106 protein-coding genes and 1 tRNA gene (2 of these 107 only partly in view) are annotated in these 115,343 nt (G+C 53.0%); 39 read left to right on the top strand and 68 right to left on the bottom strand.

Going from position 1 to position 115,343, the window contains the following annotated elements; all coding sequences use genetic code 11:
* A protein-coding gene (locus F7P81_RS03115; RefSeq protein ID WP_151158538.1) for an amidohydrolase crosses the window boundary here: on the top strand, positions 1 to 232 show its 3' end. It extends 950 nt beyond the left edge of the window; 232 of the gene's 1,182 nt are visible here — the last part of the coding sequence; its start codon lies off the left edge, out of view; its stop codon occupies positions 230 to 232.
* Positions 219 to 902, top strand: coding sequence for a phosphoribosyltransferase (locus F7P81_RS03120; protein WP_151158958.1), 684 nt, complete (start codon positions 219 to 221; stop codon positions 900 to 902). The genes F7P81_RS03115 and F7P81_RS03120 overlap by 14 nt, the downstream gene beginning before the upstream one ends.
* 9 nt (positions 903 to 911) lie before the next feature.
* On the opposite strand, the gene F7P81_RS03125 is transcribed toward F7P81_RS03120, so the two are convergent.
* The 7 genes from F7P81_RS03125 to F7P81_RS03155 form a co-directional block, all read right to left on the bottom strand.
* On the bottom strand, positions 912 to 2,114 hold the full coding sequence (locus F7P81_RS03125) for a cyanate transporter (RefSeq protein WP_151158539.1): 1,203 nt from the start codon (positions 2,112 to 2,114) through the stop codon (positions 912 to 914).
* A gap of 112 nt (positions 2,115 to 2,226) precedes the next feature.
* Positions 2,227 to 3,987, bottom strand: a complete 1,761-nt coding sequence (locus tag F7P81_RS03130; RefSeq protein WP_210246198.1) for an ABC transporter ATP-binding protein — start codon at positions 3,985 to 3,987, stop codon at positions 2,227 to 2,229.
* Between the two features lie 30 nt (positions 3,988 to 4,017).
* Positions 4,018 to 4,380: a Rid family hydrolase gene (locus F7P81_RS03135; protein WP_022709500.1), complete on the bottom strand. Its 363-nt coding sequence runs from the start codon at positions 4,378 to 4,380 to the stop codon at positions 4,018 to 4,020.
* Between the two features lie 40 nt (positions 4,381 to 4,420).
* Positions 4,421 to 4,780: a RidA family protein gene (locus F7P81_RS03140; protein ID WP_210246199.1), complete on the bottom strand. Its 360-nt coding sequence runs from the start codon at positions 4,778 to 4,780 to the stop codon at positions 4,421 to 4,423.
* 53 nt (positions 4,781 to 4,833) lie between these two features.
* The gene (locus tag F7P81_RS03145) at positions 4,834 to 5,688 is read right to left on the bottom strand and encodes an ABC transporter permease (RefSeq protein WP_210246200.1); all 855 of its coding nucleotides are present in this window, start codon (positions 5,686 to 5,688) and stop codon (positions 4,834 to 4,836) included.
* 5 nt (positions 5,689 to 5,693) lie between these two features.
* Positions 5,694 to 6,698, bottom strand: coding sequence for an ABC transporter permease (locus F7P81_RS03150; RefSeq protein WP_022709497.1), 1,005 nt, complete (start codon positions 6,696 to 6,698; stop codon positions 5,694 to 5,696).
* A gap of 179 nt (positions 6,699 to 6,877) precedes the next feature.
* Positions 6,878 to 8,389, bottom strand: a complete 1,512-nt coding sequence (locus F7P81_RS03155) for an ABC transporter substrate-binding protein (protein ID WP_151158542.1) — start codon at positions 8,387 to 8,389, stop codon at positions 6,878 to 6,880.
* A gap of 146 nt (positions 8,390 to 8,535) precedes the next feature.
* Here F7P81_RS03155 and F7P81_RS03160 point away from each other — a divergent pair, with 146 nt between their 5' ends.
* A complete protein-coding gene (locus tag F7P81_RS03160) occupies positions 8,536 to 9,195 on the top strand; it encodes a TetR/AcrR family transcriptional regulator (protein ID WP_151158543.1) in 660 nt (219 codons plus the stop codon).
* Positions 9,196 to 9,264: 69 nt separating this feature from the next.
* On the opposite strand, the gene tdh is transcribed toward F7P81_RS03160, so the two are convergent.
* The 11 genes from tdh to F7P81_RS03215 form a co-directional block, all read right to left on the bottom strand.
* Positions 9,265 to 10,299: an L-threonine 3-dehydrogenase gene (gene tdh / locus F7P81_RS03165; RefSeq protein ID WP_116086661.1), complete on the bottom strand. Its 1,035-nt coding sequence runs from the start codon at positions 10,297 to 10,299 to the stop codon at positions 9,265 to 9,267.
* Positions 10,300 to 10,309: 10 nt separating this feature from the next.
* Positions 10,310 to 11,497, bottom strand: coding sequence for a glycine C-acetyltransferase (locus tag F7P81_RS03170; protein ID WP_151158544.1), 1,188 nt, complete (start codon positions 11,495 to 11,497; stop codon positions 10,310 to 10,312).
* An 86-nt stretch (positions 11,498 to 11,583) separates the two neighbouring features.
* Positions 11,584 to 12,666, bottom strand: a complete 1,083-nt coding sequence (locus tag F7P81_RS03175; RefSeq protein ID WP_210246206.1) for an NAD/NADP octopine/nopaline dehydrogenase family protein — start codon at positions 12,664 to 12,666, stop codon at positions 11,584 to 11,586.
* Between the two features lie 58 nt (positions 12,667 to 12,724).
* Positions 12,725 to 13,330 (bottom strand): helix-turn-helix domain-containing protein, encoded by a 606-nt coding sequence (locus tag F7P81_RS03180; RefSeq protein WP_022709491.1) that lies wholly within the window; start codon positions 13,328 to 13,330, stop codon positions 12,725 to 12,727.
* A gap of 29 nt (positions 13,331 to 13,359) precedes the next feature.
* The gene (locus tag F7P81_RS03185; protein ID WP_116086657.1) at positions 13,360 to 13,935 is read right to left on the bottom strand and encodes a peroxidase-related enzyme; all 576 of its coding nucleotides are present in this window, start codon (positions 13,933 to 13,935) and stop codon (positions 13,360 to 13,362) included.
* On the bottom strand, positions 13,928 to 14,431 hold the full coding sequence (locus tag F7P81_RS03190; protein ID WP_151158545.1) for a CMD domain-containing protein: 504 nt from the start codon (positions 14,429 to 14,431) through the stop codon (positions 13,928 to 13,930). The genes F7P81_RS03185 and F7P81_RS03190 overlap by 8 nt, the downstream gene beginning before the upstream one ends.
* Positions 14,431 to 15,930 carry an NAD(P)-binding domain-containing protein gene (locus F7P81_RS03195; RefSeq protein ID WP_151158546.1) on the bottom strand — a complete coding sequence of 500 codons (1,500 nt, stop codon included), beginning with the start codon at positions 15,928 to 15,930 and terminating at the stop codon, positions 14,431 to 14,433. The genes F7P81_RS03190 and F7P81_RS03195 overlap by 1 nt, the downstream gene beginning before the upstream one ends.
* Positions 15,931 to 16,008: 78 nt before the next feature.
* Complete coding sequence (locus F7P81_RS03200) at positions 16,009 to 17,085, bottom strand: ABC transporter ATP-binding protein (protein ID WP_022709487.1); 1,077 nt, start codon at positions 17,083 to 17,085, stop codon at positions 16,009 to 16,011.
* Positions 17,085 to 17,879, bottom strand: coding sequence for an ABC transporter permease (locus tag F7P81_RS03205; protein ID WP_116086649.1), 795 nt, complete (start codon positions 17,877 to 17,879; stop codon positions 17,085 to 17,087). The genes F7P81_RS03200 and F7P81_RS03205 overlap by 1 nt, the downstream gene beginning before the upstream one ends.
* Positions 17,879 to 18,865, bottom strand: coding sequence for an ABC transporter permease (locus tag F7P81_RS03210; protein ID WP_033315823.1), 987 nt, complete (start codon positions 18,863 to 18,865; stop codon positions 17,879 to 17,881). Before F7P81_RS03210 ends, F7P81_RS03205 begins: the two co-directional genes overlap by 1 nt.
* A gap of 116 nt (positions 18,866 to 18,981) precedes the next feature.
* Positions 18,982 to 20,091: an extracellular solute-binding protein gene (locus tag F7P81_RS03215; protein WP_151158547.1), complete on the bottom strand. Its 1,110-nt coding sequence runs from the start codon at positions 20,089 to 20,091 to the stop codon at positions 18,982 to 18,984.
* 825 nt (positions 20,092 to 20,916) lie between these two features.
* Between F7P81_RS03215 and F7P81_RS03220 the strand changes: the two genes are divergently transcribed.
* Entirely contained in the window at positions 20,917 to 21,294 is a 378-nt protein-coding gene (locus tag F7P81_RS03220) for a hypothetical protein (RefSeq protein ID WP_245293549.1), read from the top strand.
* Between the two features lie 33 nt (positions 21,295 to 21,327).
* On the opposite strand, the gene F7P81_RS03225 is transcribed toward F7P81_RS03220, so the two are convergent.
* The 7 genes from F7P81_RS03225 to F7P81_RS03255 form a co-directional block, all read right to left on the bottom strand.
* Complete coding sequence (locus tag F7P81_RS03225) at positions 21,328 to 21,849, bottom strand: DUF995 domain-containing protein (RefSeq protein WP_022709482.1); 522 nt, start codon at positions 21,847 to 21,849, stop codon at positions 21,328 to 21,330.
* Between the two features lie 31 nt (positions 21,850 to 21,880).
* On the bottom strand, positions 21,881 to 22,837 hold the full coding sequence (locus F7P81_RS03230) for a glycoside hydrolase family 26 protein (protein WP_022709481.1): 957 nt from the start codon (positions 22,835 to 22,837) through the stop codon (positions 21,881 to 21,883).
* Positions 22,838 to 22,852: 15 nt separating this feature from the next.
* Positions 22,853 to 23,449 (bottom strand): DUF995 domain-containing protein, encoded by a 597-nt coding sequence (locus F7P81_RS03235; protein ID WP_151158548.1) that lies wholly within the window; start codon positions 23,447 to 23,449, stop codon positions 22,853 to 22,855.
* Positions 23,446 to 24,894 (bottom strand): UDP-glucose dehydrogenase family protein, encoded by a 1,449-nt coding sequence (locus F7P81_RS03240; RefSeq protein WP_151158549.1) that lies wholly within the window; start codon positions 24,892 to 24,894, stop codon positions 23,446 to 23,448. The genes F7P81_RS03235 and F7P81_RS03240 overlap by 4 nt, the downstream gene beginning before the upstream one ends.
* Positions 24,895 to 25,034: 140 nt before the next feature.
* The gene (locus F7P81_RS03245) at positions 25,035 to 26,888 is read right to left on the bottom strand and encodes a glycosyltransferase family 2 protein (protein ID WP_151158550.1); all 1,854 of its coding nucleotides are present in this window, start codon (positions 26,886 to 26,888) and stop codon (positions 25,035 to 25,037) included.
* The gene (galE, locus tag F7P81_RS03250) at positions 26,885 to 27,871 is read right to left on the bottom strand and encodes a UDP-glucose 4-epimerase GalE (RefSeq protein WP_151158551.1); all 987 of its coding nucleotides are present in this window, start codon (positions 27,869 to 27,871) and stop codon (positions 26,885 to 26,887) included. Before galE ends, F7P81_RS03245 begins: the two co-directional genes overlap by 4 nt.
* Positions 27,868 to 28,842 carry a UDP-glucuronic acid decarboxylase family protein gene (locus tag F7P81_RS03255; protein WP_374828058.1) on the bottom strand — a complete coding sequence of 325 codons (975 nt, stop codon included), beginning with the start codon at positions 28,840 to 28,842 and terminating at the stop codon, positions 27,868 to 27,870. The genes galE and F7P81_RS03255 overlap by 4 nt, the downstream gene beginning before the upstream one ends.
* A 368-nt stretch (positions 28,843 to 29,210) precedes the next feature.
* On the opposite strand from F7P81_RS03255, the gene F7P81_RS03260 reads away from it, so the two are divergent.
* From F7P81_RS03260 to F7P81_RS03310, 11 genes are all read left to right on the top strand, one after another.
* The gene (locus tag F7P81_RS03260; RefSeq protein ID WP_151158553.1) at positions 29,211 to 30,380 is read left to right on the top strand and encodes an AraC family transcriptional regulator; all 1,170 of its coding nucleotides are present in this window, start codon (positions 29,211 to 29,213) and stop codon (positions 30,378 to 30,380) included.
* A gap of 233 nt (positions 30,381 to 30,613) precedes the next feature.
* Positions 30,614 to 30,687: transfer RNA gene (locus F7P81_RS03265), tRNA-Cys, on the top strand.
* 68 nt (positions 30,688 to 30,755) lie between these two features.
* A complete protein-coding gene (locus tag F7P81_RS03270) occupies positions 30,756 to 31,433 on the top strand; it encodes an MOSC domain-containing protein (RefSeq protein ID WP_151158554.1) in 678 nt (225 codons plus the stop codon).
* Positions 31,434 to 31,506: 73 nt separating this feature from the next.
* The gene (pdxR, locus tag F7P81_RS03275; protein ID WP_151158555.1) at positions 31,507 to 32,943 is read left to right on the top strand and encodes a MocR-like pyridoxine biosynthesis transcription factor PdxR; all 1,437 of its coding nucleotides are present in this window, start codon (positions 31,507 to 31,509) and stop codon (positions 32,941 to 32,943) included.
* A gap of 188 nt (positions 32,944 to 33,131) precedes the next feature.
* Positions 33,132 to 34,025, top strand: a complete 894-nt coding sequence (locus tag F7P81_RS03280; RefSeq protein ID WP_121993922.1) for a MurR/RpiR family transcriptional regulator — start codon at positions 33,132 to 33,134, stop codon at positions 34,023 to 34,025.
* A complete protein-coding gene (locus tag F7P81_RS03285) occupies positions 34,006 to 35,883 on the top strand; it encodes a dipeptide ABC transporter ATP-binding protein (protein WP_151158556.1) in 1,878 nt (625 codons plus the stop codon). Before F7P81_RS03280 ends, F7P81_RS03285 begins: the two co-directional genes overlap by 20 nt.
* Positions 35,884 to 35,902: 19 nt before the next feature.
* Positions 35,903 to 37,432 (top strand): glutathione ABC transporter substrate-binding protein, encoded by a 1,530-nt coding sequence (locus F7P81_RS03290; RefSeq protein ID WP_151158557.1) that lies wholly within the window; start codon positions 35,903 to 35,905, stop codon positions 37,430 to 37,432.
* Positions 37,433 to 37,547: 115 nt separating this feature from the next.
* Positions 37,548 to 38,468, top strand: a complete 921-nt coding sequence (gene gsiC / locus F7P81_RS03295) for a glutathione ABC transporter permease GsiC (protein WP_151158558.1) — start codon at positions 37,548 to 37,550, stop codon at positions 38,466 to 38,468.
* Positions 38,465 to 39,349 carry an ABC transporter permease subunit gene (locus F7P81_RS03300; RefSeq protein WP_022710156.1) on the top strand — a complete coding sequence of 295 codons (885 nt, stop codon included), beginning with the start codon at positions 38,465 to 38,467 and terminating at the stop codon, positions 39,347 to 39,349. The genes gsiC and F7P81_RS03300 overlap by 4 nt, the downstream gene beginning before the upstream one ends.
* Positions 39,350 to 39,413: 64 nt before the next feature.
* Positions 39,414 to 40,355 (top strand): isoaspartyl peptidase/L-asparaginase family protein, encoded by a 942-nt coding sequence (locus F7P81_RS03305; protein WP_151158559.1) that lies wholly within the window; start codon positions 39,414 to 39,416, stop codon positions 40,353 to 40,355.
* A gap of 226 nt (positions 40,356 to 40,581) precedes the next feature.
* Complete coding sequence (locus tag F7P81_RS03310) at positions 40,582 to 41,691, top strand: SbmA/BacA-like family transporter (protein ID WP_022710158.1); 1,110 nt, start codon at positions 40,582 to 40,584, stop codon at positions 41,689 to 41,691.
* A 58-nt stretch (positions 41,692 to 41,749) separates the two neighbouring features.
* On the opposite strand, the gene pepT is transcribed toward F7P81_RS03310, so the two are convergent.
* A complete protein-coding gene (gene pepT, locus F7P81_RS03315; protein ID WP_151158560.1) occupies positions 41,750 to 42,985 on the bottom strand; it encodes a peptidase T in 1,236 nt (411 codons plus the stop codon).
* Between the two features lie 217 nt (positions 42,986 to 43,202).
* On the bottom strand, positions 43,203 to 44,801 hold the full coding sequence (locus tag F7P81_RS03320) for an ABC transporter substrate-binding protein (RefSeq protein WP_151158561.1): 1,599 nt from the start codon (positions 44,799 to 44,801) through the stop codon (positions 43,203 to 43,205).
* Between the two features lie 503 nt (positions 44,802 to 45,304).
* Here F7P81_RS03320 and F7P81_RS03325 point away from each other — a divergent pair.
* The 7 genes from F7P81_RS03325 (at position 45,305) to F7P81_RS03355 (ending at position 52,310) form a co-directional block, all read left to right on the top strand.
* Positions 45,305 to 45,904, top strand: a complete 600-nt coding sequence (locus F7P81_RS03325; RefSeq protein ID WP_151158562.1) for a DUF922 domain-containing Zn-dependent protease — start codon at positions 45,305 to 45,307, stop codon at positions 45,902 to 45,904.
* A 445-nt stretch (positions 45,905 to 46,349) separates the two neighbouring features.
* Positions 46,350 to 47,771, top strand: coding sequence for a M20 family metallopeptidase (locus tag F7P81_RS03330; protein ID WP_151158563.1), 1,422 nt, complete (start codon positions 46,350 to 46,352; stop codon positions 47,769 to 47,771).
* 125 nt (positions 47,772 to 47,896) lie between these two features.
* Positions 47,897 to 48,619, top strand: a complete 723-nt coding sequence (locus F7P81_RS03335; protein WP_022710163.1) for an ABC transporter permease — start codon at positions 47,897 to 47,899, stop codon at positions 48,617 to 48,619.
* Complete coding sequence (locus tag F7P81_RS03340) at positions 48,616 to 49,350, top strand: ABC transporter permease (RefSeq protein WP_022710164.1); 735 nt, start codon at positions 48,616 to 48,618, stop codon at positions 49,348 to 49,350. Before F7P81_RS03335 ends, F7P81_RS03340 begins: the two co-directional genes overlap by 4 nt.
* Positions 49,347 to 50,141 carry an ABC transporter ATP-binding protein gene (locus tag F7P81_RS03345; RefSeq protein WP_151158564.1) on the top strand — a complete coding sequence of 265 codons (795 nt, stop codon included), beginning with the start codon at positions 49,347 to 49,349 and terminating at the stop codon, positions 50,139 to 50,141. The genes F7P81_RS03340 and F7P81_RS03345 overlap by 4 nt, the downstream gene beginning before the upstream one ends.
* A 180-nt stretch (positions 50,142 to 50,321) precedes the next feature.
* Positions 50,322 to 51,185, top strand: a complete 864-nt coding sequence (locus tag F7P81_RS03350; RefSeq protein ID WP_075654252.1) for a transporter substrate-binding domain-containing protein — start codon at positions 50,322 to 50,324, stop codon at positions 51,183 to 51,185.
* Between the two features lie 231 nt (positions 51,186 to 51,416).
* The gene (locus tag F7P81_RS03355) at positions 51,417 to 52,310 is read left to right on the top strand and encodes a DMT family transporter (RefSeq protein WP_151158565.1); all 894 of its coding nucleotides are present in this window, start codon (positions 51,417 to 51,419) and stop codon (positions 52,308 to 52,310) included.
* Positions 52,311 to 52,319: 9 nt separating this feature from the next.
* Here the strand turns inward: F7P81_RS03355 and msuE are convergent, their stop codons facing one another.
* From msuE to F7P81_RS03370, 3 genes are read right to left on the bottom strand one after another with little or no spacing between them, the layout of a single operon-like run.
* Entirely contained in the window at positions 52,320 to 52,880 is a 561-nt protein-coding gene (msuE, locus tag F7P81_RS03360; protein ID WP_151158566.1) for an FMN reductase, read from the bottom strand.
* Complete coding sequence (locus F7P81_RS03365) at positions 52,877 to 53,551, bottom strand: glutathione S-transferase family protein (protein ID WP_151158567.1); 675 nt, start codon at positions 53,549 to 53,551, stop codon at positions 52,877 to 52,879. The genes msuE and F7P81_RS03365 overlap by 4 nt, the downstream gene beginning before the upstream one ends.
* A 1-nt stretch (position 53,552) precedes the next feature.
* Positions 53,553 to 53,939: an ArsR/SmtB family transcription factor gene (locus F7P81_RS03370; protein ID WP_151158568.1), complete on the bottom strand. Its 387-nt coding sequence runs from the start codon at positions 53,937 to 53,939 to the stop codon at positions 53,553 to 53,555.
* A gap of 254 nt (positions 53,940 to 54,193) precedes the next feature.
* Here F7P81_RS03370 and F7P81_RS03375 point away from each other — a divergent pair, with 254 nt between their 5' ends.
* The 4 genes from F7P81_RS03375 to F7P81_RS03390 are packed head-to-tail and all read left to right on the top strand — an operon-like array spanning position 54,194 to position 59,057.
* A complete protein-coding gene (locus F7P81_RS03375; protein ID WP_151158569.1) occupies positions 54,194 to 55,030 on the top strand; it encodes an ABC transporter substrate-binding protein in 837 nt (278 codons plus the stop codon).
* Positions 55,031 to 55,069: 39 nt separating this feature from the next.
* Positions 55,070 to 56,200, top strand: coding sequence for an LLM class flavin-dependent oxidoreductase (locus F7P81_RS03380; protein WP_116086604.1), 1,131 nt, complete (start codon positions 55,070 to 55,072; stop codon positions 56,198 to 56,200).
* A gap of 2 nt (positions 56,201 to 56,202) precedes the next feature.
* A complete protein-coding gene (locus F7P81_RS03385; RefSeq protein WP_151158961.1) occupies positions 56,203 to 58,032 on the top strand; it encodes a TRAP transporter large permease in 1,830 nt (609 codons plus the stop codon).
* A gap of 26 nt (positions 58,033 to 58,058) precedes the next feature.
* Positions 58,059 to 59,057: a TRAP transporter substrate-binding protein gene (locus F7P81_RS03390; RefSeq protein WP_151158570.1), complete on the top strand. Its 999-nt coding sequence runs from the start codon at positions 58,059 to 58,061 to the stop codon at positions 59,055 to 59,057.
* 54 nt (positions 59,058 to 59,111) lie between these two features.
* Here F7P81_RS03390 and F7P81_RS03395 read toward each other — a convergent pair whose 3' ends face one another.
* Positions 59,112 to 60,140, bottom strand: a complete 1,029-nt coding sequence (locus F7P81_RS03395; RefSeq protein WP_246176022.1) for a sugar-binding transcriptional regulator — start codon at positions 60,138 to 60,140, stop codon at positions 59,112 to 59,114.
* A 164-nt stretch (positions 60,141 to 60,304) separates the two neighbouring features.
* Here F7P81_RS03395 and F7P81_RS03400 point away from each other — a divergent pair, with 164 nt between their 5' ends.
* Positions 60,305 to 61,057: a hypothetical protein gene (locus tag F7P81_RS03400; RefSeq protein ID WP_151158572.1), complete on the top strand. Its 753-nt coding sequence runs from the start codon at positions 60,305 to 60,307 to the stop codon at positions 61,055 to 61,057.
* Between the two features lie 46 nt (positions 61,058 to 61,103).
* Here F7P81_RS03400 and ptsP read toward each other — a convergent pair whose 3' ends face one another.
* The 5 genes from ptsP to F7P81_RS03425 all read right to left on the bottom strand — a co-directional run bounded on the left by ptsP (position 61,104) and on the right by F7P81_RS03425 (position 65,865).
* Positions 61,104 to 63,074: a phosphoenolpyruvate--protein phosphotransferase gene (gene ptsP / locus F7P81_RS03405; protein ID WP_151158573.1), complete on the bottom strand. Its 1,971-nt coding sequence runs from the start codon at positions 63,072 to 63,074 to the stop codon at positions 61,104 to 61,106.
* A 26-nt stretch (positions 63,075 to 63,100) separates the two neighbouring features.
* On the bottom strand, positions 63,101 to 63,481 hold the full coding sequence (locus tag F7P81_RS03410) for a PTS glucitol/sorbitol transporter subunit IIA (RefSeq protein WP_028233452.1): 381 nt from the start codon (positions 63,479 to 63,481) through the stop codon (positions 63,101 to 63,103).
* 86 nt (positions 63,482 to 63,567) lie between these two features.
* Positions 63,568 to 64,560: a PTS glucitol/sorbitol transporter subunit IIB gene (gene srlE / locus F7P81_RS03415; protein WP_075654241.1), complete on the bottom strand. Its 993-nt coding sequence runs from the start codon at positions 64,558 to 64,560 to the stop codon at positions 63,568 to 63,570.
* Positions 64,561 to 64,576: 16 nt separating this feature from the next.
* Positions 64,577 to 65,377 (bottom strand): PTS glucitol/sorbitol transporter subunit IIC, encoded by an 801-nt coding sequence (srlA, locus tag F7P81_RS03420; RefSeq protein WP_122092352.1) that lies wholly within the window; start codon positions 65,375 to 65,377, stop codon positions 64,577 to 64,579.
* 53 nt (positions 65,378 to 65,430) lie between these two features.
* The gene (locus F7P81_RS03425) at positions 65,431 to 65,865 is read right to left on the bottom strand and encodes a transcriptional regulator GutM (protein WP_151158574.1); all 435 of its coding nucleotides are present in this window, start codon (positions 65,863 to 65,865) and stop codon (positions 65,431 to 65,433) included.
* 205 nt (positions 65,866 to 66,070) lie between these two features.
* On the opposite strand from F7P81_RS03425, the gene F7P81_RS03430 reads away from it, so the two are divergent.
* Positions 66,071 to 66,718, top strand: a complete 648-nt coding sequence (locus F7P81_RS03430; RefSeq protein WP_116087187.1) for a hypothetical protein — start codon at positions 66,071 to 66,073, stop codon at positions 66,716 to 66,718.
* Positions 66,719 to 66,828: 110 nt separating this feature from the next.
* On the opposite strand, the gene F7P81_RS03435 is transcribed toward F7P81_RS03430, so the two are convergent.
* From F7P81_RS03435 to F7P81_RS03450, 4 genes are all read right to left on the bottom strand, one after another.
* Positions 66,829 to 68,160 (bottom strand): acetoin dehydrogenase dihydrolipoyllysine-residue acetyltransferase subunit, encoded by a 1,332-nt coding sequence (locus F7P81_RS03435; RefSeq protein ID WP_151158575.1) that lies wholly within the window; start codon positions 68,158 to 68,160, stop codon positions 66,829 to 66,831.
* Between the two features lie 2 nt (positions 68,161 to 68,162).
* Positions 68,163 to 69,161 carry an alpha-ketoacid dehydrogenase subunit beta gene (locus tag F7P81_RS03440; protein WP_022710184.1) on the bottom strand — a complete coding sequence of 333 codons (999 nt, stop codon included), beginning with the start codon at positions 69,159 to 69,161 and terminating at the stop codon, positions 68,163 to 68,165.
* A gap of 7 nt (positions 69,162 to 69,168) precedes the next feature.
* Positions 69,169 to 70,206 carry a thiamine pyrophosphate-dependent dehydrogenase E1 component subunit alpha gene (locus F7P81_RS03445; RefSeq protein ID WP_116086585.1) on the bottom strand — a complete coding sequence of 346 codons (1,038 nt, stop codon included), beginning with the start codon at positions 70,204 to 70,206 and terminating at the stop codon, positions 69,169 to 69,171.
* Between the two features lie 69 nt (positions 70,207 to 70,275).
* Complete coding sequence (locus F7P81_RS03450; RefSeq protein ID WP_151158576.1) at positions 70,276 to 71,595, bottom strand: NAD(P)H-dependent oxidoreductase; 1,320 nt, start codon at positions 71,593 to 71,595, stop codon at positions 70,276 to 70,278.
* Between the two features lie 391 nt (positions 71,596 to 71,986).
* Here F7P81_RS03450 and F7P81_RS03455 point away from each other — a divergent pair, with 391 nt between their 5' ends.
* The 3 genes from F7P81_RS03455 (at position 71,987) to F7P81_RS03465 (ending at position 74,240) form a co-directional block, all read left to right on the top strand.
* Positions 71,987 to 73,396 (top strand): PTS galactitol transporter subunit IIC, encoded by a 1,410-nt coding sequence (locus tag F7P81_RS03455; protein WP_022710187.1) that lies wholly within the window; start codon positions 71,987 to 71,989, stop codon positions 73,394 to 73,396.
* 71 nt (positions 73,397 to 73,467) lie between these two features.
* Positions 73,468 to 73,929, top strand: a complete 462-nt coding sequence (locus tag F7P81_RS03460; protein WP_151158577.1) for a PTS sugar transporter subunit IIA — start codon at positions 73,468 to 73,470, stop codon at positions 73,927 to 73,929.
* A 23-nt stretch (positions 73,930 to 73,952) separates the two neighbouring features.
* A complete protein-coding gene (locus tag F7P81_RS03465; RefSeq protein WP_022710189.1) occupies positions 73,953 to 74,240 on the top strand; it encodes a PTS sugar transporter subunit IIB in 288 nt (95 codons plus the stop codon).
* 52 nt (positions 74,241 to 74,292) lie between these two features.
* On the opposite strand, the gene F7P81_RS03470 is transcribed toward F7P81_RS03465, so the two are convergent.
* Entirely contained in the window at positions 74,293 to 75,483 is a 1,191-nt protein-coding gene (locus tag F7P81_RS03470; protein WP_151158578.1) for a M24 family metallopeptidase, read from the bottom strand.
* Positions 75,484 to 75,669: 186 nt separating this feature from the next.
* Here F7P81_RS03470 and F7P81_RS03475 point away from each other — a divergent pair, with 186 nt between their 5' ends.
* Together F7P81_RS03475 and F7P81_RS03480 are read left to right on the top strand one after the other, a co-directional pair.
* The gene (locus F7P81_RS03475) at positions 75,670 to 76,305 is read left to right on the top strand and encodes a flavin reductase family protein (protein ID WP_075654232.1); all 636 of its coding nucleotides are present in this window, start codon (positions 75,670 to 75,672) and stop codon (positions 76,303 to 76,305) included.
* 4 nt (positions 76,306 to 76,309) lie between these two features.
* A complete protein-coding gene (locus F7P81_RS03480; RefSeq protein ID WP_022710192.1) occupies positions 76,310 to 77,008 on the top strand; it encodes an aspartate/glutamate racemase family protein in 699 nt (232 codons plus the stop codon).
* A gap of 163 nt (positions 77,009 to 77,171) precedes the next feature.
* Here the strand turns inward: F7P81_RS03480 and F7P81_RS03485 are convergent, their stop codons facing one another.
* From F7P81_RS03485 to F7P81_RS03560, 16 genes are all read right to left on the bottom strand, one after another.
* Positions 77,172 to 78,155, bottom strand: a complete 984-nt coding sequence (locus F7P81_RS03485; protein WP_075654231.1) for an ABC transporter ATP-binding protein — start codon at positions 78,153 to 78,155, stop codon at positions 77,172 to 77,174.
* Positions 78,155 to 79,147, bottom strand: coding sequence for an ABC transporter ATP-binding protein (locus tag F7P81_RS03490; protein WP_151158579.1), 993 nt, complete (start codon positions 79,145 to 79,147; stop codon positions 78,155 to 78,157). The genes F7P81_RS03485 and F7P81_RS03490 overlap by 1 nt, the downstream gene beginning before the upstream one ends.
* Position 79,148: 1 nt before the next feature.
* A complete protein-coding gene (locus F7P81_RS03495) occupies positions 79,149 to 80,663 on the bottom strand; it encodes an amidohydrolase family protein (RefSeq protein WP_151158580.1) in 1,515 nt (504 codons plus the stop codon).
* Positions 80,660 to 81,853 (bottom strand): amidohydrolase family protein, encoded by a 1,194-nt coding sequence (locus F7P81_RS03500; RefSeq protein ID WP_151158581.1) that lies wholly within the window; start codon positions 81,851 to 81,853, stop codon positions 80,660 to 80,662. Before F7P81_RS03500 ends, F7P81_RS03495 begins: the two co-directional genes overlap by 4 nt.
* A gap of 5 nt (positions 81,854 to 81,858) precedes the next feature.
* The gene (locus tag F7P81_RS03505) at positions 81,859 to 82,806 is read right to left on the bottom strand and encodes an ABC transporter permease (RefSeq protein ID WP_075654227.1); all 948 of its coding nucleotides are present in this window, start codon (positions 82,804 to 82,806) and stop codon (positions 81,859 to 81,861) included.
* 9 nt (positions 82,807 to 82,815) lie between these two features.
* Positions 82,816 to 83,787 (bottom strand): ABC transporter permease, encoded by a 972-nt coding sequence (locus F7P81_RS03510; protein WP_022709824.1) that lies wholly within the window; start codon positions 83,785 to 83,787, stop codon positions 82,816 to 82,818.
* 170 nt (positions 83,788 to 83,957) lie between these two features.
* Complete coding sequence (locus F7P81_RS03515; protein ID WP_370627037.1) at positions 83,958 to 85,529, bottom strand: ABC transporter substrate-binding protein; 1,572 nt, start codon at positions 85,527 to 85,529, stop codon at positions 83,958 to 83,960.
* A 234-nt stretch (positions 85,530 to 85,763) separates the two neighbouring features.
* Positions 85,764 to 87,329, bottom strand: coding sequence for an ABC transporter substrate-binding protein (locus F7P81_RS03520; protein ID WP_116086565.1), 1,566 nt, complete (start codon positions 87,327 to 87,329; stop codon positions 85,764 to 85,766).
* A 193-nt stretch (positions 87,330 to 87,522) separates the two neighbouring features.
* A complete protein-coding gene (locus tag F7P81_RS03525; RefSeq protein WP_075654225.1) occupies positions 87,523 to 88,209 on the bottom strand; it encodes a GntR family transcriptional regulator in 687 nt (228 codons plus the stop codon).
* A 207-nt stretch (positions 88,210 to 88,416) separates the two neighbouring features.
* The gene (locus tag F7P81_RS03530) at positions 88,417 to 89,466 is read right to left on the bottom strand and encodes an ABC transporter substrate-binding protein (RefSeq protein WP_022710888.1); all 1,050 of its coding nucleotides are present in this window, start codon (positions 89,464 to 89,466) and stop codon (positions 88,417 to 88,419) included.
* 50 nt (positions 89,467 to 89,516) lie between these two features.
* On the bottom strand, positions 89,517 to 90,641 hold the full coding sequence (locus F7P81_RS03535; RefSeq protein ID WP_151158582.1) for an NAD(P)/FAD-dependent oxidoreductase: 1,125 nt from the start codon (positions 90,639 to 90,641) through the stop codon (positions 89,517 to 89,519).
* Entirely contained in the window at positions 90,638 to 92,056 is a 1,419-nt protein-coding gene (locus tag F7P81_RS03540) for an FAD/NAD(P)-dependent oxidoreductase (RefSeq protein ID WP_374828049.1), read from the bottom strand. The genes F7P81_RS03535 and F7P81_RS03540 overlap by 4 nt, the downstream gene beginning before the upstream one ends.
* The gene (locus F7P81_RS03545) at positions 92,056 to 92,382 is read right to left on the bottom strand and encodes a (2Fe-2S)-binding protein (protein ID WP_151158583.1); all 327 of its coding nucleotides are present in this window, start codon (positions 92,380 to 92,382) and stop codon (positions 92,056 to 92,058) included. Before F7P81_RS03545 ends, F7P81_RS03540 begins: the two co-directional genes overlap by 1 nt.
* 6 nt (positions 92,383 to 92,388) lie before the next feature.
* Positions 92,389 to 93,183, bottom strand: coding sequence for an ABC transporter permease (locus tag F7P81_RS03550; protein ID WP_022710884.1), 795 nt, complete (start codon positions 93,181 to 93,183; stop codon positions 92,389 to 92,391).
* Between the two features lie 4 nt (positions 93,184 to 93,187).
* Entirely contained in the window at positions 93,188 to 94,066 is an 879-nt protein-coding gene (locus tag F7P81_RS03555) for an ABC transporter permease (RefSeq protein ID WP_075654219.1), read from the bottom strand.
* Positions 94,067 to 94,068: 2 nt separating this feature from the next.
* The gene (locus F7P81_RS03560) at positions 94,069 to 95,115 is read right to left on the bottom strand and encodes an ABC transporter ATP-binding protein (protein WP_151158584.1); all 1,047 of its coding nucleotides are present in this window, start codon (positions 95,113 to 95,115) and stop codon (positions 94,069 to 94,071) included.
* Positions 95,116 to 95,360: 245 nt separating this feature from the next.
* Here F7P81_RS03560 and F7P81_RS03565 point away from each other — a divergent pair, with 245 nt between their 5' ends.
* Positions 95,361 to 96,176 carry an IclR family transcriptional regulator gene (locus F7P81_RS03565; RefSeq protein WP_022710880.1) on the top strand — a complete coding sequence of 272 codons (816 nt, stop codon included), beginning with the start codon at positions 95,361 to 95,363 and terminating at the stop codon, positions 96,174 to 96,176.
* 37 nt (positions 96,177 to 96,213) lie between these two features.
* Here the strand turns inward: F7P81_RS03565 and F7P81_RS03570 are convergent, their stop codons facing one another.
* A complete protein-coding gene (locus F7P81_RS03570) occupies positions 96,214 to 97,131 on the bottom strand; it encodes a LysR family transcriptional regulator (RefSeq protein ID WP_151158585.1) in 918 nt (305 codons plus the stop codon).
* A 252-nt stretch (positions 97,132 to 97,383) separates the two neighbouring features.
* Between F7P81_RS03570 and F7P81_RS03575 the strand changes: the two genes are divergently transcribed.
* The 3 genes from F7P81_RS03575 to F7P81_RS03585 all read left to right on the top strand — a co-directional run bounded on the left by F7P81_RS03575 (position 97,384) and on the right by F7P81_RS03585 (position 101,752).
* Positions 97,384 to 98,178 (top strand): transporter substrate-binding domain-containing protein, encoded by a 795-nt coding sequence (locus tag F7P81_RS03575; protein WP_246176023.1) that lies wholly within the window; start codon positions 97,384 to 97,386, stop codon positions 98,176 to 98,178.
* A 152-nt stretch (positions 98,179 to 98,330) separates the two neighbouring features.
* Positions 98,331 to 99,842 (top strand): M81 family metallopeptidase, encoded by a 1,512-nt coding sequence (locus F7P81_RS03580; RefSeq protein WP_170265206.1) that lies wholly within the window; start codon positions 98,331 to 98,333, stop codon positions 99,840 to 99,842.
* Between the two features lie 146 nt (positions 99,843 to 99,988).
* Positions 99,989 to 101,752, top strand: coding sequence for a LysR family transcriptional regulator (locus F7P81_RS03585; RefSeq protein WP_151158587.1), 1,764 nt, complete (start codon positions 99,989 to 99,991; stop codon positions 101,750 to 101,752).
* Here F7P81_RS03585 and F7P81_RS03590 read toward each other — a convergent pair.
* The 8 genes from F7P81_RS03590 to bioB form a co-directional block, all read right to left on the bottom strand.
* The gene (locus tag F7P81_RS03590) at positions 101,737 to 102,825 is read right to left on the bottom strand and encodes an acyl-CoA dehydrogenase family protein (protein WP_151158588.1); all 1,089 of its coding nucleotides are present in this window, start codon (positions 102,823 to 102,825) and stop codon (positions 101,737 to 101,739) included. The genes F7P81_RS03585 and F7P81_RS03590 overlap by 16 nt on opposite strands.
* A gap of 11 nt (positions 102,826 to 102,836) precedes the next feature.
* Positions 102,837 to 104,012, bottom strand: coding sequence for an acyl-CoA dehydrogenase family protein (locus F7P81_RS03595; RefSeq protein WP_151158589.1), 1,176 nt, complete (start codon positions 104,010 to 104,012; stop codon positions 102,837 to 102,839).
* 33 nt (positions 104,013 to 104,045) lie between these two features.
* Positions 104,046 to 105,239 carry a CaiB/BaiF CoA transferase family protein gene (locus F7P81_RS03600; protein ID WP_183956624.1) on the bottom strand — a complete coding sequence of 398 codons (1,194 nt, stop codon included), beginning with the start codon at positions 105,237 to 105,239 and terminating at the stop codon, positions 104,046 to 104,048.
* A 91-nt stretch (positions 105,240 to 105,330) separates the two neighbouring features.
* The gene (locus F7P81_RS03605) at positions 105,331 to 106,281 is read right to left on the bottom strand and encodes a beta-ketoacyl-ACP synthase III (protein WP_151158590.1); all 951 of its coding nucleotides are present in this window, start codon (positions 106,279 to 106,281) and stop codon (positions 105,331 to 105,333) included.
* Positions 106,278 to 107,552, bottom strand: a complete 1,275-nt coding sequence (locus F7P81_RS03610; RefSeq protein ID WP_151158591.1) for an adenosylmethionine--8-amino-7-oxononanoate transaminase — start codon at positions 107,550 to 107,552, stop codon at positions 106,278 to 106,280. Before F7P81_RS03610 ends, F7P81_RS03605 begins: the two co-directional genes overlap by 4 nt.
* Positions 107,549 to 108,184, bottom strand: coding sequence for a dethiobiotin synthase (bioD, locus tag F7P81_RS03615; protein WP_151158592.1), 636 nt, complete (start codon positions 108,182 to 108,184; stop codon positions 107,549 to 107,551). The genes F7P81_RS03610 and bioD overlap by 4 nt, the downstream gene beginning before the upstream one ends.
* Positions 108,177 to 109,292, bottom strand: a complete 1,116-nt coding sequence (locus tag F7P81_RS03620) for an 8-amino-7-oxononanoate synthase (protein WP_151158593.1) — start codon at positions 109,290 to 109,292, stop codon at positions 108,177 to 108,179. The genes bioD and F7P81_RS03620 overlap by 8 nt, the downstream gene beginning before the upstream one ends.
* Positions 109,286 to 110,278 (bottom strand): biotin synthase BioB, encoded by a 993-nt coding sequence (gene bioB / locus F7P81_RS03625; protein ID WP_151158594.1) that lies wholly within the window; start codon positions 110,276 to 110,278, stop codon positions 109,286 to 109,288. The genes F7P81_RS03620 and bioB overlap by 7 nt, the downstream gene beginning before the upstream one ends.
* A gap of 281 nt (positions 110,279 to 110,559) precedes the next feature.
* On the opposite strand from bioB, the gene F7P81_RS03630 reads away from it, so the two are divergent.
* Complete coding sequence (locus F7P81_RS03630; RefSeq protein ID WP_151158595.1) at positions 110,560 to 111,345, top strand: hypothetical protein; 786 nt, start codon at positions 110,560 to 110,562, stop codon at positions 111,343 to 111,345.
* A gap of 20 nt (positions 111,346 to 111,365) precedes the next feature.
* Positions 111,366 to 113,018: an alpha/beta hydrolase gene (locus F7P81_RS03635; protein WP_151158596.1), complete on the top strand. Its 1,653-nt coding sequence runs from the start codon at positions 111,366 to 111,368 to the stop codon at positions 113,016 to 113,018.
* Between the two features lie 46 nt (positions 113,019 to 113,064).
* Here F7P81_RS03635 and lpdA read toward each other — a convergent pair whose 3' ends face one another.
* Both lpdA and F7P81_RS03645 read right to left on the bottom strand, forming a co-directional pair.
* Entirely contained in the window at positions 113,065 to 114,462 is a 1,398-nt protein-coding gene (gene lpdA / locus F7P81_RS03640; RefSeq protein WP_151158597.1) for a dihydrolipoyl dehydrogenase, read from the bottom strand.
* A gap of 1 nt (position 114,463) precedes the next feature.
* On the bottom strand, positions 114,464 to 115,343 hold the 3' portion of the coding sequence (locus F7P81_RS03645) for a dihydrolipoamide acetyltransferase family protein (protein WP_151158598.1). 353 nt of this gene lie beyond the right edge of the window; the window shows 880 of its 1,233 coding nt (coding positions 354-1,233); its start codon lies off the right edge, out of view; its stop codon occupies positions 114,464 to 114,466.

Consider the following 115,343-nt stretch of genomic DNA (forward strand, 5'->3'; position numbering starts at 1 on the left):
CAGCAAAGTACGCACCAGCTTCCCGCCTTCCACTGCGGGCGATGATTTCGCCTTCTTCGCCGGTGAGGCACCGGGTTGCTATGTATGGCTCGGCAATGGCCCTGCAGTAGACGGTGCCCTGCACCACAATACCGCCTATGACTTCAATGACGATGCCATTGAACACGGCGTGCGTTTCTGGACACGCCTTGTGGAACAGGAATTGTCGGGAGACCATGATGCAACCGCATGAATTCTGGCAAAAACTCTATGCGCCTGAAACTTTCAATGTACAGGGTGTGCATGAAACTTTCTTTCCGGCCACGCTGGATGACGGCCGTCAGCTGCAACTGCCGATCCGTCCTCTCTCCGACAAACAACACGCGCTGGCATCTCTGATCGTCAATCAGGCGGCCTTTGATGTGGTTGATGCTTTGTCCGATGATCTGGCCGCTAAACTCAAGGTTTTTGAACCGGATGTGATTGTCGGCCTGCCAACGCTGGGTCTGACCCTTGCCAGCGAAGTAGCACGTAAACTCGGCCACAGCCGCTATGTGCCTTTGGGCACCTCGCGCAAATTCTGGTATGAGGAAGAATTGTCGGTACCGCTGTCTTCCATCACCACACCGGATCAGATCAAACGGCTTTATATTGACCCGCGTATGCTGCCGCTGCTCGACGGCCGCCGTATTGCTTTGGTGGATGATGTGATCTCCAGCGGCACGTCGATTGTAGCAGCGCTCAATCTGCTGAACTCCCGTGCACTCAAGCCGGTTGTTATCGGTGCGGCAATGCTGCAAACCCAGCGCTGGCATGCACCGCTTGAGCAGATCGGCATTGAATTTGCCGAGATGACACGCAGCTGCTTCACCACACCGATGCTGAAGCATGGTGACAACGGCGGCTGGATAATCGCCGCCTGACAAGACCATTTACAGGTCAGATGCATTCACAGGATCAGTCAGCAACAACATAGCCGGACTGTAAGTTTCAGGATCAAGGCGTCTGGTCAGGATTGCCGCAATAGCAATGCTGACCATGTGCCATTTCCAGCCCGCAGCAAAACTTCCGGTCTGCTCATGCAGCACGGAAACAATCAAAGGCGGCAGCGCTGCCAGCAAAAAACCTCCGCCCTGCATGACTGCGGAGAGTGCTCCGGCCTGTAACGGGTCAGGAATGTGCTCCAGAGCCACCACCAGCAGCAGTGAAAAACAGCCCCCCAGTCCGGCACCGACAAGCGCAACATAAAGAAACGGAGCGCTTGCTGGTGCAAAAGCAAAACCGGCAAATCCTGTAAACTGCATCGCAAGCGCCAGCCACAGCCATGGTCTGCGATCCCTGCTGTTGCCCTGCGCCAAAGCAGGCATAATCAGCGCGGAAACAGCCTGACACAGTGCCATGACGGCAAGCAGACTACCGCTCGCCGTAACACTCCATCCCGCTTCCTGATAATAAGGCGCAAGCCAGGCTATGACGGATGAATAACCGCCGTTCACCAGCCCGAATGCAATCATCAGCAACCATGTCCGCGGACGGGAGAATAATTTTGTCAGGCTTTTACCGGCCTGAACCGAGGTTGAAGCAGGGAGTACTGCCCAGACCAGAACAGTTGCAAGAAGTCCCAAAATTGCAAAATAACCAAAGCCTGCCTGCCATGTTCCGGCCAGCTGCACAATAACAGGCGACAATTGCGCACCAAGCGCGCCGCCTGCCAGTAGCATAGCGGAATAAAGCCCCATAATATTGGCAAAACGATCAGGAAAACGCTGCTTGATAATTGCAGGAAAAAGCGCCTGCACCGCCGCAACGCCAAGGCCGATAATAGCTGCTGTCATCAGCAATGCAGGCCCTGTGGTTACAGTCAGCCGCATCAAAGTGCCGACAGTAATACAGGTCAGCGCCGCAAGAAGAATACCGCGCATCTCACCCGTACGTAACAATGCGGGACCGGCAAATGCCACACAGCCCATCAGCGCCATAGGTATCAGTGTCAACAGCGCCATACCGTGATGGCTCAATCCGGTTGCGTGACTGATATCTTCTGCGAGAGGGCCGATAGCCGCAATAAAGGGCCGGAGATTAAGCGCCACAACAATAACAGCCATCAGGAAAAGATAATTTCTGCCTCCCTTCATATTCTTCTTTCTCCTGATCGTTTTGCCTGCAGGCATAGTGAAACAGGCAGCCGCGCACCACGCTCACAGCGCCCTGAAAACTGCCTGCTTTATCGGAATCTTGTCTTATATGTCAGCTGATACGTGCGTAATGTTCAAAGCCGACGCTCTTCAGCGGAATTGCCTCATGCTGATAGCCGACCGGACGGATCGGGCTTTTGAGTTCACGGGACAAGAGCTTGCGCTCACGGCGTTTCTCCGGATGCACAATCGGCACCGCGTCCAGCAAACGCCGCGTATAAGGATGTGCAGGTGAACTCAAGACAGCATCACGCGGGCCGATCTCGATAATCTCACCCAGATACATGACCGCGATGCGGTCACTGACTTTTTCAACCACCGCCATGTCATGGGAAATGAAAAGGATGGAAATGGCATATTCCTCCTGAATTTCCTCCAGCAAATCCAGAATTTGCGCCTGAATGGACACATCCAGAGCGGAAACCGGCTCATCGGCAATAATGACTTTCGGGTTCAGAGCCAGTGCGCGGGCAATGCAGATACGCTGCCTTTGTCCGCCTGAAAACTGATGCGGGTAGCGGTCAGCCTGTGCCTTTGTCAGCCCCACCCTGTCCAGCAATTGCAAAACCCGTGCCTGTATTTCAGCAGCAGTTCCCATACCATGAATATGCAACGGTTCCGCAACAATCTGCGCAACTGTCATACGCGGGTTCAAAGACGCATAAGGATCCTGAAAAACCATCTGGATACGTTTGCGTGTTTCACGCATATCCGAGGCATTCATGTCTCCCAGTTTACGCCCCTGCAGCCATATTTCACCGCTATTGGCCTGTATCAGTTGCATGATCGCTTTGCCGGTCGTGGATTTACCGCAACCGCTTTCGCCAACCAGTGATAGGGTTTCTTTTTCCCGCAGATCGAAGGAGACATTCTCCACGGCGTGAACATTGGCAACAACGCGCTGAAACATGCCCTGACGCACCGAAAACCGTGTCACGAGGTTGCGCACACTCAGTACAGCATCCGATGTATTCTCAACGGCAATGGCATCATTACCGCGCATCTCACCAAGCTTAGGCGCGGCATCCAGCAAACGGCGGGTATATTCATGCTGCGGATTATTGAAAACAGCGTGAACCTCCCCCCTTTCAACAATTGCTCCGTTCAGCATCACCACAACCTTGTCGGCGATCTCGGCCACGATCCCCATATCATGGGTAATCAGCAGAATGGCCATGCTGGTTTCCTGCTGAATAGTTTTCAGCAGAGCCAGAATTTCCGCCTGCACAGTCACATCCAGTGCTGTCGTCGGCTCATCGGCAATCAGCAAATCCGGCTTGCACAGAATGGCCATAGCGATCATCACACGCTGGCGCATACCGCCTGAGAGCTCGTGGGGATATTGTTTCAACCGTCGCTCTGCTTCCGGAATACGCACCTGATTGAGTGCTTCCAATGCGAGGCGCCCTGCCTCAGCCTTGCTCACCTGCCGGTGCCGGATAACAACCTCAGCCAGTTGCGCCTCAATCGTCAGAACCGGATTGAGCGATGTCATCGGCTCCTGAAAGATCATGGCAATGCGATCACCACGCAGCGCCTGCACCTGCTTTTCATCCATCGCGTAGAGATCAACGCTCTGCCCCGCTTTGTCATAGAGCAGTGCCTGCCCGCCGGTGATTGTGCCGCCCATAAATCCGACCAGCCGCATCACCGACTTGGCCGTTACCGATTTGCCGGAGCCGGACTCACCGACCAGCGCCACGATCTCCCCGCGCCCGATGGCAAGGTCTATGCCTTTCACAGCAAAAGTTGCGGCATCCATACCCTTAAACTTTACAGCGAGGTCAGAAATTTCGAGCAATTTTTCGGTCATCATAATCTCCGGCAAACAGACTTTATGGTCTCAGCAAGCGGCGTAAGCGCGAATTTCGACGGCGCAGTCACGCCGTGCCGCATGTCCCGTTACGACCGACAATGCCGGAACACCTTCAGGATCAATCCAGTCATTCCACACTTCGCAAAAAGCGTCATATTCGCTGATATCGAACAGCCAGACCTGTACCATCAGAATGTCTTTGCGCGATGATCCGACACTCTGAAAATAGTCATCAATGATATTCAGGATTTGCAAAGACTGGTCTTTGACATCTCCCCCTTTATCCGGTGCTGTCAGACAGACCGAAGCCAGTTTGTCGGATGCTTTTCCGAGACATATTCTCGGCTGATGCCCTGCTCCGTCGATCCGGCCAAGCTCTCTCAGTTCCATAGGGTTCTCCAGTTCTTAAGGCTTGAGTTCACTCTGTGTTTCAGCTGCGATAAGCAATCACAACAGCTTCCACGAGCACATCGGAACGGTAGAGCTCTCCGCTGACGCAGGTACGTGCAGGCGGGTTGGCAGGATCAGCCCATTCATTCCACACAGAATTCATGGCACCGAAATAGCGCATGTCTTTCAGCCAGATATGAACAACGAAAATGGATTTGTGATCGGAGCCTGCGGCTTCCAAAAGCTTGTCCACTTTCTGCAGAACTTCTCTTGTTTGCTCTTTAATATCACCGCTTGTGTCGGTTGCATGCACACCGGACAAAAACACCATATCATTATGAACAACGGCCATGCTTTTCAGAGCGCCATCAGTCTTTGAGATTTCAATACGTTCGACCAAAGTAGTTGTTCCTTCTTTTTAAGTTGCAGAATTTTTGGATAACGAAGTTCAGATCATCTCGTGCTCAGACGAGGATCAAAATGCGTCCTGAGAACATCACCAAGCAGATTGATCGCCAAAACTGTGGTGAAGATACAAAGGCCGGGGAAGAAGGCCATCCACCACGATGTGCTGATGTAAGAGCGGGCATCCGCCAGCATTCCGCCCCATGTCGGTGTTGATGCAGGCACACCCAGCCCCAGAAAACTGAGACTTGATTCAGCAATAATCGCTGTCGCCATGGCGAAAGTACCGACAATCAGGGATGACTGGATGAGATTAGGCAGAATATGCTTCCACAGGATGTGACCGTCCCGCGCACCGAGAGACCGAGCGGCCACAACAAAATCCCGTTCACGCAAGCTCAGTGCCTCGGCGCGTGCCAGACGGCAATAGGGAATCCAGCGCTGTGAGGCGAGCGCGATAATCAGAATGCCGAGGCTCTGACCAAGGAAAGCGACAATGGAAATCGCCAGCAGCAAGGGCGGGAAAGCCCAGACGACCTCCAGAAATTTCTGAATGACAGAGTCAACACGACCGCCGTAATAGCCGGAAACCACGCCGAGTGTGACGCCAACCAGACCGGAGAAAATAACCACGGCAACGGCAATAATCAGCGAAACGCGCGTGCCGTAAATGATGCGGCTTAACAGATCCCGTCCGACATGATCCGTGCCGAGAAAATGCGGGCCGGTCGGTTGCGGCGGCATCAAAGCCAGCATCAGATCCTGCTTGTTCGGATCAAACGGTGCCAAGAATGGTGCAAAGAGGCTTGCAATCAACAACAGGCTGACAACACCCAGCCCGAAAACAGCTTTCGGCGTTCTGACAATCTCTGTGAGTTTTTCTGTACTGAAGCGGAAAGTCATCGGCATTACCTCAGACGGATACGCGGATCGACAATCGTGTAAATCATGTCAATCACGAGATTAATGAAAACGAAAAGCGAGGTGTAGACGAGGACAAGGCCGGTAATCAGCGGAAAATCGCGGAAGGTTATGCCCTGTAGCAGCAGATAGCCGATGCCGGGCCACGAGAAGACCGTCTCAACAATGATCGCACCGCTGATGAGTGTGCCGAATTCAAGCCCGATGATGGTGACAACGGAAATCAAAGCATTGCGGAAAGCATGGCGCCACAAAACGACACGTGCCGACATACCTTTGGCGCGGGCGGTCATGACGTAATCTTCCTGCAGATTTTCCAGCACGGATGCACGGGTAATCTGCATAATGATGCCCGCCATATTGGTGCCCAATACGATAACCGGCAATGTCAGATGTCGCACTGCATCCCAAAGCGCATCCCAACGCCCTGCAAGCAGTGCATCGATTGTCAGGAAGCCTGTAATAGCCGGAACATCCATGCCCCATGTTGCACGCCCGCCCGATGGCAGGAGATTGAACATACCTGCAAAGAGCAGGATCAGGAGAATACCAAGCCAGAAATTTGGCAGGCTGATACCGAAAAACCCGCCAATTGAGCCGATCGTATCGACAAAGGAATTCGGCTTGCTGGCTGCCCAGACACCAAGTGGCAGCCCCAGAATGACGGCAAGCAGTGTGGAATAGATGGCAAGCTCAATACTGGCCGGCAAACGCTGTAAAATGAGATCCATGACAGGTTCGCGATAGCGGAAGGATTCTCCCAGATCCCCCATCAGTGCATTCTTGATAAAGGTCAGATACTGAATATAGACAGGCTGATCGAGCCCCCAGGCAATACGGATATTCTGCCGGATCTCTTCAGTTACCTCATCGCTGACCAGCATATCCACGGGATCGCCGGGTGCGAGTTTTATCAGTACAAAAATCAAAAGTGTCACCATGAAGAGCACAGGAATTGTGCCCAACACGCGCTTCAGCGTATAGCCCAACATGGAAAATCCTCGGGAATTGACCGGAGCATGCCACGGCGAAGCGGAAGCAAACTTCCGGCTGCGGCATACGCAATATTAAAAAGACGGGTACATAGTCTGATCAGTGCAACCGGATCGGCAGGCTCCCGAAACCGGACAGGAATATCCCTTATCCGGTTTCAGAAAATCCGCATCGGAAATCAGCGCAGGTGGATTTCCCAGCCGTTCACGCGGTCGGCTTTGCTCGGTTTGAAGTCGATGCTTTTAGAAACACCCCATGCCAGACGGTGCAGCCAGAGGAAACAAGCCGGAGCGTCTTCCGTGATTGTCACCATGGCTTTATTCAGCATGGAGACCCGTTTGGTGAAGTCAAATTCTTCACGCTCGGCCTGCAGCAGCTTATCGACTTCCACATTGGAATATTTCAGACGCGGTGATGCACCGGTTTCAAAATATTGCGCTAGCGCAGGAGACGGATCCAGCATATTGCCGCGCCCCATATAATAGAATGGTGTGTCGCCGCGCTGTACATTCGTCCACAGAGTTGCCCATTCCGGTGTCTTCAGCGTTGCTTTAAAGCCCGCCTCTTCCAGCATCGGAATAATCGCCTCGGTAATCTGGCGGTCTGCAATATAGCGTCCTACCGGCGTATAAAGATCAACCGCAACACCGGTTGCACCGGCCTCTGCCAATAAGCTCTTTGCTTTTTCCGGATTATAATCAAACGGTGTCTTGTAATCTGCATCATAGCCAAGCTGACCTGCACCGACCGGTCCATTCAGCAAGGTTGCCTGATTACCGAGAATAGCGCGGGCAATGCCCTCACGGTTGATTGCATGGCATACCGCTTTACGTACCCGTGCATCATTCCATGGCTTGGTCTCAGGACTCATGGCAATGAACATAGCTTCTGCGGAATCGACCATTTCAACTGTCGCATTCGACATTTGCTGCACGCGGTTAATGAGCTGCGGCGGAATTCCCTGCGCGATCTGTACCTCACCATTGGCAAGCGCGGTCACACGCTGCTCCGGCTCGGTCATCATCCGGTAAAGAATGCGCTTCGGATTTGTCTCACTGACCATCGGATGGCCATCCACGCGCTCAATCACAATATGGCTGCCGATACCGACTTCCACCAATTTATACGGGCCTGCACCAATCGGATGATGACGATCAGCTTCCTGCGCGCCGTATTTGTCATAGATGGATTTGGATGTGATCTGCATGAATGCCAGATAATTCGGCAGTGTGGAGATTTTTTGCGTTGTTGTAATCCGCATACGCAGATCATCAAGCGCTTCAACATTTTTAATATACTGGACAGAAGCCTGAGACATGCTCTGCGGGTCGTTACGCGCGCGCTCCATCGAATGGATCACATCTGCAATAACAACCGGATCGCCGTTATGACGCTTCTGATCCGGCCGCAATGTCAGAATCCAGTTCAGGTCATCTTCAGGCTCAAGACTCTCTGCCAGAAACGGAACGAATTTTGCCTGTTCAAAATCCCAGCGCGTCAGGCAACCATAAATCTGACACCAGATCGAGCCGATCAGCACAACGGAATCCGCATAAGGATTATAGCCCGTCACACCTTCGGTAATCGCAACAGTAATCTGATCAGATTTCTGAGCCTGTGCCGGGGATCCCGCGACACTGACAGCCAGTGCAGCCCCCAACAGCAGAGCCTTTTTAATTCCCTTAATCATCTTTCCCCTCCTCTTTTTATGTCATGCGTGACAAGAAGTAGTTTTTTTTAAATAAGTAAGCTATTACTTACTTTCTTGTCAATTGCCCTCATTGCAAAATGCGTAAATATACGATCTGAAATGTCAGAGCGTCGGAGGATTACAGAATGAGTAAAGTGGATATGAACACTTCCAAAGCTGTGCGCTCGCGCAATGCACAAGCCACAAGCCAGGCTATTCTCGAATCAGCCATTGTTGAATTTTGCGAATATGGCCTGAGCGGCGCCAGCACATCGCGTATTGTCGAGCGTGCGGGCTGTAATATCCGCATGCTTTACCATTATTTCCAGAACAAAGAGACGCTGTATAAAGCGGCTCTGGAACAGGTTTATAATCAGCTGCGCGGCAGGGAAGCGGAGCTGAGCATACTCGACCGCGACCCGATGGATGCGATTAAAACCCTGACCGCATTCACCTTTGATTATATGCGGGACACCCCCGCTTTTATCAAACTCGTACTTGGCGAAAACCTGTTGCAGGGAGAGTTCATCCGTACCATCCCGAGCATACCGCGTTCGTCACGCCCGTTTATCCAGTCGATCCAGACACAGCTCGACCGCGGTGTTGCTGCCGGAATATTCCGCTCAGGGATCGATGCCACCCAGCTTTATATTTCCATCGTCTCTCTCAGCTTCATGTATCTTTCCAGCCAATATACGCTGTCCGTTACTTTTGGCGTCGATATCTCCTCAGAGGAGAATATCCGCACACGCCGCCTTCACGTTGTGGATATGATTGAGAAATATCTGAAGCTAGGCGCGGAATAAGCCTTATGAAACAAAAACTGCCGTCAGATCGCTAAAATCTGACGGCAGAATAAAAAGCGCAAGCCGTATTTACCAGTCCATGACAACTTTGCCGGAATTACCGGAGCGCATGGCCTCGAAACCGTCGCGGAATTCATCAATCTTGATACGGTGCGTAATAACCGGAGACAGATCAAGCCCGCCCTGCACAAAGGCGATCATCTTGTACCAGGTCTCAAACATCTCCCGCCCGTAAATGCCTTTCAGATTGAGCATTTTGAAAATGACCTTGTTCCAGTCGATTTCAAAACCGGCAGGGGCGATACCGAGAATAGCAATCTTGCCGCCATTATTCATCTTGTCGATCATATCGCGGAATGCAGGTGCAGCGCCGGACATTTCCAACCCGACATCAAAGCCTTCTGTCATGCCGATGGACTTCATCACATCATCAAGATTTTCTCTTGAGGCATCCACCACATAATCAATGCCGACTTTCTTGGCGAGATCCAGGCGCACCGGATTGATATCGGTGATGACAACCTTGCGCGCGCCCGCACGTTTGGCGACCATTGCCCCCATAATGCCGATCGGGCCTGCACCGGTAACCAGCACATCCTCGCCGATCAGATCGAAGGACAAAGCCGTATGCACGGCATTGCCGAAAGGATCGAAAATAGCGGCAATTTCATCCGGCACTTCATCGGGAATTGCCACCACATTATATTCCGGCAGGCAGATGAACTCTCCGAAAGAACCCGCGCGGTGCACACCCACGCCCAGCGTATTGCGGCACAGATGACCACGTCCCGCACGGCAGTTGCGGCACTTGCCGCACACAATATGCCCCTCACCCGAGACGCGTTCACCGACTTTATATTTGGTCACAGCCGAGCCGATCTCTGCGATCTCGCCCATAAATTCATGACCGACAACCATCGGCACAGGCACGGTGTTTTGTGCCCACTGATCCCAGTTCCAGATATGCACATCCGTACCGCAGATTGCGGATTTTTTGACCTTAATCAGCACATCATTCGGGCCGATCTCAGGAACAGGGACGTGCTCCATCCACAGACCCGGTTCTGCCTTTGCTTTCACCAGGGCTTTCATCATATTCGTCATTGGAGTTCCCTCAGATAATGCCTAATTCACGGCCGGTTTGTTCAAAGACCGCAATGGCTTTGCGTACATCCTGCTCCGAATGGGCTGCCGACATTTGTGTACGGATACGCGCCTGACCTTTCGGCACCACAGGGAACGAAAAGCCGGTCACATAGACGCCTTTTTCAAGCATTCGCGCAGCCATTTCCTGTGCCAGCGCCGCATCACCCAGCATCACCGGAATGATCGGGTGGCCGTCTCCGGCAAGTTTAAAGCCGAGTTTCGTCATTTCACGGCGGAACAATTCTGCATTCGCAGCAAGACGCGCGCGCAGCTCCGCACCGTTTTCGATCAGATCAAAAACTTTCAGCGATGCAGCGGCAATAACCGGCGCGAGCGTGTTGGAAAACAGATAAGGCCGTGAGCGCTGACGCAGCCATTCCACAGTTTCAGCCTTGGCAGATGTATAGCCGCCGGATGCACCGCCAAGCGCCTTACCGAGCGTGCCGGTGATAATATCAACCCGTCCTTCAACGCCGCAATATTCAGCAGAGCCGCGACCATTTTTGCCGACAAAACCAACCGCATGGCTGTCATCGACCATGACCATTGCATTATATTTGTCTGCGAGATCACAAACGCCCTGCAGATTGGCAATAATCCCGTCCATCGAGAACACGCCGTCTGTGGCGATCAGTTTAAAGCGGGAGCCTTCCGCCTTCTTCAGCTCTTCTTCAAGCGCGGCCATATCATTATTGGCGTAACGGAACCGTTTTGCCTTCGACAGGCGGATACCGTCAATAATCGAGGCATGGTTCAGCGCATCCGAAATAATTGCGTCTTCTTCACCGAACAGCGTTTCAAAAAGCCCGCCATTCGCATCAAAACAGGAAGAATAAAGAATAGTATCTTCCATACCGAGGAATGAGGAAATGCGGTCTTCCAGCTGTTTGTGCTCTTCCTGCGTCCCGCAGATAAAGCGCACCGAAGCCATGCCGTAGCCATAACGGTCGAGCGCTTGCTTGGCAGATTCTGTCAGTTCTTCATTATCCGCCAGTCCGAGATAATTATTGGCACAAAAATTCAGAACGCGATCTCCCGAGGCCACTTCGATTTCACCGGCCTGTTTGGAGGTAATAATACGCTCGGTCTTATACAGGCCGGATGTTTTCAGGCCATCCAGCTCGGAACGGAGATGTCGAAGAAAATCATGTGTCATGCTTGAAGCTCTCTCACAATTATACCGGCATCTGCCCTGCATTTTATCAGTATTTTCCGATGCAGGGCAGACAGAATGCAGATCAGTTATTGACCGGTTGCATAGCCATTTTTGCAAAGTCCGGTCAGGTCAGACAGGGAAAGCGCATCCATATCCAATGCGTTCAAAAGATCGTTTTCAGCAGTAAAATCCCGTCCGTACATTGCCGAGAAGATTTTAACGCCTGCCTCATGCAATTCAGCCGGCTTCCCTGCAAGGCGAGCCAGTCTGGCAGTCATCACCAGACCAAACGGCACATCTTCCGTGACATAGCGGCTGTCCGCTGTGGTCGGGCCGGAACCGCCATTGCCTGCGGCATGCATTTCCTGATTCATCTGCGAAATCGAGCTGACAGGAACATGGAATGAAAGATGGAAATGCTCGAAGATTGTCCGCACTTGCAGCCCCAGAGCTGTGGCAACATTAATGCGCTCCTGATCCAGATCTTCCAGCAGACGCCCGACATTCGGTGTTACATTCTGTCCCTGACTCCAGCTTTCACCGCGTTCCATACGGGTCATATTCCCCAGTGCAATACCCATGTGGTTTTGCGGATTGAGATTGGACAAGGCAATGGCCAGCAGGCTGCCGCGATCCACGAAACGATCCCCGAACAATGTCTGGCAAAGTGCCAGCCCTTCCGTGCTGCGAGATTCCGGCACTGTCGCAAGATCAATACGTTTGCGCACAGTATTTACATTCACTTCCGTCTGGCTCAGCTGCCGGCCTGAGACAACCGTTGTTCCCCACGCAATAACCGGAACGCTGATATCACGCACAGCCAGAAGGCGGGACAGATAGAGCGCACCAAAGGAGGCATGGGAGCTGATGATAACGCTCTGCTCTGCACGGATATAAGGTGCCACAGCATCCAGCACCGCCTTGTGCCCATAGGCAGGTAGAGCCACCACCAGCACATCAGAACCTTCTGCCAATGTACGTGCATCAGCAGCCACCTGCGGCCGGAATGTACCGGTCACAGCACCGGAGGCAGTCAGCGCCTCGCCTGCAGCCAGCGCCTTTGTGCGCTCACCCGATGGTGACCAGAGAATAGCTGTGTGACCTGCCTGTTCCAGAAATGCTGCCATACCAAACGCGATTGATCCGGCGCCAATAATCCCTACCCGCATAGTTTTCTGTTCCTCACTCATAATCATTCAAATTATTCTGCGGTTGTTCCGCATTTTGTTATTTGGGTCGTAAATTGCTGCCAAAGCCGCCATTCACACCGGCAAAGGCAACGACCAGAAAAGCTTTGGCAGGCTGGCTGCCGATACTGGTCAGGCAATGCGGCACCTCTGCCGAATAACGGGCTGTCTCGCCTGCCCTGACCACCGTTTGTGACGCTGTGTTGGAAACGTGGATTTCACCCTCAAGACAATGCAGATGCTCCATTGTTCCCGGACTATGCGCCTCACTCTCCAGCTTGCCGTTGAGATCAAAGTTCAGGAGATACCATTCGATCAGCGCAATCATGCCGGCCGGTGCCAGAATCTGCAAAGTACAGGTACCGTCCGGACTGCGGATCGTCGGCGTCAGATTGCCGGGCAGCAGATGAATCTGATCTGTCCGCTCATTGGTCACGCCGCCCATCAGGCAATCCAGATTAACCCCAAGCGCCTGTGTCAGATGCCACAGCGTGCCATAGGTCGGATTGGCATTACCACGCTCGATCTCGGAAAGAATGGAACGCGATACGCCTGCCATAACGGAGAGATCTGCCAGTGTAAGTTTTCGCTCTTTACGCAAAGCCTGCAAACGAGGCCCGATTTCCGGTGGTGTCAGCTGCTTCATTTGCTCACTCCTCAAACTATGCCGCAGACCTATTCCTCTACAGGCTCTCCCAATGTATGCATCAGTCTGTTTGCCCAGCCAAAAAGCGATGCAGACAGAATGAGATCAAGGATTTCATTCTGATCCAGCCCCGCCTCAGCCAAAGCCTGCATGTCGGTTGCGTCCGCCTGCGGCGGGCAGGCCGAGAGGCGAACTGCAAAATTGAAAATTGCTTTCAGCCGCGGTTCAATATCCGCATTCACACCATCACGAAAAATGGCGGCAATGGTATCCTCTTCCTTTGCCAGCTGATTATAGCGGCTTGCATGTACCGCCGCGCAATAGATACATTGGTTTACAACCGAGGCTCCCACTGCCCCGATTTCCCGCTCTGCGCGGGACATGCCGCCGCGATTATACATCACGCCGTTAAACAGCGGAGACCGGTGTTTCAGCGTTTCAGCATCATGCGCCAGCACCAGAAGATAGTCCGAAACCTTGGTGTTGGACGGCGTGACTTTCAGCGCATCCAGCTGTTCAGGCGTTGCATCCGCCAGCACAACCGGCGTCACATAGGGTTTCCAGACCGGCACTGTTGTCGTGAATTCATGAATGGTCTTACCCATGTAAACCTCTCATCAAACGCAAACCGGCTGCAACGCGGATCTGATAACTGACAAATGCCAGAAGCTCCGAAAGCCGTACAATATCAGCGTCATTCACACCGGCCTGACGCAGTTTTTCAATATCGGCACCCGTGGCATCTTTAGGAGAGCGCGTCACAATATCCGTATGCCGGATCAAAGCCTGCAAACGCTGATCGTCACCACCGTTGAAGCCCAGATCAGCGATCAGAGCCGCTTCTGCAGCATTATCCGCCTGTTCCAGCAAAGTTGTGAAATGCTGTGTCAGCGCTTCGTCCTGATTATGTCTGGCAACTCGCACCGCAATGGCAGCGCGTTCGGCACGGGACAGCCCGCCCGCATCAGCAGGCATTAAGGCACTGTCATGGGTTTGCTGTGTCAGCGCCAGAATATCCGCACGGCCTGCCAGCACCTCACGCAGAGGATCTGTGGCTCCGATACCGGCGGCGCTGATAAGAATATCCGTGGTTTCCGTCATTATACCTCCTCCGCCTGCTGCGACTGTATCTGCTCTGCATCCGGCAAAGGTGAAGCTTTCCACTCATCGCCCTGCAGTTCCGGCGTGCTGTAATCCAGCAAGGCCTGCCAGTGCTGCTCAAAATTTTCCTGATAAAGCCGGGCTGCAATCTCACGGGCGAGAATGGCCGCGCCTTCGCTGATGCCCGGAATATCGCCGCTCAGCTTGCCAAGACTGGCCGCCGCACCGGCATTGAAACTGTAGATATTAGCCAGCCAGGGAGCCGTGCCCGCCTCTTTCTCACGGAAAGAAAAGTCAGCGGAAAGATAAGGATGATTGCCGAGTTCTTTATTTTCTTCACCGGCCGGAGGTGTATAGCAATCGCGCCAGAGCAGGATTTTATCCGCATAGGCTTCCAGTTCTTTGCGTGCCAGCGGGTCAACGGTGAAGCCGGTGCCGAGGATCAGGAAATCCGTAACCAGCCGGCTACCGTCCTGCGTTGTGATAATGAGTTCATCACCGCTCTGCTCGACCGATTTCACACCGGCATTAAAATGAAAATACGCATTGTCATGACGGCTGACCCGCAGCGTTGAGCCGCGCGGCGCAGGGGTCTGGGTGCGCAATGAATAATTCATGATCTGCCAGCGGCGGGCATCATCCAGCTTGGAAAAAGCGGCCGTAAAACCAAAGGAGCCAATACCCATCAGCTTGTTGATCTGCGGCATTTCCTTGCGGCGGATAAGATGGCGCACTTCTTTGGCACCGGCTTCCAGTGCCTCAGCGGCATTATCCACCGCAGAGGCTCCCACACCGACCACAACCACCCGTTTGGAACGCAGTGCCTGAAAATCAATCGCGTCAGAAGAATGCGCCCAGAACTTCCTGTCCAGCCCCGCTACAAAATCCGGAATATTGGGATGCCCCATACCGTCACGGCCAGTCGCCATGACAATTTTGCGCGCCAGAATTGTCGCCTCTTTAGCACCGCTGCCCGCCAGTGTCAGGCGCATCAGCGGCCCTTCCGGCAGGATGGATTTGACCTCGATATTATTCTCAACCGGCAGAGACAGAACTTTCCGGTACCAGCGCAGATAGTCCATCCACATCGGGCGCGGGATTTTATCCATCTCAGCCCATGCATCATTGCCGAATTGTGCCACATACCACGAGCGGAATGTCAGCGAAGCAATACCATAGGCAGGACCTGTCAGCTGTTTTGGTGAGCGCAGTGTTTCCATCCGCGCATAGGTCAGCCACGGGCCTTCAAAACCTTCAGGACTGCGGTCGAAAATACGGATATTACGGATGCCGCCCGCCAGCAGCGAAAATCCGGCAACGAGCCCGCACATGCCGCCGCCGATAATCACGACATCATGCACTTTCTCTGCACCATCAGTTGTTTCCACCCAGTTTGCAGGCGGATAACACAGACAGGCTAGATCATCGCGGACACGATGTTCCAGCTCCTCAAGAGTGGAAGCGGCAACGTTAAGCGGTGCCTGCACGTTATATTGCATAACTCATTTCCATCCGGTTTTCTCAGATAATGATGAAGTTCCGATCACATCAAAGCAACCGGAATGATCTGCATGACCTCAGCTCGAAACAGGCAGGACTGTTGCGCTTTCCGGCTTCCAGCTGACCCAGATATCATCCCCGACGGAAGAGGTGATGTCTGCCGGATGGCTGAGCGCATTGAGAACGGTACCGCCGTCCACCTCAACAAAGACAGATGTATGATTGCCTTTGAACACCAGCTGACGGATGCGGCCTTTCAGACGGTTCTGGCTTTCCGGCGCTGTTTCTGTGCAGCGGATCGCTTCAGGGCGCAGAGCAATGAAATAGCCGTCCTGTGTTGAAACGCTCGCAGTGCCGCGCGGAGCCGTCAGAATATTGTCATTCCAGTTCAGCTTCAGCATATCATTTTCAACACCGGAAACCTGACTGCGCAGCAGATTGGTTTCACCGATAAAATTGGCAACAAAAACGCTCTTCGGTGCACGATAGAGTGTATGCGGATCACCCATCTGTTCAATGCGACCTTTGTTCATCACAATAATCTGGTCAGACATTGTAAGTGCCTCTTCCTGATCATGCGTAACAAAGACAAAGGTCTTGCCGGTTTTTTCCTGAATGGATTTCAGCTCGATCTGCATTTGCTGGCGCAGTTTTGCATCGAGCGCCGAGAGCGGTTCATCCAGCAATAGCACCTGCGGATCCGGTGCCAGCGCACGCATCAGAGCCACACGCTGACGCTGACCGCCGGAAAGTTCTGACGGCAGGCGATGTGCATAATCCTGCAACTGCACCAGTTCCAGCAGCTCGGTCACCCGCTTGTGAATAAAGTGCTTGTCGCGGCCTTTAAGCTCCAGACCGAAGGCAATATTCTTAGCAACGGACATATGCGGAAACAGCGCATAATCCTGAAACACAATATTCACATCGCGCTTGTTAGGCGGCAGCTTTGTCACGTCTTTGCCTGCGATGATAATGCGGCCGGATGTCGGTGTTTCAAAGCCGCCGAGCATACGCAAAGTGGTGGATTTACCGCAGCCGGAAGGCCCGAGCAATGTGATGAATTTGCCTGCTTCAATGGTCAGGTTAAGCTCTTCCACCGCAACAAAAGAACCATAGCTTTTTGTTACATTCTCAAATTTAACGATCGGTTCCATTAGCGTGTCCTCGAACGGCGGGTTTTATATTCTGCATAGAGGCCAACGGCTGCGGTCACCAAAAGGACAAGCGTTGCCATGGCGTTGATTTCAGGAGACATACCGCCCTGCACTTTGGCGAAAATCAGCATCGGGAGCGTCGGCTTGTAGCCACCAAGAAAGAAGGTGCGCACAAAGTCATCAATCGACAGCAGCACGCAAAAGATCATACCGCCCATGATTGCAGGCCAGAGATAAGGCAATGTCACCCGGAAGAAAGCCACAACGCTGTCCGCACCGAGATCACGTGCCGCATCCACCAGATTGCCCGGCATTGTGCGCAGTCTTGTCAGCACCATCACCACCACAAAAGGCACGGCGTGCACTGTGTGCCCCAGAATAATGGCGGCTGTACCTGTCGGCATATCAATCGACGAGATGAAAATGCGCATCGAAATCGCCGAGATCATCCCCGGCACCACCGCAGGCAGACAGGCAAGCGCGAAAATAATTGCCTGACCTTTAATCCCTTCCGCCACAATCAGCATGGCAATCCATGTGCCGATCGTCGTAGCCGCCAGCGTGGTCGCCGCAGCAATCAGAATGGAATAGATAACAGCTTCGAGAAACTGCTTGTCCTGCATGACTTTGACATACCAGTCGAAGGTCCATTCGCTGATCGGAAAAGCAATGAAACTGGCATCTTTAAAACTCATTGCCATCATCAGCATCAACGGCAGCATCAGATAGATGACAAAGGCCCAATAGGTTGCTGTCAGAGCCGTGCGCGGTGCATCATGAAACAGGTTACGCATCAGATCACCCTCCGTTTACGGCCGCCGACAAGGCGCATGAAAATTCCGGCTGCAGTTAAAGCGGTTACCAGCATGATGATGGCAAAAGCCGCACCTACCGGCCATTTATTACTGGCGCCGTGGAAGAAACCGCTGATGGTTTCAGGGAACATCACCGTACCGGGCCCGCCAAGCAGCATCGGTGTGGCGAAAACACCGACTGTTGTGAGAAAGACCAGTGAGCAACCCGAAATAATGCCTTCCTTGGACAAAGGCAGAATAATTCTGCGGAACCGTGTCCACGGACCTGCACCAAGATCGGCAGCGGCATCGAGATAGGAAGACGGAATTTTCTCAATCGCGGAATAAAGTGGCAGCAACATATACAGACATACGAGATAGATCAGACCGAATGTCAGAGAGAACGGGCCGTAAAGCATCTGGATCGGCCGGTCGATCAGACCGATTTCCCGCAGAAAAACATTGAGCGCACCACGGTTTGCCAGCAGCATAATGACCGAGAATGTGCGGATCAGCTCCCCTGCCCAGAATGGCACGAGCAGCAGCAGCAGTGCTTTGGAACGGCCTTCCGGACGCACAATTTTCGCAACATAATAGGCAACCGGATAAACCACGATCAGGGTGGCTGTAGTTGCAAAAAGTGAGAAAAAGAAGCTGCGGATCAGGGGCGTGAAGTAAATCGACTCCTGAAAGAAGATCGCATAATTATCCAGCGTATATTGCGGCTCACTGCCCGCAGGCAGCGGATATTGCGACATCAGGCTGATTTTCAGCATCTGATAAATCGGCCCGACATGCAGAAAAATGAGCCAGAGCAGAGGAAAACCTGCCAGCAGGATCACGCGTCCGTAACGCGAATTGACCGCGGCTCCCAATGTTTTCTGATACAAGCCGGAATTCATGACTTTTGCTATCCGTGTCGAATAGCGCGGCATTTCCGCTTTTTGGCTTATACCAATATCGTCCCTGATAGAGGTGTCAGACATATAGCTTTCCTGTTCAGCCCTGCGACGCATGTCGTGCTGTTTCATCAGACAGTCATTTTACGGGAAGGATGTTTGCGCCGGATCGGGCGCAAACATTCATTCAGAACGCAGAGCCGTCAGGCGGCTTTGACCTCGGCAGTTGCACGGTCAACCAGTTCGTTTTTCATATCGCGGTTGACGGAGCTGAAGAAGATAACCCGCTCAAGCTGGTTCTGTGGCAAGGTTGCTGCCATCTTCTCACGGTCATTCAGCAGATCAGCCACACCATTGATGGTGGAACTGTAGCCGGACTGACGGGTCATCGATGCACCGACTGCCGGATCTGCCAGAACTGCATTAAGCAGCTTATAGGCATTTTCCTGATTAGGCGCATTATTGACGATGTTCAGCGTATATACGAAGCCAAATGTGCCTTCTTTCGGTGCAGAAAGCTGGATCGGATGGCCTTCCATAATCAGCTTGGCAACCGGACCTGACCAGGAATGCGCCAGATAAATATCTTCATTGATAAACATCTGCTGCACTTCGGAACCGGCATCGTAATATTTACGCACCATATCCTTGTGTTTAATCAGGAGATCGCGGGCATCATTGGTGGCCTTTTGTGCAAGCTCACGATTATCCGTATAGCTGACAAAGTCACCGTCATAGCCAAGATATTGCATGGCCAGTGTCAGGAAGTCGCTGACGATATAAGAGGTCTGCCCCTTATATTCCGGATCAAACATGATCTCCAGACTGTCCGCTTCCTTAACGTAATCAGTATTGCGTGCAAGCCCCTCATAGCCGGCCAGAATTGGCAGACCCCAGAGCTTGTCCTCAACGCGTGCCCATTTGGCATCCTGATAGACAGAATTAAGGTTTTTCCAGTTACTGATTTTATCTATATCAATTGCAGAAATCAGCTTGGACTGGATGAATTGGCTATAGCGGTGCCCTGCAACCGTCACGATGTCGGTGGACGGATTGGCACCTTCTGCAGTCAGCAGGTTATATTGCTTGCCCTGATCGTCTGTCAGACGAACGCGCACTTCAATACCGGTATCCTTCTGGAACTTGTCCAGAAAGTCCTGCGGCAGAAATTTGTCATAGGTCGTAACATTCAGAACACCGTTTTCGGCCCAAGCCGGACGCGGTCTGATGATATATGGTGACGACAGCATAGCCGTCCCTGCCGCAACCAGCTTCAACGCTGACCGGCGGTTAACCAGAAGAGTCTTCCTCATTATGTTCCCCTGAAGATATTTGTTTTTTATTATCAGGCGCAGATCAGGCTCACCCACAGGATCAATTGAAAATACTTCGCCGCTTCCCTTCGGCAGAAATATCGGATCTGGTGGAAAAATGTCCGCTAAAATGGATAATTCCGATAAAGCAGAAATATGTCAAGGGCTTTATTATAAAGAAATAATTTTTAGCATTATAATCAACGACTATAAACAACAGTCCTTAAAATGCAAAGCAAATCAAAATTGCATTTGATTTAACATCATAATTTTATTGATGAATTTTGCCAGAGAATATTTTTTCAGTCACGCCTGATTTACGCAGGAGAATTGACAATTCTGCTCTGCGCAACCCAAACTGAAAAAATCTTTTATAGCGGAATTCTTCCGCAGCTTCCGCTTCTGCACAGCTCAACAATGAGACCGGATAATTCTCGCAGAGAGAATCTCCTGACCTGCATGCGCCATTTCGACGCAAATTAAACCATCTGTACAAAAATCTAAGACAAACGCCCTGAGGTCGCCGATTGCAGGGAAAACGGTTGCAGGCAGGCAAGTTATTGAATTGCAGTAAATTTTATGCAGCACATAGGACAAGCACAAAAACGGTATCATGAGTTACAAGCCTGATCCGCTGTCCGGCAGCATTCCCGCGAAAAGGGGTTGGGTTCCCGCGACTGATACTATATGAAGTCCTTACAACTTTAGATCTAACTCAATTAGGCAATACTTCAATTGCTAATTGTCCCGATCTTAATCACTTCGTATTAATTTATTCAGTTTATACGTTCCTGTGTCACGGCATCGGAACAAAGGTTCACACGAATGCAACTCTTCTCCGCAAAGATCCTCGCGGGTCACCGTAATCGCATGCCTTTCAAATCCACAACACTCGCTCTTACAGCCGTTCTGGCTGGCAGTCTGGCCATTGCCGGATGCAGCACTGGCTATAATGTTGCTGAAACACAGGCAACGTCTGTCACCAAAGTCGGTTATGGCCTGCCTGCAAAAACCACTGCCATCGCCAAAGCAGATGATATGCAAGCCCCGCGCACGCAACGTGCACCGCGTGTTGCTGCTACCAAAACAGTGACATCTTCAAAATCAGTCAGAGTGGCTTCCGCAAATTATCTGGGACGTGCGCCTTATATCTGCACACCAAGCGGTTTCGGCAGCAAAACACGCTGCTTTAACAGAAGCTGACGGCAAACAAGATATCTGCCGCCAGCTTCATAGTCAGTTGGATGCCATAGCCGGCATCATGCGGTCCAGTTGTCTGCTCACATAATCACCCCGGCGGAATTTGGTGATTTCATCACCTTTTCTTGCCGGTGCGTGTTTGAAAATATACCAGTCACCATTCGGCTCTTTTCGTTGATAAATAACGCCGTTCTTTTCGCGGTGGCTGAAGCAGGTTGTTGCCGGAAAACTGGTACCTTTTTCATACCATGTCGCACGGAAACATAATTTTCCGGGATCGGTGATAAACCAGATCCCCTGACCGGCAGAAGCATTGCTGCCCCTGCCGGACCATGCCTTGAATTGCCGTTTTGACACGGCAAAATAACCGGCGCCGTCTTTCCACATCCATGAATTATGGCTGTAAATCCGGTAAATTTCGGAACTGCTGAGTGGCTTAGCCGTGTCTGCACCTGACGCTGTCTGAGCCGCTGCCGGAGCTGCAAGACCAGCGGAAACGCTCAAACCCAATCCGCCGGCTACCGCTATTATAAGTGTCATTGCACGAAACATTGACATAATCGCCTCCCTCACGCTCAGACAGCGTGGTTCAGTTGGTTGGTGTATTCACAACGCGCCATTCAGGCTTCCCGAAACCGTTCGCCCATGGATAAACTTCACGGTCATTGAAATAAACCACGGTTTTCAGTTCAGGAAATTCCGGATGAGCCTTGGCAACATTCTCAGCCCAGTTCCGGTCATATGCGGCATCGCCGTCATAGCCCAGCTCGGCCACCCAGATCGGTTTGCCGAAGCCTTTTACACGGTCATAGCCCGGTGCCAGACGTTCAGAGAAAGTCTGATCCCCGCCCTTGGTTGCACGGTCATATTTTTGGTAACCGAAGACGGAAAGCCCAACAATATCAACATAGTCATCGCCGGGATAAAAGGCCTGAAGCCCCTCATTGCCTTTTGGTGACCACATATATTTGGCATTTGGCAGACTTTCTTTGCATACACGCACCATACGCTGATACGCCTTTACATATTCATCGGGCTGCCAATGCGCCCAGGTAAACTGGTTATCCGTTTCATCCATTTCCTGCGCCCAACGGATAATAACCGGACTTTTCAGTTTTGCCGCTTCTGTGCAGACCTTTGCCATATACACATCCCGCTCTCCTTTCAGAATGCTCTGCAAAAGCTGCGGTGAGGAAATACGCCAATCCGGCGACCACGACCATGGCTCGACTGAAATCAACAATGTGCGGCCGCGTTTGAGCGCGTAATCATCGGCAAGTGCCAATGATCCCAGCTCAACATCTTCCCATGGCAGAAACAGATGTTCGATTTTTGAATTCTTGTCATCACCGAAATCGCCATGCGGGTCATAAGCACCAAAGCCTATAGAGGATGGTGTTATCACCGGACGTTTCGTGGACGGCTGATCCTGAGTTGCTGACATCTCGTTAGGGATACCAAGCGGAGTGCTGCTTGCGGCATGAGCAGTACCGGACAACATGACCCCGACGAATGACAATGCAATAATTTTGGATATCCTATCCATTGCCTTTCTCCTGCATTAATTTGTACCGTTCGGAGCCTGTGCAGAGAACGGTTGCTGTTTGGCATCTGCCTGTTGCGTGAACGGCTGCAGCTTTGCCAGCTGAGCGCTCACCGTGTCTTCAGCAATGAGTTTTTTGAACTCATCACTGTCTGCGGCCTTGGCATGTTTAAAAACATACCAGCTGCCGGAAGGTTCTTTTTTCTGATAAATCGTGTCTTCATAAATACGGTGGCGGAAACAGGTTTTATTGGCCTGTTTTGTCTGTACGCCATGCCATTCAGCTTTCAGACACATCAGCCCCGTATCACTCAGCACCCACCGCCCTTCAGCCCAGCGGGTATCATTCCCTGAGCCTGACCAGCCGATAAAGGTGCGGTCTTTTTCCTGCATACGGCCTGCGCCGTCCGGCCATTGCCAGGTTTTATTCCGGTAAAGCACATAGAGCTCTGCAGCGGACATTGCTCTTGCCTGTGCGGGCACTTTGACCGGTTCTGCGGCACCGGCCGGTATAACGGGCACACCCGTCATTGTCAGTGCGGCCAGCATAACACTAAATCTGCGTAAGCCTGCACCATATTTCTGAATTCTGGTCTTGTTGTTATCTCTGCTCATAGCCTGCTTCTCCCTGCTGTTCCGGCTTTTCCATCATTGCCGGTGTGAAGCCTGCCTCTTACGCCCCCTCCTGCCGTTACAGCAGACTTTGCTTCCTTCTCTGCCAGAGCGGCAGAATGTGTTTCCTTGTTATTTCGGACCGGTTTACCAATCATCGTGATACGGAAACCCGCTGCTTCTGCACTTTCCTGAGAAACTGCATTGCGCAGATCAACAAGAACGGGTGCGTTCATGAGTTTTCTCAAGCGGGTCAGATCCAGCCTGCGGATACAATCCCATTCTGTCACGATGACAACAGCATCTGCATTGCGTGCGCATTCATAAGGATCATCAATCAAAGCCACATCATCCAGCATCTGCGCGGCATTCGGCATACCCACCGGATCAAAAGCGCGGATCGTTGCCCCGAAACGCTGCAAAGTCTCGATCAGAGGAACCGACGGTGCCTCACGCATATCATCCGTATCCGGCTTGAATGTCAGACCGAGAACCGCGATGGTCAGCCCGTCCACATCGCCGCCGACAGCATCAAGCACTTTCAGCGCCATTTTGCGTTTGCGTGCTTCATTTGCTGTTACGGTTTCCTCGACTACCCGCAAGGCTACGCCGTAATCCTGAGCGGTACGCAACAGAGCCAGCGTATCTTTCGGGAAGCAGGAACCGCCATAGCCGGGACCTGCATTCAGGAAGCTGGAGCCGATGCGCCGGTCAAGACCAATACCCAGCGCCAGATCACTGATATCACTGCCTGCCAGTTCGCACAGGTCGGCCAGTTCATTCATAAAGGTAATCTTGGTCGCCAGAAATGCATTAGCGGCATATTTAATCAGCTCGGATGTGCGCCGTCTGGTAACCACAACCGGCACATCATGCGGTGCAAAAACATCGCGATAAAGCTGCATCAGCACGGTCTGTGCATGCATATCCTCAACACCGATCACCACACGATCAGGCTTCAGAAAATCGGGGATGGCTGCGCCTTCACGCAGGAATTCAGGATTGGAGGCGACCGAATAGCTGCCGCGTCGGCGCACCGAGCCGATAATCTTGTCAACCGCATCGCCGGTGCCGACCGGCACAGTGGACTTCACCGCGACCACTGCACCTTCCGCCAGATGCGGTGCGATTTCCTTGGCAGCCATATAGACGAATGACAGATCCGCATCGCCGTGTCCGGCGCGCGCCGGTGTGCCGACAGCGATAAACACAATATCCGCATCTTTGACCGCTGCTGCCAGATCACAGGTGAAAGACAAACGTCCCGCCTGATGATATTTGCTGACCAGCCCGTCCAGCTCCGGTTCGTAAATCGGCAGGATGCCCTGATTAAGTCCGGCTATTTTTGCAGCGTTCTTATCGACACAGATAACGTCATTGCCCCAATGTGCAAAACAGGTGCCGCTGACGAGGCCGACATATCCGGTTCCTATCATCGTGATTTTCATGATCTGCAACGCCCTGAGGCGCCTCCCTGTTATAATTTCCTAGAGCATGTCAGTTTTGACTAAATCCGATGAAATGCTCTATCTCTTTGTTTTTACGCGTATCTTATCCGAAAACCGGTTCCCGCTTTTCGGGATACGCTCTAATCTTCCGATATGTTTGCTGATGTGTCTGAGCGCCAATGCGGGCTGAATGTGGTTATGCGCAGCGATTGTCCGCCGACACCGGCACCGGCTGCCGAATAACGTTCTTCGAAAAGCCGGACATGTTTTGCGCCCAAGGCAAGCACTTCGAGGCTTTCACGTCCCCGTTCAAAAGTTGCAAATCCGGGCAGAATGATAAGGGTCAGAATGGTCGCCAATAGAACCGGACGATAATAGCGTGTGGTCATACGCACTTTGTTCTCCACGCTGTGCCGGACAAGCACCACGATCATCAGCACCGCATAAATCACACTGTTGAAAATGGCGAAGAGATAAAATCCGCGGCTTTCACCGGCATCAGACACCAAAAGCACAGCAAAAACAGAACCAAGCGCAATGATTGCATAAGGCACCAAGACCCTGAAAGGCAGTGGATCAACCTCGGATGTTCCCTTCGGCGTAACGCGGAAGTCAACAAAAGATCCGGTCATCCAGTCGCGCAATGCCGCAAGTGTTCCTGCCAGTGCCCAAGGCCAGCGGGCAAGCAGAAAGAGTATGCCTTCCCAGCTCAGAATTTGACTATTTACAGGTCTGAATGTTCCGGTTGCCCGCCAGCGATAGGCGAAAACCAGAAGGATCAGCGACATCGGCAGAAAATGCGTCAAAAATTCAGGATATGTGACAGCAACAAAAGGCTTACCGCGAATGAGCGCAATAACCGGCATGGCAAAGAGTATTGCAGTCAGTAGCGAAGACAGCGGATACCAAAATTGTGAGAACAAAAATGAAAACCGCAAACGGGGTGTCAGGCGCGGGATCAGATCCGGCGAATATTGCAGCAGGATCATTACAATGCTGCGTGCCCACTGAAATTCCTGCGTAATCAGGTCGCCGAAAGTGCGCGGGCCATCGCCATGCGCAATGGCATCAATCGCATGGACACCACGCCAGCCATAGGCATTCATCATCAGCGTTGTGGAATGGTCTTCAGCCAGTTCCGGTCCGAGCCCGCCGATTTCCCTGAGTGCCACAGTACGCACGGCATAATGAGAACCGATACACATCGGTGCGAAACCGCCGCTATAGCCTGCTTGTAAGCATCCATGAAAATTCGCTTCTGCAATGAGACGCCCGCGTGCCGACCAGCTTTCCGCAGCATTGCGGTCACAAATACTGGGTGCGGAAACATAACCAACAGCAGGATCGGCGAAAGGCCGCAACATCTGCCAGAGATAATCCGGTTCAGGCACATGATCGGCATCAAGCTGCGCAACAAAATCATAGCGCTCATAGCCGTAATGATCATAGAAAAACGCAAGATTGCCTTCCTTGCAGCGTGTACGGCGCGGCCATGTCTGCCGGTGATAATCGGCGCGGCCTTTGCGTGTTGATACGAAAACTCCGTGTTCACGGCACCATGCCAGTGTTTCCGGTGACGGATCTTCATCCGCAAGCCAGGTATCATGCGGCTGTGTCTGCGCCAGCATCGCCAGCAGTGTTTCAGCAACAATGGGAAACGGCTCTGACGGCGCTTTGGTCACAACCATAGCGATCCGGCTGTTCTGCGGTATACGCAAAGCACCGACAGGCTTTACCGCAAAGTAAAACATGACCAGAAAATAAGCAGGAATCAATGTTAGCCATGCCAGCGCCGCGGTTGTGATAATCGTTCCGAAAGTGCTCACATGATGCTCAGGCTGCAGCCACCAGACCCAGAAATAGATGAAAGCTGCCAGCCATATGGCAACACCGGCAATATATTCTGTCCGTCTGTAGCCCTGAAATACGGATACCAGCAGTGGTTCACCATTCAGAGTGAAGGACTTCTGTCTGTTGATGGCAGAACGTGTCATGATCTCGCCTCCAGTCCGAAGAAAGGAGCCGCAGTCCGGACAATTGTTTCCAAATCCGAATATTGCGGTTCAAAACCAAGCATATGGCGCGCAAGAGCGGGATCGGCATAAAGAGCCGGCGGGTCACCTGCGCGACGCGGACGAATAATGATGGGAACCGGACGGCCGGTTATCTTGTCGATCGTATTGAGAATTTCGCGGATAGAGGAGCCGCGTCCTGTCCCGAGATTGACAGCAAGATTGTCACCGCCACCAGCAAGATAATCGTAAGCCAGAACATGGGCGCGGGCGAGATCAGTGACATGAATATAGTCCCGCACACAGGTGCCGTCCTCAGTGTCATAATCATCTCCGAAAATCTCAAGCTGTGCGATTTTTCCGGCTGCTGCCAGCAACGCGCGGGGGATGAGATGGGTTTCCGGATCATGCCACTCTCCCAGTTCACCTTCCGGATCAGCACCGCAGGCATTGAAATAGCGTAAAGCCACATAGCGCAGCCCGAAAGCGGAGGCATAATCAGCCAGCATATGTTCAGCAATCAGCTTGGTCTGACCATAAGGGCTGACAGGGATCTGAGCGGCAGTTTCCGCAACCGGCAAATTTGCCGGCACGCCATAAGTGGCGCAACTCGAAGAAAAGATCACCTTATCCAGCCCTGTCTCGCGACAGGCATCCAGTAAAGACAAAGTTCCGCAGACATTATTACGGTAATATTTTGCAGGGTCTGTGACGGATTCCCCGACATAGGCGGACGCGGCAAAATGAATAACAGCAACCGGCATATAACGCAGGATCGTTTCCGTCAGCAGCATCGTGTCCAGAATATCGGCCTGAACAAGAGGGCCATAGCGCACGGAAGACCGGTGCCCAGTGGACAAATTGTCATAAACAACCGGCTCAATACCCCGAAACTTCAGAAGCTTGGCTGTATGGCTCCCGATATAACCGGCACCGCCCGTAATCAGAATGCGCTTTGCTGTCATCTGGCCATCTCCCGTAATCTGTTGCCGGAGAGGCTCAGACGGCTGTCAAAATAGGTGATCGTCTTTTCCAGACCTTCGGTCAGCTGCACCTGCGGCTGCCAGCCCAGTTCACGCATTGCAAGCGAGATATCAGGACGGCGCTGACGCGGGTCATCGACAGGCAGCGGATGATGAACAATACGCGAGCGTGAACCTGTCAGATCAATCACGATCTTCGCCAGTTCACCGATCATAAACTCACCGGGATTGCCCAGATTAACCGGTCCTGTCACCGATGCATCGGCCGCCATCAGGCGGACAAAACCTTCGATCAGGTCATCCACATAGCAGAAAGAACGGGTCTGCTTGCCGTCACCGTAAATCGTAATGTCCTCGCCCTTCAGCGCCTGAACAATAAAATTGGAGACCACACGTCCGTCGTCCGGTCGCATATTCGGGCCGAAAGTATTGAAAATCCTGACGATCTTTATTTCGGTGTCATAGGCTTTGTGGAAGTCGAAAAACAGGGTTTCCGCACAGCGCTTTCCCTCATCATAGCAGGAGCGCGGGCCGAACGGATTGACATTGCCCCAATAGGTTTCAACCTGTGGATGAATATGCGGATCACCGTAAACCTCGGATGTTGACGCCTGAAAAATGCGGGCATTATAGCGGGCAGCCAGTGTCAGCAGATTATACGCGCCCAGCACGCTGGTCAGCGTTGTATGTACAGGATCGGCCTGATAATGCGGCGGTGATGCGGGACAAGCGAGATTGTAAATCTCATCCGCTTCCAGATCGAACGGCTCAACAATATCATGATCAATAACACTGAAAGTGTCATAGCCAAGCAGATGCATAATATTCTGCTTGCTGCCGGTCGAGAAATTATCAACGCAGATAACCCGATGGCCTGAACGGAGGAGACGCTCACAGAGATGCGAACCGAGAAAACCGGCTCCGCCTGTAACAATAATCTGCTTATGTAATATATCCGACTGAACAGCATAAAGCTCACGTACAGGTGTTCTGCCAGACTGATTACCAATATGTTGATTAAGTTCACTCATCTTCAACTCCATCAAATTTATCTTTAAATCTGCATTGATGTAAAAAGAAATTTAATGAAATTACTTAAGTAAACTTACTAAAAATACTCAAAGTATAAGCAGAATTTTAACGAAATTACTTTCATATACTATATACCGCTCTGTCAGAGGATTGTCGTTATCGCTGCATCCTGAAAATTATCATTTCGTACATTTCTTATTTGATATGATAAGATATTGCTTGAGGATGATGTGCTGAGAGATTTCACAGGCTTTCACTGCTAAGAGATGCAGTGGACGGGAGGAACCGGATGCATAAGCAGTCTGACACTCCGGAAGGAAACCCTGACCGGCTGAGAGCTGAAGCAACATGGCCGCAGGTTGAGCGCCGCCGCTTTCCCCGCACCGGTCAGGATGTTCTTGAGCCGGTGATCATTCCTTCAACCGCACCGCCTTTACCGTCGCTGCATTTTTCCACGCAGGACCTGCCTCCCGAAGAGCAATTCGAGGCATGGCGCGCTTATATGCGGCCGATTATTGATGTCCGTTTGCCGGACAATGTTCTGCCTGAGGACGGATTTTTCGCGAGTCATACTGTGTGGCATTTCGGGAAAATGCTGTTTGTCCGGCAACAGAGCGATGCCTATAGTTACGCCCGCACTGCTGCACAATTGCGCTACAGCCCGATTGATCACTGGTATCTGGGATTAAGACGCAGCGGACAGGCATGGACGGAGGTTGACGGCAAAGTTATTAAAACCGGCTCGGGTCGTGTGGCCTTCCGCACACTCGGACACCCCTATCGGGGACGCTGCACCAGTTCTGAAATTGTGCTGCTCTATATGCCTTACAGCCTGTTTTCCGGCGAGGCCGGTCTATTCAAGTCTGTCAATAATTCCATCCTGTCAGGAACGCTTGCCACGCTGCTGGCGAATTTTCTGGCTCAGGTTGAAACACATCTGCCCTCGCTGACACTGGATGATCTGCCCGGTATTGTACAAACAATCAGGAATATGATTGTGAACGGCGTTGAGCCCTGTGTCCGTCCAGACCATGACCATCCGGGTCAAATCGGCTTCGGAACCATGGAACGGGTGCATCACTACATTCATCACAATCTGCACGATCCGCAACTCACAGCAGAGAAAATCTGCCGGTCGGTCGGCATATCCCGCACGCGGCTTTATCAGCTGTTCGAGTCCCATGGCGGCGTTCTGAATTATATCCGCAAACAGCGCCTGCAAGCGGCCTATGAAACATTGCAGGATCCGGCCAATCAGGACAGAATTCTCGACATTGCCCAAACGGCCGGTTTTGATGTTGCCGCAAATTTCACCCGCGCATTCACCAATGAGTTCGGCGTCAGCCCGAGCAAAGTGCGCAAAAACCTATCCGCACCGCATCCGGAGCCGACAGATTTTCCTGTCCCAAACAGCAAACAGGTCAGTTTTGAGAACTGGCTGCGCAATCTTGACCTGTAATAAAAGCAACAGCAGAAACAATACGACAATAACAGGCCGGTTGACTGACAGATATACTGATTAATCTGATTTTCTATTCTGTATTTCTATGCATCGCACATCGCTACCGGCCTGTTCAGAATATAAAAACCGGACCATCCGCTTTACCCTGAACAGCATTATTCAGGAGACGGTTTTACAAAACATCCTCCCAAGATATTTTGAAAACTGCACGATCCTAAGCCCCAAGATCAGGCCGAATGGCGGAGAGGTTACGCAACGGATTGCAAATCCGTTCAGCTTGGTTCAAATCCAAGGTCGGCCTCCATTTCTGACCAATATCAGTCATAATATTGGTCAGAAATGGCTCTCTCCTTACGCCCAGAGAACGCAGATATGATTTCGATAAATACAGTTCTGACCGGTTCCGTTGCCCCGCTTGGCCCCCGCGAAGCCCCCAGTGCAATTGCAAAAACCCCGTCGCAGGGCAAGAACTGGCTCGGCACGGAAGGTTTCACCAAGGATGCACAAGGCGATCGCAAGCATCACGGCGGGCCGGAAAAAGCCGTTCATCATTATGCCTATGAACATTATGCGGTCTGGAGGCAGGAAATCGGCGAGCGCGATGTCTTGCAACAGGCAGGCGCGTTCGGTGAAAATATTTCGACCACCGGCCTGACAGAAGAGACTATTGCAATCGGGGACATATTTCAGGCTGGTGACGCCATTATTCAGGTCAGTCAGGGGCGTCAGCCCTGCTGGAAGCTTAATTTCCGCTTCGATACCGGTGACATGTCACTGCGCGTCCAGCGCAGCGGCCGAACCGGCTGGTATTATCGTGTTTTACAAGAGGGCTTTGTTGAAGCCGGCGATACATTACGGCTGATTGAGCGCCCCTCACCGGACTGGACCATCCGCAAAGCATGGCATATTTTATATGTCGATACGCTGAACTTTGCAGAACTGGCTGTTATGGCTGATCTTGAACATCTTGCGCAGAGCTGGCGTGATTACGCCGTCAAGCGACTAGCCACACGAAAAACGGAGGATTGGTCACGCCGCCTGCAAGGCTGACCGGTGTCTGAAGCCTCTCTTCCGCTCTAATATGGAACAGGCAGTATCCTGCCTTTATCAATTCAGGTCTGTGATGAGAAAAAGTACTGCACTTGCAATCGAAATCTCTGCCCGCGAACGGGAACCGATTTTTCTGGCTTTAGCCCGCTCCATTATCGGCGAGATTGAACGCGGCCGCCTCAAACCCGGCGCGGCTTTACCCGGCACACGTTCGCTGGCGCAAACACTCAAACTCAACCGCAATACTGTTGATGCGGCCTATCACGAACTGACAATGCAGGGCTGGCTTTCAGCGGAACCTTCGCGCGGCACCTTTGTTTCCCATGACCTGCCGGACGTTTCCGGCTCAGGAAAAACAACAACGGCCGGTAAACAGCCCTCTCCCGTGAACAGCAATCTGCCGCTTTTTACGCTCAAATTTTCTGACGGCGCGCCGGATGCACGCCTGCTGCCGACAACCGCCTTTGCGCAGGCTTTCCGCCGTGCACTGACAAGCACCAATTTCACCCATGGCGGCTCCTATAGTGATCCGGCAGGCAATAAATCACTGCGGGAAAATCTTTCAGCCTATCTGAATGTCGAGCGCGGTCTGGTGGCAACTGAGAAAGATATCCTCATTACCAGAGGCAGCCAGATGGCGCTGTTTCTGGCTGCAAAAGCAATCATTGAGCCCGGCACAAAAATTGCCGTTGAGCAACCGGGTTATCCTTTGGCATGGTCGGCATTTCGTGCGGCGGGCGCAGAAATCTGCGGCATAGCGGTAGATGAAGGCGGCATTGATGTTGATGCTCTTGAGGCACTTGCCCGACAAGACCCGCAGCTCAAAGCTGTTTACCTGACACCGCATCATCAATATCCGACAACCGTCACACTCGGCGCTGCAAGACGGCTGCGCCTGTTTGATATTGCACAGCGTTACGGTCTGGTCATTATCGAGGATGATTATGACAATGAATATCGCTATGACGGCCGTCCCGTCCTGCCACTAACGGCGCGTTCCGGCAAGGAACTGCCGGTTATCTATCTCGGTTCCCTGTCCAAGGTTCTGGCTCCGGGCATTCGTATCGGCTATGCTGTTGCACCGGCGGATATTCTCAAGCGGATGATCCGGCACCGTGAGGCGATTGACCGGCAAGGCGACCTGCCGCTGGAACTTGCCCTGAGTGACCTTCTCGCTGACGGCACTATCAAGCGCCATGCCCGCAAAGCCCGCCGCATTTATCACGCAAGGCGCGATTTTCTCGCCGGACAATTGCAAAGCTTACTCGGTGAAGACGGCCGGTTCTCACTTCCGGCCGGTGGTCTGGCCATCTGGTTCAGACTCAATCAGGGACTTTGCGCACAAACATGGTCTGAAAATGCTGCCCGTTCCGGCCTCTCCGTCTTGCCCGGTGCGCATTTTGAGCTGGATAAAAGCCGTGCCACACAGGCTTTCCGCATTGGCTTTGCCAATTCAAGTGAAGCCGAACTCGCACGGATGGTTCAGATATTGGCGCGGTCAAAAGCCTGAAATAACAAAGCCTTCAGTTCCCCTCCTGTTGAATCTGTTTCAGCCGCTGCTCTCACCAGAACAGCGGCTGAATTTCATTCTGCATTGTAGAAATTTATTTCTGTGACACTTTAATGAAAAAGATTTTCATTTTGAATCTTTTTTGATAGGATTTTTTTCGGGAGAATAATGAGGGGGGGGAAAGATCGGTGAATCTACCGGCGCTTATTGAAGCACAGTGGTCACGCCTGACAGCCAATCAGCAGAAAATTGCTGATTTCGTGCTGACGAACCCCTTTCCGGTTGCCACAATGGGCATTGAAGAGCTGGCAACAGCCACCGAAACCTCCACCGCCACCATCACACGTTTTGTCAAAGCGCTCGGCCTGAACGGTTTCACCGAATTTCGCGCCCATGCCGTACAGGGTTATCAGTCTCTGCTGAAGCCGGTTGAAAACATCGATCGCGCCCGCCACATACCGCCGCGCCGTGTGATTAAAGATGCTTTCAAAAATGCTCTTTCACAGGTGCAGACTGTTGCAAAGCAAGCCGACAATCCGGTCTGGGAAAGCGCCGCCATGCGTATCCAGAACGCCCAGCGCATCGCTTTCTTAGGCTTTGGTGTCAGCGGCAATCTGCTCCAGCTTTTTGCCGACAGGCTGCTGCCTTTCAGCCGTGCGCAGATCATGCTGACCGGTGAGAACGGCATGGAGCGGGTCGCGCTTAAAATCGCAGGCCTCGGCCCTGAAGATCTGCTGATTGCCATGGCATTGCCACGCTATTCACAACACACAGTCGATTTTATGAAACTCGCCCGTGGTCGCGGCACCTATTGCATCGCGGTTACAGACGGAGCGCATTCTCCGCTTTGCGCCCTCAGCCATGAGCAAATTTTTATTCCGGCGGATCATCCGGTTCTGCACAGTTCCGGCATTGCCGCACTTGCCGCTTTCGAAACTATTCTCGCCGTTCTGGCGGCCCATCATCAGAGCGTGTCCGATGCCGTATCGATGACACGCTTTCTCATGCCCTATTTTTATGCGGATGATGAACAGCATCCGCAGTCCAAAACGAGGACCACGGATGTCAGTGAAGCCGAGTAACCCGCAAACAGCACCGGTTATCCGCGTTGAGAATATCAGCGTTGATTTCAAAGGTGATGAAAGCACATTCCGTGCGGTTAAGAACCTGTCTTTCGAGATCAAGGCCGGAGAAACACTGGCTGTCGTTGGTGAATCCGGTTCCGGCAAATCCGTAACCTCGCTGGCAATCATGCGTCTGGTGGAAAGCGGCGGTGGCAAGATCACCGAAGGCGGCATCCACTTTACCGGCAATGACGGCGTTACCACCGACCTCACCAAACACTCCCTGAAAGCGATGGAAAAGATCCGCGGCAATGATATTGCCATGATCTTTCAGGAACCGATGACATCGCTCAATCCGGTCTTTACCGTTGGCGAGCAGATTGCCGAAGCTGTGCGCCTGCACCAGAATTGCTCTGCTTCAGAAGCGCGTGCGGAAGCGCTGCGCATGCTGGAAAAAGTCCGTATTCCCGATGCGGCACGCCTGCTTGACCGCCACCCGCATCAGCTTTCCGGCGGTATGCGCCAGCGCGTGATGATTGCGATGGCACTGTCCTGCAAACCGAAACTGCTGATCGCCGATGAGCCGACCACAGCGCTTGATGTGACCATTCAGGCACAGATTTTGCGCCTCATCCGCCTGCTGCAGGAAGAGATGGGCATGGCTGTGCTGTTCATCACCCATGATATGGGTGTGGTGGCAGAAGTGGCCGACCGCGTTCTCGTGATGCGCCACGGTGAAAAGGTTGAAGAAGGCACTGTCGAAGACGTCTTCAAATCACCGCAGCATCCTTATACCCGTGCTTTGCAGGCTGCTGTGCCGCGTCTTGGTGCGCTGAATGGTGAAGACCTGCCGCGCCGTTTCCCTATGCTCAAAGCCGATCATGCAGACGGCAAACCTGCCGAATTTGAAGTCTCCCCGCCGCAGGATACAATCAAATCCGACGAACCAGTGCTGAAAGTACGCGATCTCGTCACCCGTTTTGATATCCGCCGTGGTTTCTTCTCCAAGCTGGCCGGTCGTGTGCACGCGGTTGAACAGGTCAATTTTGATCTGCGTCAGGGCGAGACTCTGGCGCTCGTCGGTGAATCCGGCTGCGGAAAATCCACCACCGGCCGCACTCTCATGATGCTGCAGGAAGCCACTTCCGGCTCGGTACACTATCGCGGCAAGGATATTTTCAAGCTGAGCGGTGCTGAGAAACTCGCCGTTCGCCGCAAGATCCAATATGTGTTTCAGGATCCGTTTGCCTCACTCGATCCGCGCCTCACAGTTGGTTTCTCCATTGCCGAACCGCTCATCACCCACGGCCTTGCCAAGGGCAATGAGATTGAGGAGCGCGTTGTACAATTACTGCGCGATGTCGGCATGCAGCCGGAACATGCGCGCCGCTATCCGCATCAGTTCTCCGGCGGCCAGCGCCAGCGTATCTGTATTGCCCGCGCTCTGGCCGGTGATCCGGATATTCTGATTACGGATGAGGCTGTGGCCGCACTGGACGTTTCCATTCAGGCGCAGGTCATCAATCTGATGATGGAATTGCAGGAAAAACGCGGCCTGTCCTATATTTTCATCAGCCATGACATGGCCGTGGTTGAACGCGTCTCGCACCGTGTTGCCGTGATGTATCTCGGTCAGATCGTTGAAATTGGCCCGCGCCGTCAGATTTTTGAAAATCCGCAACATGCCTATACCCGCCGTCTGCTCTCTGCGGTGCCGATTGCCGATCCGGCACGGCGCGACCGCAACAGACCGCTGATTGAGGGCGAAATTCCAAGTCCGGTGCGCAAGCCCGACGATATGCCTGTTGTCAAACCATTGGTTGAGGTGGAACCCGGCCATTTTGTAGCCCGCCACCCGATCGGTGATTTTAAATAATAAGTGGAAGGAGAGACTAATGAAACTGAAATCAATTCTGCTGTCATCGGCATTAGCTGCCGCTGTCATGCTTCCGGGCACCGTATGGGCGAAATCGCTCACCGTTGCTGTTCAGGACAACCTGACCGGTCTTGACCCTGCTGTGGTCAATGACACCCTGTCCCAGACCTCGCTGCGTCTGATCTATCAGGGTCTGTTCGGTTTCGACAAGGATATGAAACTGATCCCGCTTCTTGCTGAAAGCTATGAAGCCAATGAAAATGCCACCGAGTTTACAATTAAACTGCGCAAGGGCATCAAATTCCATGACGGCACAGATTTCAATGCTGCTGCCGCCAAGTTCAACATCGACCGCCTTGCCAATCCGGATAACAAACTGTCCCGCCGCAGCCTTGTTTCCATGGTTAAGGAAGTACAGGCCGTTGACGATTCAACCATCAAACTGACCCTCAAAGAGCCTTTCGGTGCCATGGTTGCCTCTCTCGCCCATCCGGGCGCGATGATGATTTCTCCGGCAGCGCTGGAAAAATTCGGCAAAGATATCGACCGTAATCCGGTTGGCACCGGCCCGTTCACTTTCAAACATTGGGCTGCGGATACACTGGAAGTCGTGAAAAACGACAATTACTGGAAAGAAGGCATGCCGAAAGTTGACGGCGTGACCATCCGCTCCGTTCCGGAATCCGGCGCTCGTTTTGCGATGTTGCAGACCGGCGAAGCTCAGTACATTCCGACATTCCCGACTGAACTGATGAAGGCAGTCGAAAACAATCCGAATGTTCAGGTCGAGGCGACACCGTCGATCGTTGAAACCTATGTCGCCATGAACAACCTGAAAAAGCCGTTTGACGATCTGCGCGTCCGTCAGGCTCTGAACTATGCCGTTGATAAAGACGCTTTCTGTAAAGTTGTCTCCAATGGTTACTGCTCACCGGCAGATTCCATCATTCCTTCGGCTCTGGCATTCCATGTGAAGGCCGGTGACTACACTTTCAATCTCGACAAAGCCAAAGAGCTGATGAAAGAAGCAGGCCTCGAAGCCGGTTTTGAAACAGAAGTCTGGGCTGCCTCCAATACCGGCTCCCTGCGTGCCGCGCAGTTCATCCAGCAGCAGCTGGCGCAGATCAATGTAAAGGTCAATGTCGTGCCGCTTGAAGCCGGTGTTGCCGCGCAGAAAGTCTGGGGTGTTGATAAGCCTGAAGATGCAACCGTGCAGCTGTATTACGGCGGCTGGTCTGCTTCGACCGGTGATGCTGACTGGGGTATTCGCCCGCTGCTTTACGGTCAGAGCTTCCCGCCTGCAATGTTCAACGTCGCATATTATAAAAACCCGAAGGTTGATGCTGCGATTGAAGCAGGTATTGCAACTGCAGATCCGGCAAAACGTGCTGAAGCCTATGCGGAAGTGCAGAAGCTTGCATGGCAGGATGCACCGTGGATTTTCCTTGGTGTAGGCCAGAATATTGCTGCCAAGAGCAAAAGCCTGTCGGGCGTTTATATGCTGCCTGACCGCGGCTTCTTGCTCGAAGATGCCGCTTTTGCTGAATAATCGCATCTGAAAGCGAGTGCTGACCGCTATTTGACGCGTATCTTATCCGAAAACCGCTTCGCACTTTTCGGGATACGCTTAATACGGTCAGCACAGTTTTTCAGAAAGGAAATCCATGTTTGCCTATCTGATCAAACGGCTGTTGGCCACTATCCCTGTCATTGCGATGGTGATGGTCTGCGTTTTTGCCTTCGTGCATATGTTGCCCGGTGATCCTGCCCGTCTTGTTGCCGGCCCTGAAGCCAGCGCTGAAGATGTCGCCGTTGTGCGCTCCTCGCTCGGGCTTGATAAACCGCTGCCTGAACAGTTCGTCCGCTATTTTACCCGCGCTGTGCAGGGTGATTTCGGCATTTCGCTGAAAACCCGCCGCACTGTTGCGGAAGAAATCGGCGCCCGCCTGATGCCGACCGTCTGGCTGACCTTGTTCGCCATGCTCTGGTCAACGGCTCTCGGCCTGCTGATCGGCGTTGTCTCCGCTGTCAAACGCGGCAAATGGCCTGATTATGCGGGTATGATTATTGCGGTTTCCGGTATTTCCTTTCCGCCTTTCTGGCTCGGCCTGCTGCTCATCAACCTGTTCTCCGTCCATCTCGGCTGGTTCCCGACCGGCGGCTATGGCACATGGCAGCATTTTGTCATGCCGTCCTTTACGCTCGGCGTCGGTGTTGCTGCAGTCATGGCGCGTTTCACCCGCTCCTCCTTCATCGAAATTGCCCGTGAAGATTATGTCCGCACTGCACGCGCCAAAGGTGTGCCGGAACGCCGTGTGATCTGGAAACACTCCCTGCGCAATGCGCTGATCCCGATCATCACCATGGTCGGTCTGCAATTCGGCTTTCTGCTCGGTGGTTCGATTGTGGTTGAGAGCGTGTTCTCATGGCCGGGTCTCGGCCGTCTGCTGGTCGATTCAGTGTCCTATCGTGACTATCCGGTCATTCAGGCGCTGATCCTGCTGTTCTCGCTGCAGTTTATCTTCATCAATATGCTGGTTGATGTGCTGTATGCCTTCGCAAATCCGGAGATCCGCTACAAATGAGTGCGACAACTGTTGTGGTGGAACCCACCGAAAAAATGCGCAAGCCTTTGGCTGAATTCTGGCGCCGCTTTAAAAAGCAAAAAGTGGCTATGGTTGCGCTTATCTTCATCATCACGCTGGTGCTGATGGCTATCTTCGCGCCGTTTGTTGCCCCTTATGATCCGACAATTCCAGATTATAATGCTGTGCTGCAAGGGCCAAGTGCCGCCCATTGGGCAGGCACGGATACCTATGGCCGCGATATTTTCAGCCGTATCATCTGGGGCGCACGGATTTCGCTGTCCGTCGGCTTCCTGTCCGTGACACTGGGTGCTCTGGTCGGCGTCTCGCTCGGCATCATTTCCGGCTATTACGGCCGCTGGATTGACTCCGCCGTGATGCGTCTGTGCGATCTGCTGCTGGCCTTTCCGGGCATCCTGCTGGCGATTGCGGTTATCGCTATTCTCGGACCTGGTATCACCAATGTGATCTACGCGGTTGCGATCTTCTCGATTCCGGTTTTTGCCCGTCTTGCCCGTGGTACAACATTGCAGCTCAAGCGAACTGTGTATGTGGATGCATCCCGCGCCATCGGGGTTAAAGACCGCGTGATCATGCTGCGCCACATTCTGCCGGGCACACTGCCAAATGTGATCGTCTATTTCTCCATGCGTATCGGGACATCCATTCTGACTGCGGCATCCCTCTCCTTCATCGGTCTGGGCGCACAGCCGCCAAGTCCTGAATGGGGTGCCATGCTGGCAGACGGACGCTCCTATATGGGCGTTGCCGATCACCTTACCCTGTTTCCGGGCATTGCGATTTTCGTAACCGTTCTGGGTTTCAACCTGTTTGGTGATGGTCTGCGCGACGCATTGGATCCGAAACTACGCTCTGACTGATGAAGTTACGCCGTCTCAATTGAGACGGCGTTCTCATGACAGCTTTCAATATCTGAGGAATACCATGTCTGAAACTACTCCTGTAATTGCACTCCACGGTGGTGCAGGCACAATCCTGAAATCCAATATGACACCGGAACGGGAAGCCGCCTATCATGCAGGCCTCAAAGCCTGTCTCGAAGCCGGTCTGAAAATTTTGCATGAAGGCGGCAGCGCATTGGATGCAGCCACCGCCGCCGTTATGGCGCTCGAAGACAATCCGCTGTTCAATGCCGGTCGCGGTGCAGTTTACACCACTGATGCTACCCATGAGATGGATGCTGCCGTGATGGACGGCGAGACACGCCGCTGCGGTGCGATCACCGGCATCTGCGGCCCGCGTCATCCGGTGCTGGCAGCACGTGCGGTGATGGAACAGACCGAGCATGTGTTCCTCGCTGGTAACGGTGCCAAGCGCTTCTGTGAAAATGCCGGTCTGGAAATGATGGAACCGGAATGGTTCGGCACCCAGCAACGTCTCGATGCACTGAAAGCGGAAATGGAACGCCGCCGTCTTGGTCTTGCGGATGATGGTGATCCGGCACGCAAACACGGTACAGTCGGTGCGGTTGCGCTCGATAAAAATGGCCATATTGCTGCTGCGACTTCCACAGGTGGCATGACCGCGAAAACACCGGGTCGCGTGGGTGACAGCCCTGTGATCGGTGCCGGTACATGGGCGGATGACAAAACCGCTGCAATTTCCGCCACCGGTCATGGCGAATATTTCATTCGCTGGGCGGCTGGTCATGAAATTGATGCGCGTATGCGCTGGGCAGGCCAGAGCCTTGCACAGGCTGCAGGCGATGTAGTGCAGGAACTCGGTGAGCTCGGCGGCTCCGGCGGCCTGATCGCCGTTGATGCCAAAGGCAATATCGAACTGCCGTTCAACAGCCCCGGCATGTATCGCGCATGGTGCGGTGCTGATGGTGTCATCCATACCGGTATTTACGGCAAAGAAGACTGATCTTCCTGCTCAGTTCTGAAGAGACAATCCCCCGATCAGCAATGGTTCGGGGGATTCTTTTGCTCGTCGTTGCTATCATTGATGAAATTGCAGCGTATTTTTTTCAATGGCCGCTCTGGATCGGCTCCCCGAATTCTATTACTTTGCAGTCAGCCTAAAATTACAGGGTCATTAGAGCGCCGTGCGCCCAATGGGGCGCACAATGGTCGCTCTAAGATTTTAAATTATGCAGCAGCTGAAAGAAGTCATTTCGGTGCCACATCAACAAGACCCTCAGAGCGACAGCCACCTACCCGACATTCCCTTTTTCACGCAACTCGGCATTCTGCGCAGGCTTCTGAATTCCTCGGAAGAGTTTCTGAAACTGGCAGCCATGTCTGTTACGCTGTTGCTGATTTTGCTGGCAACCGCCTATGGGCAGGTAACGCTCAATCAATGGAATGTACCGTTTTATAATTCCATTGAGCAGCGGGATGTTCCGGAATTTATCCGGCAGTTGCAGATCTTTGTCTTCATTGCTGCCGGATTGCTGGTGCTCAATGTTGCGCAAAACTGGTTTCAGCAAACGCTTTCCGTGGTGATGCGCAAAGCTATCGTCAAAAATCTTCTTGATTGCTGGCTGCATGGCAATAAGGCATCTAAACTCGATAAGACCGGTTTTTATGCGCAAAATCCCGACCAGCGCATCCATCAGGATACAAGACAGCTGGCAGATTCAACCACCGGACTGACAATCGGATTCATTCAATCTTCTATTCTGTTGTTCAGTTTTATCGGCATTCTGTGGAATGTGTCGGAAGGTTTTGTATTCCGCTATAACGGCTACGAATTCTCACTGCCGGGTTATATGGTCTGGGCGGCCATTCTCTATGTTGGTCTTGCGTCTGCCCTCAGCCGTTTGGTGGGGCGCGGGCTGGTCAAACTCAACGCCGCACGAGAAGCGCAGGAAGCTGAATTCAGAACCGCTCTTGTTAAGATTATTAGTGAAAACGATAATTACCCGATGGCCAATGAGAGTGAGCGTAAAATCGGCTTTTTGCGCGGCAAATTTCAAGGCCTGTATTCCAGCATAAAAAAGCTGATCCTCATGGAGACCAATCTCACATGGATTTCATCAGGCTTTGGCTGGATGGCCATTGTGGTGCCGATTTTGGCCGCCGCCCCGATCTATTTTTCCGGCGGTCTGAATTTTGGTGGCCTGATGATGACAGTCGGCGCGTTCAATCAGGTCTATTCAGCCTTGCGCTGGTATGTGAATAATTATCAGGCCATTGCCGAATGGCGCGCGCATCTGCTGCGTATTACCGGTTTCCACACATTGTTACTGACAGAATAAAAACAGGCGCGGAATAACACCGCGCCTGTAACATTCATAACTGTGTTCGTATGTTTAATCAGCGTTTAGCCGCTGCTGCGCGTTTCAAAATCTCAATCACCATCTCCGATGCCTTGTTCAGAGAACCAACCGGCAGGAACTCGTAGATCGAATGGAAATTATGCGCACCGCAGAACAGGTTCGGGCAAGGCAGACCTTTTTCTGACAGAACCGCACCGTCATAGCCACCGCGCATCGGAATGGCATAAGGTTCGACACCAATAGCTTTCATCGCTTCCAGAGCCAGTTCAACCGGATAGAAATTATCGCCCTTCAGGCCTTCGGCAGCATTGCGATACATCGGACGATATTCAACCGATACTGTGCCCTCACCATGCAACTGATTAAAACTTGCAGCGAGTGTATCAATGAAATTACGGCGTTTATCATAGCCCTCTACCGTAAAATCGCGGATATCAACCACGATTTTGGCAGATGCCACGCTGCCCTGAATAGCTTTGACCCAGTAATAGCCTTCACGATTTTCCGTATGTTCCGGCCTTTCACCCGCCGGCAGCATACCAATATATTGCTGGGCATAGAGAATAGCATTGCGCAGCTTGCCCTTGGCCGACATCGGATGAGCAGGCTGGCCGCGGAAAGTGATGTGGAACTCACCGGCATTCCAGTTTTCATAGACAATTTCACCCACTGCACAACAGTCCAGCGTATAGGCGAAATCCGCATTGAGGCTCGGTACATCCAGTGCTTTCGCGCCAAGCAGACCGATCTCTTCATCCGGCACAAACACGACTTTAACCTCGCCATGCTCAATCTGCGGATTATCCTGCAACACCTGCATCGCATGCATGACTTCAGCGATCGCTGACTTGTTATCCGCACCCAGCAGGCTGGTGCCGTCTGTCACGATAATACGGTCGCCTTCGTAATTTTTCAGCTCCGGAAATTCCTCAACGCGCATCACGATATCAAGCGCTTTATTGAGGACGATATCCCCGCCCTGATACTCCACCACATGCGCCTTGGTATCAGTAGTATATTCACCACTGGTATCCATATGGGCGACCCATGCGATCACCGGTGCCTGACGGCCGGCATCTTTGATATTGGACGGCAATGTACCAACCACGATGGAATGATCTCTCATTTCCACGGACAATCCCAGATCGCGCAGCTCTCCTGCCAGAAGATTGGCGAGTTCCGTCTGGCCGCTGCTGGACGGGAGTTTTCCCGCATCGGATACAGCTGTTGTATTGATACGGGTATAGTTCAGAAAGCGTTCAACAATATCCATCGGATTCTTTTACCTCATACCAAGGCGCTAAGATGCTAACGCATCACGCCTTGAAAATGTTCAATCACCACACGGGCTTAACCAAAGTCCAATGAGTTTTACTCAATGAACTTTGGTATCAGCTTACAGTTTCATTTCATCTTGCAGAAATGGCGCCGGTGACGGCGCCATTGATTTTGAAACAAGTGCTCACCAAAAACGGGTAAGATCGTGTTGCTTATTCTTCGATATCAACATCTTCAAAGAGATAACCGCCGAAAGGATCGATACGGAAATCTTTGACTTTCTTGCTGACCGGCTGTTCCATTACCTGATGGGCAATCGTCAACCACGGAGCCTGTTCTTTAAAGATTACCTGCGCCTGCTCGTAAAGCTTGGTGCGTTCTGCCTGATCCGTGGTCAGTTTCGCTGCCTGAATAAGCTTTTCGAAATCAGCGTTACACCAGTTGGCACGGTTACTGCTGCCGACAGCTTCACAACCCAGCAAAGCTGCAAGGAAGTTGTCCGGATCAGCCATACCACCGGTCCAGCCGAGCATGACTGCACCGTCACGGTCTTTTTCGAGCGAGCGTTTGAGATATTCGCTCCAGTCATAGGAAACGATCTCAGCTTTAACACCAACTTTTGCCAGATCAGCCTGCATCGATTCCGCTGCACGGCGGGCATTCGGCATATAAGGACGCTGCACCGGCATTGCCCAGATCTTCATCGAAAGACCTTTAACACCGGCCTCTTCAAGAAGCTTGCGCGATGCTTCAATATCATAGGCATCGTCTTTAACGTCTTTATTATAGCCCCAAACACCCGGAGGCATTGCGTTGACCGCAACCATACCGGTTGAACCGAATACGGCATCAATGATCGCCTGTTTGTTGATCGCCATATTCAGCGCTTTACGCACGCGCACATCGTCGAATGGTGCAACAACAGTATTATAGGCCATGAATGCAATATTCAGGCCTTCTTTACGCTGCACTTCAAGCGAGGTATCCGCTTTCATCTCATCAATATCCGCTGGGTTCGGATAAGCGATGATATGGCATTCGCCAGCCTTCAGCTTCTGATAACGCACGGAAGCATCTGGTGTGATCGCGAAAATCAGATTGTCGATCTTCTGTTTGCCACCCCAGTAATCAGGATTGGCCTGAAAACGCACAGCGCTGTTTGCCTGATAATCCACATATTGATACGGGCCGGTACCTACAGGCAACTGGCTCAGCTGATCGGTCTTGCCTTCTGCCACCAATTGATCCGCATATTCTTTGGACTGGATTACAGCAAAGGTTAGCGACAGCGAAGCAATCATTGTTGCTTCCGGACGGTTCAGCACGAACTTAACCGTATGATCGTCGATCTTCTGGATTTCTTTAATCAGTGTCGGGAAAGAATAAGCACCATATTGCGGCCATGTCCCCTTACCGTAAAACGGATTTTCTTTGTTGCCCTGACGGTCAAAGCTGAAAATCACGTCATCCGCGTTGAATTCGCGGGTTGGTGTGAAATAGCTGGTCGTCTGGAATTTTACGCCTTTACGAAGAAAGAAAGTATATTCCTTACTATCTTCCGAAATTTCCCAGCGCTCGGCCAGACCCGGTTCCAGTTCTGTTGAACCGCGCTTGATTTTAATCAGACCGTTGGACACGTTACGCGCCGAAGCGTCATAAGTTGCACCTGATGTGGTGGTTGCCGCATCAAAATTGTCCGGTGCTGCTTCAGAGCAATAAATCAGTGTTTTTGCTGAAGCCTGAGCAGAGGCCATTCCGCCGAGCAGCAAGGCAAGTGCTGTCGCCGAAAGCGCCTTTTTATAAATATTCATACTGGTATTCCCCATTCCATCCGGCAGACAAAACCTCTCTGTTCAAGTAACCAACAGAACTGCCTTGCCTGTTCATTTTACGCGCATCCTGAAAACTGTTTCACAGTCTTCAGACTACGCTCTTAGTCTGGTCACAAAGTGATTGATGACCGGAGTTAAGTGATTCCGTATCGTGATAGTGGAACGATCTCTGCTCGAGTACCATTGATAATTTTGAATAAAATCACAATCATCCCAACTAAATCAGGGGAGGCTCAGAACCGGTGAAACGGGAGACCGGCTTGTCGCCATTCGAATGATGCTTTCACTGATGCGATCCATTCCGGCAAAAATACTCGATCTTTTTACTTTGCGCATATGCTATCCGATCGAAGCGGGATAAAAAACAGTCCAGTGGACTGTTTTTCCCGCGAAGGCGCTTCACACTTTTCGGGATACGCTCTAGGTATAGACACGCCGGTTCCGGCATTCTTTCAACAATGTCGGTCAAACCGGAAGATAGCATGTCTGTTAAAAGTATTTTCTTCACCCTGCTTGCAACCGGCACAATCTGGGCGGGCAGTGCACAAGCTGAATGGCAGGCGATTGAGAAAGTGGAAACCTATACTGTCTCCGGCACAACTGGCCCCGAGCTCTATGCTTCCATCGGCCAAAAAGGTCCGCAGATCAGCAAGAACAGACGCACCATTGCGCATACAAATTTCACATTGCTCTGGTCGCGCAAATATAAAACCGATGATGGCAACTGCACTTTGGTTTCTGCCAAACCAAAACTGACAATTACATATACATTGCCGAAACCGGCGCAAAAGCTACCGCCGGAGACTGCCGCGCTCTGGGCAACATTTTATGCCGGCATTGAAAAACATGAACATATTCACGGCGATTACATCAAAGAAATGGTGCAGAAAATTGAAACGGCCACCGTCGGGATGTCCGTTGCCAATGATCCGAAATGCACCAAGTTCAAAACAGAGCTGAATAAAGTACTCTCGGAACTGTTTCAGGAACAGCGCCAGCGCGGCCGCGATTTTGACCGTTCAGATATGGCACAGGGCGGAAATATTCATCAGCTGATCCTCGGGCTGGTCAACGGCCACTGAATCACGACCACTTTATACATCCGTCAAAACTGACCATTATGCTTATTCTCAGCCGAAAACAGTGTTCAAAATCGCTGTTTCGCGCCCGTTTCGGCACATCAATCATCCATATTGGCAAATAATGCCGTCTTTTTGAGCATTATTGTGCCTGTACTCTGCCATTTCGTCACTGTAGTTATCAGCGCGCAGAAAGAGGAGGTTGTCTGCAACGGAGGATATTCCAGACCCGCATGCTGTCTTTATACAGCCCGTATCAGCATCAAACTATGTTGAACGGCAGCTTTTGATGTAATCAGCACTTGTAAGCGGGGCCAAGGAATTTTATCAGCACTCAATAATAAGTTGTAATACCCCTTCATCTTCCCAGTCTGAACGGGTAAACGAGCATAGCACGACACTATCCGTAAAGGATGCAGCGCGTGTCAGGATCAAACGGAGCAGGCAATTGAAAAATCATTCTGATATCTGGGATATCGTTGAAGAGAAAAGCCCTGCCTATTTTGATCTGAGTGATACAGTCTGGGACAATCCTGAAACCAATTATGAAGAATATAAAGCCAGCGATGCCCATACGCAGATGCTGATGGATGAAGGTTTTCGCGTAGAGCGCGGTATTGCCGGTCTGCCGACCGCCGTTATGGGCGAAGCCGGTGAAGACGGCCCTGTCATTGCTATTCTCGGTGAGTTTGATGCCCTGCCCGGTCTGAGCCAGATTGCCGGTCTGGCAGAGCCGCAGGAAATTGAGCGCGGCGGCCATGGTCATGGCTGTGGGCATAATTTGCTCGGCTCCGGCTCGCTTCTCGCAGCCTCTGCGCTGAAAGATTATCTGGCAGAAAACGGCATCAAAGGCCGTGTGCGTTATTACGGCTGCCCTGCGGAAGAAGGCGGCTCGGCCAAAGGCTTCATGGTTCGTGAAGGCCTGTTTGATGATGTGGATGTCGCCTTCTGCTGGCATCCCGCTCCTTTTGCCGGTGTCAATGATCCGGTTTCTCTGGCCTGCAATGAAATCAGCTTCCATTTTACCGGCCGCGCAGCCCATGCCGCATCCGCCCCGCATCTAGGACGCAGTGCGCTGGATGCCGTGGAGCTGATGAATGTCGGTGTCAATTATATGCGCGAGCATATGCCTTCCAGCGCCCGTATCCATTATGCTGTCACCGATACCGGTGGCATTGCACCGAATGTGGTGCAAGCCAAAGCCACAGTGCGTTACCTGATCCGCGCGCTCAGCCTGCCGGAAATGCAGACATTGCTGGAACGCGTTCGTAAAATTGCACAGGGTGCAGCCCTGATGACGGAAACCTCCGTGCGTGATGAGATCATCAGCGGTGATGCCAATCTGATCGGCAATTCAACCCTTGAACAGCTGATGCAGATTCAGCTGGAACGTCTCGGCGCACCTGTTTTTGACGAGCAGGACAGAAAGACTGCCCGCGAATTTCAGGATACTCTGAGCAAAGAAGATATTTCGGATGCTTTCCGCCGCTTTGGTGTTGAGCCAAAAGACGGACTTGCCCTATGCGAAGAGATCTATAAGCCGTATAACGGGGATAATTCCCTTGTCGGCTCTACCGATGTGGGCAGTGTAAGCTGGGTGGTACCAACTGTGCAAATGCGCGGTGCGACCTGCGCAATCGGCACGCCGCTGCATTCATGGCAAATGGTGGCGCAGGGGAAATTGCCTGCAGCCCATAAAGGCATGGCACATGCAGCGAAAATCATGAGCAGCACCGCTGCAGAACTGTTCCGCAATCCGGAACATATTACAGCGGCCAAAGCAGATCATCAGAAACGCCTCGGCGGTACAGTTTTCATCAATCCGATACCGGATGATGTGCAGCCTGCCCTCCCCGTGCAAAAAGCATAGTCAGCGGGCTACAGGAATCCATTATGACAACCATTTCTTTCATCTCTCCTTCTATTCACACGCAGTTTCGGACGGAAAACCAGTTCCCACTTTTCCTGAAACTGCTCTAACCGGCCAAGGACATTATGAAGCAACTCAGCTTTTTTGAAATCCTCAGCTTCGGGCCTGACGGCTGGGGGCAAGTTCTGCTCACCGGCGCATTAATGAGTGTTGCCCTTGCTGTGACCGGCTTTTTGCTCGGCGCAGTCATCGGCGTGTTCGGTGCCTGGGCAAAAATCTCAGGCGGACGGATTACCCGTACCATCGCGGATGGTTATACAACCATTATCCGCGGCATTCCTGACCTGCTGATTATCTATCTGTTTTATTTCGGCGGCAGTGCAGCGATTACCGCAATCGGCAAACTGTTCGGCGCTGAAGGTTTCCTCGGTTTTCCGGGTTTCCTCGCCGGTATGCTGGCTATCGCCATTTCCTGCGGTGCGCATCATACGGAAGTTTTCCGTGGTGCTTTCAAAGCCGTTGCCAAAGGCGAGCTGGAAGCAGCAACCGCCTGTGGCATGGGTCGCTGGCTGAAATTCCGCCGTATCATTGCGCCTCTGTCGCTGCGTCATGCGCTGCCGGGCCTTGGCAATGTGTGGCAGGTATCGTTGAAAGAATCCGCTCTGGTTTCCGTGACCGGCGTTGTGGAGCTGCTGCGTCAGGCACAGATCGGTGCCGGTTCAACCGGACTGCCATTCAACTTCTTCCTGATCGCCGGTGCCCTCTATCTGCTGATTTCGTCTGTTTCAGGCGGCATTTTGCAGTCCGCTGAGCGCTATTTCTCCCGCGGCGTGAGGAGAGCCCAATGAGTTTTGAATTCTTCGCTGAATCTTTCGTCGCTATGCTGGCGGGTCTGCCTCTGACCCTGAAACTGGCCGCGACTGCGATTGCACTGGGTGCCTGTCTTGCTCTGGTCATCGCGATGATGCGCCTGTCCGGCAATGTTGTGCTGGACTGGATTGCTCGTATTTATGTGTTTGTATTCCGCGGCACACCGCTGCTGGTGCAGATTTTCATCATCTATTACGGCCTCAGCCAGTTTCCGGCGATCCGTCACTCTTTCCTGTGGCCAATCCTGCGTGAACCTTACTGGTGTGCAGTTATCGCTCTGACGATGAACACAGCCGCCTATGCCGGTGAAATCATCCGTGGCGGTCTGCTATCCGTGCCTCATGGCCAGATTGAAGCAGCCAAAGCCTGTGGCATGTCGCGCTTCACCGCTTTCCGCCGTGTGGTCATGCCGCTTGCTATCCGTCAGGCACTGCCTGCCTATGGCAATGAAATGATCTCGATGGTCAAAGCCACCTCGCTGGCCTCGATCATCACGCTGATGGAAGTGACCGGTATTGCTGCCAAGCTGATTGCCGAGAGCTATCGCGCGATTGAAGTTTTTGTCGTTGCCGGTGCAATTTACCTGTCCATCAACTTCATTCTGACCCGTCTTCTGCTGCTGGCTGAATACCGTCTGACGCCATATCTGCGTCAGCCTGTTCCTGTCAGCGTACCGGCCAATATTCCTACTGAAGGAAAAGCATCGTGAGCAATACAGTATCCGCATCCGCACCGGTCGCGCTGAAAGTCGAAAACCTGCGCAAGAATTTCGGTCAGGTCGAAGTGCTGAAAGGTATTTCGCTCGAAGCCCGCGAAGGTGAAGTGATCTCCATTCTCGGCTCTTCTGGCTCGGGTAAATCCACATTGCTGCGCTGCATCAACCTTCTGGAAACACCGACATCCGGTACGGTCACCATTTCCGGTGAAACCATCAAGATGGCGCAGAACTCCAAAGGCGAGAGCTACCCGACCGACAAGAAACAGGTCTCGCGCATCCGCTCGGAACTCGGCATGGTCTTCCAGAGCTTCAATCTCTGGTCACACAAAACCATTCTGGAAAATGTGATTGAAGCGCCGATCTATGTGCAGGGGCGCAACCGCGCTGAAGTCATTGAAGAAGCGGAAGCACTGCTGGCGAAAGTCGGTATTGCCGATAAGCGCAATTACTACCCTTCACATATGTCCGGCGGTCAGCAGCAGCGTGCAGCGATTGCCCGCGCGCTGGCGATGAAGCCAAAAGTAATGCTGTTTGACGAACCGACTTCCGCACTTGATCCGGAACTGGTAGGTGAAGTTCTGCGCGTGATGCGCGGACTTGCTGAAGAAGGCCGTACAATGCTGGTCGTGACCCACGAAATGGGCTTTGCCCGTGACGTTTCCAACCGCGTTATCTTTGTACATCAGGGTCAGGTTGAAGAAGACGGCGCACCGTCGGAAGTCTTCACCAATTCCAAGTCAGAGCGTTTCCGCAAATTCATCAGCCACGAAAATGCGGGTTAAAGCATTTCCAGCAAAAGTGCGAAGCGTCTTCGCGGGGAAATCAGTTCGCTGGACTGATTTCTATTCCCACTTCGATACATAGGATAATGCGTAAAGACAAAGAGACAGAGCGGCTCAAAAGTTCAATCCTGAATGGAGCCGCTCTAAGTGAACAAGAATAATTGTAAACAGGGTGCTTCTATGAAAATCAGCCTCATCACCAAATCGCTTCTTGCTTCTGCAATGCTGCTCGGCGCCGTATCGGCCAGCGTCACTGCACAGGCTGAAGAAAAGAAATGGACCAAAGTAACCATCGCAACTGAAGGTGCTTACCGTCCGTACAACTTCACCAAGCCGGACGGCACACTCGACGGCTATGAAATCGAGCTGAGCAAATATCTCTGCGATCATATGAAAGTGGAATGCACGCTCGTTGCAACACCATTTGACAGCATGATCCCTGCGCTGAACGCCGGTAAATTCGACGCGATCATGGCTGGCCTGACCGCCACAGCAAAGCGCGAAGAAACCATTGATTTCTCGGTTTCTTACGGCCTGACACCACAGACTTTCGCAACGCTGAAAGACAGCCCTTATGCGAAACTGCCGCATACCGGCGAAACTCTGTTCCTTGCCAATGAAGATGAAGCCACGAAGAAAGCCATCGGCGAATTTTCGACTTCAATCGAAGGCCGCACTGTTGGCGTACAGACCGCTTCGCTCGGCCTGACACTGCTCAACACCTATTTCAAAGATTCCGCTGATATCCGCGAATATAAGACCACTGAACAGCACGATCTGGATCTGAAGTCCGGCCGCGTTGATCTGGTTGTAGCGTCGCTGGCCTATCTGGCCGATGCTGCGAAAAAGCCAGGCAATGAAGATATCGTTCTGACCGGCCCTTACTTCAAAGGCGGCGTTCTGGGTCGCGGCGTTGCCGTTGGTCTGCGCAAGAACGAACCAGAACTGCAGAAGAAGTTCAGCGAAGCGATTGAAGCTGCAAAAGCTGACGGCACAATCAAGAAGCTGTCCGAAAAATGGTTCGGTTTTGACGTAACTCCATAAGTTACGAACACAATTTGAAATCATGAATGTGGCTGCGATTTTCGCGGCCACATTTTTTTATCGTGAGCAAAAGCAACAAGACCATGCTCAAATCCGGTCATCGCATAAAGACATGATCTGATCTGAAATTTTGATGATCCGCTCTGCGCAATATGATTGGACGGCAAGGCTTTGTATCTGTAGAAGCCTTTGTTATTCAAACATTTCTCATCCTGCATCCGGATCACGACTATGCCTGTATATGAACTCGCCGCACTCGGAGCCGCGACTTGCTGGGCGTTTACAGGTATTATTTCTGCCATTCCCGCCGGTCATGTCGGCGCATTGGCATTCAACCGTGGCAGGCAGGTTTTCGTCACCGGATTATTGCTGGTCTATGTGCTGATTTCCGGTACATGGCGTGATCTCAGCTGGGACAGTGCAGTTCCGCTGCTGCTCTCCGGCCTGATCGGGATTTTCGTCGGCGACTCTTTACTGTTCACTGCACTGAACCGCCTCGGCCCCCGCCGCTCCGGTATTCTGTTTGCGCTCAATGCACCGATTGCCGCCGTGCTTGGCTGGATACTGCTGGATGAAACATTGTCACCTATGGGTGTGCTCGGTATCGCCGTCACGATATCCGGCGTGTTACTGGCCATTCTATTTGGCAAGCGCCGTGCACAAATCCATGAATGGGAAAAGATCAAAGGCCCGCTCTGGATCGGTGTCGGGCTGGGGCTGGCAGCGGCAACCGGTCAGGCCATCGGCTCCATTATCGCCCGCCCAGTCATGGCCAGCGGGATTGATCCGGCATTGGCCTCGCTGTTACGTGTTGGCATTGCGGCCTGCTGCCTGACCGTGCTGACACAATTGCCGGTTCCGGCGCTCAAGCCCAAAAAGCCTTTTACGCTGAAGATTGCCTTCCTCACCGCTTTGACCGGCTTTCTTTCGCTGGCGCTCGGCATGACATTGCTGCTCTTTGCGCTTTCCGGCGGTAAGGTCGGCATTGTCTCCACCATCTCGGCCACAACACCGGTGATTATTCTGCCGCTGCTATGGCTGCGCACCGGTGAACGCCCCGCCAATGGTGCATGGCTTGGCGCTCTGCTGGTAGTGGCCGGAATGGCACTGATTATGCTGCGCTGAGTGAAATGCTCACTCAGCCGCCTGTTGCTGATAATGATGGCCGGAAACCACACGCACGGCTTCGGAAACCGCTTGTGTAATACGGCTCTCAATCAGAGGATTGCTGAGTTGCCCGTCGGTAAAGTCACGATCCGAGACATAGATTGCGGTCGGCAGTGCAAAAGCCTCAAAGAATCCGAATAACGGGCGCAACTGATGCTCGACAATCAGCGAATGGCGATCACCGCCGCCGGTTGCGGCCAGAATGACCGGCTTGCCACGCAGTAATTTCGGATCAAGCAGATCGAAGAAATGTTTGAACAGTCCCGTATAACTGCCTTTATAAGTCGGTGTGCCGACAACCAGCAGATCAGCAGCGGCAATTTCATCGACAATGTCAGAAGCCTGCTTGTCGAGTTGCGACGGCCAGCGTGCAGCAGGGAACGACGCTCCCAGATCGGCAATATCATAGACAGATGACACACCGCCGAGGGCCAGAGCTACCTGTCCGGAAATATGTTCAACAAAGCCACGGGTTTTGGACGGGCTGGTCAGGTTGCCGGAAAATCCGGTTATGCGGGGCGCACTCATAGTCTTTCCTCAGAACTTTCAGAATTTTCATGTGTCAGCGGGGGCGGCAAAGGAATCTCCCCCGTAAAAACCGGCACGCGATAGCCGCGCTGCACAGCTTCCCGTTTGGCGATTTGCAGATACCAGCGCCGGACGGAGGGATAATTATTGAGATTGATTTTATGACGTTCAAAACGCGACACCCACGGCCAGACTGACATATCAGCAATGGAATAATCGCCTGCCAGATAATCTTTGCCGTTGAGATGCTGCTCCAGCTTCTCGTAAAGCCGCTTGGTTTCACTTGCGAAAAGTGCGGAGGCTGCCGGTGCCACGTCCGGATGATAGGTCAGAAAATAATGCGCATGGCCAAGTGTGGGGCCTAAACCACCAACCTGCCAGAACACCCATTCCAGCACCGCATAGCGCTCAGCGCCTGATATTGGCAAAAACCGGCCGGTCTTCTCTGCGAGATAAGTCAGGATTGCACCGGATTCCAGCAATGTCAGCCCGTTTGAATGATCGACAATCGCCGGAATTTTAGAGCCCGCACTGATCTTGCGGAAGTTTTCAGAGAACTGCTCGCCTTTGGTCAGGTCGATTGCATGCGCCTGATAAAGCAAGCCGAACTCTTCCAGCGCAATGGAGGTTTTCAGTCCGTTGGGCGTAATCCATGTGTAGAGATCAATCATATCAGTCAAACATCAGGTCGGGCATCAGGTCGGGCATCGCATCGGATGTTTGGCGGTTTGTTATATTACGTCCGGTCACATCTTCCAGCCCGTCAAAAATCTCCCGCAACCGCAGCACAATTTGCTCAACACGCGGATCAGCCACACTATAGATCATTGTCTTGCCGGCGCGCCTGCAGGCAATAGCACCTGCCTCACGCAGAATACTCAATTGTTGCGACAGGCTCGGCTGCGGAATACGCAGTTCCGCTTCCAGCTCACCGACCTGCGCTTCCTGCTCCATCAGATAGCACACCAGCGCCAGCCGGTTTGCATTGGCAATCAGCTTGAGCAGGTCACTCGCTGTGGTGACGGAACGGCATAAACGGGCTGCAACCGGCTTGGTCATTAAACCTCTCATTATAACCACGCGCAAACATTCTATAAAAAAATATATTGATAACTGATATTAATCAATATGTTATAAATTCAAGCGTTAAAAATTATGACCTGCGCACATGCCAAAAACTAGAATAATCCGTTACAAAGCCGCACAAAATTAGAACAGCCCGCTTTGGCTTTCATTTTACAAAAACGTAAATTGTATCTCAGTACCACAGGCGGATAATTCCAGTTTCTGCCTGTCTTCTGAAAGGGCAGTTTATGAAAATCGGTGTTCATCCCAGCAATCTGCATCTGCGTATCGCACAGGTCTGGCCTGATGCCTTTGCCGCACTCGATGGTGAGTTTGTTGCCTATCGCGAAGGGCGCGACACCGGCAGACTGATTACAGAAGGCAAGATTGATTTTGGCGGCACCGGCTCAACCCCGCCGATCACCGCAGCTCTGGACGGGTTGCCTGTCAACTATATCGCCGCCTCCGCTCCGCGCCCTGCCAATGGCGCAATTCTGGTGCGCGCTGACAGCCCGATCAAATCCACATCTGATCTGAAACACCGTCGCATCGGGCTGGTGGACGGCTCTTTCCAGACCTATTATCTAGCACGCAATCTGGAAGAAGCCGGTCTCAGCCTCGCCGATATTGAACGCGTCGAACCGGAAGTGAATGATGCCCTGCCTGCACTGCTCGACGGTCGTGTTGATGCGTGGATTGCTATGGCACCACGTCTGGAAAATGCCCTTGAGCGTGATGATATCCGTCTGCTCTCGCGCTGCGGCTCTACTATTCCCAACCGCTCTTTGTTCTGGACGCTGGAAAGCAGCGGGCTTGATGCCCAATCCCGCCTAAAAATTGCGCAGGAACTGGCACGGATCGGCCACGAAATCACAGCAGACCCACATCAGGCCGCCCGCAGGCTGGTGGAAAGCGGTGCAACGGAAGCCAGTCTGCAAGGCTGGGAAAAGGTGATTGCCTCACGCGATTTCACTGTCATTCCGGCGGATGAAACCATTCTCACAGAACAGCAGACAGAAGCAGAAGTTCTGCATCGTCACGGGCATTTTGACCGCCTTGCGCAGATTTATCCGCAAGCTGCCTGATCGCCACAATCTCCTAAATTTAAGAATACGGACAATGATATGAATATTTTCTGGTATATGTGCGCACCTGACGGTGCTTATCCGTGGAAGCCTGAAGGTTCCCGCAAGGTTGATCTCGGCTATTACAAGCAGCTTGCCATGGCCTATGACCAGCTGGGCTATACCGGCGCACTCTTTGCCACCGGCGCCCATGATGTATGGGGATTAGCCAATTCGCTGCTGCCTTATACAGAGCGGCTGAAATTTCTCGTTGCCATCCATCCGGGTCTGATTGCGCCGACTTTGCTTGCCAAAATGGCTGCAAGTTTTCAGGAATTTTCCAACGGCCGTCTGTTGGTCAATGTCGTATCGGGTGACGCCAAAATGCTCGGCGCCTATGGTATGAACATTCCCCATGATGAACGCTATGATATGGCCGATGAATATCTGACCATCTGGCACAGACTGTTTGCCGGAGAGAGCGTGGATTATCAGGGCAAATATTTCACCACAACCGGTGCCAAACTGGCACTGCCGGTGGGTGATACGATTACCCCGCCGCCGCTCTGGTTCGGCGGTTCCTCCGATAAAGCGCTCGATGTTTCCGCCAAACATACCGACACTTACCTGTCATGGGGCGAAACGCCGGAGCAGATCGGAGCTAAAATCGCCAAGGTCAAAGAACGCGCCAAGCAATTCGGCCGTACTATGCAATATGGCATCCGGCTTTATGTGATTGTGCGTGATACTGATGCCAAAGCATGGGAGGCCGCCAATGATCTCTATGCCCAGATGGATGCCGCATCCATTGCTGCCAATCAGCGTTTTGTTTCCAACACGGATTCCGTTGGTCAAAAACGCATGAGTGCTTTGCATGGCGGTGTTAAGCCTGAGAACTTACGTGATCTGGAAGTTGCACCAAACCTCTGGGCGGGTATCGGCCTTGTGCGTCCGGGTCCGGGCACTGCAATTGTCGGCTCGCCGGATACGGTTATCCGCACACTGGAAGCCTATCGTGAAGCGGGTGTGGAAACATTCATCCTCTCCGGCATGCCATTGCTGGAAGAAGCCTATCGTTTCGGAGAAACTGTGCTGCCGCGTCTTGATGTTTCAACAGAAGTAAAGCAAGCAAAGAATTACACATGGTCGACATTGTTTGACCGCGACCTCTCTAAGGCAGTTCCGGCTTGATGATGAGTACAGTGAAGACCTATCCCGCGATCGCAATAACACCGGTGCAATCCTTTGCCAGAACAATGCTGACTGGCATTGAAAATCTGCTGGGTGCAATCTGTGCAGCGCTCCTTGCCGCATTGCTGCTGATTGTGCTGACAACAGTGGTGCTGCGCTACGGGTTTAATACCGGTCTTCTCGGCTCTGAAGAACTGGCCACATGGCTCTATGTTGCATTGATTGCTTTTGGTGCGCCGCTGGCAATCAATTCGGCACTGGCGATGCGGCTTGATCTGGTGACATCCCGTCTCTCGCCTTCGGGTCAGCGTGGCGCAGCTATTATTGCGGACACTTTCACGCTGATGAGCGGGCTGATCCTCAGCTTCGGCAGCGCGCGGATTGCTGTGCTGCTTGGCGGCATTTCTCCGACACTCGGCCTGCCGGAATGGATACGTTTCGGCTTTCTCGGTCTCGGCGGGTTCTTTATTCTGATTGTGCTGGGGCTACAGCGCATCAGCGAGAATAAAATACCGGATCTGCTGATTGCCGGTCTGCTGGCAACGGCGCTCTATATCGCGGTCAGCCATATCCATATTGATACGGATTTAAGCCCGAGTATTGTGCTGGGTCTGATTGCTCTGGCCGGACTGCTGGTTGCGGCTCCTCTACCCCATGCATTTCTGGCCGCCGCCTATATTGCCATTGCCTTTGGCAGCACCTTGCCGGAACCGGCTGTGGTGTCTTCCACTGTGACCGGTGTTTCCAAATTCCTGCTGCTAGCAATTCCGTTCTTTCTGCTGGCGGGCAGCCTGCTTACCGCCGCAGGCATTGCGCAGAAGATCGTGCAATTTGCCTCCTCACTTGTCGGCCATCGCCGTGCCGGATTGGCACAAACCACATTGCTGACCAGTGTGCTGTTTTCCGGTGCTTCCGGCTCTTCTGTCGCCAATGCGGCCTTTGGCGCTGCAACCTTCCAGCCGGAACTGGTAAAGCGCGGCTATCCGCCTGCGCAGGCCGGTGCAATTATTGCGGCAACATCTGTGCTGGATAATGTGATCCCGCCGTCTATTGCCTTTCTCATTCTTGCAGCGGCAACCAATCTCTCGGTCGGCGCATTGCTGGTCGGCGGGTTTTTTGCCGGTGCGGTCATGGCTCTCTGCCTTGCCGTCGCCATTCATCTGACCGTGCGTGAACAGGTAACACAGCCGCGTGCCAGCGGACAGGAACGCCTGCATTCAGCCATCGGTGCCATCCCCGCTTTCGGCCTTGGCATTATCGTGGTTGTCGGCATCCGCATGGGCGTAGTTACGACCACAGAAGCTGCTGCTATTGCTGCACTCTATACATTGATCATGGCTCTGATCGGCAAAGTCGGAACTGCATCGCTCTATGATATTTTCAGGCAATCCGGCAAAGAAGCCTCTGCTATCGGCTTACTTATCGGCACGGCCAGTCCTTTCGCTTTCCTGCTGGCGGTGGATGATATTTCCGGCACGATTTCCGATCTCGTCAGCGGTCTTGGCGCGAACCCGATCATCATTCTGATTGCCATCAATCTCGTATTGCTGGTTGTCGGCCTTGTGCTGGATATTGGTGCTGCCATTTTGCTGTTCGGCCCGATCTTTCTGCCAATTGCCGTTGCTGCCGGTATTGATCCGGTGATGTTCGGCGTCATTCTCGTGGTCAATCTCATGATCGGCGGGCTGACACCACCGGTCGGCATGCTGGTTTTTGTGGTCAGCGGTGTTACCCGCCTCCCCGCCACGGCTCTTTTCAAAGCCATGACACCCTATTTCATCGCTCTGCTGTTTTCTCTCGTCATTCTCGGCGCATGGGCTCTGCTCATCTGACCTGCTCTCATAAGGATCCTCCCGCTATGATTACGCTTAACCGCCGCCATTTTCTGCGCACAGCCACGCTCGGCACTGCCACCGCCCTTGCCATGCCTGCCCTCATCCGCACGGCACAGGCCAAAACCGCTATCACTATCGCCTCACTGTTTGGCGACGATAAGCCGGAAACCAAAATCTGGCTGAAAATCCGTGATCTCGTGGAAGCAAAACTGCCGGAACAATTCCGTTTCAACATCGTCAAAGACAGTGCTTTGGGCGGTGAAAAGGAAGTGGCTGAGGGTATCCGCCTCGGCTCAATACAGGGCAGCCTCTCCACCGTTTCCGCGCTTTCCGGCTGGGTTCCGGAGCTGCAAATTCTCGACCTGCCATTCCTGTTTAAAGATGCTGACCATGTGCTGAAAACCGTACAGGGCGAGACTGGTAATGATCTGAAAGAAAAGCTCAAAGCGCAGAACTTTATCGCTACCGGCTTTATCAATTATGGCGCACGGCATTTGCTGACTAAAGAAGCTGTGACCAAACCGGAACAACTCAAAGGTAAACGCATCCGCACTATTCAAAGCCCGCTGCACACAAAACTCTGGAGTAATTTCGGTACCACGCCAGTGGGTATTCCGATCACGGAAACCTATAATGCACTGGAAACCGGCGTTGCCGATACGATGGATCTGACAAAATCTGCCTATGCGAGCTTCAAGCTCTATGAGGTTGTGCCGTTTGTCACGGAAACCAGCCATATCTGGGCGTCGGGTGTGGTCTATTTCTCTGCCAATTTCTGGAACGGTCTCAATGCCGAGCAACAGCAGGTGCTGCAGGAAGCATCCCAAGAGGCCACCACCTACTTTAATCAGCTGATCGTTGATGATGAAGCCGCAGCGATCACCACAGCCAAAGAGCATGGTGCGCAGGTTCTGCAACCGGAAAATTATGACCAGTGGCAGGCCGGTGCAAAAACCGTATGGGATGATTTCGCACCGGTTGTCGGCGGTATCGACCGCATCAATGCGATCAAAAATCTTTAACTCACAGACCGGTCAGGACGTCTCCCTCCTCAGCCGGAGGGAGACCTTAGAGTCTTAACTCTCAGCCTGATATTTCTTCAGCATTTCAGCGGCGCTGATTTCATCGGTGATGAAGACTGTCGGCTTCAGCAGTTTCATTGCACCAAGCAATGCCACCACTTTTTCCGGCCCGCCGGAAGTAAGGATACGCACTGGTGCTTTCTGCAACTTATCCATGCTGACCGACATCACGCGCTCATGCACCGGATCGGAAACAATCTCGCCATTGCGGTCATAGAAATGGAACAGCATATCGCCGACTGCGCCATTCTCGATCAAAGAGCGCTTCTGCACGTCATCTATCAGACCAACACGATAGGATGTGCTACTGGCCGTCTCAATGCCGCCGATGCTGAGCAGAACCATGTCCAGATCATCAGCCATTTCGAAAACATCTTTCAAACCGCAGCGCTCAACCAATGCCTCGCGCGTTTCCTGACTGTCAACCAGTGCCGGAGCGGGAATCAGATAGCCCTCGCCCTGAAAAATCTGCGCGAATTGCCAGGCAAATTCCGGCGGATTGAACCGGCGCGGCTGTGCAATTCCGCCGAGAAGCGAAATCACTTTAAGATCATTAAGACTGCGCGCACCGATATGCTGCAAAGTGCCGGATAATGTGCGCCCCCAGCCCACACCGATGCGCATGCCGTGCTGTACTTTCTCGGAAAGATAAGCACCGGTTGCAGCGGCAATCGGCACAATCGGGTCAGTCTCCGGCGTTGACAGCGGCGCAACGATTGCCCGCTCCAACCCGAATGTCTGCTCCAGCATTCTTTCCAGCGCAGTCAGACCGGCCAGCTTGCCTTCAATCGTGATCTTCACCTCATTGCGGGCACGGGCTTCGGCCAGCAGCCGCACAATCGTTACACGACCGACACCAAGCACATCCGCAATGTCATTCTGGGTCATCTGCTCGACATAATACATCCATGCCGCGCGGGTGCGCAGCCGGTTGGTTTTATTCTCGCTGGCGACGCTTTCTGATCCGACGATAAATTCCGGTGTTTCCTGAACATTACCCGATTTGCGCTTTGTGCTTTTCAACCCAATTCCCCGAATATTTTGCACATACTTATACGACCTGCTGAAAGACTGGCCGATAAGCAGGTTTTTCTGCGCGCAGCTTATTGCTTTTTCAGCCATGAAGAAACAATAATCCCGTCATCATTTCGGGTTATACCCGCATCATGCGCGCAGGATGAACGACCATGCATCAGGACATTCCGAACGACATCGCCGTCAGTATCAAAGACAAGCTGCGAGGCCTGCGTTATGCCCTGCGCCGTACCCGTCACGGCCAGAATGAGACTGCTGAACCGGCAATCCTGCCGGATATTGTCCTCAACCGTGCTGCACATGTTGCGGCAACAGTGATGGATAAAGCATTCAGCACTGCTGAAAATATCTCGATTTCTCTGGTTTCCGACAATCCGTCCATTCATGACACTGCGCCGGATGTGCAGGGTTTGAGCTTCTATTTCACAAGCGGGCAGGAAGGGCAGCGCGCGTTTCATCGCGATATGTATTATCTGACCAAGGCCGTGTTGCGCCGCAACAAAGCAGAAAACGTGCTGATTCAGGAAGCCGTTTTCATGTCGGTCTATAATCATATGAAACAGCGCTATAGTGCGGATATTGCCCGCCTGCATGACCCGAAAACTGATGTGATCCAGCAGACTGCCAGACTGTGCACGGCGCTGTTTCAGGAAATATTGCGCCAGCAGCCGGTGCACCAGTCCAGCAGCCTGTCCGAACAAGCTCTGATTTCAGGCTTTGCGGCCATTAGTCTGGCCTGTGGACTGGCAACGGCCAAACCGGTCGATATGGAAAATATTGATAATCTGGAAAGCGCCCTGCTGGCAGTGGAAGCACGCGGCGAGCGCATTCTTGAAAGCCTGCACAACAAGGATGAAGCGGCTCTGCAAAAACTGTTTGCCACACTGATTTTTCATCTGCCGTAAAGACAAGACACCGCCGTAAGAATGTATTTTACCGCGGTGTTTAAATTTATTTAAGCTCAGAAATCAGCTTCTTTGCCCGCGGGATGGAAGCGGGGCTCATACTCAGTTCTGTCAGCCCCATGCGGATAAATTCTGCAATCAGATCCGGTCGTGCTGCCGCCTCACCGCACATTCCCACCATAATACCGGCCTCAATGCCTGCTTTTGCAGTCATCTCAATGGCAGCCATTACCGCCAGATGTGAAACATCATTCAGCTTGGCAACGGTTGGGTTAAGTCGGTCTGCAGCCATAACATACTGGGTGAGATCATTGGTGCCGATTGAGAAGAAAGCGGCTTCCTGTGCCAGCTGTTGTGCGGCGAAAACAGCAGCAGGTGTTTCAATCATCACACCAAGGTCAAACTGACCGCAAGCCTTGCCTTCGCTGAGCAGTTCTTGTCTGCATGTCTCAATCAAAGCTTTGGTTGCGCGGATTTCCGCCACATCCGAGATCATCGGCAGCATGACTTTAAGCTGACCATGCACGGCAGAACGCAGCAGGGCACGCAATTGCGGCTTGAAAATATCCGGCCGGTCAAGACACATACGGATACCGCGCCAGCCGAGAAACGGATTTTCCTCCTGCGGAAATTCAATACCGGCAATCGGCTTGTCCCCGCCAATATCAAGCGTGCGCACAATCACAGGATAAGGTGCAAAAGCTTTCAGCAAAGCCGAATAGGTTTCCGTCTGCATATCTTCCGATGGCAGATGCATATGTTTCATGAAGAGCAGCTCGGTACGGAACAGGCCCACGCCCATCGCACCGGCAGCCTGCGCCACCTCAATCTCTTCCAGCGCACCGAGATTGGCGGCAACTTCAATTACTGTACCATCGGCCCGCTGCGGGATCATGGTGCGATAGGCTTCCAAAGCCTGTTTTTCAGCCTTCGCATCTGCAATACGCTGCTTGAAATCCGCGCAGATTACGTCATCTGGATCCGGCGCGACACGGCCTTTACTGCCGTCAACAGCAATCTGCTTCACATCTTTCAGCTGATGCACCGCTTTACCCAGACCGAGCACCGCCGGAATACCATGGGTGCGGGCAATGATCGCCACATGGGAGGTTGCGCCGCCATGGCCACAGACAATCGCACCGATCTTTTTCAGTGGTGCGCGGGCGAAATCCCATGCACCGATATCTTCAGCGATCAGAATAGCGCCATCCGGCAAGGCTTCCAGACTGATATCCTGCTGCCCCAGAAGCGCCAGACAAATCTGACGGCCAACGGCCTGCACGTCATCAGCACGGGCATTGAGATAAGGGTCATCAATCTCTGAGAACTGACGGGCAACGGCTGCACTGGCACCGAGCATGGCGGAGAGCGCATCCAGCCCGCCACGGATCAGTCCTGTTGCTTCATCAAGTAAAGTCTCGTCCGCAGCAATATCCTTCAATGCCGCAATAATACCGCGATCGCTCTCGGCAAGATTATCCGCTTTCAGCTCCGCATCCATACGCTGCTGAACATGCGCGACAGCATCATGAAAACGGGCAAGTTCTGCGGATATTTCAGAGGTTTTCAACGTGCGGTTATCAGCAGAGATTTCCGGCGGGAAAAACGGATAGGCCTCACCAATTGCCACGCCTTCACTGGCCGCAATACCGGCTATAAAACCGGTCTCTTCCGGCTCTGCCAGCGAAACAGCCGGAACTATTGGGTCAACAGATGCAGGCGCGCTCGCAACAACAGGAGCATCCGCATTTTCATCCAGACCCGACAGCGGATTTTCCAGATAGCCGATCAGCGCTTCCAGTGCCTCAATCGCATCCGCACCTTTGGCACGCACGGTTACCGTGTCATTTTCCTTAACGCCGAGCAGCATCAGCTTCACGGAGCTTTTTGCGCTGACGCTTTTGTCCGCTTTAGCAATCTCAATGTCCGATTCAAAGCTCTTGGCAAGCTTCACAAAGCGGGTAGCCGGCCGTGCATGTAAACCTTCATGCACCCGTACGATTGTCGAGCGTTCCATGCTATACCTGTTTCAATAGTCTGAATTTATGCGTGAATGATAATCGCGGTACCGGTCTGCAATTGCGCCACCAGCGCCTGTGTATCCACTTCGGAAGCGCAAATTTCTCCCGGACGTTCAGTGCTCTCGGCACCATTGAACGAAATCACCACATGGCCGATATCCAACACTTTCTGCCATGCACTGGAGCCGACAGAGGTAATCGTCGCCTCAAGCGAGCCGATGCTGATCCTTGCGCCGGTTGCAGGAGCTTCAGCAGACGGTTGGTCTTCCACCGCATGAAGCACAGAAACCTCTGCCAGTTCTGACGGAGAGCCGTCAGCAAACAGGATAACAACGCCGCCTTCAGCCAGATCCGCCACTTCAGGACCCACAGCGGTAATCCGCGTTTTAAGAGAAATTGTCATAATGGCGGAACCTTTCAATCTATTCTGCTTTGCAAGAGCGGCCAGTCATTGGCGACCAGACCGCTCTTTGTATTGTATGTGTTATTTTAAAGAACCATCAGGCTCACAGCCCATGCAATCAGCACCGAAACCGGCCCCATGATCTGACGGCTGATGAGAACCGCAGGAACACCGATCTCGATGGTTTTCGGCTTGGCTTCACCCAATGCCAGACCAACCGGCACGAAGTCACAACCGACCTGCGTGTTATAGGCAAACAGTGCAGGCAGAGCCATTGCCGGAGCAATCGTGCCATTGGCAATTTGCGGCCCGATAATTGCCACACCAACCACCTGCGCAATCACCGCACCAGGTCCGAGAACCGGCGACAGAAACGGCAGACCGCAGATTGCGGACAGGATCAGCAAGCCGATAATATTATTGGCAAGCGGCCCCAGCGGCTGTGCGAGAATATCGCCGATACCGGTATAGAGGATGAAGCCGATCAGCATGGTAACGAAGGCCATGAACGGCAATACGTTACGGATAACCTGATCGATGGTACGGCGACCGGCATTAAAGAATACGCCGACAATACCGCCCATTACACGGCCGACACTGCTGATAAAGCCGATCAGACCGCCCTCAGAAGGCTGTTCAACCGGTGCAGCAGCAGGTGCCTCAGCCTTGGTCTGTGCCGCAGCGGCAGCCGCCGGTGCGGAACCATCTGCAAGGGCAATATTTTCAGACTTCACACCCGACACATAGATATCTTCGGTAATATACTGTGCCAATGGTCCTGACTGGCCGACCGGCATCACATTAACCGTCGGAATGCGTTTGCGCGGATAGACACCGCAACGTGCCGTGCCGCCGCAATCCACGATTACAACAGCCATTTCGCTTTCAATCGGCGGGCTTTTAAAGCCGTCAACCGCTTCAGCACCGGTCAGGTCTGCAATCTGACGGGCAATCGGGTGAATACCGCCACCGGTGACAGAAACAACCTTGTTGCGCTGTTCGGTCGGCTGAATGGTCAACGGGCCGCCCCAGCCGCCGGAACCCGGATTAATTGTTACGGATTTATAGGTTTTTGCCATGTTCCCCTCCCGCCCCTCAGAGCTCAATGCCCTGACGGCGCGCCATAATGGCGGTAATACGTTCTGTCAGCATACCTTTGAGCAGGATCACCACGAGACCGACCAGCGCATACCAGATCGCCACAGTGATATGATAACCGCCCGGCACTGCGCCCTTCTTTTCCAGCTCCAGCAGCGCCACAAGAATGCCGCCCCAGACGAAATATTCGCCCGGATTGATATGCGGGAAAAGGCCAAGCGGCGGATGCACATAGGAAACCGCAGCATCGTAAAATGCAGGCTTATGCTTTTCTTCGAGAAACGACCCGAATGTATAGGCCATCGGATTGGTCAGGAAGAAGACCGAAAGCAAAGGCAAAACCGTATAGCGGGTCAGCGCGATACGTCCGGCACCGCGCGCCAGACCATGTACACGCTTTTCGCCCACCAGTTCGGTGATCGCGTAAAAAGCGGTCATCAGCACGATCAGTGTCGGGATGATACCAGTAACAAAGCCGGTCAGAACCTCGCCGCCCTTCTGGAACACACCGATAAAGTGTTTACCCAAAGCGGTAAGCCAGCCGAGCTGCTCTTCCTGCTGCACATTTTGCAGGCGTTCACGGAACTGATCGACAGTGATATTGCCGCCGGTTGCAGCCGCTGTTCCCGTATCGGTGCTGGCTTGTGCCAATACCACGAGATCATTGCCACTTTGCTGCACCGCCATTTTGCTGTGCAGCCCTGCGTTTAACACTGCGTCGGATACCAGCCCCCCCGCATGATGCAGGGATTGCATGGTGACGTCGGCATGTTGTGCCAACATTGCTGTAATTGACATATTACCTCCCTGATTGCCGCATCGGAAATGCGACCTCCCCTACTCTTTTTAGTTCAGACTTCCGCTGTCTTCAGACCGGTTAATCCGGTCTCTCCGTCAGACGTATCAGCCAGCCTTTCAGCCTGCTCAATTGCAGAACGCACCGCATGTGCCACAGCCGGCTGAAATTTGTCCTGTTCCAGCTGCTCCCGCAATTGGGTCAGTGTCAGCCCTTCAAAAGCATCACGACGGGTGAATTTGGCAAAGACTGTGCGACCACTCATCTCCAGCAATCTGCGCACAACCAGATCACGATCCACCACGATCAGAACAATAACGCCCTTACCGAAACGCCCGCGCACATGACCGGCACCAACATATCCGTCTTTGTATTTATTGCTGATGCCCTTCATGACATCGGTATAGTGACGCATCTGGAACCAGACACCCAGCGACTGGAAACCCCAAAGCAATGCCAAAGCTAATAATGCCCATTGCCATATCGCCATACGATATCCTCCCGACTGCCTCTGAACCCGTCATCAGCTCATTCTCCCGAGTGAATTAGAGAACATTTGTTTTTTTCAATGTCAATATGTATAATTCATTACACGCAGGTCAAAGCGAATGGACCATGACATTTCTCCTGTCATCGCTTATGATTACTGTCAATAAAGTGCCCGCATAAAAGACCGATACAAGAAAGAGCTCATGATGGATCTGCTATTCAAAAACCAGATGGCAAATGTGCCTGATTTACGGCACAGGCTGCGTCAGCTGCGCTGGTTTCGGGCGACTTTGCGTAAACATGCCGGTCTGATTACCGAAATGACCGGTATGCGCTATGATATTGATGAAAAACGCCTGACGGAAGCCTTTCTCAACTGGATCGAGCTGGTCAATCAGAACAAGCATTATGCTGCTGTTGACCGCAAGGATTTCATTATTTTTGCCGCCGGTCTGGTTCTCAAAGAACTGATCCGCCTCAGCCCCGCCAGAGCTGTGAATGCGCCGGATAAAGTTCTGACCGGCGAGATGGAAAATTTGAACGAAATCATCCGCTTCTGGCCGGAAGGTTTTCTCTATACCAATTACTGTATCTGTGCGATTGCCGCGATACAGGAACAGGAATTCGGCATAAGCCCAGATATTGACCAGAGCGCCAATGATCTGCGCACCTGGTGGACGTATAAAGAAAATGCGTCTGAAATGCCGGGCTTTGCCATCGCCTTTCTCGACAAGTTTTTGGGACAGGAACCCAATTGGGTGATGCCGGATTTTGCCTCGGCACGCGCGGCAGTGCAGCGTGCACTCGGCGCAGACAATCCTGCCGTTGCACTCACGCAGCCATCACACAATTAAAATTAAAAAATCCCCCGCAGGATGGAAAGGAAAGCCTTGCATCCGGCGGGGGTGGGATCAGAAAAACAGGCTATACAGAGGGAACGGTATGCAGCCTGTCTTCTGCAATTTTATTGTGCTGCCCTGCTGCACTCGCCAATGATACGTAGTACAGCATCACGCTGCTCCAGCTGAGGCATATGTCCGCAATTGCGGAACACATGCACACCCACCTCTCCCGGCAGGCCATGGGCATGAGCCACAGGAATAATGCGATCCTGCGCACCGAAGATCAGCCGCACAGGAATTGTCAGCCTCTCAAGGCTTGAGCGGATTTCAAATGTCTGGGTACTGTCCGCACATAAATGCGCCGCCATACCGGCCTGTGCTTCGCGCAATTCCGTATCCTGAGCCTGCGCAACCGTCGCATTAATGAAAGCTCTGGAGAGCATATTCTCATCGGCAAACAGTTCTTTCAGCCAAGGTACAATGCTTGCTTCACTTTTGGCCTGCACCAGACCGTTGAGGAATGCACCATTGATCTGCGGGCCGAGACCGGCAGAGGAAATCAGCACCAGCGAGCGCACATCTACAATGCCGCGTGCAGCTGTGACAGCTGCAACAGCGCCACCCATCGAATGACCGACCAGAATACAGGCTTCAACTCCATGCGCTGTCAGCGTTGCTTCCACACTGGCCGCAATCGCATCAATACTCTCCGGCACGTAGCGCGGTGAGCCGCCATGGGCTGGCAGATCAAGCGCCAGAACCGGATTGCGCAAAGTACCGCCGGCCAGCAACATGCGCCAGCTATTGAGGTCTGATGCAAAACCATGGATCAGCACAATTGGCAACTGCCCGCTTTCACCTTGGCGCAACCAGACCGCATTGAGCGCAGCTTGCACCGGTGATGTGACAACCGGACGAGGTGCAGTGGCCTGCACCGGCGAAGCAACAGGTGCCGCAGTTACCAAGCTGGACTCTATGTCTTTCTTCTGAATCCGGCCTTTAGGACCGGAGCCCTGTACCGCACTCAGATCAAGACCTGCATCTTTTGCCAGCCTGCGCGCCAGAGGGGTCGCACGAATGCCTGCAATTTCAGTCTGTGCAACCGGCGCGGGGGTAACAACCGGCTGCACAGCGGGGGCTTCAGAGACTGAATGCGATATTTGCGGTTCAACAGCCGGTTCTGAAACCGGTTTGCTGGCAGCTTTCCGCTCCTCGCCTTCAGCATAAATCCATGCAACAGCCTGACCGACCGGCACGACTGCGCCTTCCGCAGCAGACACATCGCCGAGAATGCCGGATGCCGGTGCATCCACTTCCATAGCGGCTTTGTCTGTTTCAATCTCAAACAGCAACTGACCTTTGGTGACCGTATCGCCATCCTTGGCGTACCAGCGCGAAATCTGGCCGGTCTCCATATCCATATCAACTTTAGGCAGGATGACTTCGACAGCCATGACTAGCGTGCCCCCTTCACAAGTTCACGGGCGCTTTTGAGAATATCCGGCACCTGTGGCACCGTTGCCCGTTCAAGATCAGGATTATAAGGGATTGGCGTTTCCGCACCGCCAAGACGAATGATCGGAGCATCAAGATAATCAAATGCATCGCTTTCAGCGACAAGCGCACTGATTTCAGCGCCGATACCCAATGTCTTGACCGCCTCATAAACACACATCAGTTTCGAGGTTTTCTTCACACTGGCAATAATAGTTTCGCGGTCAATCGGGCGTACGGAACGCAGATCAATCACTTCAACATTGATGCCTTCTTTGGCCAGTTCAGCAGCCGCATCCAGCGCCTTATGCACCATAATTGCCGAGGCAACGATGGTCAGGTCTGTACCTTCACGCACCACTTTCGCCTTGTTAAGCGGCACGGTGTAATAGCCTTCAGGGACTTCGCCCTTCATTTTGTAAAGCAGCTTATGCTCGAAGATCATCACCGGATCAGGATCTTCAACCGCTGCCAGCAACATGCCCTTCATATCATAAGGGGTAGACGGCTGGACAACTTTCAGACCCGGCACATGGCCCAGCCACGCCTCAATGCTCTGGCTGTGCTGCGCTGCGGCACCGGTGCCGGAACCGGCAGGAAAGCGCATCACCAGAGGCACGGAAACCGCACCGCCCAGCATGTAACGGATTTTTGCCGCCTGATTAACGATCTGCTCCATTGCGAGCGCCGCAAAATCAGAAAACTGGAATTCAAAAATCGGGCGCATACCGGTCAGCGCTGCACCGACGGCAACACCTGCACCGCCAAGCTCGGAGATCGGCGTATCCATTACGCGGTCTTCACCGAAACGATGCACCAGATCGCCGGTAACCTGAAAAGCACCGCCATAAACACCAATATCTTCACCCATCAGGAAAACGCGCTCATCGCGCTCCATGGCGATTGCCATCGCTTCCTGAATAGCCTGCGAATAACTCAACTCACGGATTGTCGTGTCCATTTTTCTATCAGTCCGTGTATACGTCGCGTGTCAGATTGGAGAGATCCGGTGACGGGCTGTTCTTGGCGAACTCGATAGCGTCAGCGATCTCTTTTTCGACATTGGTGCGGATTGTTTCAATTTCGGCATCATCAATGAGGCCGTAGGTTTTCAGATCAGCCTCAAAGCGGGCAATCGGATCGCGATTGGTTGCCCAATCCTCAATCTCTTCCTTGGTACGGTAGCGGTTACGGTCGCTCTTGGAATGGCCGCGCAGGCGATAGGTCTTATTCTCGATCAGGGTCGGACCCTCACCGCGACGCGCCCGCTCAATCGCCTCATGGGCAGCTTCGGCCACATCAGAGAGATTATTGCCGTCAACAATCACACCCGGCATATTATAGGCCGCCGCGCGGTCAGCGATATTTTCAACCGCGGTCGAGCGCTTGGTCGAGGTGGACATGCCATAGCCGTTGTTTTCACAAACAAAAACCACCGGCAGTTTCCAGACCGAGGCCATATTCAGCGCCTCGTGGAATGCACCTTCATTATTGGCACCATCACCGAAGAAGGAAATAACGACCTTGCCGTTTTTCTGTTTCTTGGCCGACAGAGCAGCACCCACAGCAATCGGAATACCGCCGCCGACGATACCATTGGCACCGAGATTGCCCTTGGAAACATCCGCAATATGCATGGAGCCGCCGCGACCCTTACAATAGCCGGTTTCCTTGCCGAAGAACTCGGCAAACATGCGACCGATATCAGCACCTTTAGCGATACAATGCCCGTGACCGCGATGGGTCGAGCCGATCATGTCATTTTCTTCCAGCGGCAGGCAGATGCCCATAGCGCTGGCTTCCTGCCCGATGGACAGATGCATGGTGCCGTGAATAAGTCCACGGGTGTAGCTTTCTTCCGCGCCTTCTTCAAAGCGGCGGATCAGATACATTTTATGCAGCGCTTCTTTCAGCTTTTCCGGTGAATATTCACGGAAAGCAAAAGGCAGATTGCGCAAATCACCCTTCGCGCCATCGTCCGTCTGAGCCTTTTTGACCTGAGCCATCAAAGTTTACTCCTCAAGGCACTCATCAGAACGGGGGCCTGATGAGACCGTATATCAAATTCAAAAATGTCAGGCGCCGTAGACCAGCCTGTCCTGACGGGCGCGCAATTCTGCGATCTTGGAACCTGCTGCCACAGCGGCATTGGCATAGGTGATCAATTCACCTTTTTTGATCGGTGCAGTAACGATACCGCCCTGCAGCAAACCACATGGAATGGCTTTAGCGGCGCGGGCTTCACCGGCCGTCATGATCCATGCGCGGTAGCAATATTCACCGATGGCATCGAGGGTTTCACCAACCGCCATATCCTTCTTGGCAACAGCTGCGACTTCAGCCACCGGCTTATCCAGCGGCACCATGTCCGGCTTGCCATAGAGCACGACGCGGGCGCAGGTCAGCGGCACTTCCAGCGAGGTCAGGTGATAAGGACGATGGAAGGTGAAATACGGGCCTTTGCCCATTTTCAGATCTTCCATACGCTCGGAAATACGCGGATGGGACATGTCCGCGACAACAAACACGCCCGGCGCCACGCCCTTGCCGATGGTATAATCAACCACGCCCACACGGGAGAGCACGCCGCCGTCTTTTTCAGGGATCAGGGTTGAAGACAGCTGATCGAGCGTTGCGGCCGGACCATGCATACCGGCTTTATCCGGCACCAGACCGGTAGCATTGGCGATTGCCGCCATTTCCACCATGGTTTTGGAGCCGTCCACAAATTCCACCAGCATGCGCACATTCATATTACGGCGAATTGCTTCTTCCATATAGGCGTCCGGCACGGCATCAATATTGAGCGGATTGTTCTTGCCTTTACCGGCAGCGACAATCGGGTGTCCCATAGCAGACACAAATTCAATCAGCTCCATACAAGAAGACGGCTCGTCACCGGCACCAAGTGAATAGGTAACACCGAGGCGGTCAGCCTCACTCTTCAGATAAGCGCCGATAGTTACATCCGCTTCAACATTCATCATGACGAGATGCTTGCCGTGCTCCATGGCACGCAGACCGATTTCCGCGCCGACGGCAGGCACGCCCGTCGCATCGATCACCACATCAATCAGATCATTCTCAAGGATCAGATCGGCATTGTCGGTAACAGCAACTTTGTGCGCTTCCATAGCAGCAGTCAGATCGGATGCCGTATTAACCTCGCGGCCATGACCACTTTCCTGAAAAGCAATATCGACAGCTTTCAGCGCATTCGGCACTCGCAATTCGGAAATAGCACCAATCTCAATACCGGGCATATGCGCAACACGGGTCACAATATCCGTACCCATTTCACCTGATCCGATCAGGCCGATACGAATTGGCCTGCCGCTATCAGCACGGGCTTTCATATCGCGGGCAAGCCCTGTCAGCGCAACATTGGTGGTCATGAGTTCCTCCTGAGAGCGTTTTGGGTGCTTGACGCTCTGTCTGATTTTATCAGTTCTATAATCGGGTATTGAACATTTGTATCCAAGTCAATACCTCTGTTCAATTCATCTGCAGTAAAACAGTCGCAGGTCACGGCACAGAAGCGTAAAATCACGCCGCAGCAGCGTCACGAAAACCAATGCGCAGCATCAGGAAAAAATTCTGATCTGCGTAAATTTCTGTATATTTTCCGCTAAAAACACGGCTTGTTAAGAGCGAAATTCTTCAGGTCATATTTGCCCCCGATTGACTTGGATATAAATTTCGCAGATACACTTTGGTATTAACTAAAAAACAAATGTTGCATCACAACATAATAACGCTCTTACATATCCCGGGAGGCTTGGAGATATGAATGAATTCCTGAATGGCTTGAAATCCGCGATTGATACACTGGGGCCAACAGTCCTGCTGCCAATCGTGATCTTTATTATCGCCGTCATCCTTGGGGCAAAGGTCGGCAAGGCGTTTCGCGCGGCCGTCACCATCGGCGTTGCCTTTATCGGTATCAATCTGGTGCTTGGCCTGATGTTCACATCTATCGGTGAAGTGGCTCAGGCAATCGTTACCAATACCGGCATCAAGCGTGACATTGTTGATGTGGGCTGGCCTTCTGCCGCCGCCATTGCCTTCGGCTCTTCCGTCGGTCTGTGGGTTATTCCGGTCGGCATCGCGGTCAATATTGCATTGCTGCTGATGCGCTGGACACGCACACTCAATGTTGACGTATGGAACTTCTGGCACTTCGCCTTTATCGGCTCGCTCGTTGTCGCTGCGACCGACAATCTGGCCTATGGTATTGCCATTGCCGCTCTGGTTGCCGCGCTGTCGCTGCTGTTTGCCGACTGGTCAGCGCGTGCCGTTCAGCAATTCTATGATGTGCCGGGCATTTCCGTTCCGCATATTGCATCGGCGCAAATTCTGCCGATTGCTATTGTTGTGAACTGGGTTCTCGACCGCATTCCGGGCATTAACAAAGTCAATATCAGCACAGAAACCATTGAACGCCGCTTCGGTGTTTTCGGGGAGCCGGTGGTGCTCGGCCTGATTATCGGTCTGGTTCTGGGAACCATCGCTTTCTACAATGCCGGTGATTTCGGCACGGTACTGGCTAAAGTTCTCGGCACCGGTATGACACTGGCCGCTGTGATGCTGCTGCTGCCGCGCATGGTAAAAATCCTGATGGAAGGCCTGTTGCCGGTATCTGATGCCGCGCAGGAATTTGTGCGCAAGCGCACCGGCGACCGCGAATTGCTGGTCGGTCTTGATTCAGCGATCCTGATCGGTCATCCGGCTGCGATTTCTTCATCGCTGATCCTTGTGCCGATTGCGATCCTGCTCTCGGTTATCCTTCCGGGCAACCGCGTTATCCTGTTTGCCGATCTTGCGGTTATTCCTTTCATCGTGGCGCTTACCGCCCCGCTTTTGAAAGGCAATGTGTTCCGCATGGTTATTGTCGGTACAATCACGCTGACAATCGGCTTCTATGTGGCTAATGCTCTGGCACCGCTGTTCACCAGCGCCGCCGTCTCTTCAGGCTTCAAACTGCCGGATAATGCCTTGCAGATCACTTCGGTGGTCGATGGCTTCCTGTGGATTCCATATGTTATCATTGAAGCAATTCAGTGGCTTGGCGTTGCCGGTATCGGCGTGCTGGCTGTGGTTGTGGCTGCTCTGTTTGTGCTCTACCGCCGCAATACGCTGGCCTGGGAACGTGCAGCCGGCGCCGCTGATGAACCTGCAGATCAGGCCGCAGCCTGACAATCATCTGAAGCATTTACCCCGTTATCGCGGGGTAAATGCACAATATTCATAGTGAACGGAGAAACAGGATGGCTACCAGCCTCTTCAATTCCCTTACAGCCGATGCAATTCTGCTCGGCGTTGAGGCAAAAACCAATGAGGAGGTTATCCGTCTCCTGGCCAGCCGGTTGCATCAGCTCGGCTATGTCAAAGACAGCTATGCCGATGCGGTTGTGAAACGCGAACAATCCATGCCGACCGGCCTGCCGCTGGAGCGCGCTGACAATGTGGCTGTGCCGCATACGGATCCTGAGCATGTGCTGAAAGCAGCAATTGCCATGGCCACGCTGAAAACACCGGTTGATTTCGCAAATATGGAAGATCCGGATGAAACAGTCGGCGTCGGCACCGTGTTCCTGCTTGCCATCAATGATAAGGACAAGCAGATTGAAACACTGCAATCTATCATGGGCGCAATTCAGTCACCGGAGATTCTCGACGGGCTGAAACTGGCACAGACAACAGACGACCTTAAAAAACTACTCGGTTAAATAATATTATAAGGAGCGACCTCATGGCTAAACAGAAAACCATTCTCTTTGCCTGCGGCACCGGCATCGCCACCTCAACAGCGGTGAATGCCACTGTAACCGAGGAAATGAAAAAGCGCGGTCTCACTTTCAACGCTCAGCAGGCCAAAGCTACGGAAGTGCCGTCTCTTGCAGATAATGTGGATTTCATCGTCTCGACCACACCGATTTCAGCATCTGTGACCAAACCGGTCATTAAAGGTCTGGCCTTTCTGACCGGTATCGGCAAAGACAAGGTTCTGGATGAAATTGAAGCCGAATTACGCAAATAATTCACGCTCCGGAAACAAAAAAGCCGCTCAGTTTTGAGCGGCTTTTAGTTTTTTAACCGAACGGTTGCGTCATGCTGAATGACGGCTCGGTGAACCATTCAGCACCCTGCTCAGTCATATAGAAATGATCTTCCAGACGGATACCGAATTGTTCCGGCACAACAATCATCGGCTCGTTGGAAGCGCACATCCCTGCCTGTAAAACAGTCTTATTCCCGCGCACCAGATAAGGTGCCTCGTGAATGGTCATCCCGATACCGTGGCCGGTACGATGCGGCAGACCCGGCAATTGATAATCCGGCCCCAAACCATGGCGCTCCAGCACCGCTCGTGCTGCATCATCCACGGAGCCGCAGCTTGCACCGATTTTAGCCGCCGCAAAAGCTGCAAGCTGCGCTTCTTTTTCAATATCCCAGATACGCTGCTGCTCAGAGGTCGGCGTGCCGAAAATATAGGTGCGGGTCAGGTCAGAATTATAGCCCTGCACCAGACAGCCGGTATCCACCAGCACCACGTCATTTTCGGCCAGCACATCATCCTGCGGCAAACCATGCGGGAAAGCCGTTGAGCGGCCAAATTGCACAGCGCAGAAAGTGCTGCCATTGCTGCCGATAGCCTTATGCGCTTCATTGATAAATGTGTGCACAGTACTGGCTTTGATACCCACATGCAGAATACGGGCAGCGCGGCGATGCACCTCCAGTGTCATCTGCATGGCCTGTTTCATGATCGCGATTTCTGCCGGTGATTTCACGCTGCGACAGCCATCAATAATCAACGTTGCATCCTGCAAGGTGACGGAAGGTGCAGCTTTGCCGATACCGCTCGCCATGCCGAATGGCAGCGCCGGATCAATAGCCAGAACCTTGCAATTCTCGTCCTGCAGAATTTGCGCCACGAGTTCCGACGGGCTTTCATGCTCTTCCCAGAGGCGGATTCGTGCATCCATAATCCGCACAGCTTCCAGCGATCCCGCTTCAAAAGCCGGACAGACCAGATAGGGTTCGCCTTTCAGTGGCAGTACCATCGCCACCAGACGCTCGATCATGCCCCAGCCGATACCGGTGAAATAATTGAGGCTGGTGCCTGCGCCGACGATTAGCGCATCTGCACCGCTTTCCGCCATCAGTCTGCGGGCTTTTTCAATGCGCCCCAGCCGCTCAACGACTGATATTGCCGGTGCAATATCTGTCCAAGGGCGAATTGCGCTCAGCTCTGTAGCGTAATCAGAACCACCAATCATCAGTCAGACCTTCCGTCTCTTTCAGAATTTGCAATCTCATATATCAGCTTCACATCGCTGAATATAGCAAATTTCTTTTCTTTAATTGCAAACAAAGACGGAAATTATTGACAACATATTTGTAGACAATATTAGCGAATTTTTCTAAGCTGAGCCGACTCCACAACAATAAACGGGGGAACATGAATGGATTTTGATTTCACGCGTATGGATCCGCAGGATCGCTACCGGCTGCTGACAAATTTTGTCGGCCCGCGCCCGATTGCTCTGGTCACAACCCGCGCGGAAAACGGGCAGGACAATGCCGCCCCGATGAGCTTTTTCAACGTCTTTTCCCATGATCCTGCGATTGTCATTCTCGGTATTCAGACAAGGCAGGACGGGCGGGAAAAGGATACTGTTCTCAATATCCGCAGAACACAGGAATTTACCGTGAATATGGTGGATATGGCGCTTTCCGATGCCATGCTGGTTTGCGGCCTCGGCTTTGAGCCGGATGTTGACGAAGTGGCAATGGCCGGCCTGTCATCGCAGGAAGGTGCGCAGGTTTGCTCCCGCTGGCTTCCGGCTTCTCCTTGCTCGATGGAGTGTCGTGTGGAACGGCTGATTGATTATGAGCGCCGCGTCATCGTGCTTGGCGAGGTTGTGCATATGCATGTGCGCCGCGACTGTCTGGATGATGCTGGCCGTTACGTCAATCCGGACACTTATCAGCCAATCGCCCGTCTGCATGCCGATAATTACATCGCTTCTGATAACCAGTTCGTTCTGAAATCGCCGGGATTAGCTGCGTTTCAGGATCGTCTGACCAATAAAGGCTAAGCCCTTGCGCATACTCCTTATCAATCCGAACTCCACCCAGTCCATGACCGATCAGGCAGAACGCAGCGCCCGCCGCGCAGCTTTGCCGACCACTGTCATTGAAGCGATCAATCCGGCAGACACCCCGCGCAGTATTGAAGGTCATGCCGACGAAGCGATGGCTGTCCCTTCCATGCTGCAGCTCATCCGCGAAGGTGAAGCGAAAGGCTTTAATGCCTATGTCGTTGCCTGTTTTGATGATCCGGGATTGGATGCCGCGCGTGAAGTGGCAGGAGGGCCGGTTTTCGGCATTTGTCAGGCCGCCGTGCAGGTTGCCATGACCATCTCCAAACGCTTCTCTGTTGTCACCACCCTGCCCCGCTCGGTGCCGATTATTGAGGATCTGGTGCAGGAATATGGCGCAACCCATCATTGCCGCCGCGTGCGCTCCATTGATATGCCGGTGCTGGCACTGGAAGACGATGCCTGCCACACGGAGGAAATGCTGGTGCAGGAAATCGAGCGCGCCAAACGCGAAGACCATGCTGAGGCGATTGTGCTCGGCTGTGCCGGTATGTCTGAACTGTGCGAGCGGCTGGAGCAGCGTTGCGGTCTGCCGGTGATTGACGGTGTAACCGCCGCTGTCAAACTTGCTGAAGCCTATGTCAGTGCCGGATACCGCACCTCCAAAGCCGGTGCCTATGATTATCCGCGCGTGAAATAAACCATACCCTCCACCGCTAATAAAAAGCCTCCGGCCAGTAATGTCCGGAGGCTTTTTAATGTGTAAAAAACAAAAGACGACAGAGTGACCTCTGCCGCCTTTTGCCGGATGGTGCCGGATATCCGAAGACATCCGGCACGGAGGGTTCTTCTAAATTTTAACCTTAAATCTCGCCGATGCGGTGACAGGCAACACGGCTGCCGTCATCATAGGCTTTCATTTCCGGTTTTGTTGCCGAGCAGCGGCTGTCGGCAAAGGCACAACGCGGATGGAAAGTACAACCCGAAGGTGGTTTCAGCGGGCTTGGTACTTCGCCACCACCGATCACACGGTCACGATGCGGTTCGGCAATATTCGGGATCGTTTCCAAAAGCAGGCGTGTGTAAGGATGTTTCGGATCGGAAAACAGCGTTTCCGTGTCCGCTTCCTCAACAATCCGCCCCAGATACATCACCGCGATACGATCCGACATATGACGGACAACGCTCATATCGTGGCTGATGAACAGGAAGGTCAGGCCAAGCTCATCCTGAAGCTTGCGCATCAGATTGAGAATTTGCGCCTGCACAGAGACGTCCAAAGCCGAAGTGGGCTCATCGCAAACCAGAAATTCCGGTTCACCGGCAAGTGCACGGGCAATCGAAATACGCTGACGCTGACCGCCGGAAAATTCATGCGGGAATTTCTTGCCGTCCGATGGTGCAAGACCAACGATTTTCAGCAGTTCTTCCACACGGTCATTGATCTCGGCCTCGGTCTTGCGCAGCTTCAGTTCACGCAGTGGTTCAGCAATGATGCTGTGCACCCGCCAGCGCGGATTGAGGCTGGCATAAGGATCCTGAAAGATCATATGGGCCGACAGCGGCGCACCGTTTTTGGATGGAGCAAAACGGATTTCACCATTGCTCGGGCGGTAAAGACCAGTCACCAGACGCGCCACAGTGGACTTGCCGCAACCGGATTCACCAACAAGGCTCAAACACCCGCCCTGCGGCACGCTGAAACTGATATCATTGACCGCATGCAGCATCTGGCGCGGTTTGCGCTCGATCACACGGTTGAGCCATGGCGCGGAAACATCGAAGCAAATGCTTAAATCTTTGACTTCAAGCGCGGCAGGTGACTGTTTCATAGCAATATCATTCATCAGGCAGCTCCCGCATTGAGCCAGCAGGCACTGACACCCGATCCGCCGGCAACCGGCATCAGATCAGGCCGTTCCTTATGGCAACGGTCAAAGGCTTTCACGCAGCGCGGATTGAAGGCACAACCGCTCGGAATAGCATCGAGACGCGGCATCGAACCGTCAATCTGGTTGAGTCGTTCCACACGTTTACCGAGCGCCGGAATGGAACTCATCAAACCACGCGTATACATATGGCTCGGGTTTTTCAGCACAGTTTCAACAGGGCCGTTTTCCACCAGACGTCCGGCATACATTACCGCCACACGGTCAGCAGTTTCCGCAATCACACCCATATCATGGGTCACCAGCATTACCGCTGTGCCATGTTCTTTGCAGAGACGACGCAACAGCGAAGTGATCTGCGCCTGAATAGACACGTCGAGCGCGGTTGTCGGCTCATCCGCGATAATCAGCTTCGGCTCTGCAGCAAGCGCGAGTGCAATCACCACACGCTGGCGCATACCGCCGGAGAACTGGTGCGGATAATGATTGATCCGGTCTTCCGGTGCCGGAATACCCACTTCTTTCAACAGCGAAATCGCCCGTTCCAGCGCCTGTGCGCGATTTAAGGCTAAATGCTGGGTAATGGTTTCCACCAGCTGTGATCCGATGGTGAAAAGCGGATTAAGCGAGGTCAACGGATCCTGAAAAATCGCACCGATTTCACGGCCGCGAATTTTCTGCATTTCCTTGTCGCTGAGATTATCAATGCGGCGACCATTGAGCAAAACTTCACCACCGGCAATATGCCCCGGTGATTCAAGCAAGCCCTGCACGGCCAGACCGGTCATGGATTTACCGGCACCGGATTCACCGACCACGCCGAGAATTTCCCCCGGCATGATCGACAGGCTGACATCGGACAAGGCAGTCAGTGTGCCGCGTCTGCCCGGAAAATCCACCCGCAGATTTTTGACCTCAAGGGTCGGTTTATTGGACGAGGTATCTGCCATATTATGCTTCCTCTCCATGTTTGCCTGCCAGCGGATAGCTCGGCGGGAAAATCCCTGATACCGGCGGATTATTGTAGGAACGCTCAGGATATTTGGCGATCAGGCCGTCATATTGCGCCTGTGCCTGTGCGCGTGCTGCCTGCATATCAATGCCTGCAACTTCACCGTGACGCATCGACAGACGACCATCGACAAACACGGCTTTGGTGACTTTGCCGGAACCGCCGGTGACCAGCGTGGTGATCGGGTCGATGCTTGGTGCCATGAATGTATCATCAAGGCCAAACACAGCAATATCTGCCTTGGCACCCGCCTGCAGGCGACCAAGATCATCACGATCCAAGGCTTTGGCACCGCCCAGTGTCGCTGCATCAAACAGATCAGCGCAGCGGATGCTCTCCGGCGTACCGTCATTGATACGGCAGGTAATCAGCCCGATCAGCAGATTCATCAGCATATCGGGCGGTGTGGTGTCGGTGCCCATAGCAATATTGATGCCACGCTTTTTCACACTGGAGAACGACTTCAGCGTGCTGCCGCCACGGGCTGAAACCAGCGGACAATGAATGATCGACACATTATTTTGCGCGTATAGCGTCAGGTCTTCATCTGTAGCATTGGTGGCATGAGGAGCAATAATCCGGTCATTGAGCACACCAAGGCTGTTGAGCCAGACCGGTGCAGTGGTGCCGTGAAGGCTACGCACGGTTTCCACTTCCATCAGCCCCTGCGCCATATGCAGACGGATTTTGCAATCCAGCTCACGCGCCACATCCTGCGTGCGCTTCAGCAAATCAGCGGTGCAGGTTTCTACACGATCCGGTGCCAGCATACCGCGCACCAGATCACCATAACGGCCATTCTGACGGGCGATATAATCAGCTGCATCTTTGAGGCCGGCAAATCCGCGCTCTTCATTAAAGACCGGTATAATCTTACCCGGTTCCGCCAGCATCATGCCGCCGGAACGGTAAGCAGGGCTTAAGTAAACACGCAGACCGAGATCACCGGCTGCATCCGCTGCCGCATCAAATTCCGCAACGGTTTCGCCCCATTCACGGTAAAATAACGAGGCAATCGGTGCCGCCGTGGTGATGCCGTTTTGCAGCAGCTGACCGAAAGCAAAACGCTTCTGGAATGCCAGCTCGTCCTGACTGTACATTTCATAAGGGCCGCTCTCGATATAGGATTTCGGCCAAACACGGCCTTTCGCCCAGCCCGGATGGTGGTCAATACCGAGAATGGTTGTATCGAGATCAGACAGCGCATCGAGGTCAATCAAACCCGGACTGATGAGCGCATTGCCCAGATCAATGCGGCGGGCAACCTCACCGGCAAAATCGTGACCAACGAACAACACGGTACCGTCTTCGATCACCACTTCACCGTTTTTATACAAACGATGCTGGCCATCAATATGCCCCAGCACCCATTGTGCTGTGAGCAGTGTGCGCCCCTCAGGACGCGCACCCAGTTTCAGGTTTTCAAGTGCAGTGAATTGTGTCTTGTCAGTCATGGCATTTCCACCACTGCTTTACCGTTACGAGCAGTAACGCGGCCGCCTTTAATCACCAGCGGGCGCGGTGCCACATCAACCACCGCATGTGCCAGTGTCTGGCCGGTGAGCAATGTCATATCGGCTTTGCAGCCAACATCCAGACCATAGCCTTCCAGCTGCATCACATCAGCGCCGCCCTGCGAACAGATATGCAGCACATGCTCCAGATCCACGTCACGACGCAGGCCGTTTTTCATGCCGATCACTTTGGCACGGTCGATCATATCCGGCTGACCCCACGGGCCCCATGTGTCACGGATACCGTCACAACCGGCACCCATGCGGATGCCTGCTTCTTTGAGGCGCAGCACGGACGGCACCGGAACAGAAGGAGCGCCGGTAGTGAGGATGGCGACATCCAGCTCTGCCAGCTGCTCAAGCAGGCTCGACACGCGCAGATAATCATTGGCACCGAGTGTGAAAGCATGGCTGATTGCGACTTTACCCTGCATGCCATTGGCACGGATACGCTCGAAAATCAGTTCCATGGTGAAAGCACCGAGCTCACCCAGTTCATGCAGGTGAATATCGATCGGCTTGCCATGTTTTACAGCCAGCGCAAACAGTGCATCCAGCTGGCCTTTCGGATCACGGTCGATACCGCAAGGATCAATACCGCCCAGCACTTCACAGCCCTGTTTCAGCGCTTCATCCAGCAATTCCAGTGTACCCGGCATCACCATCAGGCCGGATTGCGGGAAAGCAACGATTTCGATGTCGATCAGGTCTTTAAGTTTCTCACGGGTTTCAAACACGCCTTCGAGAATTTTCAGACCATGGGTCGTATCAATATCCACATGGCTGCGGATATGGCTGGAACCATGCGCAATCAGGCCGATCGCATGGCGCATCGACTGAATATGCGGATCGAGGCCGATTTCGAGACGCTTTTCACGTTCAAAATCAATACGCTCACGCAAACTTGCCTGTTTGCCGTTCACATGCCAGTCGAGACCCCAGTTAGTTTTATCCAGATGGGTATGAGCATCAATCAGACCAGGGATAACAATATGTCCCTGACCGTCTTCAACAGCCACACCTTCCGCACTGAGATTGGTTCCGTACTCAGCGATACGACCATTACGGATCAGAATATCGGTGACAGCACCTGCCTGCGGGCGCACATTGCGCAACAAAAGATCAGACATAAATTTTACCTCAGTTTCGGATTAAGGGCATCGCGCAGCCAGTCGCCGAGCACGTTGACAGAAACAACGAGCAGACAGAGCTGCAGAACAGGGAAAACGGTGATCCACCACAGGCCGGAGAACAGGAACTGGTTGCCCAGACGGATCAGTGTGCCAAGGCTCGGCTGGCTCGGCGGCATACCGATACCAAGGAAGGAGAGCGTGGCTTCGGTGAGAATTGCCATACCAAAATTCAGCGTCGCTGCCACAAGGATCGGCGTCAGCGTATTCGGCAGGATATGATACATCATGATGCGGCGTGCAGGCACCTTGAGCAGACGTGCAGCCTGCACATATTCCTTGGAGCGCTCAACAATAGTTTGCGCACGCACGGTACGGGCATATTGCACCCAGCCAGACAGTGTGATCGCCAGTACCAGAACACCGGCAGCCGCATAATCACGCAGATCGGCAGGCAGCATCTGGCGCACCACAGCACTGACCAGAATAGCGATCAGAATGGTCGGGATTGACAGCAGTACATCACCGATACGCATCAGCAGATTGTCGATGATACCCTGCATATAACCGGCGATCAGACCAAAGCTCAAACCCACGATCAGCGACAGCACAACGGAAGCCACACCGATCAGGATGGAGATACGCGAGCCATAAAGAATGGCAGAGAGAATATCGCGTCCCTGTGTGTCTGTACCCAGCAGATAAGGCCACTGACCGTCAGCACTCCAGATCGGCGGCAGTTCGGAATTCCACAGATCAAGCTGTGCCGGATCAAACGGATTTTGCGGTGCAATCAGCGGCGCGGCAAAAGCGGTGACGATCATGAAAAACAGCAGAAAGGCTGCAATCATTGCCGGTTTATTGCGGGTGAATGACCACCAGAGATCACTGTCACGCATACGCTGCCAGCGGCTTTGCGGTTTCACAATCGGGGCGTTTATTTTGTCTGTCATGTCTGCCCCTTAACGTGTAGCGGCGCGCAGGCGCGGATCAATCACAGCATAGGTGATATCAACAAGCGTATTCAGCGCAACAAAGATGAAAGATACAATGCAAAGATAGGCGGCCATCACCGGAATATCGATGAATGTCACAGCCTGAATGAACAGCATGCCCATGCCCGGCCACTGGAACACGGTCTCGGTAATCAGCGCAAAAGCGATCAGCGAGCCGACATTCATCGCAGTCATAGTCACAACTGGCATTAAGCAGTTGCGCAGTGCATGGCGGAAATAGATGCGATAGCGCGGAATGCCACGGGCGCGAGCGAATTTAACAAAATCTGAGCGCAGGGTTTCCAGCATTTCAGCGCGCACCAGACGCATAATCAGCGTAATCTGATAGAGCGACAATGCAATGGATGGCAGGATCAGCGCCATGCGTCCGGAATGGGTGAGGAAGCCTGTCGACCACCAGCCGAGCTGCACGACATCACCGCGACCAAAGGCAGGCAGCAAACCAAGACTTACCGAGAAGACGAGAATAAGCAGAATACCGACCACAAAACTCGGCAAAGACACGCCGATGATTGAAGCGAACTGGAACAGTTCCGTATACCATTTGCCACGATGGATGGCCGTAATTACCCCCATCGGAATACCGATAATCAGCGACAGCAGCGTGGCGACAATCACCAGCTCCATCGTTGCGGGAAAGCTCTCGGCGATCAGTCCCAGCACTTCCTGACCATTACGGTAGGAAATACCGAAATTGCCCTGAACAGCATCGCTGACGAAACGCGCATATTGCGTGATAAAACCGTCATTCAGCCCCAGACGCTCGCGCAGATTGTCACGGTCGATCTGGCTCATCTGTTCATTGGCCATCAGTTCAACAGGATCGCCCGCAAAACGGAAAATCATGAAAGCCAGCAATGCCACGGCGAGCATAACCATCGCCGCATTTGCCAGTCGCTTGATTATAAATACAAGCATTCAGTTCCCTCTCCCAAGGATAATCATGCTATGCCGCAATCTGTATGACCGCGGCATAGACAGAGCATTTTCTAAGCAGTTTAATATGTTGAAAATGCTCTGTTTCTTTGAGTTAACGCGCATTTTAATCCGAAAACCGCTTCACACTTTTCGGAATGCGCTTGGTCTTGTTATTTCTTCAGAACAGTCAGCCAGTGGCGCGGCTTGTTATCAGCCTGCTGGACAACGCTTTCCACTTTGTCGGTGAGAACCCATGCAATCGGCTGCTGGTGCAGCGGCAACTGGATAATTTCTTTTTTGACGATTTCCAGTGCCTGTGTCTGCAAGGCCAGACGCTTCTCACGATCCATTTCTGTGGAAGCTGTTGTCACCAGCTTGTCCAGTTCCGGATAGGACCAGCCACCCCAGTTGAACACACCGGCAACGCCGGATTTGGTCTGGATGACCTGCATCAGAATGGAATAGCTGTCGAGCATCGGCTCATTCGCCCAGCCGAGAATATAGGCATCAGCCTGACCGGCTGTACGTTTTGGTGCCTGTACGGCTGTCGGCCCGATATCCAGCGACGGTTTGAAACCGGCACGGGTCAGCATGGAAACCATGCCGTTGCACAGTTCTTCTTCATTCAGGTAGTTTTCATAGGTACAGACCAGCGTGAACGGGAAGCCTTCCGCGCCGTTTTCCTTCAGCAGCGATTTCGCCTTGTCCACATCATAGCCGTAGAGCGTATCCAGTTCCGGCACATAGCCCGGAATTTCCGGTGCAATAATCGTACCGGCATTGCGGGATTTATCACGCATAATGCGCTTTTTAATCAGATCCATATCCAGCGCATGGGCAAAAGCCTGACGCACGCCCAGCTTGTTGAACTGGTTTTCATCACCGTTGTGCAGCTTCTCACGACGCTGAAAACCGACAAATACAGTGCGCAGATCGGTGCGCTCCATCAGGCGCAGACCCGGAGCTGAAGCCAGACGCGCCAGATCCTGTGTCGGCGCGGATTCAGAGAAATCCACATCGCCGCCAAGCAGCGCTGCTACGCGGGTTGCAGCAGAGGTAATCGGGGTAAATTCGATCTTGTCGATATTGTGCTGCGGCTTGTCCCACCAGCCTTCATTTTTCAGCAGGATGGTTTTGCTGTCCGGCACGCGGCTTTCCAGCTTGAACGGGCCGGTACCATTGGTGTTATAGGTCGCATAGCCTTCCTTCTGTCCGCCCACATCGGTCGGCAGCAGGGAATCGTTTTTCACCAGCCAGTCTTCATCAAACATATGAATATTGGTCAGGTCGTTGAGCAGCAGCGGATAAGGGCCGGTCAGCTCGATATCGATTGTATAATCGTCAACAATTTTAGCGGATTTATAGGCCGGCAGATTGCCACGCAGCGGCGATGTCGGGTGGCTTACACGGGTGAGCGAAGCCAGAACGTCTTTAGCGGTGAAATCCGCACCATCATGGAACTTCACATCCTTGCGCAGATTAAAGCGCCATGTGTTTTCGCCGACAACTTCCCAGCTGGTTGCAAGGGACGGCTCGATCTTCAGATCGGCATTATAGCGCACGAGCCCTTCATAAATGTGGCTGAGAAAGGCAATCGTATAGCTGTCGCCGTAGGAATAAGGGTCCATCGAATAGACATCATGCGCTGCGCCCCAGCGCAAAGTCTCAGCAGAAGCAATATGCGCGGTATGACCTAATGCGAAAGCCATCAGACCCGCGAGGATCGATTTTCTGAATTTCATGAATTTGTTCCCCAAAAAAAGACAACCGGCTCTTCACTCTTGATGGTGTTTTGTCCGGACGGGGAGAGTGTGTGGAATTCAGAATTCATTGTCAACTAAATTGTCGACATATTTTTTTACAAAATATTAGAGCAAACAGATAATATCGGGGAAAACCCGATCCAAAAACAGAAACAGCGCCTGCAAATGAACCTTGCAGGCGCTGTAAATATCGAAATTCAGCAAATATTATGCTTATTTAGCAATACGCGTCAGCCAGTGGCGCGGCTTATTGTCGGCACGAATGGTGACATCTTCCACTTTTTTGGTCATGCCCCATGCCATCGGCTGCTGATGCAGCGGAATCATGATCACTTCGGATTTAACAATGCCGAGCGCCTCAGACTCCAAAGCCAGACGCTTGTCACGATCCATTTCCAGCGCTGCTTTTTCCGTCAGCGCATCGAGTTCAGGATAAGACCAGCCGCCATAGTTTGCCACACCGGCAGCGCCTTTGCGCGATGACAGAACCTGCACCAGAATGGAATAGGCATCCAGTGTCGGCTCATTCGCCCAGCCGATCATGAACATATCGGATTTACCGCTGGAGCGTTTCGGTGCCTGAACAGCACGCGGCCCGATATCCAGCTTCGGCTTCAAACCGACACGGCTCAGCATGGTGACGATTACCGAGCAGACATCCTCTTCATTCACGCTCTCATCATTCATACAGAGATAGGTGAATTCTGTGCCGACAGCACCGGCTTCTTCCAGCAGTTTTTTGGACAGTTCCGGATCATATTTTGTCGGAATATCCAGCTCTTTCGTATAGCCCGGAATTTCCGGCGCAACGACAGTACCAGCCGTATGGGTCATGCCGCGCATGACGCGTTTTGCCAGCAAATCACGGTCAATCGCATGGTCAATTGCCTGACGCACACGAATATCGTTGAAGAAATTATCGCGGCCGTCGTTCAGCTTTTCCTTGCGGTTGAACACCAGATTGATGGTGCGCAGATCAGGACGCTGCTCCACACGAATATCCGGTGTGCTTTCCAGACGCTTCACATCCTGCAGCGGCACACCATCTACCAGATCAATCTCGCCGGAAAGCAGGGCTGCAACACGGGTTGCAGGCGAGGCAATCGGGGTAAATTCAATACGGTCGAGATTGTGCTTCGGTGTATCCCACCAACCATTATGTTTGACCAGAATGGTCTTGCTGTCCGGCACACGGCTTTCGAGCTGGAACGGGCCTGTACCATTGGTGTGGAAGGTTGTGTAACCTTCAACCTGACCACCAACATCGGTCGGCATTTCAGAATTATTTTTCACCAGCCAGTCGCCGTCGAACATGAAAATATTGGTCATGTCGTTCAGGAAAAGCGGGCTTGGCGACGAAACTTCAATATCAACGGTGTAATCATCAACAGCCGTTGCGCCGACAAACAGCGGAATATTGCCGCGCAACGGTGAAGACGGATGGCTGACGCGCTTCATGGAAGCGAGAACATCCGCGGAGGTGAAATCGGAACCGTCCTGAAATTTCACACCTTCACGCAGTTTGAAGCGCCAGACCTTATTGTCGATCAGCTCCCAGCTGGTTGCCAGTGCAGGCTCGACAACAAATTCAGGCGTATAGCGCACCAGACCTTCGTAAATATGGTTCAGAAACGCCAGATTGGACGTGCTGCCATAGGAATACGGATCCAGCGAGAAAATATCGCGAGCACCGCCCCAGCGCAGTGTCTCAGCAAAAGATGCAGTGCTGATACAGGTTGCAACCGTACAGAATAATAGTTTTTTCAGTAGTGAAGTCATAGTCGTCCCTCTCGCCGACAGATAACAGCACCCTCCTTTTCCTCAGACGGGAGAGTGCCGAACAGGATTGAGACGATGTTTTATGCAGACATAATTGTCAACATATTTGTCATCAAATATTTTAAACAGTATAAAAAACTCCGGCAGGCCTGCGGCTTACCGGAGCTAAAAATCGTGCAATTATAAATGGAAATCAGAGCAATGCGGCGCGCAGACTGGAGGACTGATCTTTGTCATCTTCCAGTTCCAGCTCACATTCGACACGGTCGAGATGTTCAATCACGGCTTTGATTGCCGTTTCCGTGTCACCACGCGCAATATGTTCGACAATTGCCTGATGTTCATCCGGCCCGCAATTATGCAAATGGCGTGAGCGATAAACGGCCGTAATCAGCGATGTGCGCGAGATCAGATCTTTGACAATACCATAGAGGAAAGATGACCCTGCAAGCTCTGCCAGCAACAGATGAAAACCACCGGACAGACGAATAATATCCGTGCGATTGCCCTGCCGGTCAGCATTGCGCTCCTCTTCCACATGGGCATTCAACCGCTGAACATGCTCTTTATTGATATTCTCGCACAAGCGTTCAACCACGCGATGTTCAATAGCGCGGCGGGCATAGAATACATCCCGCGCTTCTTCCACCGATGGCTCCGATACAAATGCACCGCGATTGGCCTGAATTGTCACCAACCCTTCACGCTCAAGCGTAGCCAGTGCCTGACGGATACGCGCACGGCTGACATCAAAAATTTCCGCCAGCTCTTCTTCTTTCAGCCGCGTGCCGGGCTTCAGCCGCCGTTCGGCAATCGAGAGCCATATCCTGTCAAATATCTGACTTGCCGGCGTAGCCTGGGCACTTTCTGCCTTGGACATGGAAACTCCCGTTATTTCACTTATCTCTCAATTCGTATCAGGCATGCATAATCCTGCCTGTTTAATTATTTTCAAGAGAATGTCGACATGATTGTTCTGAATATTGCTGCTGAATGTCTGACAAATAGGTGTAAATATCAAGAAGGTAAAATAAAAGCCCGCGATCAGAGATCGCGGGCCATATAGTTTCAAGCAAAAAGCGGCTGATTAACGCTCGATTGTGCGGTTCCAGCGGCTGTTCCATGCCTGACGGTTTTTATTGACCGCATCCCAGTCCAGAACATTTGCAGTTTCCATGTAACCACGGAATGCTGTGAGCTTGGCAGCTGCATCTTCATTGCCGGCCTTGGCATTGATGTTCGAAGGAATGATATTGCCATTGTCCAGAGCAAGGCTCTGGGCATCGGCGGACAGCAGATAATGTGCCAGTTTCTGGCTCAGTTCCGGCTCGCTATTATTGGCAATCACACACTGGGTAACGGCCAGAACCACCGAACCTTCCTTAGGCTGCGCATATTCCACCGGAATACCTTTGTCCTTCAGATTGTTCACGCCGGTAGGTGTCAGCGGGAAAATAGCCGCTTCGCCGGTCTGCACCATTTCAGAGATTTTGGCCGAGCTTGGAATGAACTCGATCACATTCTTGCCGATGGTGTCGGAGAATTTCTCAAAACCCGGCTCAACATTGTTTTCATCGCCGCCCTGAATGCGGTTAAACATCAGGAATGCGTGAAGGCCAAAGCTGGATGCCGAAGCGGACTGAAACACAACCGCATTGGCAAATTTAGGGTCAGCCATATCCATCCATGAGGTTGGTGCTGCCCAGCCTTTTTCATCAAACAGCTTTTTATTATAGGCAAGACCGGTCATGCCCATATCAACGCCGATGGCCATATCGTCTTTCAGACGCGCTGCCGGCTGGATTTCTTTCAGCACCGGATCATCAGAGATCGGCTGACAAAGATTGCTGCCGATAGCGCGTACCATCACGCCGTCGTCCAGCAGCATGACATGCATCTGCGGATTGTCTTTGGCGGCAGTTGCTTTGGCCAGAATATCGGCCGAAGTGCCCGGAACCACGACAACTTTAACATTGTTGGCTTTTTCAAAAGGCGGCAGAACATGCTCGGTATAAGCGCGTTCAAAATTACCGCCATTCATGCCGATATAGAGTGTCTTGGTTTCTGCCTGTGCAGCTGTTGCAACAGCAGCGGCACCCAATGCCAGAACGGAAACCATTGTCAGTTTAGAATTCATTTCGTGCTACTCCCATTATGAAGATTAAAGATTGCCTTGTCCGCCCGTTCTCAGGCAGAAAGGTTATGAAAACGATCAATGCTGAAAGCCCCGATCGGTATGTTGCTTTGGCCTTGTGTTACCAGATCACACAGCACCGCCCCCACAGCTGGTGCGGTCTGAAAGCCCGCTCCGCAAAAACCAAAAGCATGAAAAAGCCCGTTCACCTTGGAACTGGCAGCGATAACCGGATTGCCATCCGGCATTTCAGCCTCAGTGCCGGACCAGAAGCGGATAACATGGGCATGTTCCAGATGCGGAAACAGCGCAATTGCCCGCTGCATAACCGATGAGGCGGCAGTCACCGAAGGTCGGGAATAGTCCGGATTATCCAGCACAATGCCGCGCCCGCCGCCCATCACATAATTACCGCGCGTCACCTGACGGCCATAGAAGCTGCCGCCCTCTTCGCCCATGCTCATTGGCAGGCGATAAGGCAGCGGTTCTGTCACCACCATTGACGGATAGATTTTTTTGAGCGGAACGCTCTCACCAAACTGGCTGGCAAACTGATCCGACCATGCACCGGCCGTATTGACCAATTGGCGGCACCGGATTTCCACGTCCTCACCGGCCTGCAACACAAAACCACTGCCAGTACTGACAGCCTGATGCACCGGCATATGTTCCAGCACGGTGGCACCGGCAGCGCGGGCTGCACGGGCAAAGGCCGGAGAAACCAGACGCGGATTAGCATGGCCATCATCATGGCACAGGGATGCTCCGGCCACATCGCCGGTCAGCCACGGGAAACGTGTTTTCACGGCCTTGCCGCTGATGAGCTCCAGCTCCAGACCATGCGGACGCACACGCGCCGCATAGGCTTCGAGCTTGGCGAAATCTTCTTCCGTGCGTGCCAGTTTCAAATGACCACTGCGCTGATATTCACCATCAATGCCGATCAATTCCGGCAAACGAGCCCAGATTGCATGAGACAATTCCGCCAGCGGCAATTGCTCAACACCGCGCCCCTGACGGCGCACACCGCCATAATTGACACCGCTGGCCTGCGCCCCGCAGAAGCCCTTATCCAGCAGGATCACCGACAGACCGGCCTTGCGCATCGCCAGTGCCGCAGAACTGCCGACCAGACCACCGCCGATAATGGCTACATCCGCTTCCAGACGTCTGGTCATGATACCACCTCGTCTTCAGCCGCCTGCTGCATCGCACCGAAACCCAGCGGTACCGGCTTCACCGGCGCCTGCGCACGCAGCCGACCGATTTCAGATGCATCAATATGCAATTGCGATGACAGCAGTTCCGTGGCTGCGGCAGTACACATCCGCCCCTGACAACGCCCCATGCCAACACGGCTCAGGGCTTTCAGACGGTTGATCTCGCGGATACTACCGCCGCTGATTGCATTGAGCGCCTCGCCCACGGTGATTTCCTCACAGCGGCACAAAGTGACATCAGGACTGACAGTCTCAAACCAATCGCGCGGAAACGGAAAAGCCTTTTCCAGCAAATCGCGCTCGGTGATGATCTTCTGATGCGCTTTTTGCAGTGCATTGATGCGCACTGTATCAACGGGAAGTCTGCGTTTTTGCACCAAAGCCAGCGCCGCCATTTCACCGGAGATTTCCGCTGCATCGGCACCGGCAATGCCACTGCCGTCACCGGCAAGATAAATGCCCGGCTCGCTGCTCTGACCCTGTGCATCACGCACCGGCAGCCATGCTCTGTCACGATTGTTGAATTCAAAGGCACAACCGGCGAGATCAGCCAGCTGTGTTTCAGGACGCAGCGCAAAACCATAGGCCAGTGCATCGCAATCCAGTGTTTTGACCTCAGACTTACCCTGAATATAATAGCGGATCCCCTCAACATGGGTTTTACCGACAATACTGTCAGGACGCGCATTATAAATGGTTTTCACACCGGCAAGGCGCAATTGCATGGCATAGAATATACCAAGCGCCACAATGCGCGGTGCATGGAGTGCCAGTTGCGCCAGATGCAATTTGACTTTGAAAGGCGCCGTATCCAGCACGGCAACAACCTTGGCACCGGCTTTCATATATTGCCATGCCACCAGATAAAGCAGCGGCCCCGAACCCATGAAAACCAACTTGTTTCCGATGGTCACGCCCTGCGCTTTCAGTGCCGTTTGCGAGGCACCAAGCGTATAGACACCGGGTGTTGTCCAGCCGGCAAAGGGCAGAACACGATCCGTCGCGCCGGTTGCCACGATCAGTTCAGAACATTCAATGCGGCGATAGCTGCCATTGGACATAACATCGAGAAAACGTGTGTCGCCGCTTGGCGAAATATTCCACACCAGCGTTTCTGGATGATAATCAATTGCCGGTCTCAGCGCTTCAAATGTCTCATGCAGCGCTTTGGCTTTTGATGCTTCCGAACCGTAGCGCTTGGCATAGGAACGGCCGTCATCAATCAGCGGCTGGCGATAAATCTGCCCGCCTGCACGCAAACCTTCATCCAAAACAACAGGACGCAAACCAGCCTTGACCAGTACTTCCGATGCACGAATACCCGCAGGCCCTGCTCCGATAATCACCGGCTGTAAATCGGCTTTGGCCATCATCACACTCCGGCGTCCACAGGTATGGCTGTTACAAAACGCATACCTTCCTGCAACGGCGTGGTGCAGGCACGAAGGCGCTGCCCCTCTTCCGTCATAACATAGCAATCCTGACAGGCACCAATCAGGCAGAAACCGGCACGGTTCTCACCGGTGAACTCGGTTTGGCGCACATGGGAACTCACCGCCATAATAGCAGTCAGCACCGTGTCGCCGAGGCGTCCGACCTGTGCAACGCCGTTCAGTGAAAAGCCTATTGGCTTTTCATCCTGACGGTAGCGGCGGTGAAATTGCCCGCCGCTATGTGAAGTTTGCGTTTGAGCACTCACTGCGGATCAGCCTTTTCCGACCAGAATACGATCCAGACCAAACAGGCGATCCAGAATGACCATCGCAACCGTTGCCACAAGGATCATCAGGGCAGAGACCGCAGCCATCATCGGATCAATCGACTCGCTGGCATACATATACATGCGCACCGGCAGAGTGACTGTTGACGGCGAGGTCACGAAGATCGACATTGTCAGCTCGTCGAAACTATTGATGAAAGCCAGCAACCAGCCACCGCTCACACCCGGCAACAGCAATGGCAGGGTGATGCGTTTGAACACTGTCCATTCACCGGCACCCAGCGTGCGGGCGGCATTTTCCGCATTGCGATCCATACTGCTGAGCGAAGCCAGTACCAGACGCAGCGCATAAGGCGTGATGATAATCGCGTGCGTTGCCACCAGCCAGAAGAACGAACCGCTCATACCCATCAGCGAGAACAGACGCAGGAACGCAACGCCGAGTACCAGATGCGGAATAATCAGCGGCGACAGGAACAGCGCATTCAGTGCATCGCGCCCCGCAAAATCATAACGGGTGATTGCCAATGCTGACGGCACCGCCAGCAAAGTGGAAATCGTCGCCGCCAGAAACGCCAGTTTCAGACTGTTCCCGAAGGAGGTCATGAAATCATTATGCTTGAACACCGCCTCGAACCAGCGCAGCGACAACCCGTTCCACGGCATTGTCAGCGTGTTTTCCGGTGTGAAGGCAACAAGACAGACCACCACCATCGGCGCCAGCATGAAGATGACAACAAGGCTGTGAAAAATCAGAGCAACAGGACCATTTTTCTGCATGATATTACCCCAGCTTCCGTTTGGCCTGACCTTCAATCATACGATTATAGGCAATCATGATGATGAGGTTTGCCACGAGAACAATGATGGCAATGGCAGCACCGAGCGGCCAGTTCAGCTCAATCATGAACTCGTCATAGACAACGGTTGCAGCCATTTTTAAACGGCGGCCACCGAGCAAGCCGGGAATAGCAAAAGAGCTTGCCGACAAGGCAAAGACGATCAGGCTACCTGAGAGAATACCGAGCATGGCCTGCGGAAACACGATACGGCGCAGCGCTGTAAAGCGGGACGCACCAAGGGTCAGTGCTGCGGCTTCCACCGTCGGGTCGAGTTTTTGCAGCACTGTCCAGACCGGAATAACCATGAATGGCAGCATGATATGCACCAGACCGATAACAATCGCGGTTTCGGTATAGAGCAGCTGCACCGGCTCCAGCCCGACCGTTGTCAGCGCACCATTGATGAAACCATTGCGTCCTAAGATCATGCTCCAGCCGAAGGTACGTACCACAACGGAAACCAGCAGCGGGCCGATAATCACCAGCAGGAAAATCGAGCGCCAAGGAGAGCGCATATTCGAGAGAATATAGGCTTCCGGCACGCCGATCACCACGGCAATCACGGTTGTGATCAGCGCAAGACGCAAGGTGCGCCAAAAAATCGACAGGTAATAATCATCCTGCAACACTTGCGTATAATTATGCAGGGTGAAGGTGTTTTCGATACCGGTATCGTAATTGTAGCTGTTGAACGACAGAATGACTGTCAGCGCCAGCGGCAGCAGGACAAGACCGATGAAAAGCAAAGTCGCAGGCCCTGCCAGAAACAGCGGAGCAAAGCGGCGTTTTGCCTGAGATGGGGCGGCAGAGGTTGCGCTCATGATCAGGCCGCTCCGCCTGCGAGCATCCGGCAATCTTCATGCTGCCAGATCAAACCAACTGTTTCGCCTTCTGCCGGTGGCGGTGTGCCAACATTTGGCAGCGACACAGACAATTGTCCGGCAGGTGTTGCAACCGTGACAAACCACTGGCTGCCCATAAAATAGCGGGTGGCAACAGTACCATCCACATGACCGGCACCGGCTGCGGTGAGGTTCAGTTTTTCCGGACGGATGAACAGCGAAACCTTGTCGCCGCTCACTGCCTGCTCCGGCTTGAAGCGTATAGCGGTATTTTCAATCGCCAGCATATCCGCTTCAACCTGCGCACTCAGGAAGTTGGACTTGCCGACAAAGTTGGAAATGAAATCATTCCGCGGATGCTCATAGAGCTTATAAGGCATATCAACCTGCGTGATATTACCCTTCTCCATCACCACAATACGGTCACTGATCGACAAAGCTTCCGCCTGATCGTGGGTCACCATAATGGTGGTAATGCCCACAGCACGCTGAATGCGGCGCAGCTCAAACTGCATTTCTTCACGCAGCTGCGCATCAAGATTGGACAAAGGCTCATCCAGCAGCAGCACCGGCGGATTGATCACCAGCGCACGGGCAATCGCCACACGCTGACGCTGACCACCGGACATCTCACGCGGATAGCGGTCGGCCAATGCAGAGAGATGCACGAGAGCCAGCGTTTCTTTCACGCGCTCATCACGTTCCGCTTTCGGCACTTTGCGCATTTCCAAACCAAAGCTGACATTCTGCGCAACAGTCATATGCGGAAACAGTGCATAGCTCTGAAACACCACGCCGAGCTGACGCTGTGCCGGAGCCGTATAGGTAATATCGCGGCCATCCAGAGTGACAGAGCCTGATGATGGCGTCACCAGACCGGCGATCATCTGCAATGTCGTTGTCTTGCCGCAGCCGGAAGGACCGAGCAGAGAGATAAACTCACCTTTTTCCACAGCCAGATCGAAATCTTTCACCGCTGTGAATTTTCCATAAATTTTGGAAACCTGTTTCAGGTTCAAAAAGCTCATGCATACCTCCCTGAGCAGTACCGGCATTTCTGCGCTGCGGGTTATCCGGCCGTTTACCGCTCTCTCAATCGGCCTGTTTCATGGCTGCCTTGTAACAAGGGCATGCGGGCAGATTTCACTTAAAGCGGAATTTATCCAATAATTGACAGAAATTTTGTGAATTAGACAAATTCTATTTTCTATTCTGAAATATTTTATATAGTTTAATCCATAATACGGAATTATTTCAATTCAAGAGTCGCGCAATGAGTGAAAATACGAAATCCCCTGTGAATACGAGCCTCACAAAAGCCATCCAGATATTAAAAGGACTGGCCGCTCATTCACGGGACGGAATGCGGCTGATTGATCTGGCACGCGAGCTGGAACTCAGCCAGCCATCCACGCATCGCCTGCTCAAAAGCCTGATCAGCGAAGGACTGGTTGAGCAGATCAACGACACAAAATCCTATCGCCTCTCGCTGGATTTTTTCTGCATGGCAGCGCAAACCCGCCAGCGTGATGGTATATTGGATTTTGCCCGTCCGGCACTGCTACGTCTGTCAGCTACCTTTAACGACACCGTATTTCTGCTAGTGCGCAGCGGTTTTGATGTCGTGTGTCTCGACCGCGTGGAAGGCCCGTTTCCGATCCGCTCTTTCACAGGTGATATCGGCGGCAAGGTTCCGCTCGGTATTGGTCAGGGCAGCATCGCCATTCTGGCTTTTCTGCCGGAAGAAGAGCGCGAGGCGATTATCCGTTTCAACATGCCGCGCATTCTCGATCGCGCAGCGATTGATGAAGTTGATCTGCGCATTATGATTGACAGTGTAAGACAGACCGGCGCTGCCCATATGAATTTTGAAATGATTGAAGGCATGGCAGGACTGGGCGTGCCGGTGCTGGATCAGAACGGCACAGCCGTTGCGGCGCTGAGTATCGGCACACTGGCCTCGCGCCTGACAGAACAGCGCCAGCGCACCATCGCTGATCTTTTGAAAAAAGAAGCCGCGCTGATTTCCAGCAAACTCAATCCGTTTGATGCGACATTGCGCTATCCAAGTCAGGCACTGTCACGATAAATCATTCACCGCTGTATCCTTGCCAGATGCAGCGGTACTAGCGGCCACAGCCGGACAGTTCCGGCGCATCTTGTTGTTTCCGCCGTAACGCAACCTCTCTAAGCAACCAGTCGAGGAAATCTTTTGTCACCGGCTTTGACCGGAACAAGTCCTCCTGACATACAAACTGGTAAGTCTCCTGCGGCTCAAAGCAATGTTCCGAGACCAGAAACATCTGGCCGGTTTTAAGCTCCTGCTCAACCAGCGCCTGATCGATCAGCGCCACACCCTGTCCCTCTTTAACCGCCTCCAGAATAATATGCTGATCGTCAAAAATCAGATCCTGCTGACTATGACCAAGCATCAGGCCAGATGTGGCAATCCAGCTCTGCCATTCTGATACAGAGCGGTAATGCAGACGGTTGCTGCATAAAAGTTCCGTTGCACTCTTATATTGATTACGGATGGACGTCCCGCAAACCGGTACCAGCCTTTCACGCAGCAATTGTTTTGAGAATTTTCCGGCCACACCACCCAGACGATAATCGATCACAATATCCGGCTGGCCGGATGCAGGCACATTGGTATCGAGATGGGACAGATGCAGCTGCAGACCCGGATGCTGCGCCAGAAATTCAGAAATGCGCGGCGCAATGATTTTCATCGAAAAGAACGGCCCCACTTTCACACGCAACACCTTCTGCGCCGTGCGCGGGCTGATATGGCGGATTGTTCCGGCCAGATCGTCAAAGGCACGCTGACAGGATGTGAACAGCAGACTGCCTTCCTGTGTCAGTTCCACACCGTGCTGCCTGCGGATAAATACCCGCAGACCCAGATGGTCTTCCAGCAGGCGGATCTGATGACTGACCGCGCCCTGCCCGACGCATAATTCATCCGCTGCGACTGTGAGACTGCCGCAGCGCGCAGCGGCCTCAAAAGCCCGCAATGATTTCAGTCCGGGTAAATCACGCATCTTTCATCCTGTCCGGAATTTTTCAGATATGAATTATTTCGATATTTTAAATCAATTTTTTCACATTGCATACAGGTTTTAAATCCATCATGCTGGCAATTGAAAAAACAATAAAAATTCAATTAAATTATTAATATCAATGCTTTAATTGATATTAAATTAGTTTCACACGGCGAATGGAAGCGCCAAGAACAAACCTTTATTCTAAAATCAGACATTAGAAGAATGAAGGGCAACATCGGGGAATCTTTAATGAAATCAGCATTCATATCAGCGGTAAGCCTGATCGCTCTGGGCATTATGACCGCTCAGGCTCCGGCGGCAGAAAAACTGCGCATCGGCACAGAAGGTGACTACAAGCCGTTCAATTATGTAACCGGCAGCGGCGAAATCAAAGGCTTTGACTATGATATCGGGCAGGCCATCTGCGCTGAAATGAAAGTTGAGTGCGAATGGAGCACGCATGAATGGTCGGGGATTATTCCTGCCCTGCAATCCGGCAAATTTGACGTGATGATCGCCTCAATGGCCGTCAATGAAGAGCGCAAAAAACAGGTTACTTTCAGCAATCCGTATTATTTCAATGCCATGCATTTCATAGCCCGCAAGGATCTCGGCATTCAAGAAATCTCCAAAGAAGCCCTGAAAGGCAAGGTCATCGGCACTCAGTCCGGCTCGGTTGCGGTCGATACGCTCAAAGACTACTTCCCTGACAATGAAGTGAAACTCTATCCTTCGCTCAGCGAGGTATTCCTCGATATGGACAGCGGTCGTCTCGATATGGTTCTGGAAAGTCAGATGGCGCTGAGTGACTGGCTGGCGCAGGACAGCGGCAATTGCTGTGAATTTGCCGGCAAGCCTTTCATTCTGGATGCGGCACAGGGCAATGCAATGGCCGTGCGTAAAGACAGCGGCGATCTGGCAGAGCGCCTCAACACCGCGCTTGCAGCCATCATCAAAAACGGCACTTACGACAAGATCCGCCAGCAATATTTTGACTTCGACATTATGGTTCGTCCGGTCAATGCCAGCGCCTATCTGAAGTAAATCTGCACGTCTCAGATCATTTCTCCCCCCGTAGCCTGCAAACAGCGTTCCGTTCACAGGCTCATGCTTTCTGCCCTGCTTACAGCAAAAGCAGGCGGGGCAGAAAGCCTTTCGCTTGCAATATCAATACCGCATAAATGAAAGATGCCTCTATGAGCTTCAAAGTCGCCGTTCTTGAACTCAATCAGGAAACCAATACTTTTTCCAAGCTGAAGACCACTTTGAAGGACTTCTATCTCTGCCACTATTTTAAAGGACAGGAAATCGAAACCCACTGCCGCGGCACCAATTCCGAGATCGGCGGCTTTATCGAATGTTGCGAAGCCTATGGCTGGACACCGGTTTATACTGTTGCCGCCCGTGCCGAACCGGGTGGTCTTGTTGAAAAGTCCATGATCGAGCATTTTCAACGCGATGTGGCTGAAACGCTTGCAGGTCACAAACCGGACGGCGTGTTCATTGTTTTCCACGGCGCTATGTGCACGGAAAGCGCGGATGATGCCCAGATCGAATTGCTGCAATTTATCCGTGGCATCGTTGGCAATGATATACCGATTGCCGGTACATTCGACTTGCATGCCAATAGCGCGCCGGAAATGAGTGCGCTGCTGGATATTGCCGTTTCTTTCCGCACCTATCCGCATGTGGATATGGCTGAATGTGGCCGTAAGGCAGGTAAATTGCTTGAAGACGCGATGCGCGGTCAGATCAGCCCTGCGATTGCTGTGCGCCAACCGCCAATGCTCAATGGCTGCAATGACGGCCGCACCACCCATGCCTGCGCCATGACAGAAATTCTGGAAATTGCAGATCAGATTGCAGCACAGGACGGTATTCTCGCCACATCGATCAATGCCGGTTTTTATGATGCCGATGTGTTCAACACAGGCCCTTCTGCCGTGGTTTGCTATGACCGCAACAAGGTCGGGGTAGCACAGGCTGTCAGTCACGCCAAGCAACTGTGTCAGGAAATTTGGAACCGTCGCGAGGATGAGGATAACCGCTTGCAGGCTTCGGAAATGCCCGAGGCAATCCGTGCACATTTTGCCAGTAACACCAAACAAGGCCCGCTGGTGATTGCCGATTTCTCCGACAATCCGGGTTGCGGTGCCTATAGCGATGCAACAACCGTGCTGAAGGGCTTATTGGAAACCAATATCGGGCGTGCGGCCTTTGGTGCTTTCTGTGACCCGCTGGCTGTTGAGGAACTGGCAGCGGCAGGTATCGGTGCGCAATGCACTGTCAGCCTTGGCGGTAAAGTTGACCCGAAAATCGGTGGCGGTGCAATTACGCTTACCGGTGAGGTCATTGCCATTTCAGACGGCAATATTACATTTGAGGGCCCGATGTTTCAGGGGCTACCAGCCTCACTTGGCAAAAGTGTCTGCTTCCGTGTCGGCAATACCGACATGCTGATTTCGTCGGAACGTCAGCAAATGCTGGATAAAAACCTGTTCCGCAGTGTCGGCATCGAGCCTGCTGATTATGATATTGTGGTAGTGAAATCCCAGCAGCATTTCCGCGCGGCTTTCGGGCCTATCGCATCAGCGATTATCGAAGTGGATGCCGATGGGTTGAGCACGGCCAATCTCGGCGCACGCGATTATAAAAAGCTGCGCCGTCCGATCTATCCGCTGAATACGGAAACAACTTTCAGCGCCTGACCAATAAATATAACAACAACAAAACCGGCTTTGCATCGCATGGCCGGCTTTGTTTTGTCTGCTTCAGTCTTGTTTTTAAGCTGGTCATTTGTATTGGGGAACAGCTATAGAAAACTGTCCTTTAAAAACATAAAGCTGCACAGACCATGGAACTTCGCTCTCTCGCCTATTTTGTTCTGGCCTGCCAGTATTATAATCATGCAGAAGCGGCCAAAGCCGAGCAGATTTCGCCCTCCACACTCAGCACCGCAATTTCTGCGCTTGAGACGGAATTGGGGCTGGAGCTTTTTGTGCGCGGTCCAAAGGGACTTGTACCGAGCGAGGCAGGGCGCTGGCTGTTTCAACAGGCAACTGCGACCTTGCAGGCGGTGGAAACCGCTTTTTCCGGCAAGGCCATTTCAACCGCGCTGAAAGTCAGCTCACCACTGCACTTCATGTTCGGCAAATTGTCCCGCGCGGCAACGGCTGCCGTGCGTCCGTTTCGTCTTTCCCATCCTGAATATTATGCACAAGTGCATTTCCGCTCGCCATTGATCAGCGCCTTCGACACCAGCAGCACTGAGAATACAGATATTCTGTTGGGCTATGCTTCGCAAAATGGCAGCGAGCAGGAACAATTTCTGTTTGACGATGAATGGATTGCCGTTGCAGGCGGCCTTGTGCCCGATGAAGATCAGGCTCCGCTCAGGTCAGAAGATTTGCGCAATTACAGCCTGTGGCTGCCGCCGTTATTGCCCGCTGAAGAAGCGCGGATCCGCGCCTATTGCCGCCAGCATGAACTGCCTGCGCCGGAAATGACATCGGAAGATGTGGGGATTTTCACTCGTCTCAAGCAAGCCAAGCAGCCGATACTTCTGCTTGCACCGCATAGTCTGCTTGCCAGTGGCATCAGCCGCAATGATCTTGCTGTGCTGCAATTGCAAATCCCGTTACATAGCCCTGTCACAGCCAAAATCACCACCAAAGATGAAAAACTGGCTGTCGTCGCACAGGATTTCATCAGGCTGGTGCGCGAGGAACTCAACCGCCAAACCGTGACGCTCTATAATCCGCCGGTATCGCTGCGCGATATCCAGAGTATTCTGACGCTCTATCATTGCCGCAATATGAGCGAAGCTGCCCGCAGGCTCAATCAGACCCAGCCTGCCTTGTCCGCACAATTGCGCAAAACAGAGCAACTGATGGGCACAGCCCTGTTTGCCCGACATTATAAAGGCCTGCATCCGCTGCCGACTGCGGTGCATAAAGCGCCTTTGCTGCAAAGCGTGCTCAATCTGGCTGATGCGATCCGTCAGGGTGCACAGCAAATTGCAGTGATGGACGAGCCGGTGATTTCTTTCGGCCTTAGCCCGATGATCTTGCTCAGCCCGATCGGCGCCACTGCCATCAGCAATGCGATGCGGGAATGGCAGCGCCTGTGTCCGCATGTGCTGCTGAAAGTGAATGAGGCACCGGCACATAATCTGCAGGAACAGTTGAAACAGGGAGAGTGCTCCATCGCACTTATGGAGAGCATAATACATCCTGAAAATGCTGCATTCTTAACCGATCTGGGACCGCTGCAATATATTTCCGATATTGATGCGGAGGACGCACCGCTGGCTTTGCCTGCTACCGGTGACAGTATCCGCAACGCGTTGATGCAACTGCCGGAAGCAGCCGACTATCAACCGACATTGGAAACACAATCATTGCAATTATGCCTGACACTCGCGGGCAACGGCTACAGCACGATTATCCCTGCGGCTCTGGCAGACAATATCAGCTCCGCCAAGCCTTTATTACAGCATACCCTGCCGGATGCACCGCATTTCTATCTGACTGCGGGCACCAGCGGCACCCGCAATCTCAATGAGCCGGAGCATATTCTGCTCGCTTGTTTGCGTAAAGCGTTTCAGGCCGCCAACTGACGATAGGCCGCCATATAGGCTTCCGCCTGACCGAAACTATGTTCATTCACCAGCAGGCGTTTGACCAGCGGAGAAATTGCACATTCCTCGGTCATGCCAATACCGCCGTGAAGCTGAACGGCTTCCTGTGCAATATGACGGGCAGACCACAATGTCTGCACCCATGCGGCAAGGGTCAGGGCACGGGCATCTTCCGCACCATTGTCCTGCGCTTCCGCTGCGGCTTCGACCAAGGCTTTAGCCTCATCCAGCGCCACAGACATATCCACGAGACGGAACTGAATGGTCTGGAAAGAGCCAAGCGTTTTGCCGAACTGCTTGCGCATCCGCATATAATCCAGCGTCTGCCGGTAGAGATTATCCATCGCGCCAAGACTGTCTGCGGCAACAGCAATCAGAACATCTGCGGCACAAGCTTCGATGCGCTGTTGTACATCAGCGCCGGAGAGTAGAACCTGAATATCAGCTGGTGCAATATCTGCCGTGATTTCACTCATCATCCGGCCGTCAATCATTGATAATTGACGAAACTGCGCCTTTTCCGGAGAAACCAGACACAGAGCAAGGCCAGCGCTTTGTTGCACCAGACACAACAGTTTTTCAGGCTCCCGCGCACCAAAGACTTGCTGTTTGTTGAGTGTCAGACCAGTGCCGGTCAGTTCCGGCAGGTTAACAGACTTGATGCCCTGCGCAGCTGTCGCCAGATGACCGGCAATGCCTATGCGCAACTCACCGGTGAGAAAACTTTCCAGCAATGGCGCAACATCCGGATTGGTTGTTTGTGCTTCACATAACAGGTTAGCTGCCAGTGCCGCTCCGCAGGCAAAATCCACAGGCAAGGCAACACTTCCCAGAGCCTTTGCCACCGCCAGCAAACCTTCTGCACCCAGTTCCGCACCACCCGATGCTTCCGGCAGCGCAAGACCAATCAGCCCCATTTCCGCAATCTGCGGCCACAGATCGAGATCAGTCTGCGGCAAACCGTTTTCCGGTGTGTGATCGGCAGCAAAGCGGGTCACAAAATCCGTCAGCATCCGCAGTTCATCTGCCTTTTCTTCGCGTGTTTTCTGCATATCCGCTCTCCTCACCTTAAACCCAGAACCTGCTTGGCAAGGATCATGCGCTGAATTTCATTTGATCCGCCCCAAATGGTCAGCTTACGCAAATTGAGCCATGCAGCAGCGGCACCGGCAGCAGCCGGATTTTCAGCATCTGCCTCACCATCAAGAAATGCCTCGCTGTATGGCAGCACCTGCGCTCCGAAAATATCCAGACGCAGTTGCGATAATGCTTGTGCAATTTCTGTACCGCGAATTTTGAGCTTAGAAGCTTCAGGCCCCGGATTTTCACCCGCCTCACTTTGCGACAAGAGCTTCAGTTCCATATGCTCCAGCGCCAGACGCTGGATTTCAATCCGCGTCATCCGATCCTGCAACAGCGGATCATCCGACACACCAAGACGTGCGGCATCTTCTTTCAATTCACCGAGAATACGCTTGGAACGCGCAGCACCGGACATGGAAAAGCGCTCATATTCGAGCAGATATTTACCATAACCCCAGCCTTCGCCCTCAGTACCGATCAGATTCTCAACCGGCACACGCACATCATTGAAAAACACCTCGTTAAACTCGGCTTCTCCATCCAGTGTACGGATCGGGCGAACCGTAATACCGGGGGTACGCATATCAATCAGCAGGAAGGAAATGCCCTGCTGCGGACGTTCGCCTTTATGCGTGCGTACCAGACAAAAAATCCAGTCTGCCCATTGCGCCCATGTCGTCCAGATTTTCTGACCATTGACCACATAATGATCACCATCCCGCACAGCGGAAGTTGTCAGCGAAGCCAGATCAGACCCTGCCCCCGGTTCGGAATAGCCCTGACACCAGAATGTCCGGTTCTCACGGATATCCGGCAGAAAGCGTGCCCGCTGTTCGTCATTACCAAAGGAATGGATAACAGGCCCCGCCATGGCAATGCCAAACTGACACGGATGCGGTGCACAAATCGCACCATATTCCTGCTCAAACAAATAGCGTTGCACCGGTGTCAGACCGGCGCCGCCCATCTCTTTGCTCCAGCCGATTGCATACCAGTTGCGTGCCGCCAGCACTTCCTGCCAGCCGGTCAGATCCTCCTTGGTCAGGCGAATATTGTGCCGGACCTTATAGGCCAGCGCTTCCGGAAGATTGGCACGCAAATAAGCGCGTGCATCTGCTGCGAATGCGCGGTCGGCATCCGTAATCTGTAGTCCCATTCTTGTACTCCATCCCTTAATTCACAAGGATAATCAGACAATTCCGGCGCTTGTCAGCGCACTGATCTGTGCCTCATCCATATTCAGAAATTCCCGCAGAATATCCGCACCGTCAGCGCCAAGCTCCGGTGCCTGCCGGATGTCACCGCGCGGCAAGCCGTCGAAATGCACCGGCTGTTCCGGCACCAGAAGCTTGCCCAATTGCGGATGTTCAACTTCATGCAGTAACTGGCGATGCTGCGCATGGGCGCTTTGTGCGGCCTCATCCACCGACCAGATTTCTGACACGGGCAAACCGGCTTTACCCAATTTCTCTACCACTTCGGCAGCAGTATAGTGCCGTGACCAGTCTTCGATCTCTGCCTGCAAAGCATCACGGTTCTGACTGCGCAACTGATCAGAAGCAAAACGCGGATCTTCCGCCAGATGTGGTTTTCCCAGCGCCTCTGCGAGACGGGCAAACAGCGCCTTATTGGCCACAGCGAGAATGAAAGGCGCATCCGATGCAGCGAATGCTCCAAAAGGCGCAGACAGCGGATGCTGATTGCCGAAGCATGCAGGCCGGTTGCCGCTGCCCTGCCATCCGGCGAGCACAGTCGGCAGCAGGCTGAACAGCGCATCAAACATCGCCACATCAATCCGTGCACCCTGTCCGGTGACCGAGCGACGGTAAAGTGCAGCAGAAATCGCCTGCGCGGCATAAATGCCGGAAACAATATCTCCGATGGAGTCGCCAACCAGCGTCGGTGCACCGGCTGCCTCACCGGTCACGCTCATCATGCCGGATAGCGCCTGCGCTACCACATCATAACTCGGCATAGCGGCCATCGGCCCTTGCTGGCCAAAGCCGGAGACGGAGCAATAGACCAGATCAGGTTTCAGTGCCTGCAATTGCTCAGCGCCAATGCCCAAACGGTCTGCCACCCCCGGTCGGAAATTTTCCAGCACCACATCAGCTTTCAGTGCCAGTTCCTGTGCGATCTTCACGGCTTCCGGCTGGCGCAAGTCGAGTTTCAGGCTACGCTTATTGCGGTTAAACAGCTGAAAATTGATACTCTGATTGTTACGCACCGCGCCCATATAGCGCTGATCGTCGCCCTGCGGCGGCTCAACCTTTATGATCTGCGCGCCCTGATCCGCCAGAATGGCAGAGCAAAACGGCCCTGCCAAAACGCGGGAAAAATCCAGCACCGTAATACCCGCAAAAGGTTTCTGCTGCTTCACCATTCCAACTCCTCCATATCGGAGACAAGAATAAGAAACCGCGCCATGCCTTGTGAAATAGTGATACGGCAATCAGGCTATAAAATTTACCGAATTACCCCGTGTAACTGAGCAGTGCCGCGCCACCTGTCAGTCCTGCACCTGCCGCTGTCAGCAAGATCAGATCATCTTTTCGATATTGATTTTTTCCCAGAGACAGGCTGAGCGGAATGGTCGCCGCTGATGAGTTGCCATAATCAGTAATCGTGCGGGCAGTTACCGCATTACTCAGTTGCAACTGCTCTGCCACCGCATCGAAGATCCGTGCATTGGCCTGATGCGGCACAAAATGACCAATCGCGGCGGGTTCAACATTGGCTTGTTGTAAAACTGTTTTGCCGCATTCGGCCATGGTCATCACCGCCTGTGCAAACATGGTACGGCCATTGCGCATCGTCATCAATGTTTCACCTGCCGGAATGCCTATCAGACCATAGTGACTGCCGTCACTGGTAAGTGTGGAACTGACCAAACTACAAAACCCGCTTTGGGATGGTGCCAGAACAACGGCTCCGGCGGCATCGCCGAACATCACTGCCGATGCACGCTCCTGCCGGTTGATACGGCGTGAGAGAATATTCGCTGCAACAATCAGCACCGCCCGCCCCTGCGTTCGCATCAATGCATCCCCCATCACCAGCGCATAGAGAAAACCGGAACAGGCACCGGCAAGATCAACCGCACCGGCACCTATCAGCCCTAATTTATGTGCCAGCAAAGGTGCAGAAGGCGGCAAAAGATGATCGGGCGTTGATGTCGCCAGCAGCACCATACCGATCTCAGATCGAGCTATACCAGCATTTGCCAGCGCCATGCGTCCAGCTGCTGCTGCCATATCCGTCAGTGTCTCGCCATCTTCAACCCAATAGCGACTTCGGATACCGGTGCGACGTTCAATCCAGCCAGCTTCTAGCCCGAGTTTGATTTCAATTTCTGCATTGAACACCTGACGCTTGGGCACGGCATGACCGAAGCCGATAATGGATGACGGATAAGAGCCACTCATAATTTGCCGCTTTGCAACAAGTCTGCCGCCTGATCAATCAGCTGATAAGAACGCTGCAATTCCTGCTCGGTGACACAATAAGGCGGCATCAGATACAGCACATTGCCAAGCGGCCGGAGCAGCACATCATGAGAGCGGAAAAATGCTTTCAGCCGCAAAGCCACATTCGAAAGATAACCGCTATTTTGCGCTTTAACATCCAGTGCTGTGATGGTTCCGCATTGCCGGACATTCTCAAAACGCGGATCATTTTTAAACCGCGCCAGCTCGCAGCTTTGCATGGCCTGCAAATTCTGTACGCGCTGCAGAACCGGCTCCTCACGCCAGATTTGCAAATTGACAAGCCCTGCCGCACAGGCAATCGGGTTCGCGGTATAGGAGCTCGAATGATAGAAAGTGCGGCTGCGATCGGTTGAGAGATGTGCTTCAAATATTTCCGGCACACAAAGCGTCACCGCCAAAGGCAGTGCCCCGCCGGTAATACCTTTGGAAAGGCATAAAATATCCGGCGTGATACCGGCCTGTTCACTCGCGAATAAAGTGCCGGTGCGTCCCCAGCCGGTCATTACTTCATCGCAGATCAGTAAGGCACCATGCGCCTCGGCAATTGCCTTCAACTGCCGCAGCACAAAAGCCGGATAGATTTTCATGCCGCCTGCACCAAGCACCAGCGGCTCGACAATTAATGCTGCCAAGTCCCCGTCACGACAGAGCTGTTCAAACGCATCCAGCGTTTGCTGTTCGCGCCCCTCAGCGGGAAACGGAATTGTCGCCACATCATAAAGCAGCGCACCATAGGCCGCATTGAACACACCGCGCTCACCGGCAGACATAGTGCCGATTGTATCCCCGTGATAGCTGCCCGCCATCACTGCAATTTTGGAGCGTGGCTCACCTCGGTTATGGAAATAGCCCAGCGCCATTTTCAGCGCCACTTCCACGCAAGTCGAACCGCTGTCGGAATAAAACACATGCGACAGACCATGGGGCACAATACGGATCAGTTCCCGTGCCAGTTGCTCCGCCGGTTCATGGCTGTATTCCGCAAAAATGATCTGGTCATATTGTTCTGTAGCCTCACGAATAGCCTGCATGATCGGTGGCGTACGATGACCATGGGTAATCACCCACCAGGACGAGATCAGATCCAGAATTTTGCGCCCGTCTTCATCAATCAGATAGGCACCTTCCGTGCGGGTAATCTTTTTCGTAACAGGCTCCAGCAGATGCTGGGTAAACGGATGCCAGACCGGCGATGAATAATGGCTCATCGGACACCTCCGATAAAATCATGCAGATTAAAGTTCTCTGTAAACGCTTGAGTCAATGTCCGCGGGGTCAGATCAACCAGCACCGGCAGGCACCCAAGGCGGCGTACTTTGCCCAACTCACAGATGATCCCTTCGCTGTCCTCATGCGCATGGCCGATAAAGGCCACGCCGAGTACCGGAATATTGCGGCTGCGCAGTGCTTCCAATGACAGCAGACTATGATTGATTGTGCCAAGCTGCGTGCGGGCACAGAGAATAACCGGCAGCTGCCAGAGGGCGAAGATATCGAGGTAAGTCTGGGAGCGTGTCAGCGGCACCATCAGGCCACCTGCACCTTCCACCACCAGAGGCCGGTCGCAGTGCGGAATGGTCAGAGCAGCGGGATCGATTTCCACCCCCTCCGCCTCAGCGGAAAGATGCGGTGAGGCAGGTAATTGCAAGCGCCATTGCTCCGGCAGGACAGGACAATCCGGCGCCAGACGGCGCACGGTCTCGCTGTCGGTCTCTTCCTCAAGGCCGGATTGCACCGGCTTCCAATAACTGCCCTGCAGGGCTTGGGTCAGGGCTGCGCTGAAGATGGTTTTACCGATACCGGTATCGGTACCGCTGACAATAAATACGGGATTATTCATAGGAATGTGCAATCTGTTTCAGCACTTCAGCCATACGGGTGATCTGTGCCTCATCAACATTTAACGTGATAGAAATACGCAGCCGCGCAGTACCGAATGGCACTGTCGGCGGGCGAATGGCGCGGATATCAAAGCCATGATTTTGCAGAGCTTCGGCCATTATGACTGCGCGTTGATTATCGCCCACGATATAGGGAATGATCTGCGAACCACTTGGCTGCAAATGTTGCTCAGCATGGTGGATAAGTGCGTGTAACTTCCCACGCCGCTGCGGTTCTGCAGCCAAAACCTTCAAACTCCCGCGCACAATCGCTGCCTGCAAAGGCGCTGGCGCAGTGGAAAAAATGAAGCCCCGTGCACGATTGATCAGCACATCAATCAAAGGCTTGGCCGCACAAAGCAGTGCACCGGAAGCACCAAGTGCTTTGCCGCAAGTATGCAGGATCAGCACATTGTCCCGCCCTGCAAAATCCGCCGCTAAGCCCCGCCCGTCGGCACCAAACACACCGGTCGCATGTGCCTCGTCAATACAAAGGAAACAGCCATAGCGATCGGCCAAATCGCTCAGTTCTGCGAGCGGTGCAAAATCACCATCCATAGAATAGAGGCTCTCGACCGCCAGCCAGATATTGCCGCTTTTCTCAGTCGCACGAAACTGCCGGATGGCCGCTTCAAATGCCGCAAGATCATTATGCGGCACGCTTTGGGTCTTCGCTTTGCCAGTCTGCATACCGGCATGAATACTGGCATGGATCAGCGCATCATAAAGCACCAGATCGCCAGCTTGGGGGAGCGTTGCAAATACCGCCTGATTAGCGTCGAACCCGCTGGCGAAGTACAAAACCTGAGGTGCTTTGAAAAAAGCAGCAGCTTCCGCCTCCAGCGCTTCATGCTCCGGATGATTGCCACGCAACAAACGTGAACCGCCGGAGCCGACCGGCACGCCACGCTCCAGCGCCTGACTGGCAATATTGCGTAAATAGTCCGAGCCAGCCAATGCCAGATAATCATTGGATGAGAAATCTGCACCTTGCGCCACGTTGAGACTACGCAGCCGTCCTTTGCTTTCAAGCCGTTGCAATATCGCATTGTAAGGCTGCATCAGCATGTGCAGCTTTCCTCAGCCACAGTCTCAGCCTGCATGCCCAGACGTTTCAACAAATCCGCATCGCGGTCATCGCCGGCATTGGCGGCTGTCAGCAGAACATCGCCGATGAAAATCGAATTGGCACCAGCGAAGAAACACATTGCCTGCATTTCATCACTCATATTGCTGCGTCCTGCGGTAAGCCGCACATGGGATGTCGGCATCATAATCCGAGCCAAGGCGATAATGCGGATGAAAGCGATGGAATCCACCGGCTTAGCATTGGCAAGTTTAGAACCTTCAATCGGGATCAGCATATTGATCGGCACGCTTTGCGGTACTTCTTCAAGATTGGCCAGCGTCACCAGCATATTAACGCGATCCTGCTCGCTCTCCCCCATACCGAGAATGCCACCGGAGCAGACATTGATACCGGCCATCCGCACATTATCCAGCGTATCCAACCGGTCTGCGAAAGTACGGGTGGTGATAATCTGCGGGTAAAATTCCTCTGATGTATCAATATTGTGATTGTAATAATCCAAGCCCGCCGCACTGAGCTTTTGTGCCTGCGGCAGTGACAACATGCCGAGCGTCATGCAGGTTTCCATGCCCATGGCTTTCACGCCCTGAACCATCGCAACGACCATATCCATGTCGCGCTCTTTTGGACTGCGCCATGCCGCGCCCATACAATAGCGGGTGGCACCGGCAGCTTTTGCCTGCTGAGCTTCAGCCAGCACACGCTCCACCTCCATCAGTTTGGATGCCTTCAGTCCGGTCGGATTATGCGCAGACTGGTTGCAGTAAAAACAATCCTCAGGACAGCCACCGGTTTTAATGCTCAGCAATTTGCTCATCTGCAAACGGTTCGGGTCGAAGTTCTGCCGGTGGATGACATGCGCCTGAAACATCAGATCATTAAACGGCAGATCATAGACGCGACGTGCCTCTTCTGCCGTCCAGCGTGTCTGAGGTGCATTCTGATGAGAAACAGGCTGAGACATGAAATATCCTTATAAAATGATGCTCGGCATAAATTATAGATAATTTTACGAGATTCGTAATTTTCACTTCAGTTAAAACGTCAAAATTGATATGTCCATATAAAAAAATCTATAAATCTATATTGCAACAACTCCAATATTGAATTTTTATCTATAATTTAACAAAAACCTCCTCTGATGCTCCTCCTATCAAAACTTCGTCAGCCTCATGAATTCAGTGTCTTTTGCTGCAATTTTTGTATTATGCAGGCAGTTCAGATCAGAACCGCAAGAGAGATTTCATGGTGCCGGTACATTTCAAACGCCTTTCGCTCGCCATTTTGGCGCTGGGCATATCTGTTGCTTTCAGCAGCCCGCTACAGGCAACTGTACCCGCCACCGGCACTGAGCACCTGAATAAAGCCTTGCAGGAATTTATTGTGCGGCTGGAAGAAACCAAGCGCACCAAACTCCCGCCGCGCCTGTCCAACAGTCAGGATGCACCTGTACTTGAAGACTTGTGGAATGTGCCGGCAATTATCGGTCAGGCACCCTATCAGGCGAGCGATTTGCCAATATTGATGGATATTATTCAGCAGCAGGCACAGGTAACCAAGGCCTATGTGTCCTTCTCGACTGATCCGCAAAAACCGGCAGATACCGAGAAAAACAGCATCGCTTTTCAGGATGAAATCACCCGCTCTTCTGCCGCTATGGTCAGTTTCATTGCTGCCGCCCTCGAAGCTGCAGGCGACTATGCTGAAACACTGAAAACGACAAGCAACGGCAAAGCACAGACAGATACAATTCTTAAATTGCGGCTCGGCTTGCAGCAGGTCATTAATGGTTCTGCGCTGATGTTAAGCAATCCGGAACTCAATGCCCATAATCAGGAAAGACTGGCGCAAGCACTGGCAGATAACGCCCCTGCAATTGCAAAAGCTATTTCCTTGCAAGATCGTAAAATGCTGAGCAATATTATCGAGCGCGCCAAACCGGTCTTGCGCGATACTGCACGTCAATCCGCGGACCGGTTTATTTCTGCTATGGAAAATAAAGACTGCACCGGTCTTTGCATATTGCATTGAAACTAAAGGGAAAATAACTGATGAAACCAGTCTGGCTGGAAAAATTCTGGAGTTCCCTGTCGCTGATCGGGATGTTGCTCGGCACACTTTTCTTCGCAGCCTCGCTTACGCCGTCACTGGTGCCGCGCCCCTTTCTGATACAGGGCGTGCTGTCGGGCGCCTGTTTCGCCATCGGTTACGGGATCGGTGTGTTTCTGTTTTGGCTGTGGAACTATCTGCAATTGCCGAAGCCTGAAGGCAGGATTTCCACGATCATCAAAATTACTGCCATGGCCGTGACCATCATCACAGCTATGGTGTTTCTGTGGCATGCGGCAGACGGACAAAATTCCATCCGCAATCTGATGGGATTGGAAAAAGTTGAAAGCGCGCACCCGCTGAAAACCGGCCTGATTGCGCTGATTACTTTTGTTATTCTGATCGCGCTCGCCCGTTTATTTCAGCTGATTTATCGCAGTTCCAGCCGCTGGCTCGATCGCTATATCCCGCCACGCCTGTCACGTTTTACCGGCTTTCTGATTGCTGCCGTGATTTTCAGCATGGCAATCAATGGTGTGCTGTTCCGCTTCGGCCTACATGTGATGGATTCCTCCTACCGCAAATTTGATGCGCTGATGGAAGCGGAAGTCCCCCAACCGCAAGATCCGCTGAAAAGCGGCAGCGCCGCCTCGCTGGTCAAATGGGATGAGTTGGGGCGTATGGGACGCAGCTATGTCAGCTCCGGTCCTGATGCACAGCAGATCAGCAATTTCACCGGCCGTCCGGCGCAAAATCCGCTGCGCGTCTATGTGGGCTTACGCTCGGCTGAAACTGCCAAGGAACGCGCCAAACTTGCGCTTCAGGAGATGATCCGTGTCGGTGCATTTGACCGCTCTCTGCTGCTGGTGACCATTCCGACCGGCACCGGCTGGGTCGATGAAATGGGCATTGATCCGGTGGAATATCTCCATGACGGTGATATTGCCAGCGTTGCCGTGCAATATTCCTATCTCGCCAGCTGGCTCTCGCTGTTGGTTGAACCAGGTTATGGCAGTGAAACCGCAACGGCTCTGTTTGACGAGGTTTACGATCACTGGACCAAGCTGCCAAAGGAAACGCGTCCGAAACTCTATCTCTATGGCCTGAGCCTCGGTGCGATGAATTCGCAGCTTTCATCGGAACTGTTTCAGGTGCTGGGCGATCCTTATCAGGGCGCCTTGTGGAGCGGCCCGCCATTCACCAGCCGTTTGTGGCGCTCCATCACCAACAACCGAAATGAAGGCACACCGGAATGGCTGCCGGAATTCCGTGATGGTTCCTATGCACGTTTCACCAATCAGAATAATGCTTTGAGGCTGCCAAACAGTCATTGGGGGCCGATGCGTATTGTCTATCTGCAATATGCCAGCGACCCGATTGTGTTTTTTGATCCGAAAGACTTCTACCGTGAACCGGACTGGATGAAAGCACCACGCGGCCCTGATGTGTCTCCGCAGCTGAAATGGTATCCGGTAGTGAGCATGTTGCAGCTGGCCATTGACCTGATGCTGGCTACCACCACACCGATCGGCCACGGCCACGTCTATGCACCGCAGCATTATATTGATGCATGGGTAGAGGTGACCAATGTCAGTTGGTCACAGGCAGATATTGACCGGCTGAAAGAACATTTCATCGCCAAGCTGCCCAAATAATAATCATGATATGGCGAGCTCTGCTATCGTAGAGCCCGCCATAATTTCAACTATGCAAATTGCGGCCAAGTGCTGTGAAAGCAGCCTCCTGAAAAGCCTCTCCGCGTGTCGGATGCGCGTGAATGGTCTGCGCCACATCTTCCAGCACAGTACCCATTTCCAAAGCGAGTGCGAAACCATTGACCAGCTCGGACACGTCATGGCCGACCCCCTGTATGCCCAGTACCAGATGATTATCCGCCCGAGCGACAACACGGACAAAACCCGTTTCATCCTGCTGGGTCATGGCGCGGCCATTGGCCATAAACGGAAAACTGCCGGTGACAATTTCATAGCCTTGCAATTTCGCCTGATCCGGCAACAATCCAACGCTCACCACTTCAGGGTCAGTGAAACAGACGGACGGTATCACAGGCTCATCCAATGCCGCTTTATGTCCGGCCAGATGTTCGGCCAGCATGGCTCCCTGCGCCATTGCCCGATGCGCCAGCATCGGTTCGCCGGTCACATCACCGATTGCCCAGACATTGAGCATCGAAGTCGCGCAATATTTATCAATGCGGATGAAAGCGCCATTCATTGCCAGATCGAGACTTTCCAGTCCGAACCCGCTGATATTTGGCCGCCGCCCCACAGCCACCAGAAACTTGTCCGCTTCCACCACCGCCGGCGCACTGTTGCCATGCTGGTGCACCAGCAAAGAACCGCCATCTGCGCTTAATCCCCGTGCTTCACTGCGCGTCATCACGGTAACGCCCAGAGTTGTCAGCCGCTTGCGCACCGGCGTGGTCAGTTCTGCATCCCAAAGCGGCAAAATGCGGTCTGCCGCTTCGATAATCGTCACCTGCGAGCCGAGTTTGGCAAAAGCCGTACTCAGTTCCATGCCGATATAACCGGCACCGATCACCGCTAAGCGTTTCGGCACCTGTTCCAGCGCCAGAGCATCTGTTGAGGAAATAACATTGCCACCAAAGGGCAAAGCGCCGATCTGCATCGGCAATGAGCCGGTTGCCAGAACCAGATGTTTGGTGCGGATACGGGTTGTACCGGCCTTACCATGAACCACGGCAGTTTTACCGTCAATGATCTCTGCATTGCCTTTCAGCACTGTGACCTTATGCTTTTTCAACAGGCCTTCAACACCGCCGGTCAGCCGCCGCACAATGGCACCTTTCCAGCTGAGTGTTTTGCCCCAATCCAGCGACACATCTCCAACGCGCAAGCCCAGCGCCGAACCGGATTGCTGAGCAAGTGCATGATGATAAGCATCGGCTGCATGGATCAATGCTTTGGAAGGGATACAGCCAATATTCAGGCAGGTGCCGCCCAGCTGTTCCTTCTCAACCAGTATCACCGGCAGTCCAAGTTGTCCGGCACGGATGGCAGCGACATAACCGGCAGGTCCGCCACCAATAATCAGCACATGTGTTGCAATATCTTCCATCTCACACCTCAATGAAAAGTGTTGCGGGAACTTCAAGCAATTGCCTGATGCGGCGGATAAAAGCGGCGGCCTCATAACCATCGACCATCCGGTGATCAAAGGAGGAAGACAGGTTCATCATTTTGCGCGGCACAAACTGATTATCCTGCCATTGCGGGCGTATCGCGATGCGGTTGATGCCGATAATCGCCACTTCCGGCTGGTTAATCACCGGCGTCGTCACCAGCCCGCCGAGGTCACCGAGACTGGTGACGGTTATGGTGGAACCGGAGAGTTCTTCGCGTTTCGCCACGCCTTCCCGTGCAGCACCGGCAAGCCGTGTGATTTCTGCGGCCATTGCCCAGAGATCCATGGCTTCTGCATGATGCAGCACCGGCACCATCAAACCGGATGGCGTTTGTGTTGCCATACCAATATGGGCCGCCTGATGGCGGGTCAACACCTGCGCTTCCTCATCATAAAGCGCATTCATCTGCGGAAAATCACGCAATGCCACAACCAGCGCACGGAGAATAAACGGTAGCACAGTCAGTTTACCGCGCCGCTCCGCAAGGCTTGCATTCAATGTGCTGCGCAGAATTTCCAGATCGGTCACATCCACCTCTTCCACATAGGAAAAATGTGCGACCTCGCGGGAGGATTTCGCCATACGCTCCGCAATCTTGCGGCGCAGACCGGTGATTTTAATCTGCTCTGTGCCGTCGCGGCGTTGATAGGCCGAACTATGCGCACTACCGCCGCTAGCCGTAAAATGATCGAGATCATCACGGGTGATGCGCCCCGCAGGTCCGCTGCCATGCACCTGCGTGAGATCAACACCCAGTTCCCGCGCCAGCGCCCGAACGGCAGGTGATGCAAGCGGCTTGTCATGCGCTATCGTG

This window comes from Pseudochrobactrum saccharolyticum, from assembly GCF_008801715.1.
In the GTDB taxonomy this organism is placed as follows: Bacteria; Pseudomonadota; Alphaproteobacteria; order Rhizobiales; family Rhizobiaceae; genus Pseudochrobactrum; species Pseudochrobactrum saccharolyticum.

What these genes read in the sequence shown, in the direction of transcription:
- F7P81_RS03120 (WP_151158958.1), top strand. Translation starts at nt 219, where the DNA reads ATGCAACCGCATGAATTCTGGCAAAAACTCTATGCGCCTGAAACTTTC.
- F7P81_RS03125 (WP_151158539.1), bottom strand. Translation starts at nt 2,114, where the DNA reads ATGAAGGGAGGCAGAAATTATCTTTTCCTGATGGCTGTTATTGTTGTG.
- F7P81_RS03130 (WP_210246198.1), bottom strand. Translation starts at nt 3,987, where the DNA reads ATGACCGAAAAATTGCTCGAAATTTCTGACCTCGCTGTAAAGTTTAAG.
- F7P81_RS03135 (WP_022709500.1), bottom strand. Translation starts at nt 4,380, where the DNA reads ATGGAACTGAGAGAGCTTGGCCGGATCGACGGAGCAGGGCATCAGCCG.
- F7P81_RS03145 (WP_210246200.1), bottom strand. Translation starts at nt 5,688, where the DNA reads ATGACTTTCCGCTTCAGTACAGAAAAACTCACAGAGATTGTCAGAACG.
- F7P81_RS03150 (WP_022709497.1), bottom strand. Translation starts at nt 6,698, where the DNA reads ATGTTGGGCTATACGCTGAAGCGCGTGTTGGGCACAATTCCTGTGCTC.
- F7P81_RS03155 (WP_151158542.1), bottom strand. Translation starts at nt 8,389, where the DNA reads ATGATTAAGGGAATTAAAAAGGCTCTGCTGTTGGGGGCTGCACTGGCT.
- F7P81_RS03160 (WP_151158543.1), top strand. Translation starts at nt 8,536, where the DNA reads ATGAGTAAAGTGGATATGAACACTTCCAAAGCTGTGCGCTCGCGCAAT.
- tdh (WP_116086661.1), bottom strand. Translation starts at nt 10,299, where the DNA reads ATGACGAATATGATGAAAGCCCTGGTGAAAGCAAAGGCAGAACCGGGT.
- F7P81_RS03170 (WP_151158544.1), bottom strand. Translation starts at nt 11,497, where the DNA reads ATGACACATGATTTTCTTCGACATCTCCGTTCCGAGCTGGATGGCCTG.
- F7P81_RS03175 (WP_210246206.1), bottom strand. Translation starts at nt 12,666, where the DNA reads ATGCGGGTAGGGATTATTGGCGCCGGATCAATCGCGTTTGGTATGGCA.
- F7P81_RS03180 (WP_022709491.1), bottom strand. Translation starts at nt 13,330, where the DNA reads ATGAAGCAGCTGACACCACCGGAAATCGGGCCTCGTTTGCAGGCTTTG.
- F7P81_RS03185 (WP_116086657.1), bottom strand. Translation starts at nt 13,935, where the DNA reads ATGGGTAAGACCATTCATGAATTCACGACAACAGTGCCGGTCTGGAAA.
- F7P81_RS03190 (WP_151158545.1), bottom strand. Translation starts at nt 14,431, where the DNA reads ATGACGGAAACCACGGATATTCTTATCAGCGCCGCCGGTATCGGAGCC.
- F7P81_RS03195 (WP_151158546.1), bottom strand. Translation starts at nt 15,930, where the DNA reads ATGCAATATAACGTGCAGGCACCGCTTAACGTTGCCGCTTCCACTCTT.
- F7P81_RS03200 (WP_022709487.1), bottom strand. Translation starts at nt 17,085, where the DNA reads ATGGAACCGATCGTTAAATTTGAGAATGTAACAAAAAGCTATGGTTCT.
- F7P81_RS03205 (WP_116086649.1), bottom strand. Translation starts at nt 17,879, where the DNA reads ATGCGTAACCTGTTTCATGATGCACCGCGCACGGCTCTGACAGCAACC.
- F7P81_RS03210 (WP_033315823.1), bottom strand. Translation starts at nt 18,865, where the DNA reads ATGTCTGACACCTCTATCAGGGACGATATTGGTATAAGCCAAAAAGCG.
- F7P81_RS03215 (WP_151158547.1), bottom strand. Translation starts at nt 20,091, where the DNA reads ATGAGGAAGACTCTTCTGGTTAACCGCCGGTCAGCGTTGAAGCTGGTT.
- F7P81_RS03220 (WP_245293549.1), top strand. Translation starts at nt 20,917, where the DNA reads ATGCAACTCTTCTCCGCAAAGATCCTCGCGGGTCACCGTAATCGCATG.
- F7P81_RS03225 (WP_022709482.1), bottom strand. Translation starts at nt 21,849, where the DNA reads ATGTCAATGTTTCGTGCAATGACACTTATAATAGCGGTAGCCGGCGGA.
- F7P81_RS03230 (WP_022709481.1), bottom strand. Translation starts at nt 22,837, where the DNA reads ATGGATAGGATATCCAAAATTATTGCATTGTCATTCGTCGGGGTCATG.
- F7P81_RS03235 (WP_151158548.1), bottom strand. Translation starts at nt 23,449, where the DNA reads ATGAGCAGAGATAACAACAAGACCAGAATTCAGAAATATGGTGCAGGC.
- F7P81_RS03240 (WP_151158549.1), bottom strand. Translation starts at nt 24,894, where the DNA reads ATGAAAATCACGATGATAGGAACCGGATATGTCGGCCTCGTCAGCGGC.
- F7P81_RS03245 (WP_151158550.1), bottom strand. Translation starts at nt 26,888, where the DNA reads ATGACACGTTCTGCCATCAACAGACAGAAGTCCTTCACTCTGAATGGT.
- galE (WP_151158551.1), bottom strand. Translation starts at nt 27,871, where the DNA reads ATGACAGCAAAGCGCATTCTGATTACGGGCGGTGCCGGTTATATCGGG.
- F7P81_RS03260 (WP_151158553.1), top strand. Translation starts at nt 29,211, where the DNA reads ATGCATAAGCAGTCTGACACTCCGGAAGGAAACCCTGACCGGCTGAGA.
- F7P81_RS03270 (WP_151158554.1), top strand. Translation starts at nt 30,756, where the DNA reads ATGATTTCGATAAATACAGTTCTGACCGGTTCCGTTGCCCCGCTTGGC.
- pdxR (WP_151158555.1), top strand. Translation starts at nt 31,507, where the DNA reads ATGAGAAAAAGTACTGCACTTGCAATCGAAATCTCTGCCCGCGAACGG.
- F7P81_RS03285 (WP_151158556.1), top strand. Translation starts at nt 34,006, where the DNA reads ATGTCAGTGAAGCCGAGTAACCCGCAAACAGCACCGGTTATCCGCGTT.
- F7P81_RS03290 (WP_151158557.1), top strand. Translation starts at nt 35,903, where the DNA reads ATGAAACTGAAATCAATTCTGCTGTCATCGGCATTAGCTGCCGCTGTC.
- gsiC (WP_151158558.1), top strand. Translation starts at nt 37,548, where the DNA reads ATGTTTGCCTATCTGATCAAACGGCTGTTGGCCACTATCCCTGTCATT.
- F7P81_RS03300 (WP_022710156.1), top strand. Translation starts at nt 38,465, where the DNA reads ATGAGTGCGACAACTGTTGTGGTGGAACCCACCGAAAAAATGCGCAAG.
- F7P81_RS03305 (WP_151158559.1), top strand. Translation starts at nt 39,414, where the DNA reads ATGTCTGAAACTACTCCTGTAATTGCACTCCACGGTGGTGCAGGCACA.
- F7P81_RS03310 (WP_022710158.1), top strand. Translation starts at nt 40,582, where the DNA reads ATGCAGCAGCTGAAAGAAGTCATTTCGGTGCCACATCAACAAGACCCT.
- pepT (WP_151158560.1), bottom strand. Translation starts at nt 42,985, where the DNA reads ATGGATATTGTTGAACGCTTTCTGAACTATACCCGTATCAATACAACA.
- F7P81_RS03320 (WP_151158561.1), bottom strand. Translation starts at nt 44,801, where the DNA reads ATGAATATTTATAAAAAGGCGCTTTCGGCGACAGCACTTGCCTTGCTG.
- F7P81_RS03325 (WP_151158562.1), top strand. Translation starts at nt 45,305, where the DNA reads ATGTCTGTTAAAAGTATTTTCTTCACCCTGCTTGCAACCGGCACAATC.
- F7P81_RS03335 (WP_022710163.1), top strand. Translation starts at nt 47,897, where the DNA reads ATGAAGCAACTCAGCTTTTTTGAAATCCTCAGCTTCGGGCCTGACGGC.
- F7P81_RS03340 (WP_022710164.1), top strand. Translation starts at nt 48,616, where the DNA reads ATGAGTTTTGAATTCTTCGCTGAATCTTTCGTCGCTATGCTGGCGGGT.
- F7P81_RS03350 (WP_075654252.1), top strand. Translation starts at nt 50,322, where the DNA reads ATGAAAATCAGCCTCATCACCAAATCGCTTCTTGCTTCTGCAATGCTG.
- F7P81_RS03355 (WP_151158565.1), top strand. Translation starts at nt 51,417, where the DNA reads ATGCCTGTATATGAACTCGCCGCACTCGGAGCCGCGACTTGCTGGGCG.
- msuE (WP_151158566.1), bottom strand. Translation starts at nt 52,880, where the DNA reads ATGAGTGCGCCCCGCATAACCGGATTTTCCGGCAACCTGACCAGCCCG.
- F7P81_RS03365 (WP_151158567.1), bottom strand. Translation starts at nt 53,551, where the DNA reads ATGATTGATCTCTACACATGGATTACGCCCAACGGACTGAAAACCTCC.
- F7P81_RS03370 (WP_151158568.1), bottom strand. Translation starts at nt 53,939, where the DNA reads ATGACCAAGCCGGTTGCAGCCCGTTTATGCCGTTCCGTCACCACAGCG.
- F7P81_RS03375 (WP_151158569.1), top strand. Translation starts at nt 54,194, where the DNA reads ATGAAAATCGGTGTTCATCCCAGCAATCTGCATCTGCGTATCGCACAG.
- F7P81_RS03380 (WP_116086604.1), top strand. Translation starts at nt 55,070, where the DNA reads ATGAATATTTTCTGGTATATGTGCGCACCTGACGGTGCTTATCCGTGG.
- F7P81_RS03385 (WP_151158961.1), top strand. Translation starts at nt 56,203, where the DNA reads ATGAGTACAGTGAAGACCTATCCCGCGATCGCAATAACACCGGTGCAA.
- F7P81_RS03390 (WP_151158570.1), top strand. Translation starts at nt 58,059, where the DNA reads ATGATTACGCTTAACCGCCGCCATTTTCTGCGCACAGCCACGCTCGGC.
- F7P81_RS03400 (WP_151158572.1), top strand. Translation starts at nt 60,305, where the DNA reads ATGCATCAGGACATTCCGAACGACATCGCCGTCAGTATCAAAGACAAG.
- ptsP (WP_151158573.1), bottom strand. Translation starts at nt 63,074, where the DNA reads ATGGAACGCTCGACAATCGTACGGGTGCATGAAGGTTTACATGCACGG.
- F7P81_RS03410 (WP_028233452.1), bottom strand. Translation starts at nt 63,481, where the DNA reads ATGACAATTTCTCTTAAAACGCGGATTACCGCTGTGGGTCCTGAAGTG.
- srlE (WP_075654241.1), bottom strand. Translation starts at nt 64,560, where the DNA reads ATGGCAAAAACCTATAAATCCGTAACAATTAATCCGGGTTCCGGCGGC.
- srlA (WP_122092352.1), bottom strand. Translation starts at nt 65,377, where the DNA reads ATGTCAATTACAGCAATGTTGGCACAACATGCCGACGTCACCATGCAA.
- F7P81_RS03425 (WP_151158574.1), bottom strand. Translation starts at nt 65,865, where the DNA reads ATGGCGATATGGCAATGGGCATTATTAGCTTTGGCATTGCTTTGGGGT.
- F7P81_RS03430 (WP_116087187.1), top strand. Translation starts at nt 66,071, where the DNA reads ATGGATCTGCTATTCAAAAACCAGATGGCAAATGTGCCTGATTTACGG.
- F7P81_RS03435 (WP_151158575.1), bottom strand. Translation starts at nt 68,160, where the DNA reads ATGGCTGTCGAAGTCATCCTGCCTAAAGTTGATATGGATATGGAGACC.
- F7P81_RS03440 (WP_022710184.1), bottom strand. Translation starts at nt 69,161, where the DNA reads ATGGACACGACAATCCGTGAGTTGAGTTATTCGCAGGCTATTCAGGAA.
- F7P81_RS03445 (WP_116086585.1), bottom strand. Translation starts at nt 70,206, where the DNA reads ATGGCTCAGGTCAAAAAGGCTCAGACGGACGATGGCGCGAAGGGTGAT.
- F7P81_RS03450 (WP_151158576.1), bottom strand. Translation starts at nt 71,595, where the DNA reads ATGACCACCAATGTTGCGCTGACAGGGCTTGCCCGCGATATGAAAGCC.
- F7P81_RS03455 (WP_022710187.1), top strand. Translation starts at nt 71,987, where the DNA reads ATGAATGAATTCCTGAATGGCTTGAAATCCGCGATTGATACACTGGGG.
- F7P81_RS03460 (WP_151158577.1), top strand. Translation starts at nt 73,468, where the DNA reads ATGGCTACCAGCCTCTTCAATTCCCTTACAGCCGATGCAATTCTGCTC.
- F7P81_RS03465 (WP_022710189.1), top strand. Translation starts at nt 73,953, where the DNA reads ATGGCTAAACAGAAAACCATTCTCTTTGCCTGCGGCACCGGCATCGCC.
- F7P81_RS03470 (WP_151158578.1), bottom strand. Translation starts at nt 75,483, where the DNA reads ATGATTGGTGGTTCTGATTACGCTACAGAGCTGAGCGCAATTCGCCCT.
- F7P81_RS03475 (WP_075654232.1), top strand. Translation starts at nt 75,670, where the DNA reads ATGGATTTTGATTTCACGCGTATGGATCCGCAGGATCGCTACCGGCTG.
- F7P81_RS03485 (WP_075654231.1), bottom strand. Translation starts at nt 78,155, where the DNA reads ATGAATGATATTGCTATGAAACAGTCACCTGCCGCGCTTGAAGTCAAA.
- F7P81_RS03490 (WP_151158579.1), bottom strand. Translation starts at nt 79,147, where the DNA reads ATGGCAGATACCTCGTCCAATAAACCGACCCTTGAGGTCAAAAATCTG.
- F7P81_RS03495 (WP_151158580.1), bottom strand. Translation starts at nt 80,663, where the DNA reads ATGACTGACAAGACACAATTCACTGCACTTGAAAACCTGAAACTGGGT.
- F7P81_RS03500 (WP_151158581.1), bottom strand. Translation starts at nt 81,853, where the DNA reads ATGTCTGATCTTTTGTTGCGCAATGTGCGCCCGCAGGCAGGTGCTGTC.
- F7P81_RS03505 (WP_075654227.1), bottom strand. Translation starts at nt 82,806, where the DNA reads ATGACAGACAAAATAAACGCCCCGATTGTGAAACCGCAAAGCCGCTGG.
- F7P81_RS03510 (WP_022709824.1), bottom strand. Translation starts at nt 83,787, where the DNA reads ATGCTTGTATTTATAATCAAGCGACTGGCAAATGCGGCGATGGTTATG.
- F7P81_RS03515 (WP_370627037.1), bottom strand. Translation starts at nt 85,529, where the DNA reads ATGAAATTCAGAAAATCGATCCTCGCGGGTCTGATGGCTTTCGCATTA.
- F7P81_RS03520 (WP_116086565.1), bottom strand. Translation starts at nt 87,329, where the DNA reads ATGACTTCACTACTGAAAAAACTATTATTCTGTACGGTTGCAACCTGT.
- F7P81_RS03525 (WP_075654225.1), bottom strand. Translation starts at nt 88,209, where the DNA reads ATGTCCAAGGCAGAAAGTGCCCAGGCTACGCCGGCAAGTCAGATATTT.
- F7P81_RS03530 (WP_022710888.1), bottom strand. Translation starts at nt 89,466, where the DNA reads ATGAATTCTAAACTGACAATGGTTTCCGTTCTGGCATTGGGTGCCGCT.
- F7P81_RS03535 (WP_151158582.1), bottom strand. Translation starts at nt 90,641, where the DNA reads ATGACCAGACGTCTGGAAGCGGATGTAGCCATTATCGGCGGTGGTCTG.
- F7P81_RS03540 (WP_374828049.1), bottom strand. Translation starts at nt 92,056, where the DNA reads ATGATGGCCAAAGCCGATTTACAGCCGGTGATTATCGGAGCAGGGCCT.
- F7P81_RS03550 (WP_022710884.1), bottom strand. Translation starts at nt 93,183, where the DNA reads ATGCAGAAAAATGGTCCTGTTGCTCTGATTTTTCACAGCCTTGTTGTC.
- F7P81_RS03555 (WP_075654219.1), bottom strand. Translation starts at nt 94,066, where the DNA reads ATGAGCGCAACCTCTGCCGCCCCATCTCAGGCAAAACGCCGCTTTGCT.
- F7P81_RS03560 (WP_151158584.1), bottom strand. Translation starts at nt 95,115, where the DNA reads ATGAGCTTTTTGAACCTGAAACAGGTTTCCAAAATTTATGGAAAATTC.
- F7P81_RS03565 (WP_022710880.1), top strand. Translation starts at nt 95,361, where the DNA reads ATGAGTGAAAATACGAAATCCCCTGTGAATACGAGCCTCACAAAAGCC.
- F7P81_RS03570 (WP_151158585.1), bottom strand. Translation starts at nt 97,131, where the DNA reads ATGCGTGATTTACCCGGACTGAAATCATTGCGGGCTTTTGAGGCCGCT.
- F7P81_RS03575 (WP_246176023.1), top strand. Translation starts at nt 97,384, where the DNA reads ATGAAATCAGCATTCATATCAGCGGTAAGCCTGATCGCTCTGGGCATT.
- F7P81_RS03580 (WP_170265206.1), top strand. Translation starts at nt 98,331, where the DNA reads ATGAGCTTCAAAGTCGCCGTTCTTGAACTCAATCAGGAAACCAATACT.
- F7P81_RS03585 (WP_151158587.1), top strand. Translation starts at nt 99,989, where the DNA reads ATGGAACTTCGCTCTCTCGCCTATTTTGTTCTGGCCTGCCAGTATTAT.
- F7P81_RS03590 (WP_151158588.1), bottom strand. Translation starts at nt 102,825, where the DNA reads ATGCAGAAAACACGCGAAGAAAAGGCAGATGAACTGCGGATGCTGACG.
- F7P81_RS03595 (WP_151158589.1), bottom strand. Translation starts at nt 104,012, where the DNA reads ATGGGACTACAGATTACGGATGCCGACCGCGCATTCGCAGCAGATGCA.
- F7P81_RS03600 (WP_183956624.1), bottom strand. Translation starts at nt 105,239, where the DNA reads ATGGTGAAGCAGCAGAAACCTTTTGCGGGTATTACGGTGCTGGATTTT.
- F7P81_RS03605 (WP_151158590.1), bottom strand. Translation starts at nt 106,281, where the DNA reads ATGAGTGGCTCTTATCCGTCATCCATTATCGGCTTCGGTCATGCCGTG.
- F7P81_RS03610 (WP_151158591.1), bottom strand. Translation starts at nt 107,552, where the DNA reads ATGAGCCATTATTCATCGCCGGTCTGGCATCCGTTTACCCAGCATCTG.
- bioD (WP_151158592.1), bottom strand. Translation starts at nt 108,184, where the DNA reads ATGAATAATCCCGTATTTATTGTCAGCGGTACCGATACCGGTATCGGT.
- F7P81_RS03620 (WP_151158593.1), bottom strand. Translation starts at nt 109,292, where the DNA reads ATGCTGATGCAGCCTTACAATGCGATATTGCAACGGCTTGAAAGCAAA.
- bioB (WP_151158594.1), bottom strand. Translation starts at nt 110,278, where the DNA reads ATGTCTCAGCCTGTTTCTCATCAGAATGCACCTCAGACACGCTGGACG.
- F7P81_RS03630 (WP_151158595.1), top strand. Translation starts at nt 110,560, where the DNA reads ATGGTGCCGGTACATTTCAAACGCCTTTCGCTCGCCATTTTGGCGCTG.
- F7P81_RS03635 (WP_151158596.1), top strand. Translation starts at nt 111,366, where the DNA reads ATGAAACCAGTCTGGCTGGAAAAATTCTGGAGTTCCCTGTCGCTGATC.
- lpdA (WP_151158597.1), bottom strand. Translation starts at nt 114,462, where the DNA reads ATGGAAGATATTGCAACACATGTGCTGATTATTGGTGGCGGACCTGCC.